90 protein-coding genes and 1 pseudogene are annotated in these 113,848 nt (G+C 71.2%); 45 read left to right on the forward strand and 46 right to left on the reverse strand.

From position 1 onward, the window contains the following. The 4 genes from DY245_RS01190 to DY245_RS01205 form a co-directional block, all read right to left on the reverse strand. Positions 1-525, reverse strand: a 525-nt coding sequence (locus tag DY245_RS01190) for an MFS transporter (RefSeq protein ID WP_147318319.1), incomplete at its 3' end; no start/stop codon positions are given. Between the two features lie 453 nt (positions 526-978). Then, positions 979-2,274 carry a PP2C family protein-serine/threonine phosphatase gene (locus DY245_RS01195; RefSeq protein WP_128502481.1) on the reverse strand — a complete coding sequence of 432 codons (1,296 nt, stop codon included), beginning with the start codon at positions 2,272-2,274 and terminating at the stop codon, positions 979-981. Positions 2,275-2,478: 204 nt separating this feature from the next. Continuing rightward, complete coding sequence (locus tag DY245_RS01200; protein WP_128502483.1) at positions 2,479-3,312, reverse strand: undecaprenyl-diphosphate phosphatase; 834 nt, start codon at positions 3,310-3,312, stop codon at positions 2,479-2,481. A gap of 231 nt (positions 3,313-3,543) precedes the next feature. Further along, entirely contained in the window at positions 3,544-4,680 is a 1,137-nt protein-coding gene (locus tag DY245_RS01205) for a sodium-dependent transporter (RefSeq protein WP_128502485.1), read from the reverse strand. Positions 4,681-5,071: 391 nt separating this feature from the next. On the opposite strand from DY245_RS01205, the gene DY245_RS01210 reads away from it, so the two are divergent. Together DY245_RS01210 and DY245_RS01215 are read left to right on the forward strand one after the other, a co-directional pair. After that, the gene (locus DY245_RS01210) at positions 5,072-6,703 is read left to right on the forward strand and encodes a PucR family transcriptional regulator (RefSeq protein ID WP_181923462.1); all 1,632 of its coding nucleotides are present in this window, start codon (positions 5,072-5,074) and stop codon (positions 6,701-6,703) included. A 150-nt stretch (positions 6,704-6,853) separates the two neighbouring features. Then, positions 6,854-9,331 (forward strand): SpoIIE family protein phosphatase, encoded by a 2,478-nt coding sequence (locus tag DY245_RS01215; protein ID WP_425329332.1) that lies wholly within the window; start codon positions 6,854-6,856, stop codon positions 9,329-9,331. Positions 9,332-9,461: 130 nt separating this feature from the next. Here the strand turns inward: DY245_RS01215 and DY245_RS45645 are convergent, their stop codons facing one another. After that, positions 9,462-11,027 (reverse strand): NAD(P)-binding protein, encoded by a 1,566-nt coding sequence (locus DY245_RS45645; RefSeq protein WP_244942754.1) that lies wholly within the window; start codon positions 11,025-11,027, stop codon positions 9,462-9,464. Positions 11,028-11,776: 749 nt separating this feature from the next. Here DY245_RS45645 and DY245_RS01230 point away from each other — a divergent pair. The 3 genes from DY245_RS01230 to DY245_RS01240 all read left to right on the forward strand — a co-directional run bounded on the left by DY245_RS01230 (position 11,777) and on the right by DY245_RS01240 (position 14,851). Then, complete coding sequence (locus DY245_RS01230) at positions 11,777-13,240, forward strand: amino acid permease (protein WP_128502486.1); 1,464 nt, start codon at positions 11,777-11,779, stop codon at positions 13,238-13,240. A 121-nt stretch (positions 13,241-13,361) separates the two neighbouring features. Next, positions 13,362-14,318 carry a hypothetical protein gene (locus DY245_RS01235; RefSeq protein WP_128502487.1) on the forward strand — a complete coding sequence of 319 codons (957 nt, stop codon included), beginning with the start codon at positions 13,362-13,364 and terminating at the stop codon, positions 14,316-14,318. Positions 14,319-14,422: 104 nt separating this feature from the next. After that, complete coding sequence (locus DY245_RS01240; RefSeq protein WP_128502488.1) at positions 14,423-14,851, forward strand: DUF6924 domain-containing protein; 429 nt, start codon at positions 14,423-14,425, stop codon at positions 14,849-14,851. Positions 14,852-15,090: 239 nt separating this feature from the next. Here the strand turns inward: DY245_RS01240 and DY245_RS01245 are convergent, their stop codons facing one another. The 7 genes from DY245_RS01245 to DY245_RS01275 all read right to left on the reverse strand — a co-directional run bounded on the left by DY245_RS01245 (position 15,091) and on the right by DY245_RS01275 (position 24,306). After that, positions 15,091-15,999, reverse strand: a complete 909-nt coding sequence (locus tag DY245_RS01245) for an aminoglycoside phosphotransferase family protein (protein WP_128502490.1) — start codon at positions 15,997-15,999, stop codon at positions 15,091-15,093. A gap of 289 nt (positions 16,000-16,288) precedes the next feature. After that, on the reverse strand, positions 16,289-17,023 hold the full coding sequence (locus DY245_RS01250) for an HAD family hydrolase (protein ID WP_128502491.1): 735 nt from the start codon (positions 17,021-17,023) through the stop codon (positions 16,289-16,291). 288 nt (positions 17,024-17,311) lie between these two features. Further along, positions 17,312-18,154 carry a carbohydrate ABC transporter permease gene (locus tag DY245_RS01255; RefSeq protein ID WP_128502612.1) on the reverse strand — a complete coding sequence of 281 codons (843 nt, stop codon included), beginning with the start codon at positions 18,152-18,154 and terminating at the stop codon, positions 17,312-17,314. Between the two features lie 35 nt (positions 18,155-18,189). Then, positions 18,190-19,593: an ABC transporter permease gene (locus tag DY245_RS01260; RefSeq protein WP_128502493.1), complete on the reverse strand. Its 1,404-nt coding sequence runs from the start codon at positions 19,591-19,593 to the stop codon at positions 18,190-18,192. A gap of 19 nt (positions 19,594-19,612) precedes the next feature. Next, complete coding sequence (locus DY245_RS01265) at positions 19,613-20,947, reverse strand: ABC transporter substrate-binding protein (protein WP_128502494.1); 1,335 nt, start codon at positions 20,945-20,947, stop codon at positions 19,613-19,615. A gap of 80 nt (positions 20,948-21,027) precedes the next feature. Next, a complete protein-coding gene (locus tag DY245_RS01270; RefSeq protein WP_128502496.1) occupies positions 21,028-22,800 on the reverse strand; it encodes a glycoside hydrolase family 13 protein in 1,773 nt (590 codons plus the stop codon). 234 nt (positions 22,801-23,034) lie between these two features. After that, positions 23,035-24,306 (reverse strand): ABC transporter substrate-binding protein, encoded by a 1,272-nt coding sequence (locus DY245_RS01275; protein ID WP_128502498.1) that lies wholly within the window; start codon positions 24,304-24,306, stop codon positions 23,035-23,037. Between the two features lie 171 nt (positions 24,307-24,477). Between DY245_RS01275 and DY245_RS01280 the strand changes: the two genes are divergently transcribed. Genes DY245_RS01280 through DY245_RS01290 form a run of 3 tightly spaced genes read left to right on the forward strand, consistent with a single transcriptional unit; the run spans position 24,478 to position 28,069 of the window. Next, positions 24,478-24,984 (forward strand): PadR family transcriptional regulator, encoded by a 507-nt coding sequence (locus DY245_RS01280; RefSeq protein WP_128502500.1) that lies wholly within the window; start codon positions 24,478-24,480, stop codon positions 24,982-24,984. Next, complete coding sequence (locus tag DY245_RS01285; RefSeq protein WP_128502501.1) at positions 24,981-25,742, forward strand: ABC transporter ATP-binding protein; 762 nt, start codon at positions 24,981-24,983, stop codon at positions 25,740-25,742. Before DY245_RS01280 ends, DY245_RS01285 begins: the two co-directional genes overlap by 4 nt. A gap of 5 nt (positions 25,743-25,747) precedes the next feature. Continuing rightward, positions 25,748-28,069, forward strand: coding sequence for an ABC transporter permease (locus tag DY245_RS01290; protein ID WP_128502502.1), 2,322 nt, complete (start codon positions 25,748-25,750; stop codon positions 28,067-28,069). Between the two features lie 105 nt (positions 28,070-28,174). Here the strand turns inward: DY245_RS01290 and DY245_RS01295 are convergent, their stop codons facing one another. From DY245_RS01295 to DY245_RS01310, 4 genes are all read right to left on the reverse strand, one after another. Further along, positions 28,175-28,660 carry a hypothetical protein gene (locus DY245_RS01295; protein ID WP_128502503.1) on the reverse strand — a complete coding sequence of 162 codons (486 nt, stop codon included), beginning with the start codon at positions 28,658-28,660 and terminating at the stop codon, positions 28,175-28,177. Positions 28,661-28,719: 59 nt separating this feature from the next. Next, complete coding sequence (locus DY245_RS01300; protein ID WP_128502504.1) at positions 28,720-29,502, reverse strand: oxidoreductase; 783 nt, start codon at positions 29,500-29,502, stop codon at positions 28,720-28,722. Positions 29,503-29,609: 107 nt separating this feature from the next. After that, on the reverse strand, positions 29,610-30,188 hold the full coding sequence (locus DY245_RS01305; RefSeq protein ID WP_128502506.1) for a TetR/AcrR family transcriptional regulator: 579 nt from the start codon (positions 30,186-30,188) through the stop codon (positions 29,610-29,612). A gap of 49 nt (positions 30,189-30,237) precedes the next feature. After that, positions 30,238-30,633, reverse strand: a complete 396-nt coding sequence (locus DY245_RS01310) for a nitroreductase family deazaflavin-dependent oxidoreductase (protein ID WP_128502507.1) — start codon at positions 30,631-30,633, stop codon at positions 30,238-30,240. A 1,031-nt stretch (positions 30,634-31,664) separates the two neighbouring features. Here DY245_RS01310 and DY245_RS01320 point away from each other — a divergent pair. After that, entirely contained in the window at positions 31,665-31,898 is a 234-nt protein-coding gene (locus DY245_RS01320; protein ID WP_128502510.1) for a hypothetical protein, read from the forward strand. Positions 31,899-32,095: 197 nt separating this feature from the next. Then, positions 32,096-33,304: an FUSC family protein gene (locus DY245_RS01325; protein ID WP_128502512.1), complete on the forward strand. Its 1,209-nt coding sequence runs from the start codon at positions 32,096-32,098 to the stop codon at positions 33,302-33,304. A gap of 4 nt (positions 33,305-33,308) precedes the next feature. On the opposite strand, the gene DY245_RS01330 is transcribed toward DY245_RS01325, so the two are convergent. Then, on the reverse strand, positions 33,309-33,590 hold the full coding sequence (locus tag DY245_RS01330; protein WP_128502513.1) for a hypothetical protein: 282 nt from the start codon (positions 33,588-33,590) through the stop codon (positions 33,309-33,311). Positions 33,591-33,791: 201 nt separating this feature from the next. On the opposite strand from DY245_RS01330, the gene DY245_RS01335 reads away from it, so the two are divergent. The 10 genes from DY245_RS01335 (at position 33,792) to DY245_RS01380 (ending at position 48,826) form a co-directional block, all read left to right on the forward strand. Then, entirely contained in the window at positions 33,792-34,820 is a 1,029-nt protein-coding gene (locus DY245_RS01335; RefSeq protein WP_128502514.1) for a zinc-dependent alcohol dehydrogenase family protein, read from the forward strand. Between the two features lie 98 nt (positions 34,821-34,918). Next, complete coding sequence (locus DY245_RS01340; RefSeq protein ID WP_128502515.1) at positions 34,919-35,305, forward strand: CU044_2847 family protein; 387 nt, start codon at positions 34,919-34,921, stop codon at positions 35,303-35,305. Next, complete coding sequence (locus DY245_RS01345) at positions 35,305-37,485, forward strand: VMAP-C domain-containing protein (RefSeq protein WP_128502516.1); 2,181 nt, start codon at positions 35,305-35,307, stop codon at positions 37,483-37,485. The genes DY245_RS01340 and DY245_RS01345 overlap by 1 nt, the downstream gene beginning before the upstream one ends. Beyond that, entirely contained in the window at positions 37,482-38,435 is a 954-nt protein-coding gene (locus DY245_RS01350; RefSeq protein WP_128502518.1) for an AAA family ATPase, read from the forward strand. The genes DY245_RS01345 and DY245_RS01350 overlap by 4 nt, the downstream gene beginning before the upstream one ends. A gap of 3 nt (positions 38,436-38,438) precedes the next feature. After that, positions 38,439-41,861 (forward strand): SAV_2336 N-terminal domain-related protein, encoded by a 3,423-nt coding sequence (locus DY245_RS01355; protein WP_244942755.1) that lies wholly within the window; start codon positions 38,439-38,441, stop codon positions 41,859-41,861. Between the two features lie 125 nt (positions 41,862-41,986). Next, positions 41,987-44,476, forward strand: a complete 2,490-nt coding sequence (locus DY245_RS01360) for a SpoIIE family protein phosphatase (RefSeq protein WP_181923463.1) — start codon at positions 41,987-41,989, stop codon at positions 44,474-44,476. A gap of 1 nt (position 44,477) precedes the next feature. Further along, complete coding sequence (locus DY245_RS01365; RefSeq protein WP_244942756.1) at positions 44,478-45,578, forward strand: sugar ABC transporter substrate-binding protein; 1,101 nt, start codon at positions 44,478-44,480, stop codon at positions 45,576-45,578. A 12-nt stretch (positions 45,579-45,590) separates the two neighbouring features. Further along, a complete protein-coding gene (locus DY245_RS01370; RefSeq protein WP_128502519.1) occupies positions 45,591-46,370 on the forward strand; it encodes an ATP-binding cassette domain-containing protein in 780 nt (259 codons plus the stop codon). Then, complete coding sequence (locus tag DY245_RS01375; RefSeq protein ID WP_425329333.1) at positions 46,367-47,623, forward strand: sugar ABC transporter permease; 1,257 nt, start codon at positions 46,367-46,369, stop codon at positions 47,621-47,623. The genes DY245_RS01370 and DY245_RS01375 overlap by 4 nt, the downstream gene beginning before the upstream one ends. Positions 47,624-47,668: 45 nt before the next feature. Continuing rightward, entirely contained in the window at positions 47,669-48,826 is a 1,158-nt protein-coding gene (locus tag DY245_RS01380) for a permease (protein WP_128502521.1), read from the forward strand. A gap of 44 nt (positions 48,827-48,870) precedes the next feature. Here DY245_RS01380 and DY245_RS01385 read toward each other — a convergent pair whose 3' ends face one another. Beyond that, positions 48,871-49,860: an Acg family FMN-binding oxidoreductase gene (locus DY245_RS01385; protein WP_128502523.1), complete on the reverse strand. Its 990-nt coding sequence runs from the start codon at positions 49,858-49,860 to the stop codon at positions 48,871-48,873. Between the two features lie 307 nt (positions 49,861-50,167). On the opposite strand from DY245_RS01385, the gene DY245_RS01390 reads away from it, so the two are divergent. The 4 genes from DY245_RS01390 (at position 50,168) to ppk2 (ending at position 53,708) form a co-directional block, all read left to right on the forward strand. Next, positions 50,168-51,037, forward strand: a complete 870-nt coding sequence (locus tag DY245_RS01390; protein ID WP_128502525.1) for a universal stress protein — start codon at positions 50,168-50,170, stop codon at positions 51,035-51,037. Between the two features lie 102 nt (positions 51,038-51,139). After that, positions 51,140-51,439: a DUF1876 domain-containing protein gene (locus DY245_RS01395; protein ID WP_128502526.1), complete on the forward strand. Its 300-nt coding sequence runs from the start codon at positions 51,140-51,142 to the stop codon at positions 51,437-51,439. A gap of 67 nt (positions 51,440-51,506) precedes the next feature. After that, positions 51,507-52,853, forward strand: a complete 1,347-nt coding sequence (locus DY245_RS01400; RefSeq protein WP_128502528.1) for a nicotinate phosphoribosyltransferase — start codon at positions 51,507-51,509, stop codon at positions 52,851-52,853. 33 nt (positions 52,854-52,886) lie between these two features. Next, positions 52,887-53,708, forward strand: coding sequence for a polyphosphate kinase 2 (gene ppk2, locus DY245_RS01405; RefSeq protein WP_128502529.1), 822 nt, complete (start codon positions 52,887-52,889; stop codon positions 53,706-53,708). Positions 53,709-53,748: 40 nt separating this feature from the next. On the opposite strand, the gene DY245_RS01410 is transcribed toward ppk2, so the two are convergent. Continuing rightward, positions 53,749-54,690, reverse strand: a complete 942-nt coding sequence (locus DY245_RS01410) for a universal stress protein (RefSeq protein WP_128502530.1) — start codon at positions 54,688-54,690, stop codon at positions 53,749-53,751. Positions 54,691-54,999: 309 nt separating this feature from the next. Between DY245_RS01410 and DY245_RS01415 the strand changes: the two genes are divergently transcribed. Continuing rightward, entirely contained in the window at positions 55,000-56,631 is a 1,632-nt protein-coding gene (locus tag DY245_RS01415; RefSeq protein ID WP_128502624.1) for a sensor histidine kinase, read from the forward strand. Between the two features lie 26 nt (positions 56,632-56,657). On the opposite strand, the gene DY245_RS01420 is transcribed toward DY245_RS01415, so the two are convergent. Further along, positions 56,658-57,356, reverse strand: a complete 699-nt coding sequence (locus DY245_RS01420) for a response regulator (RefSeq protein WP_128502531.1) — start codon at positions 57,354-57,356, stop codon at positions 56,658-56,660. Between the two features lie 143 nt (positions 57,357-57,499). Between DY245_RS01420 and DY245_RS01425 the strand changes: the two genes are divergently transcribed. From DY245_RS01425 to DY245_RS01435, 3 genes are all read left to right on the forward strand, one after another. Continuing rightward, positions 57,500-58,264, forward strand: a complete 765-nt coding sequence (locus tag DY245_RS01425) for an HAD family hydrolase (protein WP_128502532.1) — start codon at positions 57,500-57,502, stop codon at positions 58,262-58,264. After that, positions 58,261-60,663, forward strand: a complete 2,403-nt coding sequence (locus DY245_RS01430; protein WP_128502533.1) for a glycoside hydrolase family 65 protein — start codon at positions 58,261-58,263, stop codon at positions 60,661-60,663. The genes DY245_RS01425 and DY245_RS01430 overlap by 4 nt, the downstream gene beginning before the upstream one ends. Before the next feature lie 149 nt (positions 60,664-60,812). Next, positions 60,813-61,232, forward strand: a complete 420-nt coding sequence (locus tag DY245_RS01435; protein ID WP_128502534.1) for an STAS domain-containing protein — start codon at positions 60,813-60,815, stop codon at positions 61,230-61,232. On the opposite strand, the gene DY245_RS01440 is transcribed toward DY245_RS01435, so the two are convergent. The 3 genes from DY245_RS01440 to DY245_RS01450 all read right to left on the reverse strand — a co-directional run bounded on the left by DY245_RS01440 (position 61,177) and on the right by DY245_RS01450 (position 65,214). Further along, positions 61,177-61,863 (reverse strand): CBS domain-containing protein, encoded by a 687-nt coding sequence (locus tag DY245_RS01440; protein ID WP_128502535.1) that lies wholly within the window; start codon positions 61,861-61,863, stop codon positions 61,177-61,179. The genes DY245_RS01435 and DY245_RS01440 overlap by 56 nt on opposite strands. Before the next feature lie 128 nt (positions 61,864-61,991). Beyond that, the gene (locus tag DY245_RS01445; RefSeq protein ID WP_128502537.1) at positions 61,992-64,322 is read right to left on the reverse strand and encodes a collagenase; all 2,331 of its coding nucleotides are present in this window, start codon (positions 64,320-64,322) and stop codon (positions 61,992-61,994) included. A gap of 175 nt (positions 64,323-64,497) precedes the next feature. After that, a complete protein-coding gene (locus DY245_RS01450) occupies positions 64,498-65,214 on the reverse strand; it encodes a GntR family transcriptional regulator (RefSeq protein WP_128502539.1) in 717 nt (238 codons plus the stop codon). Between the two features lie 138 nt (positions 65,215-65,352). Here DY245_RS01450 and DY245_RS01455 point away from each other — a divergent pair, with 138 nt between their 5' ends. Further along, complete coding sequence (locus DY245_RS01455) at positions 65,353-66,213, forward strand: alpha/beta fold hydrolase (RefSeq protein ID WP_128502540.1); 861 nt, start codon at positions 65,353-65,355, stop codon at positions 66,211-66,213. A gap of 87 nt (positions 66,214-66,300) precedes the next feature. Here the strand turns inward: DY245_RS01455 and DY245_RS01460 are convergent, their stop codons facing one another. The 12 genes from DY245_RS01460 to DY245_RS01515 form a co-directional block, all read right to left on the reverse strand. After that, positions 66,301-67,827: an AMP-binding protein gene (locus DY245_RS01460; protein ID WP_128502542.1), complete on the reverse strand. Its 1,527-nt coding sequence runs from the start codon at positions 67,825-67,827 to the stop codon at positions 66,301-66,303. 2 nt (positions 67,828-67,829) lie between these two features. Further along, on the reverse strand, positions 67,830-68,462 hold the full coding sequence (locus tag DY245_RS01465; RefSeq protein WP_220377835.1) for a 4'-phosphopantetheinyl transferase family protein: 633 nt from the start codon (positions 68,460-68,462) through the stop codon (positions 67,830-67,832). Continuing rightward, the gene (locus DY245_RS01470) at positions 68,459-69,628 is read right to left on the reverse strand and encodes an acyl-CoA dehydrogenase family protein (RefSeq protein ID WP_220377836.1); all 1,170 of its coding nucleotides are present in this window, start codon (positions 69,626-69,628) and stop codon (positions 68,459-68,461) included. The genes DY245_RS01465 and DY245_RS01470 overlap by 4 nt, the downstream gene beginning before the upstream one ends. Further along, the gene (locus DY245_RS01475; RefSeq protein ID WP_128502544.1) at positions 69,621-70,805 is read right to left on the reverse strand and encodes an acyl-CoA dehydrogenase family protein; all 1,185 of its coding nucleotides are present in this window, start codon (positions 70,803-70,805) and stop codon (positions 69,621-69,623) included. Before DY245_RS01475 ends, DY245_RS01470 begins: the two co-directional genes overlap by 8 nt. Further along, entirely contained in the window at positions 70,802-71,128 is a 327-nt protein-coding gene (locus DY245_RS01480; protein WP_128502545.1) for an acyl carrier protein, read from the reverse strand. The genes DY245_RS01475 and DY245_RS01480 overlap by 4 nt, the downstream gene beginning before the upstream one ends. A gap of 26 nt (positions 71,129-71,154) precedes the next feature. Continuing rightward, entirely contained in the window at positions 71,155-72,339 is a 1,185-nt protein-coding gene (locus tag DY245_RS01485) for an acyl carrier protein (protein ID WP_128502547.1), read from the reverse strand. Positions 72,340-72,418: 79 nt separating this feature from the next. Further along, on the reverse strand, positions 72,419-73,123 hold the full coding sequence (locus tag DY245_RS01490) for a maleylpyruvate isomerase family mycothiol-dependent enzyme (RefSeq protein WP_244942761.1): 705 nt from the start codon (positions 73,121-73,123) through the stop codon (positions 72,419-72,421). Positions 73,124-73,128: 5 nt separating this feature from the next. Further along, positions 73,129-74,400, reverse strand: a complete 1,272-nt coding sequence (locus DY245_RS01495; protein ID WP_128502550.1) for a pyridoxal phosphate-dependent aminotransferase — start codon at positions 74,398-74,400, stop codon at positions 73,129-73,131. Beyond that, a complete protein-coding gene (locus tag DY245_RS01500; protein WP_220377837.1) occupies positions 74,397-75,782 on the reverse strand; it encodes a KamA family radical SAM protein in 1,386 nt (461 codons plus the stop codon). The genes DY245_RS01495 and DY245_RS01500 overlap by 4 nt, the downstream gene beginning before the upstream one ends. After that, entirely contained in the window at positions 75,779-77,458 is a 1,680-nt protein-coding gene (locus tag DY245_RS01505; RefSeq protein ID WP_128502552.1) for a carbamoyltransferase C-terminal domain-containing protein, read from the reverse strand. The genes DY245_RS01500 and DY245_RS01505 overlap by 4 nt, the downstream gene beginning before the upstream one ends. Positions 77,459-77,489: 31 nt before the next feature. Then, positions 77,490-79,922 (reverse strand): ATP-grasp domain-containing protein, encoded by a 2,433-nt coding sequence (locus DY245_RS01510; protein WP_128502554.1) that lies wholly within the window; start codon positions 79,920-79,922, stop codon positions 77,490-77,492. A gap of 263 nt (positions 79,923-80,185) precedes the next feature. Then, complete coding sequence (locus DY245_RS01515) at positions 80,186-81,448, reverse strand: condensation domain-containing protein (protein ID WP_181923465.1); 1,263 nt, start codon at positions 81,446-81,448, stop codon at positions 80,186-80,188. Between the two features lie 452 nt (positions 81,449-81,900). On the opposite strand from DY245_RS01515, the gene DY245_RS01520 reads away from it, so the two are divergent. The 3 genes from DY245_RS01520 to DY245_RS01530 all read left to right on the forward strand — a co-directional run bounded on the left by DY245_RS01520 (position 81,901) and on the right by DY245_RS01530 (position 86,257). After that, the gene (locus tag DY245_RS01520; protein WP_128502556.1) at positions 81,901-83,628 is read left to right on the forward strand and encodes an AMP-binding protein; all 1,728 of its coding nucleotides are present in this window, start codon (positions 81,901-81,903) and stop codon (positions 83,626-83,628) included. A 20-nt stretch (positions 83,629-83,648) separates the two neighbouring features. Next, positions 83,649-84,884, forward strand: a complete 1,236-nt coding sequence (locus DY245_RS01525; RefSeq protein WP_128502557.1) for an MDR family MFS transporter — start codon at positions 83,649-83,651, stop codon at positions 84,882-84,884. A gap of 452 nt (positions 84,885-85,336) precedes the next feature. After that, positions 85,337-86,257, forward strand: coding sequence for a hypothetical protein (locus DY245_RS01530; protein WP_128502558.1), 921 nt, complete (start codon positions 85,337-85,339; stop codon positions 86,255-86,257). A 201-nt stretch (positions 86,258-86,458) separates the two neighbouring features. Here DY245_RS01530 and DY245_RS01535 read toward each other — a convergent pair whose 3' ends face one another. From DY245_RS01535 to DY245_RS01545, 4 genes are all read right to left on the reverse strand, one after another. Continuing rightward, on the reverse strand, positions 86,459-87,685 hold the full coding sequence (locus DY245_RS01535; protein WP_128502559.1) for an HTTM domain-containing protein: 1,227 nt from the start codon (positions 87,683-87,685) through the stop codon (positions 86,459-86,461). Beyond that, positions 87,682-88,401, reverse strand: coding sequence for a DUF5819 family protein (locus DY245_RS01540; protein ID WP_244942757.1), 720 nt, complete (start codon positions 88,399-88,401; stop codon positions 87,682-87,684). The genes DY245_RS01535 and DY245_RS01540 overlap by 4 nt, the downstream gene beginning before the upstream one ends. A gap of 216 nt (positions 88,402-88,617) precedes the next feature. Further along, complete coding sequence (locus DY245_RS47435; RefSeq protein ID WP_280524939.1) at positions 88,618-88,749, reverse strand: hypothetical protein; 132 nt, start codon at positions 88,747-88,749, stop codon at positions 88,618-88,620. Between the two features lie 154 nt (positions 88,750-88,903). Beyond that, positions 88,904-89,620, reverse strand: a complete 717-nt coding sequence (locus DY245_RS01545) for an AfsR/SARP family transcriptional regulator (protein ID WP_244942758.1) — start codon at positions 89,618-89,620, stop codon at positions 88,904-88,906. Positions 89,621-90,365: 745 nt separating this feature from the next. On the opposite strand from DY245_RS01545, the gene DY245_RS01550 reads away from it, so the two are divergent. The 5 genes from DY245_RS01550 (at position 90,366) to DY245_RS01570 (ending at position 100,647) form a co-directional block, all read left to right on the forward strand. Continuing rightward, a complete protein-coding gene (locus DY245_RS01550) occupies positions 90,366-95,162 on the forward strand; it encodes a toxin glutamine deamidase domain-containing protein (protein ID WP_128502563.1) in 4,797 nt (1,598 codons plus the stop codon). An 11-nt stretch (positions 95,163-95,173) separates the two neighbouring features. Beyond that, the gene (locus DY245_RS01555) at positions 95,174-97,930 is read left to right on the forward strand and encodes an SUKH-4 family immunity protein (protein WP_128502564.1); all 2,757 of its coding nucleotides are present in this window, start codon (positions 95,174-95,176) and stop codon (positions 97,928-97,930) included. A 64-nt stretch (positions 97,931-97,994) separates the two neighbouring features. Further along, positions 97,995-99,011 (forward strand): SUKH-4 family immunity protein, encoded by a 1,017-nt coding sequence (locus DY245_RS01560; protein ID WP_128502566.1) that lies wholly within the window; start codon positions 97,995-97,997, stop codon positions 99,009-99,011. Positions 99,012-99,098: 87 nt separating this feature from the next. Next, positions 99,099-99,824, forward strand: coding sequence for a pyridoxamine 5'-phosphate oxidase family protein (locus DY245_RS01565; protein ID WP_128502568.1), 726 nt, complete (start codon positions 99,099-99,101; stop codon positions 99,822-99,824). Between the two features lie 31 nt (positions 99,825-99,855). Then, complete coding sequence (locus DY245_RS01570) at positions 99,856-100,647, forward strand: uracil-DNA glycosylase (protein WP_128502570.1); 792 nt, start codon at positions 99,856-99,858, stop codon at positions 100,645-100,647. A gap of 28 nt (positions 100,648-100,675) precedes the next feature. Here DY245_RS01570 and DY245_RS01575 read toward each other — a convergent pair whose 3' ends face one another. Together DY245_RS01575 and DY245_RS01580 are read right to left on the reverse strand one after the other, a co-directional pair. Next, the gene (locus DY245_RS01575) at positions 100,676-101,587 is read right to left on the reverse strand and encodes an SDR family oxidoreductase (RefSeq protein ID WP_128502572.1); all 912 of its coding nucleotides are present in this window, start codon (positions 101,585-101,587) and stop codon (positions 100,676-100,678) included. 1 nt (position 101,588) lies between these two features. Beyond that, complete coding sequence (locus DY245_RS01580) at positions 101,589-102,395, reverse strand: SDR family oxidoreductase (protein ID WP_128502574.1); 807 nt, start codon at positions 102,393-102,395, stop codon at positions 101,589-101,591. 82 nt (positions 102,396-102,477) lie between these two features. Between DY245_RS01580 and DY245_RS01585 the strand changes: the two genes are divergently transcribed. Genes DY245_RS01585 through DY245_RS01600 form a run of 4 tightly spaced genes read left to right on the forward strand, consistent with a single transcriptional unit; the run spans position 102,478 to position 105,921 of the window. After that, entirely contained in the window at positions 102,478-103,245 is a 768-nt protein-coding gene (locus tag DY245_RS01585; RefSeq protein WP_128502576.1) for an enoyl-CoA hydratase family protein, read from the forward strand. 2 nt (positions 103,246-103,247) lie between these two features. Continuing rightward, positions 103,248-104,096 (forward strand): CoA transferase subunit A, encoded by an 849-nt coding sequence (locus DY245_RS01590; RefSeq protein ID WP_128502578.1) that lies wholly within the window; start codon positions 103,248-103,250, stop codon positions 104,094-104,096. Continuing rightward, complete coding sequence (locus DY245_RS01595; RefSeq protein ID WP_128502582.1) at positions 104,093-104,839, forward strand: CoA-transferase subunit beta; 747 nt, start codon at positions 104,093-104,095, stop codon at positions 104,837-104,839. The genes DY245_RS01590 and DY245_RS01595 overlap by 4 nt, the downstream gene beginning before the upstream one ends. Further along, positions 104,836-105,921 carry an NAD(P)H-dependent flavin oxidoreductase gene (locus DY245_RS01600; protein ID WP_128502585.1) on the forward strand — a complete coding sequence of 362 codons (1,086 nt, stop codon included), beginning with the start codon at positions 104,836-104,838 and terminating at the stop codon, positions 105,919-105,921. The genes DY245_RS01595 and DY245_RS01600 overlap by 4 nt, the downstream gene beginning before the upstream one ends. Positions 105,922-105,978: 57 nt before the next feature. On the opposite strand, the gene DY245_RS01605 is transcribed toward DY245_RS01600, so the two are convergent. The 4 genes and pseudogenes from DY245_RS01605 to DY245_RS45650 all read right to left on the reverse strand — a co-directional run. Continuing rightward, positions 105,979-107,136 carry an acetyl-CoA C-acetyltransferase gene (locus DY245_RS01605; protein ID WP_128502589.1) on the reverse strand — a complete coding sequence of 386 codons (1,158 nt, stop codon included), beginning with the start codon at positions 107,134-107,136 and terminating at the stop codon, positions 105,979-105,981. 36 nt (positions 107,137-107,172) lie between these two features. Further along, positions 107,173-107,799: a TetR/AcrR family transcriptional regulator gene (locus tag DY245_RS01610; protein WP_128502591.1), complete on the reverse strand. Its 627-nt coding sequence runs from the start codon at positions 107,797-107,799 to the stop codon at positions 107,173-107,175. A gap of 15 nt (positions 107,800-107,814) precedes the next feature. Continuing rightward, positions 107,815-108,357 (reverse strand): SDR family oxidoreductase (locus DY245_RS01615; RefSeq protein ID WP_244942759.1); only part of this gene is annotated, 543 nt, incomplete at its 5' end. A gap of 1 nt (position 108,358) precedes the next feature. Beyond that, positions 108,359-108,642: pseudogene (locus DY245_RS45650) on the reverse strand (SDR family oxidoreductase); the annotation flags it as partial. 181 nt (positions 108,643-108,823) lie between these two features. On the opposite strand from DY245_RS45650, the gene DY245_RS01620 reads away from it, so the two are divergent. Both DY245_RS01620 and DY245_RS01625 read left to right on the forward strand, forming a co-directional pair. After that, positions 108,824-109,993, forward strand: a complete 1,170-nt coding sequence (locus DY245_RS01620; RefSeq protein WP_128502596.1) for an acyl-CoA dehydrogenase family protein — start codon at positions 108,824-108,826, stop codon at positions 109,991-109,993. Further along, complete coding sequence (locus DY245_RS01625; RefSeq protein WP_128502634.1) at positions 109,993-110,973, forward strand: acyl-CoA dehydrogenase family protein; 981 nt, start codon at positions 109,993-109,995, stop codon at positions 110,971-110,973. Before DY245_RS01620 ends, DY245_RS01625 begins: the two co-directional genes overlap by 1 nt. Positions 110,974-110,984: 11 nt before the next feature. Here DY245_RS01625 and DY245_RS01630 read toward each other — a convergent pair whose 3' ends face one another. Then, complete coding sequence (locus DY245_RS01630) at positions 110,985-111,602, reverse strand: PadR family transcriptional regulator (protein WP_128502598.1); 618 nt, start codon at positions 111,600-111,602, stop codon at positions 110,985-110,987. Positions 111,603-111,811: 209 nt separating this feature from the next. Here DY245_RS01630 and DY245_RS01635 point away from each other — a divergent pair, with 209 nt between their 5' ends. Beyond that, on the forward strand, positions 111,812-112,939 hold the full coding sequence (locus DY245_RS01635) for an LLM class flavin-dependent oxidoreductase (RefSeq protein WP_128502601.1): 1,128 nt from the start codon (positions 111,812-111,814) through the stop codon (positions 112,937-112,939). Then, positions 112,936-113,688: a glucose 1-dehydrogenase gene (locus DY245_RS01640; protein WP_128502604.1), complete on the forward strand. Its 753-nt coding sequence runs from the start codon at positions 112,936-112,938 to the stop codon at positions 113,686-113,688. Before DY245_RS01635 ends, DY245_RS01640 begins: the two co-directional genes overlap by 4 nt. Positions 113,689-113,848: the final 160 nt, after the last annotated feature.

Genomic DNA, 113,848 nt, shown 5'->3' on the forward strand with positions numbered 1-113,848 from the left:
GGCGGGGCGCGGCGGATCGGGCGGCAGGGTGCGGGCCGCCCACAGGGCCGCCAGCGCCGAAGCGCCGGCCGCCGCCCAGACAGCGCCCCGCCAGCCGACACCGGCCGCGAGCAGCGACAGCGGCAACCCCGCGGCGAAGGCCCCGAATTGCACCCCCGACTGCTTGAGGCCGGTGACTCCGGCGCGCCGCTCCGCGGGAACGGCAGCCAGGATGACCTTGTTGGTCGCCGGGTTGGCGAGCGCCTGCGGCAGCCCGCCGAGCGCCACCGCGGCCAGCAGCAGCACCGTCCCCGGGGCGAGACCTATCAACGTCAGCGCCGCGGCGGTGAGCAGCAACAGCGCCACCAGGCAGCGCCGCGGCCCCACCCGGTCCACCAGCCGCCCCGCCATCGGCGACAGCAGCGCCGCCGCCCCGAAGCCCGCGGTGGTGGTCAGCCCCAGCACCGTGCCGGAGATCGTCCCTTCGCCGACGAGCCGCGGCCCGAACGCCCCGATCACGAACAGCTGCAGCATCGAGAACGCCATCGCCGACGTCAGCAACGCCGTCAGCGCCCACCCGCCCGCGCCGGACGCCCGCGCGCCGCCGTCCGCCGGCTCACCGCCGACCCCCACATCCCCGCCACTGCTCGCCCGCACAACACCCTCCCGGCAACTCCGGCCAACTTCCAGAACCCGGTCCAGTCAGTCGGCCGGCACCGGCAATTGGTTCCCACGCGTCGGGCACCTGGGCCCGGCCGGTGCCGGAAGGAGAGGTACGGAGGACGGCCGCTCCGCCGCGCCAGGGGGTGCGTGGGCGGAGCGGCCGTACGGCCCGGGGCCACAGGAAAGCCGGGGCCGGGCCCGGGAATCGGGGAAAATCCCGCGGCTTACCCCTATGTACGGACCGCGCCCCGGGACCGTTCAACCGACTCCTGAATCCGTCCCGCCGACTCCCGGTTCCGTCCCGCCGGGATGTCCCACGCCCGGGACGCCCCTCCCTCACACCACAACAGGCTTGGCCGGCCCCGCCCCCGGCCCCGGATGGTGCCGCATCCGTGCCGCCAGGACGGCGACATCATCCTCGGCGTGATAGCCGTCGAGGCGTTCCAGGACCTCGTCGAGCACCCCCTCCACCCCGGCCCCGGCGGGAAGCCGCATCCCGCCCAGCCGGGACAGGGAGACATCGATGTCTTCCCCACGCCGCTCGACGAGGCCGTCCGTGAACATCAGCAACGTCTCCTCGGGGGTGAGGGAGCGCGTGACGAGTTCATATCCGCCCACCCCCGTGCCCAAGGGCGGGCCGACCGGCACCTGCACCAGTTCGGCGGTGCCGTCCTTGCCGACGACCGCCGGCGGGAGATGTCCCGCGCTGGCGAACGCGGCGATACCGCGCGCCGGATCCACCCGGGCCAGCAGACAGGTCGCCGGCCGGCGGGTCTCGTCCTCGGCCACGGCGGCGTCGAGTTGCCGCAGTACGCGATGGGGCGGCAGATCCGTCGAGGCCACGTACCGGAGGTTGGAACGGTACGCATTCATATCGACCGCCGCGTCGAGCCCATGGCCCATGACATCGCCCATGACCAGCAGCGTGCGGCCGTAGTGGAGCCGGACCGTCTCGAACCAGTCCCCTCCGACCAACGCGCTGCCGCCGGACGGCAGATAGCGGGTGGCGAGCTCCAGGTTGGGGTGCGGCCGGCCCGGCTCGGCCAGCAGCGCCCGCTGTAGGTCCATCGCCGTGCGCTGCACCGCGGCATGCCGGCGGGCATGAACGAGATGGGGCGCGGCCAGACGTGCCGCGTGGTGCACCGTGGCGGTCTCGTCCTCGGTGAATCTGCCGCCGGCGCGGAGGGCGAGCAGCACGCCGTAGCGGCGGCCCTGCGCGAGCAGCGGCACCGACACGGCCTCGGCGGAGAGCCCGCCCGGCAGGACCGTCGCCGAGGTGATCGGATGCCCCTCGTCCAGTGCCCGTACCGCGGGTGACCCTCCGTCCCGCCGGCCCGTCCCCTCCTCCTCCGGGAACCGCGCCTCCAGCACCCTCACCAGGCCCGCCGTCGCCACCCGCCGGAACTCCGGCCGGGATCGGGGCCGCGCCCCCGCAGCGTCTTCGACCAGCAGATCCACCGCGGCGGCGTCACACACGTGCTGACACGCGAACCGGGACAACTCGGCGCAGGTGGTCCGCTCGTCCAGGGTCGTACCGATCCGCTCGGCGGCTTCCTCCACCACACGCAGACGGGCCAGTACGCGCGCATGCTCGGCATCCCGATCCGCATCCGCGCCATCCCGTTCCGACAAGGCCACCTCCTGGGCGCCGCGCCCCGCACCGAGCGGGTCCGCTCCTCAGGCACCCATATCACCAACAAGGCCACACCACGGCCCGGCACGGCGGCAGCTCCGCACCCCGCCGGACAGCGCTGGTCGCCGGAGACCCACACAGCCAGGGCCCCGGCGGGCCGACGGCTGACCGTCGGCGCCCCGCCGGGGCCCCTTCTGTGGTCGTCAGCTGAGGACGCCCATGCCCAACAGGCCGAACAGGAGGGCGCCGACGAGGATGCGGTAGATGACGAAGGAGTTGAAGGAGTGCTTGGCGACGAACTTCAGCAGCCAGGAGATCGAGGCGTAGGCGACCGCGAAGGAGACGACGGTGCCGATGACGAGCGGTACGGCGGAGGCGCCGGAGCCGATCGCGTCCTTCAGCTCGTAGATACCCGCGCCGGTGAGCGCCGGGATGCCGAGGAAGAAGGACAGACGGGTGGCCGCGACGCGCTCCAGGTCGAGGATGAGGGCGGTGGACATGGTCGCGCCGGAGCGGGAGAAGCCGGGGAAGAGGAGGGCGAGGATCTGCGAGCAGCCGACCCACATGGCGTCCTTGAGCGAGGTGTCGTCCTCACCACGCTTGTGGCGGCCCATCTGGTCCGCCGCCCACATCACACCGCTGCCGACGATCAGTGAGCCGGCCACCACCCACAGGGAGGCGAGCGGGCCTTCGATCAAGGGCTTGGCGGCCAGGCCGACGACGACGATCGGGATGGTGGCGTAGATCACCCACCAGGCGAACTTGTAGTCGTGGTGGTAGCGCTCCTCGCGGTTGCCCAGTCCGCGGAACCACGCTCCCATGATCCGCATGATGTCCTTGAAGAAGTAGACGAGCGCCGCGGCGATCGCTCCGACCTGGATGACGGCGGAGAAGCCGACCACGGACTTTTCGTCGACGGGGATCCCCATCAGGCCTTCAGCGATCTTGAGGTGACCGGTGGAGGAGACGGGAAGGAACTCCGTCACCCCCTCGACGGCTCCGAGGATGACGGCTTGGCCGATGCTGATCGCGCTCATGGGATCCATTTCTCGGGATGGTGCGGACGGTGGGCGCGGGTGCGCCGCGGTGCGGTGGGCGTTCGGTCCAGCGGCCGGGCCTGCGACAGCGGCGAGCCGGCCGTCGACGCCGTCGGTGATGATCCCAGATGGACCGGGGGCGGTGGGAATTCCCTCCCGTAAGGGCCGGGATCCGTAAGGGCCGGCATGCACCCCGCGCGCCCGGGCGTCTACAGCGCCAGATGGTCTACATCACTGTAGACGATCGAGGGGAGGAACGGTTCCACGGCCGAGGTACGGGCCGACCGCCGCCCCCTCGCCGTCCGCGGGCCGCCGCCCGGCCAGGGCGTTGTCCGCGAGCCCGGCCAGCAGTTTCTGCAGCACGCTGTACGCCAGGATCGGCAGCAGGACATGCGGGTGACCCGGGAATCTCGTGGTCGCGAGGACCGCGCTCGCGCTGCTGTTGTTCATGCCCGAGGTGAAGGTGAGGGCGATGGTGTCCGCGTGCGCGGCCCCCAACATGCGCGCCAGGCACCAGCCGAGAACGAAGGATGCCGCGCACATGGCGGCTGCCGCCACGGTGGCGAGGGCCAGCAGCGCCGGCCTGGGGCGGGCGATCAGATCGGTGAAGGCGCCGCAGGCGTTGAGGTAGGTGAGGGCGAGGGCGGCGGCCAGCGCCAGCAGCTTCAGCCAGGGAAGGGCCCGGACGATCAGGCCTTCCGGCAGGGCGCCGCGTACGGCCAGGCCCATGAGGCACGGCGCCACCACTCCGGCCGCGGCGAGCGCCCCGCCCGCGAGATGCGCCATGCGGGCGAGCGCCAGTGAGTAGGTGCCGCTGGTCACCGCGGCGGCACCGGCCAGGGTGAGCGGAATGGTGAGCGGGCTGAGCAGGGTGGAGGACATCACCAGCCCCACGACCAGGGTCTGATTGCCGCCGGCCCGGCTGCCCCAGACGGTGGCTCCGCCGGCCACCGGCATCGCCGCGATCAGCGCGAGCCCGGTGAGCAGGCCGCTCCCGCCGTCGGCATCCGGGAGGAGAAGGAAGGTCCCGGCCAGGAGGAGCAGGATCAGCAGCGGAACGGCGGTGTTGGCCGCGGTTCCGGCCATCAGTAACGCGGGGCGGCGCAGCAGCACCGTCAGATCCCGGACGCGCACCTGAAGTGCCGCGACGAACAGTACGTAGGCCAGCAGCAGGGTCTGCACCGTCAGGACCGCCTGGCCGCCGCCCGGCAGCCACAGCGCGGCGCAGGGCATCCGCCGTGCCCACTGGCCGGCTTGCGGCAGCAGCGCCGCGGCGCCGTAGGCGACCGGCATCACCCAGGTCAGATGCCGTTGCGCCAGGACCAGTAAGCACTGTCCCCTGCCCTGGTGGCATGAAGCGGTGGTCACCGACGCGTCGCCCTCCGTGTGGTCCCACGCGCGAACGGGCCGCGCCCTGGCAGCGGCCGGCGGCGCGGATACGGCACGCGGTCACCCACCCAGGTGTCCACAGCGCAACCAACCGACTACAGCACTGTAGACGAAATATGCCGACATGATCGCCCGCTCCGGCAAGGGGGCTTCACCGCTTGGGCACCGACCCCGCACCGCGGCACCCCACAGCCCGGGGCGATCAAGGTTGCCCCGGCCGTTAGCATCAGTACTGTTGGCGTGGCTCATACGCGCGCGGCCGCTCAGCCGTGGGCCGATCGGACGCTCGGCATGACGTGCTCGGAAGTGCCTGCGAGAGGGCCGGCACCCCTATGAGCCAGGCCACCCGACCCCAGCAGAGGCGCCGATCATGGATCCAGCCGCCGCGGCAGCACCCCCCAGCACCGGCATCAGCCTGCGCCAGTTGCTGATGTCGCTGGGCGAGCCCCTGGTGGAGCTCCAGGCGGCGCCCGGCGGGCTGGACGTGGAGATCCGCAGCGTCGCACTGCTGGACCCCGAGGATCCGCCGATGGCCCACCCCGGTGCGCTGGTGCTCGCCATAGGCGCCCGCGGTCGCGCCGCGTTCCCCGCGCTACGGGCCGGCGGGCGCGACGGGGCCGCCGCCGTCGCGGTCAAACTGGACACTCCGGCGCAGGCCGCGGCGCTCAGCGAGACCGCCGTCGAGGCGGGCGTCGCCCTGCTCTCCGTACGGAGCGAAGCGCGCTGGGAGCAGGTGGACGCGCTGGCCCGGGCGGCCCTGGAGAGCGCGCCGCCGGGCCGCCCCGGCGAGGGGGTCGAGGAGGGTGATCTCTTCTCGCTCGCCCAGACCACCGCCATTCTCACCGGCGGCATCGTCAGCATCGAGGACACCGCCAACCGGGTGCTGGCCTACTCCCGCTCCGCCGACCATGACGAGGTCGACGATCTGCGGCGGCTGTCGATCCTGGGCTGGCAGGGCCCGGAGCCGTATCTGGCGAGGCTGCGCGAATGGGGCGTGTTCCAGCGGCTGCGCACCTCCGACGACGTGATCAACATCGACAGCCACCCCGAGCTGGGCATCCGCCGCCGGCTCGCGGTGGCCATCCGGTCCGGGGACCGGCAGCTGGGCACCGTCTGGGTGCAGGAGGGATCGTCGCCGCTGACCGAGCGCTCGGACCAGGCGCTGCTCGGCGCCGCCCGGGTCGCCGCGCTCCACTTGGTACGCCGTCGCCGGGAGCTCTCCGCGGATCTGACGCTGACCCGCACGCTGGCGGCCGGCCTCCTGGAGGGCAGCACCGGACCTCAGCCGCTGGCGAGCCACCTGGCGCTGGACGCGGCCCGCCCGGCCGCCGTCCTGGGCTTCTCGTACGGGGCCGCCGACGCCACTCCCCCGGAGCTGACCCGCGCCGAGGTCAGCAATCTGATCTCGGTGAACACCGCGGCCCGGCACCGCAGCGCCCTGGTCACCCAGGTCGATTCGCGTATCTACGTGCTGCTGCCACAGCTGCCGCGCAGCATCGACATCGGCACGCTGCGCGCCTGGGGGCAGGAGATCACCGACGCCGCGCGGCGCCACCTGGGGCTGTCGCTGCGCGGTTCCATCGGCTGCATCGTGCCGGGGCTCGGCGAGGTCCCGGAGTCGCGCCGGGAGGCGGACCGGATCCTCGACGCCATGATGAGCGTCGGCGTCGCCACCACGGTCGCCGCGCTGCCGGACATCCAGGCGGAGGTGCTCGTGAGCGAGGTGCTGGCGCTGCTGTCCGCGCACCCGGACATGCGCGACCCCCGGCTGACCGCCCTGGTCAGGCACGACAGCCGCAGCCAGGGGCAGTTGGCCGAGTCCGTCCTCGCCTATCTGAATGCCTTCGGCGACGTACGGGCTGCCGCCACCGAGCTGCACGTACACCCCAATACGCTGCGCTACCGGATCCGCCGGGCCGAGGAGTTGACCGGTCTCGATCTGAGCCGTCCCGATCAGCGGCTGCTGGCCATGCTCCAGCTGCGACTGCCGCCCGCCACCTGAGCCGCGGCGGCTGCGCCGGCCACTCGCGCCCGCTCGCGGCCCGTCTGTGAAGCCGAAGCTCCTGCTTTTTTGCCCGCCCCACGCACCCCGCCCTTTGTTCGTAATTCTCCTAAACTGAGTGATACGCACCATTGAGGTGACGGGCTGGCGATGATGACCTCGGAGAACGACCTGCCGGAGGGGTCGGGCCACGCCTGCGACATTGCGAAGGCCGCCACGGCCGAACTGGACGCACGGGGGCGGGTCATCGCATGGACCCGGGCGGCGGAGCGGCTGCTCGGCTATCCGGCCGAGGAGATCCTGAACCGTCCCGCGGCGGACCTGCTGGCGCTGCCCGGTGACAGGGCGCGGGTGGCCGCCGTCGCCCAGTGGTGCCGGGCGGGCGACGGCTGGGGCGGATCGGTGGCGGCGCGCCACCGGGACGGCCGGGAGCTGCAGCTGGCCGTGCAGGTCACGCCGGTTCTCGACGGAGCCGGCCAGGAGCGCTGGTCGGTGCTCGCCCTTGAGGAGTGGCGGCTGCCCGGCGGCGGTGTGAACCAGCTGATGCTCGAACCGTTTCTGGCGCATGCGCCGGTCGGCATGGCCGTGCTGGACAACGATCTGCGGTACGTCTGGGTGAACGACGTACTGGAGCGCCTGATCCCCCTGGAGCGACGGCTGGGCAGGCAGGTCAGGGACGTACTGCCGCAGCTGGAGGCGGAGGCGTTCGAGGAGCGGATGCAGCGGGTCCTGCGGACCGGATCGCCGGTGATGGACTACGAATTCCGCAGCCCCACCTACGCGGACCCCAGCCAGGAGCGCGCCTACTCGGCCTCCTTCTTCGGCCTGACGGACCCCCAGGGCGGGCGCATCGGCCTCTGGTACATGGTCATCGACGTCACCGAGCGCTGGCGGGCCCAGGAGCGCCTGGCCCTGCTGAACGACGCCAGCGCCCGTATCGGCAGCACGCTGGATGTCACCCGGACCGCACAGGAACTGGCCGATGTCGCGGTGCCGGCGCTCGCCGACTTCGTCGCCGTCGATCTGCTGGACTCCGTCCTCAGAGGCGGGGAGCCGGTTCCCGGACCGGTCGACAGCACACCCACCATGCGTCGCAGCGGGCAGCAGTCGGTCCATGAAGGCTGCCCGGAAGCGGGCCTGGCCGTGGGCGAAGCCGTACAGCGCTCCCCCTCGTCGCCCATCGCCCGCTGTCTGCTCACGGGCGAATCCCTGGTGGAACCGGCCCTGGACTTCGCCACCAGCGCCTGGGTCACCCAGGACCCGGTACGGGCCGCGGTCATCCGCGAGTTCGGGTTCCGCTCGGTGATGGTGGCGCCGGTGCAGGCCCGTGGCGTCACCCTCGGCGCGGCGACGTTCTTCCGGACCCGCCGCCTCGGGCCGTTCGTGGCGGACGATGTACGGCTCGCGGAGGAGCTGGTCGCCCGTGCCGCGGTGTGTGTCGACAACGCGCGCCGCTTCACCCGCGAGCGCACCGCGGCCCGGATGATGCAGCAGAACCTGCTGCCGCACGAGCTGACCGGCGGATCCGCCCTGGAAGTGGCCTCGTGGTACTTCCCGGCGGACGCCCCGAGCGGAGTGGGCGGCGACTGGTTCGATGTGATCCCGCTGTCCGGGGCGCGGGTCGCCCTGGTCGTCGGGGATGTGGTCGGACACGGCATCAACGCCGCGGCCACCATGGGGCGGCTGCGCACGGCCGTACGCACCCTGGCCAACCTCGATCTGCCGCCCGATGAACTGCTGGCCCGCTTGGACGACCTGGTCATCGGCCTGGTCAAGACGTACGGCACCGACCCGGCCGCGGACACCGAGAACGCGAGCGTGGCCGCCACGTTCATGGGAGCGACCTGTCTGTACGCGGTGTACGACCCGGTCAGCAGACGGTGCAGCATGGCGCGCGCCAGTCACCTGCCGCCCGCCATCGTCGGCCCCGACGGCTCCGTCGACTTCCCCGACCTGCCTGCCGGGCCCCCGCTCGGCCTCGGGGCCCTGCCCTTCGAATCCGTCGAGCTGGAGCTGGCCGAGGGCAGCCTGATCGCGCTCTACACCAACGGACTCATCGCGACCCGCGACCGGGACATCGGCATCGGCCTGTCCCGGCTGAGCCGCGCCCTCGCGGTGCCCGAACCGGCGCTGAAGGACATCGGCGGAAATGTCGTCAAGGCGCTGCTGTCCGGACCGCCGTCCGACGACGCCGCCCTGCTTCTCGCCCGGACCCGCGCCCTGAGCACCCACCAGGTCGCCTCCTGGGACCTGCGCTCCGACCCGGCCGTCGTGGGCAGCGCCCGTACCCTCGCCGGCCGGCAGCTGTCGGAGTGGGACATGGACGGTCTGCTGTTCACCACCGAGCTGATCGTCAGCGAACTGGTCACCAACGCCATCCGCCACGGCACCGGACCGATCACCCTGCGTCTGATCCGGCAGGACGCCCTGATCTGCGAGGTCTCCGACGCCAGCAGCACCTCACCCCGCCTGCGCCACGCCCGGACCACCGACGAGGGCGGCCGCGGACTGTTCATCGTCGCGCAGCTCACCCGGCGGTGGGGCACCCGCTACACATCGACCGGCAAGATCATCTGGACCGAGCAGAGCATGCCGTCCGAGGGGGGTACCGAGGGCCTGGCGGCGTGAGGCCGTGGGCGGGAGGGGTGGGGCGGGCCGGAGGCTTTGTCCCGTGCGGCGTCGTGGCCTCGCTCCCGTACGCCGTCACGGCCTGTCTCCACTCCGTACGGCTCTGTACGGCTCCGTACGGCGTCGCGGGCTAAGTCCGTACGGCGTCCCCGGCGGCCGCACCGCACCCCCCGCACCCCCGGGGCTCGCCCGGCCCACCGGCAACATGGCCACAGTCGTCCCCGGCCGGGACGGGCCACCCCACCAGGCCGCGACCGGGCAGGTCGACATAGTCGCGGTCGGCATCGGCCACGACGCGACGCGGCAACGCGCCCGCGCCGGCCGGGCCGGCGGTCAGGTGAGCGGTCAGATGGGCGGTCACAAACGCCGCGCTCGTCCTGGTGATGTCGCGCGTCAGCCCGAGCGGCAGCAGCGACCGGGTTTCGGCGATCGCCTCGTCCTCGCCGGCCCGCAGCACCACCCGGATGTCCGGCGCGACCCCATGGGCGGCGACCGCGACGGCAATATTGTCCAGCTCGTGGGAGCCGACCGCGGCGAGCGCGCGGGCGCGCCCCAGCCCCAGCCGCGCGAGCACCGCCCGGTCCTCACCGTGCGCCAGCACCACAGGTATCCCCATCGACCGCGCGAGCCGGAGATTAGGTGCGGCCGGTTCCCGCTCGACCCCGACGACCGGGACCCCCAGCTGCCGCAGCGTCTGGCACAGCCGCAGTCCGACCTGGCCCAGCCCGACCACGATCACGTGACCGGAGCGGGGCAGCACCCGCGGCCCCAGGACACCCACCAGGCGCGGGCCGATCAGCCGGTCGACGATGCCCGCGGTCAGCAGTGCGGTGAAGCCCACCGTCACCAGCATCGCCACCCCGGACACCACCTCGTACCCGGGGTGGCCGTCGTGCGGCACGGCCGGCCCGACCCCGGCGACGACCCGGGCGGCTTCCAGGAACGCGGTGCTGACCGGCTTGTGGAAGACGCTGACCAACCACAGCCAGTCCAGGGCCAGTACGGTCACGATGCCCAGCAGCCCGATGAGCAGCAGACGGGCGTCCGCGTCATGGGGCTGCAACTGTCCGCGCAGCCGCCCGAGCACCGCCCGCCGGCGCGCCGCCGGGCTAGCCCGCCACACCGTCTCCACCAGCCGTTCCCCTTGGGACAGCCCCTCCCCTTGGGACAACCGCTCCTCTTGGGACAACCGCTCCTCTTGGGGCAACCGTTCCTCTGGCGACAGCCGTTCCTCGTGGGGTTCCGCCTCCCGGCGGACCGCCACCGCGCCCCGCCCGTCACTCCACACAGCCAGCGCATCAGGGTCCACACACAGGCCGGCCAGCGTCGGCGCCAGCAGATCGGCGGGTGAGACCGTCACACAACGCCGCAGCAGCGACTGGAGCTGCTGCGCCACGGTGCGGTCGAACACCGTGACGACGATCCGGACCGTTTCGCAGACATGCCGTACCGCGAGCGCATAGCGCAGCGCGGACAGGTCGTCGCCCACCAGGACGGCGACGCCGGCCGGCCGCACGGCGAGCGCCCGCCGAAGCTCCTGATCGTCCGGTGCGGCGAGATGGTCGACCGGATGCCCGCTCTCGCCCAGCGAGGCGCAGACCCGGCGTGCCAGCGTCGTACCGCCGATCACCACGATCCCTTCGGAATCAGTCGCCGGCCCGGCCTCCGCGGATGCGTCCTCCCCTTCACCCGGCATTCCGTCCCCCGTCCCCCTCCCGTCGCACACCGCTGGTGGCATAGGGGGTCGGTGCGGATCTGTGAGCCGGGACGGTACATTCGGCCCGGTCGGTACGTTCGATCCGGTCGGTATGTTGGGCCCGGTCGGTACGTTCGGTACGGAGGGCAGGGTGGCCATGGAGTCCCCTTGCTCGTCGGCCGGCGGAATGGCCGAACTCACGCTAGAGCGCGGGCCGTCCGGGACATCTGTCCGGGACGCCAAGGGTTCCCGGGTCACGTTGTCCGCCCGTACCAGCAACCGCTCCGGAGCGGAGCGGAACGGGTGCGGTCAGCAGGATTCCCACCCCCTCACGGCCCGGTCATTGCCCGATCGTCCACCCGGTTTTCCGCACCCGGTCACCCGCCCTCCCCGGGCGCGAGCCCATTTTCCGGGGATGTGCATTGGCCGCTCGTACAGCTATTGAGGGCGAATTTGTCGGACCTCACAAATACGCCGCCTCGTACCTCCACATACGCTTACGCAAATCCAATCCGGGCGTGATGCGACTCACCTCCCACAAGGAGGGCGAGCAAGAGCGCGGAGGCGCAATAGGCGCTCCCCCACCCGCGCAGGCATCCGAAGGCTGCGTCCCCTGTGTCGCCACTTCGAAATTCGTCAGGGCCATGATCGCCAACCTGTCAGTACCCGGCCCTGTCGTGCGTCCACCACCGAGGCGATCCCAGCAGTCACCCCGTGCATGACCCCTCTAAACCGCAACGGATGTCGAGATGACTACACCTCCCCCCAGCCCCGTGGCCGCTCCTCCCGCTCCCCCCGGGAGCGGTCAGGCTCCGCGGCAGTCAGGGCTGCAGTCCGGCCTCAAGAACCGCCATCTGTCCATGATCGCCGTCGGTGGGGTCATCGGCGCCGGTCTGTTCGTGGGCTCCGCCTCCGGCATCACCGCGGCCGGCCCCGGCATCCTGCTGTCGTACGCCCTGGTCGGCGCGCTGGTCGTCTTCGTGATGCGGATGCTCGGCGAGATGGCGGCCGCCAACCCGACCTCCGGCTCGTTCTCCGCCTACGCGGACCGGGCGCTCGGCCGCTGGGCCGGCTTCTCCATCGGCTGGCTGTACTGGTTCTTCTGGGTCGTCGTGCTCGCGGTGGAGGCGACAGCAGGCGCCGCGATCCTCACCAGCTGGGTCCCGGCCGTCCCGCAGTGGGCCTGGGCACTGATCGTGATGATCGTCCTCACCGCCACCAACCTCGCCTCGGTCGCCTCGTTCGGTGAGTTCGAGTTCTGGTTCGCGGGCATCAAGGTCGTCGCCATCGCGGCCTTCATCGTCCTCGGCGGCCTGGCGATCTTCGGTGTGCTGCCCGGCTCCGACAACGCGGCAACCGGTTTCAGCAACCTCACCGCACATGGCGGCTTCCTGCCGCACGGGCCCAGCGCGATCCTCACCGGCGTCCTGATGGTCGTCTTCTCCTTCATGGGCAGTGAGATCGTCACCCTCGCCGCCGGTGAGTCCGAGGACCCGGAGCGCGCGGTCACCAAGGCCACCAAGAGCGTCATCTGGCGAGTCGGCATCTTCTACCTCGGCTCGATCCTCGTGGTCGTCTCCCTGCTGCCGTGGAACGACCCCTCGATCGCCAAGAAGGGCTCGTACGTCGCGGCCCTCGACTCCATCGGTATCCCGCACGCCGGCCAGATCATGAACGTCATCGTGCTGACCGCGGTGCTCTCCTGCCTCAACTCCGGTCTCTACACCGCCTCCCGTATGGCCTTCTCCCTCGGCCAGCGCGGCGACGCCCCGAAGGCCTTCGCCCGGACGAACACGCGAGGCGTCCCGCAGGCCGCGATCCTGGCCTCCGTCCTCTTCGGCTTCATCGCGGTCGGCTTCAACTACGTGTGGCCGGACACCGTCTTCCAGTTCCTGCTGAACTCCTCGGGCGCGGTCGCGCTCTTCGTCTGGCTGGTCATCTGCTTCTCCCAGCTGCGGATGCGCGGCATCATCCTGCGCGAGAACCCGGACAAGCTGGTCGTCCGGATGTGGCTGTTCCCCTACCTGACCTGGGCGACGATCGCGATGATCTCGTTCGTGCTGGTCTACATGCTCACCGACGACAGCGACGGCGGCGGCCGGATCCAGGTCCTGCTGTCGGTGCTCCTCGCCGTGATCGTGGTCGCGGTCTCCCTCGTCCGCGACCGCCTCGCCGGCAACGCCGACAAGAAGGCAGCCGTCAGCTCCCACTGACGGAGCGCGCGAGCGTACATTCCCTACGTGCGGGCGGCGGTGTCCCAAAGACACCGCCGCCCGCACGACGCTGCACGGCCCCGTCCCACCCCGAACTTCACCCCGGAAGGCCTCCGAAGCCATGCCCGCCTTCAGACGCCGCAAAGGCAGCCTTCCCCGCCTGCTCCCCGAGCTCGACGACATCGCCCTGGGCCAGGCCCGGCAGCGCCTGGAGAACTGCTGGTCCCGCGGCCAGCTCGACACCTCGGTCCTCGCCCTGGTGGCGAACGTGATCGACGACGCCGGCCACGACTGGGACCGCAGGGCCCATCGCGTGGGAGTCCTCGCCGCGGCCGCGGGGCGGGCGATGCCCGGCATCTGGCGCCGGAACAGCCCGCAGGACCCCGGCGCACTCCTCCTCCACGCCTGGTCGGAACTGATCCAGGCCGGGCAAGGCTCTCCCATCGACCTGGCAGGCACCCGCGAGACCTGCCAACTCGCCGCCGGCCTGCTCCCCGCCGACCCCACCCCGTGGACCCTGTACCTCGCCACGCTCCGCATGGAGCGACGCCCCTCCCGGGATCTGTCGCCCATCTGGCGCGAGATCAAGGCGCGCGACCCGTGGAACCGCGAAGCTCACCTCCAGGCTCTGGGCTATCTGTCGCCGGACGAGTGCGGCTCCACCTCCCTGATACTCGACCTGCTCGACGGCATGCGCTCCGATATGCCGCTCGATGCCCCCGCCGCCGGGCTGGAGCTCACCGCCCACCTCCACAACCACCAGCGGGCCGTGGCCACCGGCGGCCTGACCGCCCTCAGCGCGGGCGAAATCTGGCGCCGCCCCGACGCCGCCAAGGCACTCGACCAGGCAGCCCACTACTGGCCGAGCCCAGGTTTCCTCCGCCATGCGGCAGCACTGGCCGATCTCAACGTACTGGCCTACGCACTGCTCAAATCCACGCGGATGGCCGAGGCCGCGACCGTACTCCGCGCCACCAAGGGTTTGGCAACGCCCTGGCCGTGGAGCCTGGACGGCGATCCGCTGGAGAGGTTCTCGCACTTCTTCGGCCGCTATGCGGGTGACGCGCCCGCGAGGTAACCGCGCCCGGGGCGTCGCCGTGTGGCCGGCCCTCCCCAACTCCCCTTCGTAGAAGGGCAGTAGAGTATCCGGCCGACCACACCCCACAAGGACGGCGGCGCGCCATGCCCCAGCTCATGCTCCCCACCACCGACGCCCCACCCGTCATACGCACCGACTTCCGCAACCAGCAGGCATGGGAAGCCGCCGGCGCGGCAATCACCGCCCCCGGAGAAGAGGGCTACACCGCCGATGTCGAGTTCATCGACAACCCCGCCTTCGCCAACCTGACGGCAGCTCAGTTGCTGGAACTTCTCACCGAGGAGGCGGCCGGCAAACAGCGCTGCCTGTTCGTCGTGGACGAGACCACCCTGGCCTCCCCGGAATGGCCGGTCCTGGCGATCGGCCTGCGAGACGACCACGGACGGACGTTCCGCGTCACCGCCGCCGCCCTCTACTCGGTGGAGGCCAACCTGTCCATCGGGAACATGTACTTCTTCGAGTTCGCCGACGCCACCGACGCCGACGGCGTATTCCGGGACTTCAGCGACTGACGTACCGATGCACGGCCCGACTTCCCTAACTCCCTAACTTCCTTACGCAGCAAGGTCGTTAGGCAGGGTCAATCCAGGGATGGCCAGGCGAGCAGCGCTTCGGCCGGAGCCCGGCTGCCCTCGATCCGGAGGCGGTGGAGCGGTATACGCCCGAAGAGGGCCAGGAGGAGCCTTCGGTCGCGTACCGGCCCACACGGGCGGGGCGGGCGCGGCCACGCGGGTCGGGCCGGGCTCCAGGTTCAGGTGGTGGTACCCCGGCAATCGGCAAGGGCTTCGCATATCGTGCGTCGGCCGACGTCGGCGAGGACGGGGTTGGTGACGCGGTAGTAATGCAGTGCGGTGAGCCCGAAGCACAGCGCCCAGCCGCGCCCCCGGGCCCATGTCGCATCGTCGGCGCCGGCCGCCGCGCGGAACAGATCGCGGGTCTCGGCGGACAGCACCGCCCAGGCGGCCATCATGTCGCAGGCAGGGTCGCCGACGCCCAGCCCTCCGAAGTCGATGACAGCGCTGAGCCGGCCGTCCCGGGCCAGCAGGTTTCCCGGCAGGAGGTCGCTGTGGACCCAGACGGGCGCGCCGTGCCACGCCGGAACCCGCAACGCCGCTTCCCACGCCGCCGTCGCGGCTGCTCCGTCCAGCGTGCCGTCCGCGTCCAAGTCCCGGATCGCGACGCGGACATCGTCATCGCGGGTACGCAGCGGCCCGCCACGAAAGGACGGCGGTCCGGCCGTCGCGTCGACCTGCCGCAGGGCCACGACGAAGCGGCCCAGCTCAACGGCCGCCGCGCGCAGATCGGTGAGGGGCTCGTCGAAGACGTTCTCGCCGTCGAGCCAGCGGTAGACCGACCACGGCAAGTCGTACCCCTCGCCGGGAACGCCCTTGCCGAGCGGCATCGGTACGGCGAGCGGGAGCAACGGTGCGAGCCGCGGCAGCCACCGCTGCTCCTTGTCGACCCCGCGGGCGGCGCCAGGGGTGAGCGGCAGGCGCACGGCCATGTCGTCGCCCAGCCGGTACATCGCGTTGTCGGTGCCGGCGGAACGGACCTTGGTGACGGGGAGATCCGCCCACTGCGGGAACTGCGCGGCGACCAGCCGGCCGACCAGCGACGCGTCGATATCGACCTCGTCGGCATGCATCTTCGCGCTGGTCATCGACCCTCTCCCCCCATCCGGAGCGACTTCGGCCCCGGAGCGTGTTCGACACCGACGTCCTCGGCACCGGAACGTGTTCGGCAGTACAACGGGCTCCCCATCACACCCTCCGGGGCGAAGTCCGTCCACTTGTTTACGACGAGGCCGGGCGCCACCCCTCCGTACGCGTCGGCCGCCCGGCGAGCGCCGGAGCCGACCGCCTTGGTCCTGCCCCGCTGTCCCCCTGCATCTGCACGCCGCCATGCGGGCGGACTTGGGCATCGCCTGCGACTGAGCGGGCCCGGACGCCTCACGGTCCGGCGAGCCCCGTCAGGCGCAGGACGGCATCGAGCCCTCGGATGTGTCCAGGCGCGGCGCCGGCCGGCAGGACATAGGAGCGCAGGCCGGCGCCGACGGCTCCGCCGTCCTTGGCCGGATTGTCGCCCACCATCAGCGTCTCGGCGGGGTCGACGCCCAGTTCGCGGCAGGCATGCTGGAACAGCAACGGGTCCGGCTTCTCGGTGTGGTGCTCGAAGGAGTGCACCCAGGAGGAGAAATGGCGGTCCAGTCCGTGGTGGGCGAAGGTGGCGCGCAGATCCCAGCCCACATCGCTGACCACCCCCAGCGCTATACCGCTGCACGTCAGTTGATCCAGCGTGGACCCGGTGTCCGCGTACGGCACCCACTGCTCAGGAGCCTGCAGCTGGCCGTAGAGCACATCGGCCACCGGTGCCAGCTCCGGGACCGACGCATACCAGGTGGTGAAGGCGTGCCGATGAGCCTTGGCGGACACATCCCGAGCGCGCTGGGCCTCGATCACTTCCGGGTCCGACAGTCCGGCTTCGAGCCCGTCCAGCAGCCCGTCCATGGCACCGTCGTCCACCGGCCGTCCCAACGCCGCCCGAATTCTGCCCGCATACGTTGCGATCTGGAACAAGGTGCCGGAGAAGTCGAAGAGCACGGCCCGCACGGCAGGCGGCGATTCCTGCGAGGCGGCCGTGGCGCGGATGGGGCCTTCAGGACCGCAGACGGGGATGCCGTTCATGGGGTTTCCTTCTTTGCGTTTCCGGCGGCGAGGGGCGACTCGCCTTGCCGCGGCTGGAGGCGATACCGGACGGACCTGAGTATCTACCGCAGCCTTTGCCCGGAGGAGGGAAACGGAGGCAAACGGGGCGCGCTGTTGAAGGACAACCGTGATGCCGAACCTTTCGAGGAGCTGCACGAGTGCAGGCCGGGCACATCGGTGACGAACCGGCCCGGTCCGGCTGCCGGGCCGGGCAGAGTGCGAGGTGCATCGGTCCCTTCGCACTCCGCCCCGGCGGCAGACCGCGGCCTACTTGACCGAGCCGGCCATGATGCCCTGCACGAAATGCCGTTGGAACGCGAAGAACACGACCAGCGGAACGATCAGGGACAGGAACGCGCCGGGCGCCAGTACCCCGATGTTGCTGCCGAACTGCCTCATCTGCGACTGGAGGGCCACCGTCAGCGGCTGTGACTCGTTGTCGGCGAAGAGGAGGGCGACCAGCATGTCGTTCCAGACCCACAGGAACTGGAAGATGGCGAGGCTGGCGATGGCGGGGCGGCCCAGTGGCAGGACGAGTTGGGAGAAGATCCGCCACTCCCCGCCGCCGTCCATCCGCGCGGCCTCCAGCATTTCCTTGGGGATCTCCGCGAAGTAGTTGCGGAGGAGGAAGATGGCGAAGGGCAGACCGTAGGCGGTGTGGAAGAGCACCACACCGGGGATGGAGCCGAACAGGCCGAGCGCGCCGAACAGTTTGGCCACCGGCAGCAGTCCGATCTGGACCGGCACCACGAGCATGGCGACCACCAGCAGGAAGATCCAGTCCCGGCCGGGGAACTCCAGCCAGGCGAAGGCGTATCCGGCCAGGGCGGCGATCACCACGACGGCGACGGTGGTGGGCACCGAGATCAGTACGGTGTTCCAGAACGCCTGGGTGATGCCCGAGTCCTTCAGCAGCGCCGTGTAGTTGTCGAGGGACAGCTGACCGGGCGCGGTGAGGGCGGTCCACCAGCCACTGCTCGCATTCGCCTCCTCCGTACGGAGGGAGGAGAGGAAGAGGCCGGCGGCGGGGGTGAGCCACACCAGGCCGATGACGAGCAGGAACACCTGGATCACGCCGCGGCTGAGCCATTTCGCCGGCCGTGCCGTCATCCTCCTGCGGGGCCCGGTGGTTGCACGGACGGTGGTCATGACTGGCTCCTGCGGAAACGTCGGATGTTGAGGGCCATGGCCGGGACCACCAGGAGGAGCAGCAGTACGCCGAGGGCGCTGCCGAGTCCCTGGTTGTTGCCGCCGCCGAAGGAGACCAGCCACATCTGCAGGGCCAGGACATTGGCGTCCTGCTGTACCGGTCCGGGGGCGATGATGTAGACGAGGTCGAAGACCTTCATCACGTTGATCACCATCGTCACGAACACGACGCCCAGGACGGGGCTGAGCAGCGGAACGGTGATCCTGCGGAAGACCTGCCATTCGTTCGCGCCGTCCATCCGGGCGGCCTCCATGACATCCCGCGGCATCGAGGAGAGTCCGGCGCCGATCAGGACGAGCGCGAAGCCGGTCCAGATCCACATATAGGCGCCGATGATGGCGGGGGTGATGAGGGCCGGGCCGAGCCAGGAGATGCCCTGGTAGGGGGCGGCGAAGTCGTTCGCGGGGAGCTGGACGGCGTAGGACCCGGGGGCCAGACCGGTCAGGCGGTAGGAGCCGTCCGGTCCGGTGGTGGCCTTGGCCGCCACCTTGCCGTGGGAGTCGACCGCCTCGACGGAGAGCTTCGGCAGTCCGCGCTCACCGCGGTCGACCGTGCCGGGCTTGCCGCCACCGCCGGGGGTGAAGTCGAGGTAGACCACTCCGCGCAGTTCGCCGTCGGCGGCCGGGGCCTTGGCGGCGGATGCGGCGGGTCGTGCCGCCGGGGGCATTTCCTTGGGCGGGACGCCGACCAGGCCGAGGTTGACGGTGTTTCCGGGGCTGGTGCGGTGGGTGGTGCGGTAGGAGCCGTCGTGGCCCTTGGTCAGCTGCTTGTCGCCGAGGCGCGCCTTGGCGGTCGGGAAGGAGGTGTTTTCCCCCTGGAAGTTGTCGTGGACGCTCACCGCCACCGCGTTGAGCACACCGCGCTGCGGGTCCTGCTCGTAGGCGAGGCGGAAGATGATGCCGGCGGCGAGGAAGGAGATCGCCATCGGCATGAACATCAGCAGTTTGAACGCCGTCTTCCAGCGGATCTTCTCGGTCAGTACGGCCAGGACCAGGCCGAGTCCGGTCAGCAGCGCGGGGGCGAAGACGACCCAGATCGCGCTGTTGCGGATGGCCCGGAGTGTGGCCGGGTCCTGGAACATCTCGGTGTAGTTGTCGGCGCCGACGAAGGTGTCGCCCGAGGCGTCGTACATGCTGCGGATGACCGAGAACACGATGGGGTACGCGACGAGGGCGCCCAGCAGCAACAGTGCCGGCAGCAGGAAGACCGCGGCGATGCGCCGGCGGCGCCGGACGGCGCGCCGCACGGGGGCGGCGGGCCTGCCGGGTTTGCCACGCGGGGGGAGGGGCGGGGCGCCGCGCGTCGTGGCGGGCGCCTCCGCAGGAGTGGTGACAGGCATGGATCGAGCCCCTTGGTCCTTAGTTTCCGTACGCCTTGGCGGCGGCGGCCTCAAGCTTGTGGGCCGTTGCCGCGGCGTCGGAGGGGTCGCGCAGGAAGTCCTGCAGCAGCTTCCATTCGCCGGCTCCCTGGGTGCCGCCGAAGGCCGCCGGGGCCTGGTCGGACATGTCGAAACGCACGGAGTTCCCGGCGTCGGTCAGCGACTGGGCGGCCTTACGGGTCACCTCGTCGTGGTACGAGCCCGCCGGCACCTTCTTGTTGGGCGAGATGTAGCCGCCGGCCTTGGCCCAGATGGCCGACGCCTCGGGGGTGGCCAGGTACTTCACCAGGTCCATGGCCGCCTTCTTGTTCTTCCCGGCCTTGAGGACCACGGCGGCGTCACCACCGCTGACCACCGGCGCCTTGCCGCCGTCGACCGCGGGGAACGGGAAGAACTTCGCGTCCTTGCCGACCTCCTTGTGCAGCTCGTCGGTGACCAGGGCGCTGACGAAGTCACCCTCGTAGACCATGGCCGCCGCCGGCTCCGGGCCGAAGACCTGCTGGACGGACTCGGGGAAGTCGGTGCGCAGCGCGCCCGAACCGCCGCCGGCCACCAGGTTCTTGTCGCCGAACAGCTTGCCGAGCGTGGTCAGCGCCTTGACCACGGTGGGGTGCGTCCACGGGATCTTGTGGGCGGCGAGCTTGTCGTAGTTCTCCTGTCCGGCCTGGGAGAGGTAGATGTTCTCGAACCAGTCGGTCAGCGGCCAGCCGGCCTCGCCCGCGACGGAGAAGGCGGGCACGCCCGAGTCGGAGAGCGCGCGGCCCGACTTCAGCATCTCCTGGTAGGACTTCGCGGGCTTGACGCCGGCCTGCGCGAAGGCCTCGGGGCTGTACCAGACCGTCGACTTGTGGGAGGCCTTGAAGTACAGGCCGTAGTAGGTCTTGTCGACCGTGCCGTAGTCCTTCCACACCTGCGCGAAGTTCTTCTTGGCCTCGGCGCCGATCTCCGCCGACAGGGGCGCCAGCCAGCCCTTCTTGGCGAACTGCTGGAGCACGCCGACCTGCGGGACCATCACCACATCGGGCGCGTTGCCGCCTTCGATCTGGCTGCCCACGACGGTGGAGACATTGTCGCCGGTGGAGGCGAAGGTGACCTTCGCGCCGGTCTTCTCGGAGAAGGCGTCCAGGACCTTCTTGAAGTTCTGCTGTTCCACGCCGGTCCAGACGCCGGCCACGGTGATCGTCTGGCCGTTGAGCTCCTGCTTACCGCCCCCGGCGGAAACTCCGCCGCCGCATGCGGTGGCGGTGAGCGCGAGGCCGAGCACGGCCGCGCCGGATATGGCGGTTCGGGTGTGGCGTACCGCGGTGTGTCTCATGGGGGGATTCCCTTCGGTCGGACCCGCGAGGTCGGGCTGTCGAGGTGGAGCGGTGGAGGTGGAGCGGTCGAGGGGTGGGGCTATCGGGGGTCGGCGGCGTGCATCCACCAGGCGGCGGTGGATCCCGGGAGCGTTCCCTCGGGGCAGTCGCCGCTCGCCAGCAGGGGGGTGCCGGGTACCGGGGCCGGCACCGGGTCGGTGCCGAAGTTGACGGCGCAGACCAGACCGTCGCCGCGGACGAACGCCAGCACCTGCGGCGGCGACTCCAGCCAGCGCAGAGTGCCTTCGCCGAGCTGCGGAAGGCTGCGGCGCAGTTGCAGCCCGTCGCGGTACAGGTGCCAGAACGAGCGGGTGTCGGCCAGCGCCCGGTCCGTGGCGTGTTCGGCGAACCACTCGGGCTGCGGCAGCCAGGGCTGCGCCGCGTCGGTACCGGTGGTGAAGCCGAACGGGGAGGCGTGCCCGGACCAGGGCAGCGGCACCCGGCAGCCGTCGCGGATGTGCTGCCGGCTGCCCGTACGGTGGAAGATCGGGTCGGTGAGGACCTCGTCCGGCAGGTCGACGACCTCGGGCAGGCCCAGTTCCTCGCCCTGGTAGACATACGCCGCGCCGGGGAGCGCCAGCATGAGCAGGGCGGCGGCGCGGGCGCGCGCCGGGCCCAGTCCTCCCCCGGACTCCGGCCGGGAGGTGCCCCCGGCGCTGTCGCCGGGTTCGGTCGCGTACCGGGTGACGGTCCTGACCTGGTCGTGGTTGTTGAGCACCCAGGTGACCGTGGAGCCGGTGCCCGCGATGTCGGTCAGCGCCTCGGAGATGACCTTGCGGAAGATGCCGATGTCCCAGCGCGCGGTCAGCAGGTGGAAGAAGAACGCCTGGTGCAGCTCGTCGGGCCGGACGTAGGCGGCCTGCTCGCTCGGGGTCCGTACGGAGACTTCGCCGACCAGCAGCCGGTCGTGGCCGTCCCGGGCCGTGTACTCCTCGCACAGCGCCCGCCAGTCGCGCCACACCTGGTGCACCTCGGGCTGGTTCCAGGCCAGCGGGTTGACCGAGTCGCGGGTCCGCTCGTCGGCCGACGGGTCGGGGGAATCGGGGAGCTCGGGGTGCTTGAAGAGCCCCGCGGCCACATCGATACGGAAGCCGTCCACACCGCGGTCCAGCCAGAACCGCAGCACCTTTTCGAAGTCGGCGCCCACGGCGGGGTTGCGCCAGTTCAGGTCGGGCTGCTCGGGCGTGAACATGTGGAGGTACCACTGCCCGTCCGTGCCATCCGCCTCCTTGATACGGGACCAGGCCGGGCCGCCGAACATGGCCCGCCAGTTGTTGGGCGGCAGTTCCCCGCCCGGCCCGCGCCCGTCGGCGAAGTGGAAGAGCGACCGAGACGGCCCGCCCGGCTCTTCCTCCAGGGCGGCGCGGAACCACGGGTGCTCGCTGGAGCAGTGGTTGGGGACGATGTCCAGAAGCACCTTCAGGCCGAGCCGGTGGGCGTCGGCGACCAGGAGGTCGAATTCGGCGAGGTCGCCGTATACGGGGTCCACATCGCGGTAGTTCGCGACGTCGTAGCCGTGGTCGTGCTGCGGGGAGGGGTAGAAGGGGCTGAGCCAGATGCCGTCCACCCCGAGCTTCTTGAGGTACGGCAGTCCGGTGCGGACGCCGGCGAGATCGCCGATGCCGTCGCCGGTGCTGTCGAGGAAGCTGCGGACGTAGACCTGGTAGATCACCGCGTCGCGCCACCAGCGCTGTGCCGTGGCGTGGGACGCGCTCTCGGCGGCCGGCGAGAGCGCGGCGGAAGCCGGGCCGGGGAGGGAGGGGGAAGGCGCGGAGCCGGCCGAGTGGCCGTTCCCTGCCGTGGCTATGAGCATCTGCCGTGATCCCGTTCTTACATGGGCATGCCGTGCGGCCTGCGGGGTCGCTGTTATGCATGCATGTTAAGTAGGGATGTCATTTGGGTGTCAACGAAATGGTCGAAAGTAGCGGCAAGATGCCCCAGTTTGTGGGTAATTTTGATAGCCGCCTGTACTTAACAAGTAAGTAGAAGAGGGGGTGGTGAGGGTGCGGCAGGGACCGCTGACGGTTACGTCCGGTCGGCCGGTCGCTCAGCCGCGGCCGACGATGGCCCGCAGCTCCCGCGTCAGCCGCGCGACGGTCGCATCCGTGCTCCGCCGATGGACGAGCGCGTCATGCATGACCGCCTGCACCGCCAGGCTCACCTGGTCGTACTGCGGGCTCTTGAGCCGCGGCCTGGCCGCCAGTACGCTCCGCTTCAGCGTCGGAAGGTAGGGGAAACGCCGCACCAGCTTCGGATCCGTGTACAGATCCGCCCACACCGGCGGCAGCGCCCCCTCGGTGAGCACCCGGCGCTGGACCGACTCCGTCGTCAGATACGAGATCAGCTCGGCGGCCGTCTTCGGGTGCTGCGAATGCGCGTTGACCGCGAGGTTCGAGCCGCCCAGTGCGCTGGAGCCCGGCCCGTCGGGACCCGGCAGGGGTACCGCGCCGAATTTGCCCGCCACCTTCGAGGACTCCGCGTTGGCCAGCGCGTACGCATACGGCCAGTTGCGCAGGAACAGCAGCCGGCCGCCCTGGAAGGCCTTGCGGGACTCCTCCTCCTTGTACGTCAGCGCACGCTGCGGGATCCATCCCTCGCGCACCCCGTCGAGGAGGAAGGACAGGCCCCGGCGGGCCGCGGGCGAGTCCACCGTGACGCGGGTGCCCTCGCCGGCGAGCACCGTGCCGCCCGCCGACTGCACGGCCTCCACGACGTTGGCGGTCAGCCCCTCGTACGGCAGGAACTGGCCCGCGTAACCGTCCAGCCCGTATTTGGGCGCGACCGTCTTGGCCAGCCGCGCCAACTCGGCCCAGGTGCGCGGCGGCCGCACACCCTCCCGGTCGAGCACGTCCTTGCGGTAGTAGAGCAGTCCGGCATTCGTGACATAAGGGACGGCGTACAGCCGGCCCCGGAACGTGGCGGTGTCCACCACGGGCGGCAGGAAGTGATCCAGCGGGAACTGCCGGCCGTCCACGGGGGTGATCCACCCAGCGGCCGCGAACTCCGAGGTCCATGCCACATCGATGTTCAGCACATCGAAACGGTCACTGTGGGAGCGCAGCTCGGTCACCATCTGGGCCCGCACCTCGTCGGCCGCGTCGGGCAGCTCGACCAGTGTCACCTTCTCCCGCGGGTGCCGGTCGTTCCAGCCGTCGAGGACTCCGCGCAGATAGCCGGTGAGGTCCCCGCCCGTCACCAAAGTGATCGGGCCCCGACCGTCCGAACCGGCGGCCGGCTCCCCGGCCTGCGCGCCCGCACTGCCCGCGAACAGCAGCGAGCAGACGAGCAGAGCCCTTCCCGCGGCACGCTTCCACCGCATGGGCTCCTCCTCCTACAGGCGTCGACGGGACACTGGACCGACAGCCCGCCCCATGTATACCTGTTAGATATGCGGGATACTAGATGCCGCAGGAAGATGCGTTGGCGACCCGGCTCACAGTCGGACGGGTTCAGATAACCGGCAAGCAGGGCGGGGAGGGAGAGGGAGAGCGTGCGGTTGCCACTTCTGGCGCTTTTGGTCAGCGGCCCCGCACATGGCTATGAACTCAAGCAGGCCCTTGAGAACCTCCTGGGCTCGGCATACCCTCAGCCGAACGTCGGCCAGATCTACGTCACCCTGGGCAGGCTGGAAAAAACGGGCCTGATCGCGGGAGAGGACGTCGAGCAGTCGGACCGCCCGAACAAGCGCATCTACCGGATCACCGAAGCGGGACGCGAGACGGTGGACGCGTGGTTCGAGGAGTCCACCGGCGAACCACGGGTGCGGGACGAGTTCTTCATGAAGCTCGCCCTCGCCCCCCACACCGGGACCGCAAACCAGATCACCCTGATCAACAAGCAGCGCCGCCACTACCTCAACACCATGCGTGACCTGTCGAAACTCGCGGCGGGTGAGGACCGCGACAACCGGGTCGCGCATCTGCTGATCGAGGGCGCGATGCTGCATCTGCAGGCGGATCTCGACTGGTTGGAGCGCTGTCAAGAGGAGTTGGAATGAACCGGGACGAGCCGTCCGGACCGATATTGCGGGCAGCCGGCCTGGTCAAGACCCACCGGCCGGAAGGCGGCGCCCCCGTCCACGCGGTCCGCGGTGTCGACCTGCGCATCGAGCGCGGTGAATTCGTCGCCGTCACCGGGCCCTCGGGCGCCGGCAAATCCACCCTGCTGCACCTCCTCGGCGGCCTCGACCGTCCCGACAGCGGTTCCCTCTGGATCGACGGACGCCAGGTCGACTCGTTCAGCGAGGCACGCTGGGCGGTGCTGCGCCGCAACCACATCGGCATCGTCTTCCAGTTCTTCAACCTGGTCTCCAACCTCAGCGTCGCCGACAACGTCGAGCTGCCCGCGCTGCTGGCCGGAAGGTCCCCCCGGCAGGCCCGCACCGACCGCGCAGAGCTGCTCGAAGAGCTGGGCCTGGCGGGCAAGGAGAACTGCACACCGGGCGAGCTCTCCGGCGGCGAGCAGCAGCGCGTCGCCCTGGCCCGCGCCCTGGTCAACTCCCCCAGCCTGCTGCTCGCCGACGAACCCGCCGGCAGCCTGGACAGCAAGGGCACCCGAGAGGTGCTGCGGCTGCTCGCCCGCTTCCACCAGCGCGGCCAGACCATCCTGCTGGTCACCCACGACGCCCGGATGGCCAGCGCCGCGGACCGGGTGATCAGCTTCTTCGACGGCCAGGTGGTCGACGACGCGCACCTCGGCGGCGGCCGCAGCCGCCCCGAGGCCGGGGTCGCCGACGTGCTCAAGCTCAAGGGCTGACCGGCGTGCGAGCAGCGGCGCGCTGGGCATCCGCGCACCTCAGAGCACACCGGGCGGCGGCCGTACTGATCGTGCTGGCGACGGCCGGGATCACCATTTCACTGCTGTTGGCGACCGCCCTGTTCGCCTACGCGACCGACCCCTGGCAGCGGGCCTTCACCCAGTCCTCCGGCGCCCACGTATGGATTCACACCCAGGACGGCGCCCCGGCAGGATCGCTGGCCGGGCTGGACGAGGTACGGGCCGCCTCCGGCCCCTTCCGTACGGTCCGCGCCACCGCCGGCCTCCAGCCCGGCGGCTCCAAGGCGACGCTGGAGCTGCGCGGCACACCGCACCGCCCCGCCACCGCCGCCCCCCAGATCACCGCGGGCCGCTGGCTCGACGCGGGCACCGACGCCGGCGCCACCAAGGGCATCGTGCTGGACAGCTCGGTGGCCCGTGCGATGTGGGCCAAGCCGGGAGACTCCCTCGTGCTGAGCGGGTTCGCTACACCGCTGCGGGTGGTGGGCGTCGCGGACACCGCCGAGGTCGCGTTCCGGGCCGGCGAGACCCCCGGTGTGGCCTGGGTGCTGCCCGCGACGCTCGCCGCCTCGGACGCGGGCCGCGACCAGCGCGGCCGGACCATCGGCCTCCAGCTCACCGACCCCGCGGACACCGACTACGTCGTACAGCGGGCGGTCACCCAGCTCGGCGCCGATCAGATCAGCGATGTCTCCACCTGGCGGCAGGCCAAGGCCGAGGCCGAGGGCGACAACCAGCTCCTCGCCCGGCTGCTCGGCCTCTTCGGACTCGGCGCGCTGCTCGCCGCGGCCCTCGCGGTCGGCGGCGCCATCAGCACCCGCATCCGCGGCCACCTACGGGACATCTCCATCCTCAAGGCCATCGGCTTCACGCCCAGCCAGGTGGTCCGGATGTTCCTCGTCCTGCACCTCGGCTTCGCGCTGCTGGGCGTCGCGCTCGGGGCGCTGCTCACCCAGACGCTGGGCACCCTGATCCCCGGCCGCATCGGGGAAGCGATGACGCTGTGGCAGCAGCTCCCCGAGCATGCCTGGCTGCCCCTGGCCATCTCCGGCGGCGTGGTGGTCTTCATCGGCTCGGCGACCTGTCTGGCCGCCTGGCGGGCCGGACGCGTACCGCCGGTGCCCGTCGCGCGCGCCGCCGTGGCCACCGGCCGCCGGCTGTCCGGCACGACCCGGCGGGCGCTCGGCCTCCGCATCCCACCGGCCCTGGTCCTCGGCTGGCGAGCCGCCTTCCACCACCCGCTGCGCTCCTCGGCGGCCGTGGCGCGCCTCGCCGTTCCGCTGCTGCTCATCACCATCGCGCTGGGAGCCTGGGCCACCCTGGACCGCTTCGCCACCCACCCCGAGAACGCCGGCCTGCCCGCCGCCCTCACCGCGCGCTCCGACACCCTGGGCGACCACGCCCTACGTCAACTCCTCACCGCCCAGCGGCAGTTGACCGCCTACCCGGGCGCCGAGGTGCAGGCGCTCGTACCGGGCCAGACCGGAACGATCACCCTGCGCGGCCTCGGCACGGACGCGCACCCCTACCCCTTCTCCATCGTGGAGGGACGCCCCGCGCACGGCCCCGACGAAGCGATCGCCGGACAAGGACTGCTGGACCTCCTGGACGCCCACGTCGGCGACTGGGTCCGGATGACCGTCGCCGGCCACCCGCACGTCCTGCACATCGTCGGCCGCAGCATCGAAACGGCCGACGGCGGCCGGGTGATCTCCACCGCCCTGGACACCCTGCGCGACGACGACACCACGCTCCCCGCGCCCCGCCCGGACTTCTATCAACTGGTCCTGCACCACGGCGCCGACCCCACCGCCGTACGCGACGCCCTCACCAAGGCGTCCGCCGGCCGTCTCGAAGTACGCGAGATCCCCAACCCGGCCGACCAGCTGTCGGCGGTCCGCGCCGTCAGCGTCGGCCTGATCGCCGTACTGATCCTCATCGGCCTCGCGGAACTGTCCACAACGGTCAGCGCCGGCGTACGCGACCGCAGCCGCGACCTGCTCGCCCTGAGGGCCGTCGGCCTTACGCCCCGCCAAATCACCGCCGTCATCGTGTCGGCCACCGCCTTCATCACCCTGACCGCCGCCCTGACCGGCACGGCTCTCGGCGTCCTCGCCTCCCAATGGCTCATCAACCTCCAGGGCCACACCAGCGGCTGGGGAACCGGCATCGCCCAACGCCCCGGCCTGGGCATCCTGCTGCTGGTCGTGACGGTCGCGGTGCTGGTCGCCGGGGCGGTATCGGCCCTGCCGGCAGCTCGGGCGGCGCGGCGGAGGCTGGCGGATTCGGTTAGTGATGTGCTTTAGCGGGAGGGGCGGCGGTGAGGCAACGGTCGTGATGGCTTCAAGACGGCCATCGGCAGGGCCCTTGGCACGGCGCGCCACGGCAGGCTCCCCTGGCGTCTTGATCAGCTACGCCGAGATCCTGACCTCTGACAAATAACTGCCAGGGAGCGCCACCGAGAGCCCGACGCCGGGATACCCATCGAGACCGGGCACAGCGAGGCCGGGTACACCGAGGCTGGGCGCATCGAGACCGAGCACATCCAGCACCTCGGCGGCCGGATACCCGAACAGGTCGATGCCGTCCAGCACCACCGGCACAGCGGATGGGCCGGCAAGCGACTCCCGACACCGCGCCAGAACGACCGAGGCCAGACCGGGCCTGTCCCGGCCGAGGCCCTCGCGGTCCCGCGCATCACCGTAGGCCAGCAGCTCCAGCCCGTCGTACCGGGCCGTGAAGGCCCAGCCGGCCCCGCAGACCCACGTCTCCCGCACATCCGCCAGGGCCGCGACGGCCCACTGGGCATCCCGCTCGGACGCACCGAACCGCAGAACATCCCCGTGGCGAGGGAGACGAGAGAGAACAAGCCCCACCCCGGGCAGCAACTCGAACACATCCCGATGGTGCCCCCTACTCCCTGCCAGGACAACGGAGTTACCGCCCCCGCCGTCCGTCAGATCGTCTTGACCGTGCCACCGTCGATGACGTAGTCCGCGCCGGTGACGTTGCCGGCCACGTCGGAGAGCAGGAACGTGATCAGGGCCGCCACCTCCCGGGGCTCGGTGATCCGCCCGGTGGTGATGCCGAACGCGTCCGGGATCTGCTCAAGGAACGCGGCGTGCTCGGCCCCTGCCCCGGATGCGACCTTGCCTCCAAAGCCGTCGGGGTCTTCCCAGATGGCGGTGCGCACCACGCCGGGCGAGACGGTGTTGACGCGCACGCCCCGCGGCCCGAACTCCTCGGCCAGGGACTTGCCGAGTGCGGTGAGTGCCGCCTTGGCCGCGCTGTAGGCGACCGGACCGGCGGCAGGGAGCCGGGAGTTGATGGACGAGACGTTGACGATCGCGCCGCGGCGCTCGGTCAAGCTGGGCAGCGCGGCCCGGCTGACACGGACCGCGCTCAGCAGGTTGAGGTCGAAGATGCTCTTCCACTGCGCGTCGTCGGTGTCAAGGAAGCCGATCGGCTCCACGGCGTCGCCGGCGCCGACGTTGTTCACCAGCAGGTCGATGCCGCCCAGTTCGGCAAAGGCGCTGCCCATGAGGGTGGCCACTCCGTCAGCGGTGCCGAGGTCGGCCGAAACGGCGAAGGCTCCGGATTCCTTGAGTTCGGGGGTGATCGTACGGGCGGCGCCGACGACGCGGACGCCCTCATCGATCAGCGCCCTGACGGTGGCCAGCCCGATGCCTCGGCTGGCGCCGGTGACAACAGCGGTCTTGGAAGTGAGGTCGAGCTTCATGATTCTCCAGTTCTTGAACTACAGGTACAAAATGTGGGCAGAAGTCAATCCCCGACCACCTGCCACCCGCCACCCGCTCGCCCACCCCTGCTCGCGGGCGAGCAGGGTCAGAGGGCGTCGACCATCGCGTCGATCACCCTGGAAAGTCGGTCCGGCCCCTCGGCGACACGCACCATGAGCCGCAGACCGACGACCGTGTTCAGCAACAGACTCCCGATGGCATGGGCGTCACGGCCGGAGGCGATCTCTCCCGCCCGCTGCCCCTCCTCGACCAGCGCGCGAAAAGCACCCTCGGTACGGTCGAACATGCGCCGGACCAGTTCCGTCGCACCCTCGTCCGTCCCCGCGAGCTCCGCCGCCACGTTCACCGCCATACAGCCACGCTGGTCCGGATCGGCAAGGTCCATCTCGACCAGAAACCGCAGCGTCTTGCGCAACCGGTCCTTGACGGGCCCCGACCCCTCAAGCATCTCGATCAGAGCGAGCGCCTGACTGTCGCGGTAGCGGCGCAGCGCCTTGTCGAACAAGGCGTGCTTGCTGCCGAAGGCGTTGTAGAGACTGCCCCTGCCGATACCGATCGCGTCGACGAGGTCCTGCGGCGTGGTGGCGGCATACCCCTTGCGCCAGAACACCTCCATGGCCTGCTCGACGGCGGCGTCCGGATCGAACTGCTTCGGCCTTCCCATGATCAGAACAGTAACAGCTTTCTTGACCTACAGGTCAAGAAAAGCTTGATCAGTTGGTCAGGTCGACCCGCACCGTCAACAGGTTCGTGCCGACCGCTCGGACCGCGGCGCTGTTGAGCCGCGGCAAGGTCTTGAGCCGCGCACGGGCGTCGTCCTGCGGCATCGGATGGGCGGTGCCGGCGTGCCATCGCCCCTTGATCCGGACCCGTACCTGCGGATGTGCCTGAATGTTTCGCACATACTGCGACTTCTCGCCGTACTCCGAGACGAGCCAGAATGCATTCCCGATACGGCGTCCGCCGACAGGGGTCTTCCGTGGCAGCCCGGACTTTCGCCCTGTGGTCTCCAGGAGAGTCTGATTCGGCAGCCGCTTGAGGATCGGATTGCCGATCCGCCTCTGGAACGAGGTGACGGTCCGGTACTTGATCTCGCGATAGCGCGACATTCCTGGCTCTCCCGGTTGTTGCTGGTGTTCCTCGCGATGGTCAGGCCGTCGCCCCTTGCGGATGCGGCGCGGCGCGCTCCCGAGGGTGAGGAATTGTCCGATGGTGCGCGGATGCCGCCGTCAATCAGCGTACGCGCGCGCCGGGTTGCTTCTCGTCCCGTACGAATGTGGCTCATAGACCCAGGCCTCATTCGAAGGAAGCGAGGGCTCCCGCCAGTCCCCGGTGACGGCAATCGTTTTGCGACCACGGTGACGTGCTGGAAATGCCGGCCGCGTACCGCGCGGCGCCGTGTACGCGATCTCGCCGTCACCCACACAGCTCAGCACGCTTAGGAGCGTGTGTGCGATGGCGTAGTCGGATCGGGTGGAAATATCCCTTCATTTGGTGGCTCTGGAGTGCTTCGTACTCTTCGCGGGGATTCCTTCGTGGAAGAGCGTTGGGAGACTCGCATGCGCTACACCGTCAGCTCGGGCCGCTCCGCGGCAGCTGGCGGTTTGCGTTTGCTGGTGTTCGTCGCGTTGCTGGCGTTACTGCACACCGCGCTCACCACCGACTCCTCCCAGGTACCGATCCCCGATGGGGACGGCTGCCGCCTTACGCGCGCCAGTGCTTCCGCCGTGTCCGGCCCGGCCGGGAAGGCATGTGTGGCAGCGGGGCCGGTGCTGACTTCGACCGGAGGCGGTACGAAGCATCCGGGCAGTGGCGTGCGGCGCAAGTGTGAGGCGTCGGCCTGTCATCTACGCCACCAGGTCCCGACGGGGAGCAGCGGTAAGGCGCTCGGGGACCCTCCCGTGGAGGAGACGATCACCGCATCGGCGGATGTCCCCTCCGGGGCCGTCGTGACGACTGCCGCTGCCAAATCGCCGAAGCGCACGGTCGTCCTGCGCTGCTGAGCTGACCCGGCCGCATTCGCGTACCCATCCCCACCCCCATCCCTGTCCCCAGTTCTGCGACGGGGACGGTGGGGCGATCGCGGCCTGCCGTCGTCAGCTTTCAGCTTTCGGGACTTCCGCACTGCAGGAGATTTGGCATGCCCATCGATATCTTTGCCGCTCTTGGCGCGATCGTGCGCGCCGAGGCCGCGCGCACCACGCCGAAGCCCACAACGTCGCGCGTCGACGAGGCCGCGACGCAGAAGTCGGACGGGCCGGAGGCGGCCGCTCCGGCGGCCGAGTCGCCGACCGGCGTCGAGGAGCCGTCGCCTTCCGCCGGAAAGCGCCCCCTCACGAAGATGTTGCGCAAGCTGGCAGCGATCTTCGGCTGACGCACCGGTTTATTTCGGTTTCGCCCGGCGCCGTTCGGCATTCCGTGCGCGGCGACGCGAGGAGCCCATTTCCGTCTTCACCCTCCGCCCGTCGACCTCCGCTCCGGCCTGTCGCACGGGCGGGCGCAGGGCGCCGGCATGCAGGCGTTCGGGTAACCGATGTTGCCTGTGGTGCGAAATGGGGGAGGAAACCAGGAGTGCCTGAAGTTACCGATCCATTGTTGGATCTTGTCAGGCGGCACCGAGAGCCCGTGGTCGTACAGACCGTCCGGTCGACCGTAGCCGCCGTGATCTCGTACGTCGTCGCACTGATGCTGAGCAGTGAACCGGCACCGCTGACCGCGCCGCTGACCGCACTGCTCGTCGTCCAGGTCACCCTGTTCGCGACCCTCACCACCAGCATGCGCCGAGTGAACTCGGTGGTGGTCGGGGTGGTCATCGCCATCGGCTTCAGCTCGCTGGTGGGCCTGACCTGGTGGAGTCTGGGGCTGATCATCCTTGCGTCGCTGGTGATCGGCCGTTTTGTACGGGCCGGTGAGTTCGTTCCCGAGGTGGCGATCAGCGCCATGCTGGTGCTGGGGGTGACGACGACGCGGGTGGCCGCGACGGCCTGGGACCGGGTGCTGGAGACGCTGATCGGGGCGGCTGTCGGGCTGCTGTTCAACGTTCTGTTCGTACCCCCGGTGTGGGTGCAACCCGCCAGTGAGGCCATCGAGGGGCTCGCCCGCCGGATGCGGGATCTGCTGCTGGCTCTCGGCGACGAGGTGCGCGGTCACACCCCCGTGGCGGAGGCCGCTGCCCGGCTGCACGAGGCGCGCCAGCTGGATCATGACATCGTCCAGGTGGACGCGGCTCTCCGGCAGGCGGAGGAAAGCCTCCGGCTCAACCCTCGGGTCAGGGAGGGCCTGCTGTACCGCGTGGTGCTGCGCACCGGTCTGGACGCCTTGGAGATCTCTGCGGTCGTGTTGCGTACGGTGTGCCGCACGCTGACCGATCTTGCCAAGGCGCGCACGGAGGAGCCGCTCTTCCCCGCGGAGACCGCCACCGCCTTGCGGGAGCTGTTCACACATATGGCCCGTGCGGTCGAGAGCTTCGCCGTGCTGATCACGACGCAGGTCACCACCAACGCCGACGAGGCGGAAGATCAGCTCGTCAAGGAGCTGGCCGCCAGCCGCGCCGGCCGCGAGATCGTCGCGCATCTGCTCCTCGACGGCGTACAGGAGCACCCGCGCCAGTGGCAGCTGCACGGAGCGCTGCTGGCCGAGATCGACCGGATCCTGGACGAGCTGGAGGTGGAGAAGCGGTCCGAACGGCTGGTGGAGGAACTGGACCGGCAGTCCCGTGAGCAGCGGGAGAAGTACCCGCTGGTGGAAAAGCTGCGAGGCCGGCTGCGGATCGGGCGGTAGGCGTCTACAGCGATGACACCTCAGCGTCCCGTGCGAGCTGCAGGCCCGCTGCGGCGAGGAAGTCGGCGAGTTCGATGGTGCCGCCGCCGGTGCCGTCGTCCCACTCGGTCACGAGCGCGGACTCATCCGCGTCCCAGGTGTCGATGTCGTCGCTGGGATATTGCTCGACGCAGCCGACGCCGCGCCGATAACGGAGGTACAGGTACTGGCCGGCGGTCGTCCATGCGTCCCACTGCGACGGGTAGGCCGAGCAGGTCTGCACCACGCGGGCGAGAGTGAGATGCACGTGGTCCCCCGGGTGCTACCAACTGAGCATGCTGCTGCCAACTGCGTATTGCGTCGGCGGAGAGTTTGTCAGAAGCGGTGGGGTGGGTGGGGCGGCCGGCAGTCCCCAGCGGCGTAACGAGGGGCGGCCGCAACCCCGCACGTCCCACCCCACCCCAGGACACCATTTGTCCGCCCACCCGGTGCGCGCCATTCTGGACCCATGCGATCGGTTTCCGGCCCGGATGCAGTGTCCGGCTGGGTCGTTCGGCGGCCTGGTCCGATTGCCTCCGGCCCGTTGGTGTCCGTGCGGCGTCCCGCTCCCGAACCGGGCCCCGATGATCTGCTGCTCACGGTCGAGGCCTGTGGGGTGTGTCGTACGGATCTGCATCTGGCGGAAGGGGATCTGGCCCCGCGCCGGCCGTCGACCGTACCGGGGCATGAGATCGTCGGGCGCGTGGTCGCCGCCGGCGCGGCGGTCACCCGGTTCCGCGTCGGTGACCGGGCCGGCGGGGCCTGGCTGCGCGGTACCTGCGGTGTCTGCCCCTACTGCCGTGCGGGCCACGAGAATCTCTGCCCGGCATCCCGGTACACCGGCTGGGACGCCGACGGCGGCTTCGCCGATGCCGCGCTCGTCCCCGCGGACTACGCCTATCCCCTCCCCGACAGCGAGAGCGCCACGCGGCTAGCGCCGCTGCTGTGTGCCGGGATCATCGGCTACCGGGCGCTGCGCCGCAGTGCGCTGCCGCCCGGCGGCAGGCTCGGCATCTACGGGTTCGGGGCCTCGGCGCATCTGGCCGCGCAGGTCGCGCTGGCCGAAGGGGCGACCGTTCACGTACTGACCCGGTCCGCGCAGGCGCGAGAGCTCGCCCTCGACCTGGGGGCGTCCTCGGCCGGCGGCGCCTACGACCCCCCGCCCGAACCGCTGGACTCGGCGATCCTCTTCGCGCCGGTCGGCGATCTGGTGCCGGTGGCGCTGGCGGCGCTGGACCGTTCGGGAACCCTCGCCATCGCCGGTATCCACCTCACCGACGTTCCCACGCTGAACTATCAGAGCCATCTCTTCTACGAGCGGAACCTGCGCAGCGTGACCTCAAACACCCGGGAGGACGGCCGCGCGTTCCTGGAGACCGCGGCGCGGATCGGGATCCAAGTCACCGTGAGCCCCTATCCGTTGAGCCGCGCTCCGCAGGCGCTGGAGGACCTGGCGGCCGACCGGGTCCAGGGTGCCGCGGTACTGGTGCCCGGGTGACACCGAGTGACACCGGATGGCATCGTCCGACACCGGCTGACCGGGAACGATCCCTCCGTTCTGCTGTCGTGACCGCCGATGATCGGCACAATGAGTGTGTGCCAAATCTCTCTGAATTCAGCCTTGCTGACGGAACGTCAATCCGGCTGGAACTCGCTCCGACCGGCTCCGCACCCCTCCCCCCGGCGCAGCCCGCCCCCGACGATCTTCCGGACGGTATGGGCCCGACCGTGCCGGTGGCCCGCGGGGGCGGCGCGGCGGCCGGCGCGAGCGCCGTCGCGGCGATGCGCAGCACGCTGCGTCCGCTCGGGCCGTTGCTCCAGGAGATCCACGACGCGGTCATCGCCTCCGAACGGCCACCGCACGAGATGTCGGTGCAGTTCGGGGTGCAGGTCGGCCAGGACCTCAAGCTCGGCATCGTCGGGGCCAACGGCCACGCGAGTCTGACGATCACGGCGACCTGGCAGCCGCAGCGGGCGGAGTGATGGGCTGGTTCCGCGCCATACCAGGCGCCACCCCGGGCACCGGATCGGACGCCACCGATCCGGCGGACCCGCGATTCCGGGTGGCGTCGGTGCTCGATACGAGGGACGGCAAAACGGCGGGCGCGGGCCTCGTACTGGCACCGCATCACCTGCTCACCTGCGCCCATGTCGTCAACGACGCGCTCGGGAAGGAGCTCTTCGACGGAAGCCGGCCGGATGGGGCCACGCTGCGGGTGCAGGTGCACGGGCCGGCCGGTGCGCAGGTGCACGAAGCGCGGCCCGTCCACTGGATCCCGCCCCGCCGGCTCGACGGATCGGACGGCGCGCCCGGCCGCGGCGAACTGGAATGGGCCGGCGATCTGGCGGTCCTCCGATTCATCACCGAGTTATCCGCCCCGGCGCCGCCGGAGTTCCGGCCGATGCGCATGGGGCACTCCGTACGCGCCTGGCACGGCAGCGCGCTGACCGGCTCGTACGCGGATGTCCGGGTGAAGTCCTGCGACGGCCGTATCGGCTACATGGACGGCACGCTCTCCGGTATGGCGATCGGGCCCGCCTACAGCGGCGGCCCCCTGTGGTCGGATGCCGACGGCGCGGTCGTGGGACTCGTGGCGGCCTGTGTGCTGCCGCCCGTCGACCCGGCATCGGGCTGCGCGCTGCCCTACGACTCCCGGCACATCACCCGCCGCAGTTGGGGCATCCCCTGGCAGCGCGTCGAGGAAGAGCTGCGCGCGGTGGGCGCCGGCGCCCTCCTCGACCCGCCGGCCGCCGACCACGACCCGGCCCAGGCCGTCCTCGCGGACCTGATGGCCAATATCCTTCCCGCGCCGATGTTCCGGGCCGACTACGCCAGGGCGGTCGCCGAACGCTGCGGCCTCGGACACCCCACGGACGGATCCGCCCCCAGCCCGGAGGAGTTCGCGCGGCTGTTGGTGACCGAGGAGCGGGCGTTGGCCGCGCTCACCGAGGCCCTGCGCTCCAGGGACCCGGGCGCCGTCTCCGCACTCATCGCCGCGGCGAAGCTTTCCGCCGTGCCCCGGCTGCTGTCGCCCCGGGAGCACGACCGACTGCTCGCCCTCCTCGCAGACCTGCCCGGCGATATCGCGGACCAACTGCCCGAAGCCGTACGGGCCGCGCTGCCCCTGGTCGCGGAGCTCCCCTACGACGCCCCGTTCACCGAACTCCTCGACCGGCTGGAACAGCTCTCCGGCGACAGCCGCTCGGGGCCGGGGGAACTTCGCGTACCCGGACTGCTGCGGGCGGTCGAATACGCGGCGGTGCTGTGTCCCGCGCCGGAGCGCGCCCGGCTGCGGCTGTGGGCCGACGGCGTCGCCGCCCGTCTCGGTATCCCCGCGTCCTCGCTGCGCGAACGCCGTGCCGACGCCGACGAATGGATGCTCGGACGGCGCCGGCGCACCCGGCCGCCACGCCTGTTGGTGCACTTGGTGAAGACCGGGGCGGACGCCTTCCGGCTGCGCATCTGGAGCGACGACGGCACCGGTCCGCACCGCGCGCCGACCGAGACCGACCGCCAGTACACCGCCGCGGAGACCGCCGAGGCGGTGCTCCGGGTCCTGGAACGGCTCTGCCGGTCCGCACCCGAAGGGACCCGGCCGGTCGTCGAGGTCCTGCTCGACCGCGACAGCCTCGAACTCCCCGTGGACGAGTGGGAGTTCGCCGACCAGGACGGCCTGATCCCGGGCGTGCTGGGTGCGGAGTACGCCCTGGTGGTGCACTGCCCGGAACTCCTGCGCCGCAACGAGCGTTTTCTCTCCGACTGGCGCCACCGCTGGGAGCATCTGGAATCCTCCTGTCCCCTCCACATCACCGGCTCGTCCACCGGAGTGCGTGAGGTGTACGGCAAGTTGCTCGACCGACGCGACGCCGCCCGGGTGTCGGTGGAGGTGTCCGCACGGGTCCGGGTGGAGATCATCCAGGTGTGTCTGGCCATGGGCGTACCCGTCGTGCTGTGGGACCGCGGCCCGGCCCACGACGCCTCGCACGCCGTCCGTCAGGTGTCGGGCGCCCCGGCCCGCGCCCTGCCCGAGCAGGTCCGTTCCTACCGCGCCAAGACCCTCCACCAGCCGGCCGCCCACCCGGGCAGACCCGTACTCGCCTGGGCCGACCCCGACCGCACCCTGCCCGAACTCCAGCTTTCCGAACCCACGGAGCTCTTATGAACCCCGAACCCACCGCCGATTGGCGGCTGTTCCAGGGAGACGGCACGCAGCGGCGGGTCACCCTGCCGCAGGCTCCGCCCTGGCGGCGGTTCGGTGGGTCCCGGCGTGGTGCTGCCGGGCCGCTGCCGTATCTGATCGCTCCGCAGCATGCCGATGTGGTCAATGCGGCGCTCCATCTGCGCAGGCCGCTGCTGGTCACCGGGCCGGCCGGGACCGGCAAGTCGTCGCTGGCCCGGGCGATCGCGCATGAGCTGGATCTCGGCGAGGTGCTGCGCTGGCCGGTGAACAGCCGGGCCACTGTGCAGGACGCGCTGTATCGGTACGACGCCATCGGCCGGCTGCGGGAGACCACGCTCAGCCGTGACCGTGGCGAGGTGGAGCCGTCCATCGGGAGCTTTGTCCGGCTCGGGGCGCTGGGTACCTCCCTCGTGCCGGGTCCGCGGCCGCGGGTGCTGCTCGTCGATGAGCTCGACAAGGGTGATGTCGATCTGCCCAACGATCTGCTGACCGTGTTCGAGGAGGGTGTCTTCGAGATCCCGGAGCTGGCCCGGCTGCCCGAGTCGCAGTCGGTCGTACAGGTTCTGGCGGCCGACTCCAACGACCTGGTCACGGTGGAGCGGGGCAAGGTGCTGTGCACCGAGTTCCCGGTCGTGGTGATCACGAGCAACGGGGAGCGGGATTTCCCGCCCGCCTTTCTGCGCCGCTGTATCCGGCTGGATCTGCCCACGCCGGACGAGGAGCGGCTGCGGGCGATCGTGGCGGCCCATCTCGGTGACGGCGCGCTGGTCGGCGTGGAGGATCTGCTGCGGTCGTTCCTCCAGCGTCGTGGCCCGGGCGAGCTCGCGACGGACCAGTTGCTGAACGCCGTCTTCCTGCGGGCCGGGGGCGTCGATCTGGATGCGGACGGACTGCTGGACGCCGTACTTCATCAACTGGGCGGGACTGTCTGAGCGATGACGGGGGGATCGGAGCGGCTGGGGGAGGTACTCGCGGTGTTCGCGGGTGCCGGCGTCGAGCTGGACCGGCACTCGCTGCTCGATGCGCTCTGGCTGGCCGGCCGGCTGCCCACGGGGCAGGACACGGCGCCTCTTGCCCGGGCGTTATGTGTCGGTCATGAGGCCGCGGATGCCGGGGACCTGGGGGATCCGCCGCCGCCCGTGCCGGACGACGGCGCCGTGACGGAGGCGGAACCGCCCGACGTACTGCCGCTGGACAACCTCGGCGGTGATCTGCATGCCGCGCCGGCGCCCGCCACGGCTCCGCGCCCGCGGCGGCCCGAATATCCGCTGCCCCCGAAGAACAGTGCGGCGGTACCGCTGCGGGTTCCGGAGAACAAGGCGCTCCTCGGGGAGCTGGGCATCGGCCGGGCGCTGCGCCCGTTGCGGCAGCGCCGGGCCCATACCCGTCTTCAGGAGTTCGACGAGGCGGCGACGGCCGCCGCGCTCGCCGAGAGCGGGCTGCCCGACGTCGTGCTGCGTCCCGGGCACGAGCGGTGGCTCGATCTGGCGCTCGTGGTGGACGACGGTATGTCGATGCTGTTGTGGCGGCGGCTCGCCGTCGAGTGGCGGACGATGATGCAGCGGATCGGCGCGTTCCGGGTGGTGCGGGTGCACGGTCTGGACACCCGCGGTCCCGATGCTCCGTTGTTGCGCGGCCGCCCGTTCGACCCGAATACGACCTCGCTGCCGCCGGCGGTGCTGGCCGATCCCTCGGGCCAGACGCTGGTTCTGCTGTTGAGCGACGGTATGGGCGCCGCCTGGCGGGACGGGCGGATGCACCGGGTGCTGAGGCGCTGGGCGGCGAACGGGCCGGTGGCCGTGTTGCATGCGCTTCCGCGGCGGCTGTGGGGAGGCTCGGGAATCCGGGCCGACCGCTGGCGTGTGACCACGCGTCGGCGCGGGGCCGCGGGGGGCTCGTGGACGGTCAGCGATCCGGTGCTGCCGGCCGAACTCGCGCCGTTCAACGGGCTGCCGGTGCCGGTGCTGGAGGCGTCCGCGGGCCCCGTGTCGGTGTGGTCGCGGTTGCTCGCCTCGACCGGTGGCACGGTCCAGCTCCCGTTGTTGCACGCCCCGGCGGGACGGGCCGCCGTCCCGCTCGGTGACGACCCGGAGGGGGTACGGCGGTTCCGTGACGCGGCCTCGCCCGAGGCGTACCGGCTGGCCGCCCATATCGCGGCGGTCGCGCCCGTTTCCGTGCCGGTGATGCGGCTGGTGCAGTCCGCGGTGCCGTGGTCCGCCGACACCGCCCATCTGGCGGAGGTGTTCCTGGGCGGTCTGATGCAGCCCGTCGAGGCGCCGGTGGCCGGTCCGCTGCGCGACCAGCACCGGATCTTCGACTTCGCGGAGGGGGCCAAGTCGGCGCTGCTGGACGCCGTCTCCACGCCGGAACTGCTGCGTACCGGCCGGCACATCGGTCGCCGTCTGGAGCAGCTGGCGGGACGCTCCCCCGATTTCCCCGCTTGGCTTGCGCATCCGGACGGCATGGATCGTCTGCCGACCGGTTCGCGCGCGTTCACCTCGGTGGAGCGGCGGCTGATGGCCCGGCTCGGTGCCTCGGTGCAGGTGGCGCCGTCGGACGAGGACGATACGGAGTTCGCGGGTCCCGACGGCTGGCGTCCGCTCACGGCCCGCGATCCGCGCCGGCTGGGCCCGTACACGCTGCACGGCCGGCAGCCGGGCGCGCGTTCCCTGGTCTATCTGGGCCGCGACCGTCACGGCAACGAGGCCGCGCTGCGCGTGATCCGGCCGGGTGCGCCGGACGAGGCGCGGGCGCTGCTGGCCACCGAGGCGGAGGCGCTCGGGCGGATGGCCGGGCAGTACGCGCCGCTGCTGCTGGGCACGGGTGTGCACGACGATCCGCCGTGGATCGCCATGCAGCTCTACCGTCCTTCCGGGCAGGACGAGGGCGGGCCGCCGCCGCAGCTGAGCAGCATCCTGCGGCCGGACGCGGCCTCTCATCTGCGGCGGGACACGCTGCTGTCGATCGCTTACGGATGGCATCTCGCGAGCGCGGTCAATCTGTGCCATCTCAAGGGGCTGGTGCTGCCCGAGCTGACGCCGCAGAGCGTCCATGTCGTGGGCCGTTCGCTGATGCTGACCGGCCTGGGGCGGTGCGGCATCGACGGGCGCTTCCGGGCCCGGGGGGCGGAGGCGGTCCCCACCATGGCGGACAACGTCGAGTCGCTGGGGCAGATTCTGCGCAGGCTCGGGGACAAGCACCGGGCGCCGCAGTCGGCGGAGGGCGGGGACATGGCGCTGTGGCAGGGCGACACCTGGCGTCCGTTGCGGGACATCGTCACCGCGTGTCTGTCGGAGGATCCGCGGCAGCGTCCGACGGCGGGTGAGGTCGCCGAGGGCTTCGCCCGTTACGTGCCGCTGGCGACGGAGCTGCGGGCGGGTGACGGCGCGGCCGACGGGGGTGCGGGAGACGGGGACGGTGCATCGGGCGCCGCGCGCTTCTCGTTCCGCCCGGGTCCGCAGATCCCGCTGGACGACGGTTCGGCGGAGCCTGCCGAGGAGGCGGCGCAGCCGCTGCGGGGCGGTGGCCTGGCTCCGCGGCTGGGGCTGCGGCGGGCCGGACCCGAGCAGCAGCGGAAGTGGGAACTGATCCGTGCCCGCCTGGGCTTCAGCTATCGGGCCACGGTCGTCGGGGTGGACGCGGGCGTGGGCCGGAGCACGGTCACGATTGCGCTCGGGTCGCTGCTGGCGGCCGCCCGCGGTGGCCGGGTGATCGCGGTCGACGCGGGGTACGCGGTCGGTGAGCTGGCCGGCAGGCTGAATCTCGGCGGCTCCGCGGGCCTGCGCCGTGATCTGCTGCGCGCGTTGCCCTCGGTCGGTTACGACGATGTGCTGCGCCACACCTTGGACGGCCCGTCAGGGCTGCGCGCGCTCACGCACGGCCTCGGCCGCACCACCCCGGTCGCGGTGTTCGACGAGGAGTACCGCCGGCTGACGGAGCTGCTGAGCCGGCACTTCTCCGTCGTCCTCGCGGACTGGGCCTATCTGCGGACGGAGACCGTCACGGACACCGCCTTGGCGGTGACGGACCGCCTGGTCGTCGTGGTGCGGATGACCGAGCGCGGTCTCGATCAGACGCGGCTGCTGCTGGCTCATCTGGCGCGCCGCGGGTACCGCGCACTGGCGGAGCGCGCCGTCCTTGTCGTCACGGGTCTGAGCGGACCGGACCGGCCGCTGCGGCGTGACGAGTTCGTCGAGGGGTTCCGCGACCATTCCGGCGGGCTGGTCTTCATCCCCTTCGACTACCGCCTCGACAGCCAGCGCGATATCGACATCACCCGGCTGCGGTCCAAGACGTACGAGGCGTTCATCGACCTGGCCGCGCTGCTGGCCGAGGACTTCCCCGGTCACGCACCGTGATCCGGCGCCGACTCGCTCCCCTCTCCCTGCATGCCGCACCATGGAGGAGAGGCGGTAAATTACGAAATATCCGATGAGGCGGTGGCGGGGTCGACGCCCTGGCCCCGAGGGCGGATACGGCGACCGTGGCTTACGACGACGGCTTCCCGCGTACGGAGGCGGTGCAGGCAGTGACCGCGCGGGTCCTTGGGCATTCCGGGGCTGAGCTGACCGCCGTCTATGTGCCGGCCGAAGGGGACGGCGATCTTCAGCTGGCCGAGATGGTCGGAGGCTCCGGCGTTCCCTACGGACTGCCGACGAGCTACGCGGTGTCCGGCAACTCTGCGGTCGCCGCGGCCTTCCGCACGGGCCTGCCCCAGTGGCTGAGCCCGGCGAAACCCTCGGATTTCGGCGCCTATGACGGTGCCCAGACGGTACTGGCCGATGTCTCGCTGGGCGTGCTGCCGCTGGGCGAGGATCCCAAACGGCTGGGGTGCCTGGTCGTCGTGGACAAGGCCGACGCCTTTGACGCGGACCGCCGGCACCTTCTGGAGCTGCACGCCGACCAGGTGGCCGCGGGGCTGGAGGCCGTCGCGGCCCGGGTCATGGCGCGCACCGAGCGGCGGTCGCTGCTGGGCCCCGGGCTGGACACGCTGCGGGGCGGCGCATTCACCCTGGTGCTGGGCACCGGGCGGATCGACGCGGACGCACAGGTGCTGGAGCTGTTCGGTATCGCTCCGCGGGAGTTCGACCGGCGGGTGGAGACGCTGCTGGCGTGCACCGCGCCGGACGACATTCCCGCACTGATGTCGATCGTGGAGCCGGGCGGGGTGACCACCGGCGGCCAGCAGCTGTCGTTCCGTATCCGCCGGCCGAACGGGGAGTTGCACTGGCTGAGCCTGCGCTGCCGGGTGGTGGTCGACGCCGACGGCGCTCCGGAGCGGATGCTGGGGGTGGTCGCCGACGCCTCCTATCTGCGTCCCAGTGCCGACGAGGTCTCCGTCGTGCAGCGGCTGTCCGCCGCGCTGGCCGGGGCGACGACCATCCGGGAGGTGAGCCGGGCGGTGGTCGCGGCGCTGCGTGCGCCGCTGTCGGCCAGTCGGGTGGCGGTCGCCGAGCTGGAGGCCGACCGGCTGGTGGTGACGCTCCTCGACCCTCCGGAACCCGTAGCCTGGCCGGCCTTGTGGCAGTCCGAGTGGCGGTCCGAATGGCCCGATGCCTCGTGTCACGCGATGCCCACGCTGGAGGGCGTGCTGCGGGGCGGGCATGTCGCCCTGTGGCCTCCTGATGCCGCCTTGGAGCCCGGCCTCGCGGGCATCGGCCCCGGTGGGCTCGCCGTACTGCCGCTGCCGGCCGACGGGCGGATCGTGGGGGTGTGCCTGGTCGGGTGGGACGAGCCGCATTCGTTCGGGCCGGAGGAGCGGTCGCTGCTGACCGCGACCGCGGGTCTGGTGGGGCAGGCCCTGGTGCGGGCCCATGCAATGGACGCCGGGCACGAGCTCGCCACGATGCTGCAGCGCAGTCTGCTGCCCCGTAAGCTGCCGGCGCTCCCGGGAGGGGTGGCCGTGGCCCGCTATCTGCCCGCCACGATGGGCCTCGAAGTGGGCGGCGACTGGTACGACGTGATCCCGCTGTCCGACGGCCATGTGGCGTTCGTGATCGGCGATGTGGAGGGGCACAGCGCCGGTGCCGCCACGATCATGGGCCAGATGCGCACGGCCATCAGGGCCTACGCGGTGGAGGGCCATCCGCCCGATGTGGTGGTCGCCCACGCCAACCGTCTGCTCCACGGCATGGAGACCGATCTCTTCGCCACCTGCTGCTATGTGGACCTGGACATGGAGGAGGGCATCGCCTGGTTCGTCCGGGCCGGGCATCTGCCGCCGTTGCTGCGGTACCCGGACGGCAGCACCGAGGAACTGTCGGTCGAGGGCGGGCCCCCGCTGGGCGTGGCCGCGGACGGGGAATTCCCGTTGACCGAGGTCGGGCTGGCTCCCGGCACCGTTCTGGTGCTGCTCACGGACGGCCTGGCCGAGTCGGCCAGCCTTCCCCTGGACGACGGCATCCGCCGCGTACGAGAGCTGCTCGCCGCAGCCGACCCTGCCGATGCCGGGCGGGTCGCCGATGCACTGCTGGGGAGCGACAAGCGGCGCGACGACGATGTGGCGGTGCTGGTCCTGCGCTACGACGGGATGCGGGTCCGCCCGACCCGGGTCCGCTGGACGGTGTGGCGGCTGCCCGACGCCGTCATGCACGCCCGCCGTTTCACCGGACGCACGCTGCGCACCTGGGGTGTGACGGAGGAGGTGGACGTGGCGCTGCTCGTGGTGTCCGAGCTGGTCACCAACGCCATTGCGCACACACAGGGCGAGGTGCGGCTGGATCTGACGCTGACCGCCGACCGTCTGCGGATCGCCGTGAACGACGCCTCGCCGCGGGCACCTGTCAAGCCGGCGACGGTGGACTGGGAGGCGACCGGCGGCCGCGGGCTGCTGCTGGTCGAGGCGATGTCGGCGTCCTGGGGCTCGGTGCCGCTGAGCGGCGGCAAGCAGGTGTGGAGCGAGGTCGCCCTGCAGCCGGGCGAGCGGCTCGGCACGGGGGATGCGGCCGCTGCGGAGGGTGAGGAGGTCCGGTGACGTGAATGCTCGCCTGCGGGGTGCTGCCGTCGTCCTGGCCGGCCTGTGCATGGTGGCCGGCCCGGCCGCCTGCGGGGAGGCAGGCGGGGCGCACGAGCCGACCGGACCTGCTTCCGGCGGAGCGTTGAAGATCGGTGTGCTGATCCCGGACAGCACCTCTCGCTTCCACTATTTCGACAAGCCGCTGATCGAGAAGAAGATCCATCAGCTGTGCGGTGAGTGCACGGTGGAGACCGTGAGCGCGCAGCATGACGTGGCCACCCAGCAGCAGCAGATGGACGCGATGATCACCAAGCGGGTGAACGTACTGATCCTCGACGCCACCGACTCCAAGTCGCTGCGTGCCCCGGTCGAGAACGCGCGCCGGGCCGGCATCCCGGTGGTCGCCTATGACCGCCTCGTGGAGGGGCCGGTCTCGGGCTATGTCTCCTTCGACGGCGCGAAGGTCGGCCGGCTCCAGGGCGAGGCGCTGCTCAGGGCACTCGGGGACAAGGCGCACAGCAGCCAGATCGTCATGATGAACGGCGCTTCGACGGACCCCAACTCCGCCTGGTTCAAGGCGGGCGCGCTGTCCGTCCTCCAGGGCAAGGTGCGGATCGGCAAGGCGTACAACACCGCCGGCTGGCGTCCGGAAGTCGCCAACGCCAATATGTCCGGCGCCATCGCGGCCCTCGGCGCCGAGAACATCGACGGCGTCTACTCCGCCAATGACGGCCTCGCCTCCGGCATCATCTCCGCGCTCAAGGCCGCGAAGGTCGATCCGCTGCCGCCGATCACCGGCCAGGACGCCGAGCTCACCGCCATTCAGCGCATCGTTGCGGGCGAGCAGTACATGACCGTCCTCAAGCCCTTCAAGCCCGAGGCCGACGCCGCCGCCACCATGGCCGTCGCGCTGGCGCGCGGCGAGAAGCTCGACGACATCGCCAAGCAGCGGATCAACAGCCCGACCACGCACGGCATCCCGGCCGTGCTGCTCACCCCGGTCCCGGTGACCGTGCAGCACATCAAGGACACCGTGATCAAGGACGGCATGTACACGATCGATCAGATCTGCACCCCCAAGTACGCGTCCGCCTGCGCGAAGGCGGGGCTCACCAGGTAAGGCAGGTACCCCATGACAGCACCGCCCTTGCTGGCGCTGCGCGGAATCTTCAAGCGGTTCGGCGCCGTCCAGGCCCTCGCGGACGTCGAGCTGGAGATCCGCGCTGGTCAGGTCGTCGCGCTCGTGGGGGACAACGGCGCGGGCAAATCCACACTGATCAAGGTGATCGCCGGGGTCGACCCCGCTGACGAGGGCGTTATCGAGTGGGACGGCCGACCGGTCCACCTCGCCCGGCCGCATGACGCCCAGGACCTGGGGATCGCCACGGTGTACCAGGATCTCGCGCTGTGCGACAACCTCGATGTGGTCGGCAATCTCTTCCTCGGCCGCGAGATCCACCGGGCCGGTCTGCTGGACGAGGTGGAGATGGAGCGCCTCACCCTGGACCTGCTCCAGACCCTCGCCATCCGGATGCCCAGCGTGCGCCTCCCGGTCGCCTCGCTGTCCGGCGGCCAGCGGCAGACCGTCGCGATCTCCCGTTCGCTGATCGGCGAGCCCCGGCTGGTCCTGCTCGACGAGCCCACCGCGTCGCTGGGCATCGAGCAGACCGCGCAGGTCCTCGACCTCGTCGAGCAGCTGCGCGAACGTGGCCTCGGGGTGCTGCTGATCAGCCACAACATGGGGGACGTCAAGGCCGTCGCGGACTGGATCGCGGTACTGCGGCTCGGCCGCAACAACGGGTTCTTCGATGTCACGACCACGTCCCACGAGCAGATCATCTCGTCCATCACCGGGGCCACCGACAACGCCGTGACGCGCCGCGCGGCACCCGGGTGGGAGGTGGGGAGGTGAGCAGGACATGGTCGTCGCCGCTGCGCAAGCGCCTCCCGGCCGGCCGGGACGAACGGCCCCCGCCCGGGCGCGGCCGGCAGAACCCCCTCGACATGCTCAAACGCAGATTCCACAGCGGCGAGCTCGGCTCGGTCCCGGTCGCCCTCGGCCTGCTCGTGGTGTGGATCATCTTCGCGGGCCTCAACGAGAACTTCCTCTCGCCGCGGAATCTGTCCAACCTGAGCGTGGATATCGTCGGTATCGGGATGATCTCGACCGGGGTCGTCTTTGTGCTGCTGCTCGGTGAGATCGATCTGTCGGTCGGCTCGGTGAGCGGACTGGCGGCGGCCGGGTTCGCGGTGCTGAACGTGATCCATGGTGTGCCGGAAGGCCTTGCGCTGCTGCTCGCGGTGGTGGCCGGCACGGTCATCGGAGCCGTACAGGGGTTCTTCTTCGCGAAGGTCGGGGTGCCCGCGTTCGTGGTCACACTGGCGGGCCTGCTGGGCTGGAACGGTCTGATGCTCTACATCCTGGGGTCCAGCGGCACCATCAACCTGGACGACAAGGGCCTGGTCGCCATGCTGACCAACTACTACTTCACCAATGTCGCCGCCGCGTACGGCCTGGCGGCGCTCGGCACCGCCGGGTACTTCCTCGCCTCCTACCAGGACGTACGGCGCCGCAAGGCCGCCGGAGTGCCGGCCAGGCCGCTGCGCGAGATCGTCCTGCGCACCGGTGTGCTGGCGGTGATCTGCCTGGCCGCGGCCGCTGTGCTCAACGAGTTCCACGGCCTGCCGCTGGCCCTGCTGATCTTCCTGGTCTTCCTCGTGGGCCTCGACCAGGTCCTGCGCCGTACGCCCTACGGACGGATGGTCTTCGCGCTCGGCGGCAGCGTCGAGGCCTCCCGCCGTACCGGCCTCAATGTGGACCTGGTGCGGATCTCGGTGTTCATGGTGTCGGGGACGATGGCCGCGATCGGCGGCCTGTTCCTGGCCTCCCGCGTCACCTCGGCCACCCAGACCTCGGGGTCGGGCAATCTGCTGATGGACGCCATCGCCGCCGCGGTCATCGGCGGCACCAGCATGTTCGGCGGCCGGGGCAGGACCTGGTCCGCGCTGCTCGGTGTGCTGGTCATCCAGTCGATCGCCTCCGGTGTGGCGCTCATGGGCATCCAGACCGCCGCCCAGTTCATGATCACCGGTGGTGTACTGCTGGTCGCCGTGGTCATCGACTCGCTGTCGCGGCGGGCGCAGAAGGCACACGGGCGGGTCTGACACCGCCGCGTTTGGGCCGGGGTGCGCCAAGGAACACCTCAGCCGATGTCCGCGATCACCCATGCACTGTCCCTCGCGGGGTCCATGACCTGGGAAATCACCTGGGCGTTGATCCTGGGCTTTGCGCTGTCCGCGATCGTCCAGGCCGTGGTGCGCAAATCCACCGTCGTCGGCCTGCTCGGCGACGACCGCCCCCGCACGCTGGCGCTGGCCTCCGCGCTGGGCGCCGCGTCCTCCTCCTGCTCGTACGCCGCCGTCGCCCTCGCACGTTCCCTGTTCCGTAAAGGCGCGCATTTCACCGCCGCCATGGCGTTCGAGATCGCCTCCACGAACCTGGTGGTCGAACTCGGCGTCATCCTGGCGCTGTTGCTGGGGTGGCAGTTCACGGCCGCGGAGTTCATCGGCGGACCGGTCATGATCCTGCTGCTGGCCCTGCTGTTCCGCCTCTTTCTGCGCGAGAAGCTGCTGGGCCGGGCCCGCGAGCAGGCCGAACGCGGCCTGGCCGGCTCGATGGAAGGCCATGCCGCGATGGACATGTCCGTGCGGCGCGAGGGTTCCTTCGCGCAGCGGCTGTTCTCCGGTGCGGGATTCACCTCGACCGCGCATGTCTTCGTGATGGAGTGGGCCGCGATCATCAAGGACCTGGTGATCGGCCTGCTGATCGCCGGCGCGATCGCCGCCTGGGTCCCCGACAGCTTCTGGCGCGCCTTCTTCTTCGAAGGCCACCCGCTGGCCGCGAAGCTGTGGGGGCCGCTGATCGGTCCGCTGGTGGCGATCGCCTCGTTCGTCTGCTCCATCGGCAATGTGCCGCTGGCGGTGGTCCTGTGGAAGGGCGGCATCAGCTTCGGCGGGGTGGTCGCCTTCATCTTCTCCGACCTGCTGATCCTGCCGATCCTGAACATCTACCGGAAGTACTACGGGGCCAAGATGGCCCTCTTTCTGCTGGGCACGTTCTACGCGGCCGTCGTGGTGGCGGGCTACTTCGTCGAATTCACCTTCGGCGCACTGGGCCTGATCCCCCACCAGGCCGACGCGCAGATCCCCATGTCGGGCGTCTCCTGGAACTACACCACCTGGCTCAACATCGTCTTTCTGCTGCTCGCCGCCGCACTGGTCCATCGCTTCCTGCGCACCGGGGGCCGTGCCATGCTCCGCATGATGGGCGGCTCACCGCACGAGCCGCACGAGGAGCATGCGGCCTGACGCCCCTCGGATCACCCCTCCTTCGGGTCACGCCCCGTCGCCGGTCACGGCCCGATCGTCAGCACCTGCCCCACCGGACGCCGTGGCGTACGGGGCCCGGACGGGCCGTAGCCCAGGCGGACGACCATCTGCACATGGCCGGTTCCGGAGACCGGGTCGCGCAGGATCCACCGCAGCTCCGGCCATTCGAGGGCCTGGGTCGCGAACGAGGCGGTCACACCGTGCAGCGTGGCCAGGAGCAGTACCCGTTCCAGGCCCTGGCCCGCGCGCAGCCAGTCGGTGGGGGTGTCGCCCGCGGTGCTCAGCAGCGCCAGTTGCGGGTGGCGCTCGAAGTCGAAGAACGGCCGTCCGGGGACCGGGCGCAGTCCGGCGAAATCACGGGCCGGCGCCATGCCCGCGCGCTTGCGGGGGCCCAAGGCGTAGTCCGGGATCCCGTCCACGGGCGCCTCGGCCGAGGTGTCCCGGATCCAGCTGCGCTCCTCCGCCGCCCGGTCCGGGTCCATGTGGTCATAGCCTTCCGCGTCGCTGATGAGGGCGAGCACCGTCTGGAGGTGCGGCGGCGTCACCCACGCGAACTGCGCGCCCTCGCGGCGGGCGGCCTCGCCAAGGTCCGTACGGACGCTCTCCGGGATCTGCCGGTCCGCGAAGGGGTAGCGGCTGGTGTGCCGTTCATGGATCGCGGGATACAGGTCGGTGAGCGCCTCGTCCGGCATCGCGTGCCGGGCGTCCAGCCGCACCGTGGCCAGCAGTGCCGGATCGGCCGGGACCGGCAGCAGCGTGGTGGCCGTCCGGTGTCCGGCCTGCCCGGCGGCCACCCTCAGGTTCAGCAACGCCGCGCCACAGCCGAGGTGCAGGCCGCGGGTGGCCGGGTCGCCGTGCAGCAGCGCGCGCTCCAGATCGGCCCGGAGCACGAAGGTGCGGCTGCCGCGGTGGTAGCGGAAGCGCCATGGCTGGGCGTTGTGCATGGAGGGAGCGGTGGTGGCGTCGGTGACGATGCCGGTCACCGTGGCGTCGTCGAGGGTTCGGGTGGACACCGGGCACCTCCGGGTGAGTGGACGGCCGGATGGCAGGCTCCTTCAGCCTGGTCCGGACGGGGCGGGGCGGTCAGGGGCCATCGGGCCCCGACCGCGGACCATCCGGCTCATTCCAGGCCGCCGGTCGCCCGCCGGTACCGGGTCGCTCATGCCGGAGCGGGCTCGGCGGCGCACTCTGGAGATAGGCGATCCGGGACGAGAGGGCGCGGGATGTGCCGAGCCGGACGCTGCGGCTGGGCGCGTCGGACGTGAGTTGCCGAACGGCCACCGGCCCCGCCACGGCCGTCCCAGGAAACGGAGCGAGGTCATGAAGGACGTCATCACCGCCGGTGTGGACGGTACGCCGGAGTCCTTGGCGGCCGTCCTGTGGGCGGCGCAGGAAGCCCAGCTGCGCACGGCGCGATTGCGGCTGCTGCACGCATGGGTGCTGCTCGCGCCGGAGCCGGCGCACCGTCCTCCGACCGAAGGGGATCAGAACTACTGGGCCCACCGGATGATGGACGAGGCCCGCGAGGCTGTCCGGACCGCCCATCCGGAGCTTCCGGTGGACGAGGACCTGGTGGCCAAGGACCCGCTGGAGGCCCTCCGCGAGGCCGCCGGGCAGTCGGACCTGCTGGTCCTTGGCTCCCGCGATCTGGGACCGGTGGCGCGCTATGCCCTCGGTGAGCTGGGGCTCCAGCTCGTGGTGCACACCGACTCCCCCACCGTTCTCGTACGCGCCCGGCAGAACACCGCCGAGACGCAGCGGGACGGTGATGTGGTGGTCGGGCTGAGTCTGCACGAGCCGTGCGAGGCGCTTTTGGCCTTCGCCTTCGACAGCGCCGCGCGGCGGGGTGTCACGCTGCGTGCCGTACACGGCAGGCACCTTCCGTCGTACGCGTACAACCGTGGCGGCGGAGTGGAGCCGGTCGCCGCGGAGGATGCGGAGCGGGACGCCCGGCTGGAGCTGACCGCGGCGCTGCGTCCGTGGCGGGAGAAGTACCCGGACCTGCGCGTGGACGACCGGGTGGAAATGGAGAGCCCGGCGCCGGCGCTGCTGCGCGGCACGGCGGACGCGGCGCTGCTCGTGGTCGGCCGCCGGCACCGGCGCCGGTTGCCGGCGCCGCGTATCGGCCATGTCGTACAGGCCGCGGTCCACCACGCTCCGTGTCCGGTGGCGGTGGTGCCGCACGAGTGACCCGCACGTTGCCCGCTGCCGTGCCCATGACGCCCCGCGGGAGAAGGCGGATGATGGCGGTGGGGGCATGAGAGTCCGGATCAGGGGATGCGGAGGAATGCCATGGCGAAGACTGTCGAGTGGGACGTCCGTCTGTACCTGTTCGAGGAGGACGGGACGACCACGGCACGCGTGGTGCTGAACACCGGAACCAACTCGCTCACCGGGCACGGCAAGGCCCGGTGCAACCCCGAGGACCGGGATGTGCCGGAGATCGGGGACGAGATCGCGGCCGGGCGTGCGATGCGGGACCTCGCCGGACAACTGCTGCGGGTGGCGGACGACGATCTGGAGGGCATCGGCGCCGGACCGCCCGTACGGGAGCGGCGGGTCGCCTACGGCTGGACGAGCGCGATGGCGTGAACCTCGCCGCCGCGCGTCGGGCCCGCGGTGCCCGGGGCGGGCGGCGCGGGCGTGGAAGGAGTCGGCGATGTCGGATGCGACGATCACCGACCTGTACGAAGTGACCATGGCGCTTTCGTATCTGCGCGAGGGCATGACGCAGCCGGCGACATTCAGCTGCTTCGTACGGGAGCTGCCACCGCACCGGGGGTTCCTGATCGCCGCGGGTGCGGAATCGGTGCTCGATTTCCTCTCCGATTTCCGTCTGCGGCGCGAGGACGTGGAGGTCTTCGCCGAGACCTTGCAGCGGCCCGCGCAGGATGTGGCACCGCTGCTGGACATGCGTTTCACCGGTGAGGTGCGCGCCGTGCCGGAGGGGCGCGTGGTGCTGGCCGGTGAACCCCTGATGGAAATCACCGCTCCGCTGCCGCAGGCCCAGCTCGTGGAGTCGTACGTACTGAATCAGCTCAACCATCAGACGGCCGTCGCCTCCAAATGCGTCCGCTGTGTGATCGCCGCGCGGGGGCGCCCCGTTGTGGATTTCTCGCTGCGGCGCACCCATGGAACCCAGGCCGCTTTCCAGGCGGCCCGTCTGGGTGCCATGGCGGGTTTCGCGGGCACCAGCAATGTGGCGGCGGCGCATGCCGAACAGCTGCCGGCCGTCGGCACCATGGCGCATTCCTATATCGAGGCGTTCGAGGACGAGGAAGCGGCATTCACCGCGTTCGCGCAGTGCCATCCCGGGCCGGTGACCCTGCTGGTGGACACCTACGACACCGAATCCGGCGTGGCGGCAGCGGCTCGCGTGCTGAATGCGCTGGGCCGCGGAGACGGATCGGCGATTCGTCTGGACAGCGGTGACCTGGGAAGGCTGGCTTTCCATGCCCGCGCGATGCTGGACAACGCGGGTCTGCCCCAGGTGCGGATCGTCGCCAGCGGCGGGCTGGACGAATTCGCCGTGCACGATCTGGTGCGCTCGGAAACGCCGATCGATATTTACGCGGTGGGCACCAAGGTCGGGGTGAGCGCCGACGCTCCCTATCTGGATTCCGCGTACAAGCTCGTCGCCTACGAAGGCCGCTCCGTGATGAAGCTTTCGGCGGCGAAGGTGACCGCCCCCGGCCGTAAGCAGGTATTTCGCCGGCCCGGTTGCCACGATGTGATCGGCCTGGCCGACGAGACGCCCCCTGAGGGCAGTACGCCGCTGCTGGAAACGCTGATGCGCGCGGGCGGGCGCAGCGCCCCGCGCGACCGGCTGGAGGACGCCCGGCAGCGGCTCGCGGCGGACGTCGCCGAACTGCCCGCGACGGCCCGCCGCATCCGGTCGCCGCAACCTGTGCAGGCGAAGGTGTCGCGGCGGCTGTCCGTCCTGACCGACAAGGTCCGGCGGCGGATCGAGCGCGAGGTGCTGGCCCCGTTCGGCTCGCATGCCTGAGCTCACGGCGGCTTTTCTTCGTAACGTCATGGCATGACGGACAAGCAGGCCGGCGCCGGCCACGGAAAACTGTCGCGGTCGCGGTACGAATCGGAGCTGTACCGGCTGCAGACGGAGCTGGTGAAACTCCAGGAATGGGTGCGCGTCGAGGGCGCCCGGCTCGTGGTGGTCTTCGAAGGGCGGGACGCCGCCGGCAAGGGCGGCACGATCCAACGCATCACACAACATCTCAATCCCCGGGTGGCGCGCATCGTCGCGCTGCCCCGGCCGACCGAGCGTGAGCGCACCCAGTGGTATTTCCAGCGCTATACGGAACATCTCCCGGCCGCCGGCGAAATCGTGCTGTTCGACCGCAGTTGGTACAACCGGGCCGGCGTCGAGCAGGTCATGGGATTCTGCACGCCCGCCGAACACCAGCGGTTTCTGCGCCAGTGCCCGGTATTCGAGCGGATGCTGGTGGAGGACGGGATTCTGCTGCGCAAATACTGGTTCTCGGTGAGCGACGAGGTGCAGGAGCAGCGCTTCCGGCGCCGGATCGAGGACCCGACGCGGCGCTGGAAACTCTCCCCCATGGATCTTGAGTCGCTGACCCGCTGGGAGGAGTATTCGCGGGCGAAGGACGAGATGTTCGTGCACACGGATATCGCGGAGTCACCGTGGTACGTCGTCGAGAGCGACGACAAACGCCGCGCGCGGCTGAACATGATCGCCCATCTGCTGTCGACGGTGCCCTATCCCGATGTCACCCCGCCGACCCTCGAACTGCCGCCGCGGCCCCCGGCCACGGGCTATCAGCGACCGCCACGGGATCTGCAGACGTACGTTCCCGATCACGCGGCCGGGCTTGAGAAGTGATCCTCGTGGCTTGAGAAGTGACCCGCTTGAGACGTCACGGTCAGGCGTGTCCGTGCTCGGTGGTGTGCTCGTGATCGGCGTGCTCGTCCTCGGTGTGCTCGTGGTCGGCATGCTGCGGAACGACCGCCACCGGGCAGGCCGCGTGGCAGAGCGCGGTGTGCGCCACCCGCCCCAGTTGCAGGCCGAGGAAGCGGCCATGGCGGCTCCGCGCGCCGACGACGAGCAGGTCCGCGGCGGCGGCGCGGTGCACCAGCACCTTGTGAGCCGGCCCCTCGACCGTGGTGCGGCGCACATGCACCTCCGGATGCTCGCCGGCCGCCTCGTTCAGGGCTTTGTCGAGCAGCTCCGACGCCTGCTTCTCGTGGTGGCGCCGGGCCTCTGCGGCCAGCAGCGGAGGGTCGGACGTCTCGTGTGGCGGGCAGCGCCAGGCATGGGCGGCCACCAGGGTGCAGTGACGGGCCTCGGCCTCGCGGAAGGCGAAGCGGACGGCCTCCGCCGCCTTGGCCGGGTCACCGACCCCGAGGAGGATCCGCCCGTGCGTCCCCGCCACTCCCGCCGCATCGCCGCGTACCACGATCACCGGACAGCGGGCCCGGGCCGCCACCGCCAGGCTGACCGATCCCAGCAGCCAGCCGGCGATCTCGCCGCGTCCCCGCGTGCCCAGGACCAGGGCCGAGGCATGCAGGCCCTCGGCCAGCAGGGCGGCGACCGCGTCGTCGGCCAGCACCTCCGTCGACACCTTGACGTCGGCGTTACGGCGGTGGACGCGTTCGGCGGCCGATTCCACGATGCGTTCCGCGAGCACCTGCTCGCTGGGCCGCTCCAGCCCCTCTGCCAGGGCCGCGCCTTCGTAACGCTCCCATCTGGAGGCGTAGACCACCCGTAGCGGGAGCCCGTGGAGCGCTGCCTCCTCCACCGCCCAGTCCAGCGACCGGAAGGCGGAATCCGATCCGTCGGTACCCACGACCAGCGGGTGCTCCATCGTCCCCACTTCCTTCCTCGCGGCGGCCGCCCACGCAGCGGCGGAGAGCGGTGCGTACTCTCACCGTCGCACCGTTTCCCGGTGCCGCGCAGGGTCGTACGGACATCGGCGTACGGGCCACCCGGCTCTCCTGGGCGGGGCGGCGTCCGCGCAGGCCCCTGCTGCGCCCGGCGGCTACCGTGGAGGAGTGGCCCTGCCACCGTGGGCCACGGCGGAGTCATCGTGGGCGACGACGGAAACCCTCTGCGTGATACCGCCCGGCGGCAGCTCGGTGCGCTGCCGGACGATCTGCAAAGGCGCCTCGATGCGATGCGCCAGGGCCCCGGCGAACCGGCGCATCTGCTGCTGGAGGCCGTGCTCTCGGTGGGCAGGGAGCTGGATCTGCCGCAGGTGCTGCGCCGCATCGTGGAGGCGGCGGTGGTGGTCGTGGACGCCGAGTACGGGGCCCTGGGCGTGGTCTCCGAAGGCACCCGGCTCTCCCAGTTCCTGCCGGTCGGGGTCAGTGCGGAACAGCAGGACGCGATCGGCCGGCTGCCCGCCGGGCACGGCATCCTCGGTGAGCTGATCCGTCATCCCCGGCCGCTGCGGCTCCCGGAGCTGTCCGAACACCCCTCGTCATACGGGTTTCCGCCGCACCACCCGCCCATGCACTCCTTCCTCGGGGTGCCCATCCGGGTCCGTGACGAGGTGTTCGGGAATCTGTATCTCACCGAGAAACGGGGCGGTGGCGGGTTCGACGCCGAGGACGAGACCGTGCTCTCGACGCTTGCGGTCGCGGCGGGGGTGGCCATCGAGAACGCCCGGCTGTACGAGGAGGCCCGCTACCGCCAGCGTTGGCTGGCGGCCCACAGCGAGATCATCGCCGTCCTGCTGGCGGGGTCGGACGAGATGCGGGCGCTCCGGCTGATCGTGGACCGTGCGCTGGAGATCCTCACCGCGGACCTCGGTGTCGTCGCGGTCCCCGAGCAGGGCGAAAAGACGCTGCAGGTCGCCCTGGCCTCGGGCGTCGACGCCGAGGCGCACCGCGGACTGTTCCTCCCCCGTCAGGGGTCGTTCATGGGGGCCGCGCTCGACGCCAAGGAGCCGCTGATCAGCCTGGATGTCGAGCACGATCCACGGATCACCGCGGGTCCGCCGCGCTGGATGGGGCTGGGCCCCGCGGTCGCCGTCCCGATGATCACCGGTGAGCGGGCCCGTGGTGTGCTGCTGCTGGCGCGGCTGCGGCAGAGCGCCCCGTTCACCGAGCTGGAGACCGACTCGCTGCTGACGTTCGCGGGTCAGGCGGCCCTGGCCATGGAGCTGGCCGACCAACGCCAGGACACCGAGCAACTCGCACTGCTCAAGGACCGCGACCGGATCGCCCGTGATCTGCACGATCTGGCCATCCAGCGGCTCTTCGCCACCGGTATGACGCTGCAGAGCGCGATGCGTTTCGTGGACCACCCGGAGGCGAGTGAGCGGCTGCTGCGTGCGGTGGACGATCTGGACGAGACGATCAAGATCATCAGGTCCACCATCTTCGGGCTCCGCGCGCACACCTCGGGCCGGGCCGGCCACGGTCTGCGGGTCCGGACCGTCACGGCGGTGGAGCAGGCCGCCCGCCCCCTGGGGTTCACCCCCTCCCTCCACATGGAGGGACTCATCGACACGGATGTGCCGGCCGAGATCGCGGACCATGTGGTGGCGGTGCTGGGTGAGGCGCTGAGCAACGCGGCGCGGCATGCGCACGCCACCGCGGTCGAAATCTCGCTGATCGTGCGCGGCGGCACCTTGAGCCTGAGCGTCACGGACAACGGTGTCGGCATAGCGCGGGGCGGCCGCCGCAGCGGGCTGAGCAATCTCGCCAAGCGGGCGGAGAGCCTGGACGGTGAGATGACGGTCGAGGCACTGGACCGCGGCGGCACCCGCCTGGTGTGGCGCGCACCGCTCCCGTCGTCCTGACCGGCAACCCCGAGCGGGCGCAGAGGTCAGCACCGATGTGGTCCGGCGGGTGGCGGGGGGCCCTGAGCGGCGAGGACGGCCGCCTGAACCCGGCGTTCGACGCCGAGTTTGGCCAGCAGACGCGAGATGTGGTTCTTGACCGTCTTCTCGGAGAGGAAGAGCTCTTCGCCGATCTGACGGTTCGTCAATCCTTCGCCGATCAGGCCGAGGATCTCCCGTTCCCGCGGCGACAGCGCGGACAGCGCATCCTCCTCGGCCGCCGCGTCGGGCTCCTCGCCGCGCAGACTGTTCATCAGCCGGGCGGTGGTCGCCGGATCCAGCATCGAACGGCCGGCGGCGACCGTGCGTACGGCGGCGACCAGGTCCGATCCCTTGATCTCCTTCAGGACGTAGCCGGCAGCGCCCGCCATGATCGCGTCGAGCAGCGCATCGTCGTCGTCGAACGAGGTGAGCATCAGGCAGGCCAGACCGGGCAGCCGCGAGCGCAACTCCCGGCAGACGCTGATCCCGTCGCCGTCCGGCAGCCGCACATCGAGTACGGCGACATCCGGGCGGAGCGCGGGGCCGCGGGCCAGCGCGCGCTCGGCGGTCCCGGCGTCGCCGACCACCTCGATATCGGGTTCCGCGTCGAGCAGGTCCTGGACTCCGCGGCGCACCACTTCATGATCGTCAAGCAGGAACACCCGGATCGGCCGCTGCGGTGCGGACCCACCTACGTCACCCATGGCGTCCTCCACACTCTCGGTCGTCCGGCTTCCGGAGGTGTCTCCCATCGTCACCCCGCCTCCGTGCGCGCACCAGGGCCGAACGGGCCCCTGCGCCGCAGCCGTGGTGCCATGGAAGGACACCGACGAACGGAACCGTCACTATGACCGGCGCGCCGGCCCTGGCAGCGTGTCTGCACTCGCTGCGGGCCGTGGTCTTCGACACCGACGGGGTCATCACCGACTCCGCCCGGGTCCATGCCGCGGCCTGGAAAGGCGCCTTCGACCCGGTGCTGGCGGCCGCGGGCGGGCAGCGCCCCTTCGACCCGGTGGACGACTATCTGCGCCATGTCGACGGCCGCTCACGGCAGGACGGCGCGGCCGCCTTCCTCCGCTCCCGGGGCCTTGACCTGCCGCTCGGCGACCCGGACGACGCGCCGGGCACGGAGACCGTCCGGGCCGTCGCGGCCCGCAAGGACGAGCTGTTCACCGCGAGCCTGCGGGCACACGGCATCGCCACCTGGCCCGGCACCGTGCGCCTGCTGCGTGCGCTGCGGAGCAGGCGGGTGCCGTGTGCCGCGGTGTCGGCGTCCCGCCATGCCACCGAGCTGCTGACCGCGGCCGAGGTGCTGCCGCTCTTCAGGGCCGTGGTGGACGGCAACGAGGCGCGCCGACTGGGGCTGCCCGGCAAACCGGACCCGGCGCTCTTCGTGGAAGCGGCGCGACGGCTCGGGGTCCCGGCCCGGGACACCGCCGTGGTGGAGGACGCGCTGGCCGGTGTCGAGGCCGGCCGGCGCGGCGGATTCGGCCTGGTGGTGGGCGTGGACCGGACGGCCGGCCCGGACAGCGCCGCGGCTCTGCGCCGCCATGGCGCCGACGTGGTGGTGACCGACCCCGGTGAGCTGCTGACGTCCGGGGAGGGCCGATGACCCGGGCCTGGACCTGGTCGTACGAGGGGTACGACGCGGGCGCGGAACGGCTGCGCGAAACGCTGTGCGCGCTGGGCAACGGCTACTTCGTCACCCGCGGCGCGGCCTCCGAGGTGCTCTCCGGACCCGCGCACTACCCGGGTACCTACGCGGCCGGCTGCTACAACCGGCTCACCTCCATCGTGGCGGGCCGGCCCATCGAGAACGAGGACATCGTCAACCTGCCCAACTGGCTCCCGCTGCGCTACCGGATCTGCCCCACCGACGCCGCTCCGGGACCCTGGCTCTCCCCCGACCACCCCCAACTGACCAACCACCGGCAGACCCTGGACCTGCGGCACGGCACCCTGACGTGCTGGTCGGTCTACAAGGACGAGGCCGGCCGGCGGCTGAGCGTGGAGCAGTGCCGTCTGGTGCACATGGGCGAACCCCATCTGGCGGCGCTGCGCACGGCGTTCACGGCCGAGGGGTGGGCGGGCTCGGTGGAGGTGGAGTCGGGGATCGACGGCGCGGTCCGCAATGCCGGCGTGGCGCGCTACCACGGTCTGGCGGACCAGCATCTGACGGGCTGGGACACCGGGAGCGAGCAGGGTGACACGCTGTGGCTGAGCTGCCGCACCCTCGACTCGGACATCCGTATCGCGCTGGCCGCGCGGACCCGCACCCCCGCCGGCCGCGGCGGAACGCCCCGGACCCAGCTCAGCGCACTGCGGGCCTTCCACACGCTGTCGCTGCCCGTCACCTCCGGATCCACCACGGCCGTCGAGAAGACCGTGGCGCTCTACACCTCCCGTGACCCGGCGATCGAGAGCCCGCGGCACGCGGCCGTCGACTGCGCGCTACGGGCCCCGCACTTCCGGCGGCTGCGGGCCTCGCACCGGCGCGCCTGGGAAGAGCTGTGGCGGCAGGCCAAGCTCGACGTCCCCGGAGACGCGGGCCGGATTCTGCGTCTGCACCTCTTCCATGTGCTCCAGACCCTCTCGCCGCACACCGCCGATCTCGATGTCGGGGTACCGGCGCGGGGCCTGCACGGCGAGGCGTACCGCGGGCACGTCTTCTGGGACGAGCTGTTCGTGCTGCCGTTCTTGAACCTGCACCTCCCGCAGGTCTCCCAGGCCCTGCTCGAATACCGCTACCGACGGCTGCCGGCCGCCTGCCTCGCGGCGCGCGAAGCCGGCCGGGCGGGCGCGATGTATCCCTGGCAGAGCGCCGGCGACGGCCGTGAGGAGACCCAGCAGCTCCATCTCAACCCACGCTCCGGCCGCTGGCTGCCCGACCACTCCCACCTCCAGCACCACGTCGGGTCGGCGATCGCGTACAACGTGTGGCAGTACGGGCAGGCCAGCGGCGACACGGAGTATCTGCACACCAAGGGTGCGGAGATGCTGCTGCAGATCGCCCGCTTCTGGGCCGCCGCCGCGGACTGGGACCCCGCCCTCGGCCGGTACCGCATCCGTGGCGTCGTCGGTCCCGACGAGTACCACGACGGCTACCCGGGAGCCGCGGAGCCGGGGGTGGACGACAACGCCTACACCAACGTCACCGCCGCCTGGGTGCTGATGCGCGCCCTCGATCTGTGCCATACCCTCCCCGAGGCCCATCAGCGGCAGCTGTTCGAGCGGATCGAGCTCGCCCCGGACGAGCCGGAGCACTGGGACGACCTCACGCACCGGCTCCATGTGCCGTACCACCACGGCGTGATCAGCCAGTTCGCCGGCTACGAGGACCTCGCCGAACTCGACTGGGACGGCTACCGGCAGCGCTACGGCGACATCCGGCGACTGGACCGGATCCTGGAGGCCGAGGGCGACACGGTCAACCGCTACCAGGCGTCCAAACAGGCCGATGTGCTGATGCTGGGCTACCTCTTCTCGCCCGCGGAGCTCGCCTCGGTGTTCCGCCGGCTCGGCCACCCCCTCGACGACGACATCTGGCACGCCACCGTCGAGTACTACCTGCGCCGCACCACCCACGGCTCCACCCTCAGCGCCCTGGTCCACGCCTGGGTGCTGGCCCGCGTACGCCGTCCCGACGCCTGGACGTACTGCGAGGAGGCGCTGACCGGGGACGTGGCGGACGTCCAGGGCGGCACCACGGCCGAGGGCATCCACCTGGGCGCGATGGCCGGCACCCTGGACTTCGTCCAGCGCGGTATGACCGGTCTGGAGACCCGTGACCAGGCCCTCTGGCTCGATCCGGCGCCGCTGCCCGAGCTCTCGAAGTTCGGGGTACGCATCCGCTACCGGCGCCACTGGGACATCGACCTGCGCATCCGTGCGGAGCAGGTACGGATCGAGGTACCGGCCTCCGAGAACGCCCCGGTGCGGGTGGAGCTGCGCGACCGGTCGTTCGCCATCGCCCCCGGCACGACCCGCCGGCTCGACCTCCCCGACGACTGACGGGGACCGACCGGCCCCCTCCGGCTTGGCCCGCACGGCCCTGGCGGCCCACCACGTCGGGCGTTTTTCATGGTGGCATGGGCCTGAGACCGAGTCATGGAGACCGGATCGTACGGACAGGTGCCGGATCGTACGGACAGGTGAGAGCCATGATGCTGCGGCAGCCGACGAATGGCGGGACAGGGCGTTCCCTGGGCGCGCCGACCGTCGTCGAACTCTCCGGAGAGCTGGACTACGTGAGCGCAGCGCCCACCAATAGGCGCCTCGACCCCGTGACGGCCGGGATGCGGCCGCACATGGTGCTCGACCTGGACCGGGTCGACTTCCTCGACTGCGGCGGCATCGCGGTGCTGTGCCGGGCCCGCCGCCGGATCCGCGAACGCGGCGGCCGGCTGGCCCTGGTCGTCACCAACCCCCACTTCCGGTGGATCCTGCGGACCGTCGGCCTCGGCGACAGCTTCGACATCCTGGACGGCGCGCCAAAGACCGCGGAGCGGCAACGGGAACCCGCGGTCAGCGGTGCGGGCCGCCCGCCGGCGGTTCCATCCCTCCTGCAACGGGACCGGTGACGTCGAATTCGACGTCCACGACACCCTCGACGGCCCGCACCAGACGCGCCGCGACCGGAATGAGCGAGGTGTCCCGGACCCGCCCGCTCAGCGTGACCACTCCGTCCACCACCGTGACCTGCAGCCCCTTGGCAAGCGCCGGGAAAAGGCGGCCCACGATCTCCTCGCGGACCTCCTGCGCCAGATCGTCGTCGGAGCGCAGAAAGACCTTCAGCAGATCGGCCCGGCTGACGATTCCCTGGAGCATCCCCCCGCCGTCCACGACCGGCAGCCGCTTCACCGACTTGTGCGCCATCGTCCGCGCGGCCTGGGCAAGAGTGGCATCGGCACGCACCGTGAGGGCCGGCGCGCTCATCAGCTCCCCCGCCGTCACCGCTCCGGCCTTGCGCACCTCATCGCTCCACCGCTGCTGCTCCAGCCGACTGGGGTCCGCGCCCCGGAACTCCTCCTTGGGCAGCAGATCGGCCTCGGAGACCACCCCGACCACCCGCCCCTCCCCGGCCAGCACCGGCAGCGCGCTGACCTTCCACTGCTCCATGGTCTCGACGATTTCCTTGAACCGCGCCTCCTCGCCGACCGCGACCACGGTCTGCGTCATCACATCACTGACGAGGTGCGGGGTGTGCCGCATGATGCCTCCTCCGTGTACGGACTGCCGCCGTCTGCCCGACGTGACATCTCCAGCGTGAAAGGTCCGCGGCCCCGCGCAACAGGGGCCGACCGGCCTGTTCGCCCGCCGGTCGGCCGCCCGCTACGCGGTCACCGCCGCAGCGGCCCCTCGCAGCTGAAGTCCGCGGTGCCCGCCTGGCCCGAGGACCAGACGGTGGTCGGGCCGAAGGAGCAGTTCATGTCGGTGAGGTTGTTGGCGGCGGGCTTTGCGCGGTCGAGGAGGAAGTAGTCGACGGTTTCGGACATGTCCTTGAAGATCTGGCTGGGATCGCCGGAGTTGCCGAGGCGGGCGGTGATCCGGCCGGTGCACACGAAGCGGCCGTACGCCGGGTCGTTATTGTCCTTGCACGCGGGCGTGCTTGCGGTGGCCGCGGCGAAGGCGCTCCGCACCTCGTTCGCCTTGGCGAACTTCAGGGAGCGGTTGGGGGTGAACTTGGTGTTGGGGACGTACAGGTCGTCGACCTTGGCGATCTGGTCGTCGAGGAAGGCGTCGTACTGCTGCTGGAGCGCTGCGTCCGACCCCTGCTGGTTGCGCCAGGCATCGAAGGCGGCCGGATCGTTCTCCCGCAGATGCCTGTACATCTCCTGGAGTTTCCCCGGGTGGTCGCGCCACAGGAACTCGAAGAACGTGCCGGCGTAGTTGTAGAAGCGGAAGCCGTCGCCGTCGTAGGTCGCGTGCAGCAGCTGGTTGACGCTCATCCGCGGGCCGCCGTTCGATGTGTCCGCGATGATGCCCTTGACGAGCGACCGGCGGACGGCGATGCCGTCGTCGCGGGTCGAGCCGTCGAAGAACTCGGCGCTGCCCTCGTCCATGGCGGTGGTGCGGTCGCCCTCGTACCAGGGGCCTTCGCCGAAGAAACCGGGCACGGCGAAGCGGCCGTTGAGGTAGTGGACGTACTCGTGCCGGAAGAGCTCTTCGAGGGTGAGGGTGGAGTCCTGGGGGACGCGGCGCTGGTAGGTGTAGAAGGTCGCGCCGTTCTCGATGTAGATGCCGCCGTTGTTGGTGCCCATGCCGGTGAGCAGCGGGTGGTAGATCTGGTAGTCGGCGCGCGAGGCGTACAGGACGATGTTGAGCGTGGTGTTGGGGTCGCCGTCCAGCGGCTTGTCGGTGCCGAGCACCCGGTGGAACTGCGCCCTGACCTGCTTGGAGGCGTAGTAGAGCTGGTCGACGGTGGCGCGGTCGAGGGCGGTGCGGACCTTGATGGCGCCGTTGTCGTAGGAGTACGTGTTCGGGAAGATCTTCTTCTCGATGTCCTCCTTGCACACGCCGTACGGCTTGCAGGCGTCGAAGGTGTTGAGCCACGAGGCGACCTTGGCCCAGGGCTCGCTGCCCTCGCCGAAGTTCCGGACGGCGGTGCCGAGAAGCGCACCGAGGTCCTTGACGATGTTCGGCCTCAGGGACTCGATCTCGCCGAACCGGCCGTACTCGCCGAGCGCGTCACGCACGACCCATGCGTTTTCGGTCCCCTTGAGGTGGGTGTAGTCCACGAAGGCCTTGAAGGTGGCGCGGTAGGCCGGGTCGGCGACGACCGCTGCCTGGAACTTGGCGTCCTGGTTGCCGGAGTAGACGCCGAGGTAGTTCAGCGAGAGAGCTGCGAGGGCGGCGCCGCCCCAGGCGCGGTTCTTGTTGGTGCCGGTGTGCTGCGGGTCCATGGTGGCCAGGACCTTCTTGACCAGGCCGAGTTGGTACTGACGTCCGCCCGGGCCCACGCCGTACAGGGCTTCCCGCAGGGTGTTGCCGTTCTCCGCGGTGGTGTCGAAGGTGTGGGCCGCGGCGCCGAAGGCGTCGACCGCGGCGCGTACCGCGTTGACGGTCTGTTCGTCGGTGGTGTCGATCTCGTCGTGGGAGAAGTCCTGGTACGCCACCGCGTGCAGATACGTGAACATCTCGTACAGGTGGCTGGTGTTCTTGCCGTCGTGGGCGGCGGCGAGACTGACGATGCGCCGGGCCACGGCCTGGACGTGGGCATCGGACATCACGGGTATGAGCCGGGGGTCCCAGTTCCAGACGAGCTTGCGCAGACAGTCGTCGGCGGTGACGGCGGGGTCGGCGAGGAAGTCCGCGAACCGCTCGGGGCCGAGGCCGGTGATCCCGTCGAGGGTGCAGGGTGCGACGGCCGGTCTCGCGTGGTGCGCGATGCCGGTCTTCTTGGTCTGGGGCCCCGGTATGCGGCCGTTCTTGGTGACGGAGCGGGGCGCCGGCGCGGGTGAGGCGTCGAACGTGGGCTGTGTGGCGCGGTGTTGGACGTGGTCGAAGGGGTTGTCGGTGGTGGGGGCCGCCGCGGCCCGGGGCTGCCTGGACTGTGCCTGCTGTGTGGGAGCGGCGGGCGCGCTGGGCCGGGCTGCGGCCTGGGCGGTCTGGATGGCCGGCAGGGCGAGGGTGGTGGCGAGGGTCGTGGCCAGCAGGAGTCTGCGCGGCATACGCGGGTGTGACACCTGAACCTCCGAGGGGGGTGGGGGGTTGAGCGGGGGGAGAGGCAGAAGCCTTCACTCCACGAAGTGTGACCCGTAACATAGTAATGTGAAATTGCACTGACAAGCCCTCAGGAGCTTCTTGTTCAGAAGGTGTCGAGATGATGAACGACCCGACGGGCCGTCAGTCCTGGTGGAGGCCCTGACGGTCCTGGGGGTTCGGCACCGTGCGGTCATCGCGTCCCTGGGCCCACAGCGAGCGGATATGCCCGAGATGGCGGGCCATGCAGTCCTCGGCCGCCTCGGCGTCCCCCGTCAGCATCAGATCGAGGAGTTCGAGATGCTCCTCGGCGGACGGCAGCAGCTGGTTGCGCTCATCGAGGCGGGTGAGGCCGTAGAGGCGGGAGCGCTTGCGCAGGTCGCCGACCGTCTCGACAAGGCGGTCGTTGCCGCTCAGGCCCAGCAGTTCGAGGTGGAAACGGCGGTCGGCCTCCAGGTAGCCGATCAAGTCGTGCGCGCGGGCGGCGGCGACGATCTCCTGGGCGATCGGACGCAGCGCTTCGAGCTGTTCGCGGGTGGCGGTGCGGGTGATCCGGCCGATGACCGGGGCCTCGATCAGCGCGCGGATCTCGGTGTACTGATCGAGATCGCGCTCGCTGACCTCGGTGATCCGGAAGCCCTTGTTGCGTACGGGTTCGACCAGCCCCTCACGGGCGAGGTCGAGCATCGCCTCGCGCACGGGGGTGGCGGAGACACCGAAGTCGGCGGCGAGACCCGGCGCCGAGTAGACCGATCCCGGGCGGAGTTCGCCCGCTATCAGAGCAGCGCGCAGCTGATGGGCGACCTGGTCGCGGAGCCGCTCCTGAGCAGTGATCAGGCTGCGGTGCTTGAGTTCACCCATCGTGGTCCTCCGAGTTGGCGCGGAGGACCAGCGTACAATGTCACGTTATGCAGAATGCCTGGTGGCAGGCGGCGGGGCCGCGCAGCCGCCGCTGCAAACCGCTTGCCGAGGTCGCCTCGCAATCATGAGGATGGCGCCATGCCTACCTTCACCGCTCCCGACGGAACCGCCCTCGCCTTTCATGTCGTGGGTGAGGGCGAGCCACTGCTCTGCCTGCCGGGTGGACCCATGCGCGCCTCCGCCTACCTGGGCGACCTCGGTGGACTGTCGAAGCAACGGCAGTTGGTCATGCTCGATCTGCGTGGCACCGGCGACTCCGGTATCCCCGTCGACCCGGCCACGTACCGCTGCGACCGGCAGGTCCTCGATGTCGAGGCGCTGCGCCGTCACCTCGGACTGGACCGCGTTGACGTCCTCGCCCACTCGGCGGCCGGCGATCTCGCCCTTCTCTACGCGGCCCGGTATCCCGAGCGCATACGTACCCTCTCTCTGATCACCGCCCGTGCCCGCGCGCTCGGTGTCGACTTCACCGTGGAGCACCGCCTGGAGGCGGCCGCCCTGCGCACGGCCGAGCCATGGTTCGGGTCCGCCCGCGACGCCTTCGAAGCCATCTGGGCCGGCACCGCGACGGACGCCGAATTCGACGCCGCCACCCCCTTCTTCTACGGACGTTGGGACGCGGCCGCCCAGGCACACGCCGCGTTGGAGGTGGAACAGTGCAATGAGGAGGCCGCCGAGATCTACGCGTCGTCCGGCGCCTTCGAGCCCGCCGCCACGCGCACCGCCATCGCCGCGTTGCGCGCGCCGGTTCTGGTCCTGGCCGGTGAGCTGGACGGCGGTCCGCGGCCCCGCATCGCCGCCGCCGCGGCGCAGCTTTTCCCCCAGGCCGAACTGACCGTACAGCCGGGCAGCGGCCACTACCCGTGGCTCGACGACCCCGAGCACTTCACCCGGACCGTCGGCACGTTCCTCCGGCGGTCCGTCGCGGACGAGTCCTAGGCAGCCCCGTCCCGTCCAGCGCCCCACGGAGGTTGAGCACATACTCCGGCGGGCGCCCTGGCCGGACTCGGCGTAGCCGCGCGGGCGCTACGCCGGATGGCCCGGTATCCCGAGGAGTTCGCCGAGGGCGGCCCGGTCGACCTTGCCGTTGCGGTTGAGCGGGAGGGCGTCGAGGCCGGTGAGCGTGGCGGGCACCATGTAGCCGGGGAGGCGGTCGCGCAGGGCTGTCCGGAGGCCGTCCTCGGTGCCGGGCGTGCCGGTGTATGCCGCGGTGAGTTCGGTGCCGCCGGGGGTGGTCCGCGGCAGGACGGCCGCGTCCATGACGCCGGGGAGCGCGCGCAACGCCGCCTCGACCTCGGTGAGCTCGACGCGGTATCCGTGCACCTGGACCTGCTGGTCGCCGCGGCCCAGGTGCACCAGAGGCGCGTCCTCCCCCGCGCGGGCGACGCCGTCGCCGGTGCGGTACCAGTGGGCGTCGGTCAGCGCGGTGGTGGGGTCGTACGGGGACCCGTCGGGCGCAAGGAAACGGTCGGTGTTGTTCGCCGGATCGAGGTAGCCGGGGAAGCGCTGCGGGCCGCGGACGCACAACTCCCCTTCATGCAACAGAAGTTGTACCCCCTCGTGCGGAGTGCCGATCGGGACGGTGCCGTTGGCGGGCGCCGGCCAGTCGGAGCGGTCCGGCGGAAGGCGGTAGGCGGTGCAGGTGACGGTCAGTTCGGTCGGGCCGTAGGCGTTCTCCACCTGGCTGAGCGGGGCGGCCTGTTGCCATGCCTCGGCCTGCTGGAGTGTCAGCGGCTCCCCGCAGAACATGCTGCTGCGCAGCGTCGGCATGCTGCCCGGCCGGAGCGCCCGGAACCGCTTGGCGATCGAGATCACCGACGGTACGGAGTTCCAGTGGGTGAGGGCGTGCCGGTTGACGAAACGGACCGGGGAGAGCAGGTCGTCGCGGGTCGGTACGACCAAGGTGGCGCCGCTCCCCCAGGCGGTGAACATGTCGTGGACCGAGGGGTCGAAGGTGAGGTCGAAGGTCTGTGAGAAGCGTGCGCCGGGGCCCGCCACACAGCGCGGGACGACATGCGTGAGGTAGGCGCAGATGTTCCGGTGCTGGATCGGGACGCCCTTGGGGACGCCGGTAGAGCCCGAGGTGAAGAGGATGTAGGCGAGGTCTTCGGGGCGGGCGGGGCGGATCGCGGGGAGCGGTGGGGCGGTGAGACGGAGCAGTTCGGGGTCGGTCAGGGTGAGCGTGGGAGCGTCGAACCGGCCGGTGTTCTCGGCGGTTCCGTCGGCCAGTACGGCGTCGAGCTGTGCCGCTCGTGCGATCCCGGCGTTGCGCTCGGCGGGGAAGGAGGGGCCGAGGGGGACGACCGCGGCGCCGAGGCGCTGGATGGCGAGGTATCCCGCGTAGGCGACGGCGGTCCGGGCGGCCAGCAGTCCCACCCGGCGGGGCGGTTCGCCGTCGAGGTGGCGCAGGAGGTGTGCGGCGAGGGTGTCGACGAGCCGGGCGAGCTCGGTGTAGGTCAGCTCGGTGTCGCCGATCTCCAGGGCCGGCTGGTCCGGGTGGCCGGTGGCCGAGGCCGCGAACCAGTCGTAGAGGGTGTGCCGTTCGGCGGGCATGCTCACCGTGTGCCTTTCCGGAGTGTCTCGGCCGTCGGGAATGCGCAGCTGAGAGGGGTCGGGGAGTGGTCGCGCAGACTGATCCAGCGGTAGCCGCCCCAGCGGCCGGTGCGGGCGCCGGGCGGCACGTCGATGGTCCAGGGGCGACCGGCGAACCCCGTCCCGTCGGCCTTGACGCATGCCTCCTGGGCGGTCCACACCCAGGCCACCTCCTCGGCGGCCCGCGCCGGGGGCAGCGCGGCGAGCTGCTGGGCGTGTTCGTGCAGCAGCCGTCGGGTGAACGAGGCGGTGACGGAGGGGGCGGGGCGTTGCAGATCCACGCCGAGGGCGCGTCCGGCCGCGACGCCGGCGGCGAGTGCACCCTGGCTGTGCGAGACGCTGATGCCGAGGCCGGGACGGCCGCGCAGCCAGGGTTTGCCGCGCCGGTCCGGGACGATGTCCGCCTGGGCCAGGGCGGGCCGTACCGCGGCGATCAGCTCTCTCAACAGCGCGCGGCCGGTGAGGAATTCCTGCGCGCGCCACGCGGGCATGGCGGCCGCGCGGCGCAGATCGTCGCGGTGGGTGCTGGGTGTGATCCGGTCCGCGGTCGCCGTGGTCACCCAGACCTGGTCCGCCACCAGGAGGGGCGCCGTCACGGCAGGGTGCCGGGCCGTGCCAGGTCGGCCAGTACGCTCTCGGCGGCGTCCGCCAGGGTGCCGAGGACCACCTCGTTCGCGCCGCCGCCGATCCCGAACAGCGCGGCCTGGGCGCGTACTTCCTGGATCCCGCCGGTGGCGAAGCCGGCCGCGCCCCACAGCTGTCCGCACTCCGTGAGGACATGGTTGACGGTGGCGCCCGCGGCGGCCTTGAGCGTGGCGGCCGCCGTCGCATCGTGGTGCCGGGCCACCGCGTCCTTGAACTCCGTTACCAGCGCCCGGAGTTCGCGCACCCGGACCAGGCAGGCCGCGAAGCGCTGTCGTACGGCGTCCAGGTCCCACAAGGTGCCCTCGCCGTGCGGGCGGCCGGACAGATGACGGTGGGTGTCGTCCAGGATGCGGCGGCACAGGGCCACGCCCCACTGCGCCCCGGCGAGCCGTTCGGTGCCGATATGGCGGGCGAAGAGCGGCAGTCCGAAGCCGACCCGGCCCAGCACATGGTCCCGGTCGAGCCGTACGCCGTCGAAGGCGACATGGCCGGCGCCCGAGTCGGCGAACAGCGTGGAGTCCGCCGCGCGTACGGTGACGCCCGGTGCGTCGGCGGGCACCAGGACCCAGGTGAAGTGGGTGAAGTGCCGCCCGGGGCGGTGCCGGGCGAGGACGAGGAAGTGCTCGGCGGTGGTGGTGTTGGCGATCCAGTTCTTCTCGCCGGACACCTCCACGGCGTCGCCCTCGATCCGCACCTGGGTGCGCAGTGCGGTGAGGTCGGTGCCCGCGGTGACATCGGTGGCCGCCAGGGCGACCGTCGCCCGGCCCGCGAGCGCGCGCTCCCGCGCCCGCTGCGCCACGGGGGCCCGGCCCGTCGCGAGGACGGGCAGGGCGGTGGCCAGTTGGACGCTCACCGACAGGGTGGACGCGATCGAGAAGCGGGCGTCGACGGCGGTGAGCAGGTCCGCGAGCCCTTCCGGGTCGACTCCCGCGGGGACCGCGCCGTCGCGATAGGCCCGGGTGATCAGGTCCGCCCGGCCGAGCGCGGCCCATACCTGCGCCCCGCTCGCGGTGCGTGGCAGGGCGTCGAGCGTGGCGTAGGAAGGGGTCTCGCGCCCGTCGCCGGTTCCAGGGGGAGGTGTGGGTGCAGGCGGCTCCTTCGGCGGCGTCTCAGGCAAAGCTCACTCCTTGGTCCCGCAGCGCCAGCCGGCCGTCGGCGAGATGCAGCCGGTCGTTGCTGTAGTTCAGCGGCGCGGAGCGCAGGTCCCGCAGGGCCAGTTCGAGGCGGGTGGGCGAGTCCTTGAGATAGCCGTGCCGCAGTCCGACCGCGGAGACCAGATCCTCCACCGCGGCGAGGCACTGCTCGGATGCGGTGATCTTCAGTGCGTTGAGCTGTAGCTGACGCGCCGGGACCGAGAGGTCGGCGCCTGATTCCACCGTGCGGAGGGTCTGTTGCAGCAGCGCGTGGACGGCGTCCAGGCGCTGGCGCGAGCGGGAGATACGGGTGAGCAGCAGCTCCGAGGACGGATCGAAACGCTCGCGGCCGGCGGGGCTGCGCAGCAGTCGCAGTACGCGGGAGAGCGCCCCGGCGGCCGTGCCGAGCCACACCGCCGACCAGCCCAGATGCGCCAGCGGGCCGAAGACCTGGGCGGCGATCTCGTGGAACGCGCCCTGTTCGCCGACCACCTGGTGGTCGGGAACGCGTCCGGTCAGCTTCAGTGCGACGCTGTGACTGGCGCGCATGCCCATCGGCTGCCAGTCCCCCGATGCGCCGATGTCGAGCTGGTCGCGGTGCGCGTACACCAGCGAGACGTCGTTGGCCGTGGCGGCTCCGGGGCTGCGCATGGTGATGAGGAAGCCGTCGGCATGGGCGCCGCCGGTGACGATGGGCGCGAACCGGTCGATCTCCAACTGGCCGTCTTCGTCGCCCAGTTGAGCCTGTGCGCTGAGCAGATGACCGCCCTTGCCGGCTTCCGTGGTGACGGAGGCGAGGTAGCTCTCCCCCGCGGCGATCCTCGGCAGCAGCTCCTTGCGCAGCCGCTCGTTCCCGTACCGGATGAGGGCGGCGGACTGCTGGCAGTGCATCGCGAAGATCATCCCGAGGGACATATCGCTGCGCCCCAGGGTCAAGGCGGCCGCCACCAGGTCGCGTACGGTGCCGCCGAGCCCGCCGTATTCGGTGGGAACCAGCAGACCGAGCAGGCCGGTGCGGCGCAGCGCGTCGACCGCGTCCACCGGGAATTCCGCGGTCCGGTCGGTGTGCGTCAGATGCTGTTCGGTGACCTCGGCGACCTCGGCGAGAGGGGCCGCCAGGTCGAGCGGCGCCGGGCCCGGGGCGCTGGACCCGGTGCTCATGCGGTCACCTGGCCGGTGGCCTGATCGGTGATCGCGCCGGCGGCCTCGCCGATGCTCTCCCCGTTGGTCTCCTCGGTGGCTTCGTCCGGGAGCTGTGCGGAGATCACCCGCCACAGGCTGCCGGCGGTCGCGAAGGTGGCGTCGTTGAGCGCGTCGTCCGGGAGCGAGATCCCGAAGGTGTCCTCGATCGCGAAGAGCAGCTCGATGGCCTGCATGGAGTCGACGCCGAGCTTGCGCAGGTCGGTGTCGGGGGCGAGGGCGCTCTCGTCGGGGCCGGTGTGCTTGAGGAAGGGTTGCAGAAGTGCGGTGAAGCGGGAGTCCATGGGGGCCTCTCTCGGGTACGGGGTGATCAGCGGGCGATACGGCACAGGTCGTCGACCCGGCGGAGGTTTTCCGGGATGAGGTCGTCGGCGTCGAACTCCCGGCCCAGCTCGCTCTCCAGCCGCTCGACGATCTCGATCAGCCGGAAGGAGCTGAACGAGGCGAACGAGTCAAAGGGGGCGCCGCCGAGCAGCGCGGCCCCGTCCATGCCGAGCACCGCACCGGCCACGGCGGCCACGCGGTGCCGCAGCGCCTCGTCGTCGGGAGACGAGGACGACGAAGACGACGACGAGGTCGAGGACAGGGACGCGGAGAGGGCGGATGCGTCGCCGAAGACCGTGCGGTCGGCGGCGAGGACATCCCGCAGGCGGTCCACGATGCCCGGCGGCTCGGCGCGGCCCCGGGACACCCGGCGGTGGGCGAGATAGGTCTGCTCGACGACCTTGTCCCAGGTGCGCAGATGCTCACGCTCGGCCTCGGTGCCGGGCCCGTCGGCCCGGCCGGCGAACCGCGCACGGTAGGCGGCGTGCAGCTTGCGGGCACGGGCCAGCAGCCAGGTTTCGACGGTGAGCTGCTCCACGGCCCGCGCCCGGTCCGCGTAGTCGTCGTAGGCGCCGAGGTACGCCGCCACATCGGCGTCGTCCACGGACAGCGTGGGAGGCAGTTCGAGGACCGGCCGCAGGCCCCTCGGCTCCAGCTCGATGACCTCGGCCGACTCGATGCCCGCCAGGTCCTCCTCGGGCAGCACCCAGTGGCCGGGCGCGGCCGGTCCCCAGTGGGTCTCGCTGCGGTACGCGTCCGTGACATGCCAGCCGTCGGGACCTGCGGCGAGCAGGAAGCTGTGCTCCATGTGCGTCTGCCGGTGGTAGGGCAGCCAGGGCAGAGGGAAGGAGTCCGCGACGACATAGTGCGCCCGGCCGGCCGTGCGGACCGCCGCCAGCATGTCGGTACGGCGCATGCGCTGCTGCCGTACGACCCGGAGCCCCAGGAGGTCCGGCAGCGCGGGCAGTTGCTCCACCAGCGGCGGGTCGACCGTCGGCAGTCCGTCCGCCCGCTCCCAGGAGCGGAAGCCGAGGGGCGCGCCGAGCCGGAGGTGCGTGCCGGGCCCGTAGTGGTGGTCGGCGAGCACCGCCAGATTGACCTGGATGCAGTCCAGCAGACCGCTGTGGACCGAACCGAGCGCAAAGTGCTCCCGTTCCGCTGTGTCCGCCATATCCGTTCACATTCCTTTCTTGGTCGATGCTGTTCGGGGCCGTGCGGAAGGCAGCCGTGCGGAAGGAGCCGGCTGCCGGTCAGAGCCACCGGGGCAGTACGGGCAGCTCCGCCGTGGCGTCGAGCCGCGCTCCGTCGGAGCGCCCGGCAAGCCATGCCAGGGCATCGGCGGGGGTGCCGGAGACGACCGGGCCGCCGGTGCCGAAGCGGCCGAGCAGCGCACCTGCGCCGTCGCGCAGCGTGAAGTCGGGTACGTCCTCGGCCTCGGCGTAATAGCCGAGTACGTCGGCGAGGATGATCTGCCGTGCCGATGCGGGAATGTCGGCGAAGCCGTATCCGATGTCCAGGTCCACATGGTGCAGTTCGAGTTCGCGCACCCGGATGACCAAGATCCGCCGGGAGGTGCAGAGTTCACCGGTGAAGGGCCGGATGGTCGCCTGCCAGGCGGGGGCGGGCAGCTCCTCGACCGTGCGCCGGAAGTGCGCCGCGGTCTTCCGCACGTCCGCCACCAGCATCGCGGCCGGCCGGTGGGCGCCCGCCTCGATCTCGGCGTCACGGGCCTGCCGGCTCGCGTACTGCGGTGTCTCGACCCCCGTACGGGCCCACTCCAGCAGCCGCTCCAGTGCGGGGACCTGGCGTGCCAGGTGGCACAGGACATGGCCGCGGGTCCAGCCGGGGAGCAGGGACGGGGCCGCGATGTCGTGGTCGTCGAGCGCCGCCAGCCCGGCCAGCAGCCGGTCGGCCGCGGCGGCGATCTCCGCGAAGGATTCCGGGGTGGGGTCCATCTCCTTCACGCTGCTCCCTTCAGCCGGGCGAAGCCCTCGGCGATCCTGGCCAGTTCGCCGGCGATATGCGGCAGGCGGGTGGGATCGTCGGCCCGCAACGCCTCCTCCTGCTGCTGCTCGTTGCCGTACAGCAGGCTGGTGGCGGCCTTGAAGCGCAGCGCGTGCGGGTCGTCGCCCAGCAGATGGCCGGCCAGCACGACGATCCCGGAGTCATCGAGGAGCCGGCCGGCGAGCGACGCCGAGTCGGTGACTTTGCGGCCGGCCAGCAGGTCGCGCAGTGGCTCGAAGTCCGGGTAGACGTAGAACCCGCCGGTGGGCGGGCGGCAGGCGGCGCCCGCTTCGACCGCGATGCGGTGTACCGCCCGGGCCACCGCGCCGTGCAGCCGGGCGCTCGCCCGCATCCGTGCGACGATCTCCGGCGGTTCGGCGAAGGCGTACTCCGCGACCTGCTGCATCGGCCCGGCGAGCGTCGACCAGATTTCGCCGGCCGCCGCGAGCACGGCGTCCCGCAGCAGCTCCCCGGTGTCGCCCTGCGGGAAGCGCGCCACGCCGATCCGCCATCCGCCGAGCCCGAGGGTCTTGGACAGTCCGCTGGTGACGACGGTGCGTTCGGGGGCCACCTCGGCGGGGCTGAGGAAGCCGGTGGTCCCGGGGTCGTGGACGATGTCCCGGTAGATCTCGTCCGAGATGATCAGCAGGTCCTCGGCCCGTGCGAGCGCGCACAGTTCGCGGATCACCGAAGGTGGCGCGAGGGTGCCGGTGGGGTTGTCGGGGAGGGTGAGGACGAGCAGCCGGGGGTCGGCGCCGGTCGCCCGGGCCCGGCGGATCGTTTCGCGCAGTGCGCCCGGTGCGGGGACGCCGCCGCATTCGGTGGGGATCGGCACACCGAAGACCTTCTTGCCGGCGTAGACCGCCTGCGGTGCGTAGGTGTTCCAGGCGGGTTGCGGCAGCAGCACATCGCCGGGGATGACGAGTTGCAGCGCCATCAGCAGTGGTTTGCTGCCCGGGGCGACCATGACCCGGTCGGCCTCGGTGGGCAGCCGGCGCCGGGTGAAGTAGCCGGCCACCGCGCGGCGTACGCTCTCGGCGCCGGCCACCGGGCCGTAGGCGGCGCGCGCCGCGCCGAGCGCCAGCTGCTCGGCCAGCTGCGGCAGCACCGGCAGTCTGGCCTCACCGAACGCGAGATGGACCAGGGACGCCCCCTCGGCGCGGCGCTGGTCCACCAGCTGGTTCAGCGCCAGGTTCGGGGAGGGCGGGGCCACAGTGACGGCGGTCATATCGGGTTCCTTTCCGCGGAGTTGGCGGCCCGGGGTGCACCGGTGTCCGGCGGTGGCGTCCCGGCCGGAGCGGTGCCGCGTACGGCCGCGGCGAGGTCGGCAGGGGTGGCGGGGTCCAGCTCCAGTTCGTCGAGCCAGGCGGCGTCGGCCGAGTAGCGGGCCCGGAACGGCCTGCCCACCAGCGAGGGCGTGCGCGCCTGGAGCATCCGCAGCCGGAAGTAGGCCCCTTCGGGCGTCTCCTCGACCCCGTCCACCACGACCTTGCCGGGTGTCGCCGACATGACCGGGCCGCGCACGGTGCGGGCCAGGCCCGGCAGGGTGCGGTAGGCCTCGGTGAAGATCTGCACGGCGCGGGCCAGCGGCACCTTGAAGTAGTCGTACGGCCCGGTGTCCCGCTCCACGAACAGGTAGTACGGCACCGCTCCGGCGGCCAGCTCCGCCCGCCACAGCTCGCTCCACACCGTGGCGTCGTCGTTGACCCGCGCGATCAGCGGCGCCTGGCAGTAGACCACCGCTCCGGTGGCGCGGATCCGGGCCAGGGCCTGTTGTGCGAGGTCGGTCCGCAGCTCGCGCGGATGGCTGAAGTGGGCCATCACCGCGAGCTGCCGGCCGGAGGCCACGACCCGCTCGAAGAGCCGGAGGACGTCGTCGGCGTCCGCGTCGCTGACGTATCGCTGCGGCCAGTAGGCGACGGATTTTGTTCCGATCCGGATGGTGCGGACCGACGCGACGCCCAGCAGCGGTTCCAGGTGGCTGCGCAGCCGTTCGGTGGACATCACCATCGGGTCGCCGCCGGTGACGAGCACGTCGTGCACCTCGGGGTGGCCGGCCAGGTAGTCGAGGAGTCCGCCGGGGTCGGGGGCGGCGAAGCGCAGATCGGCGTCCCCGATGAACTGCGCCCAGCGGAAGCAGTAGGTGCAGTAGGCGTGGCAGGTCTGGCCCTGGCCGGGGAAGTAGAGCACGGTCTCGCGGTATTTGTGCTGGAGACCGGGGAGTTGTACGCCGTCCTGGCTGGGCACATTGAGCTGCTGCTGGCCGGAGGGGTGGGGGTTGAGGCGGCCGCGGATCTCCTGGACGGCCTCCCGCAGCAGCAGCTTGTCGGCGGGGTCGGCGGAGAGTTTCGCCAGCTGTTCCTCGTCGGCGGCGGCCAGCATGCCGCGCTGCGGGAAGGTCAGCTGGAACATCGGGTCCTCGGGGGCCCGGTCCCAGTCGATGAGCTGGGACAGGACATAGTCGTTGACCCGGAAGGGCAGGACGAGCGACACCCTGCGCACGGTCTCGCGGATGTCGTCGGGCAGCCCGTAGCGCCGGGCGATGTCGTCGATATGGCGCGGGCCGAACGCCCGGAACCGCGCCGGCTCCGGCGGACCGGCCGGCTTCACCGCGCACCTCCCGTACCGCCCGGTTTGCGGTACAGGTCGTCGCCGAGCACCAGGAAGTCCAGGTCCATGGCGCGAAATGCGTTCAGCGCGTCGGCGGCGGTGTTGACGATGGGCTCGCCCCTGTCGTTGAAGGAGGTGTTGAGCAGCACCGGTGGCGCTCCGCGTTGCTGCAGGGCGTCCAGGGCCGCTCCCACGGCCGGGGCCTCGTCGCCGTGCAGCACCTGCGGGCGGGTGGTGCCGTCGATGTGCACCACGCCGGGGGCGACGCTGCGGCCGAGTGCGGTGGCCTTGGCGGCGCCGAGCATGTAGAGGCTCAGGTACTCCTGTTGGTCCCACAGCCGGGCGCCGTATTCGGGCCGGGTGACACCGGCGAACGGGCGCCATTGCTCCCGGTTCTTGAGGGTGTTGACCCGGGTGTTGACGTCCGCGGTGTCCGGTACGGCGATGATCGACCGGCGGCACAGCGCGCGCGGGCCCACCTCGGACCGGCCCTGGGCGACCGCGCCGACCCGGCCGTCCAGCAGCAGGTCGGTCAGCACATCGATATCCAGGTCCGCACGGACCAGACCCGAAATATCCTCCGCCCCCTCCCCGTTGAGGTGATCAGGGGCCCCGACATCCGCGCCCAGATAGGGACTCAACGCACCCGCCCGCCTCCTGGGCGGCCGCACCGTCCATGCGGCCCCCAGGGCGACGCCCGCATCGTGCGGCACTGGCGGCACGTACAGCGGGCCGGGCAGGGTGCCGTTGGTGCTGCAGTTGAGCGCGACCCCGCCGCTGAGGCACAGCTGCTCGACGCCGGACGCCTTGCGGGTGAGCGCGGCGAGATGGGTCACGGTCTGCTCGATCAGGCGCTGCGCGGTGTAGGCGACGAGGATCGCGTTCGGGTCCTCGGTGAGCCGTTCCTCGGGTGCGGTCGGGCCGTCCGCACCGGCGATCTTCGTATAGCGCTCCCGCCACCGGCCGACGACGGTGTCGTACTGCTCCTTGATCTCGTCGGCGGTAGCGCTCCCCCGGCTCTCCGCCAGTGGCTCGACCGCGAGGCGGAAGTCGTCGGCCTCGATGTCCACGAGGGACTCCACCTGGAGCTGTTCGGCGCGTCCGTAGGCGGCCAGGCCCATGGTCTTGCCGGCGTTGAGGAAGGAGAAGCCGAGCCAGGTGGAGGCGGCGTCGTAGGCGTAGCCGAGCGAGGCGGTGCGCTGCCAGGTGCGCTCCAGGCGGGGCTCGGCGCCGTCCTCGTACGTCCAGATGGTGGAGGACTCGTTCTCGCCGTGCCCGTCGATGACCAGCACGCCGGCCTTGGCGAAGGGCGAGGCGTAGAAGGAGGAGGCGGCGTGCGCCTGGTGGTGGGGGACGCGGACGACCTCCGGGGTGCGGTCGCCGAAGTCCAGGCCGACGGCGTAGGCGAGGAAGTCGGCGTCGGTCGCGAAGCGCCGGGGATAGAGCTGCTCGCTGTCCCAGCCGAGGGCGACCACATCGACGTCGGCGGCGGAGATGCCTGCCTGTTCCAGGCAGAAGCGGGCGGCGCCGAGGGGCTTGCGGTAGAGCGAGTGCCGGTGCCGGTTGCAGCGCTCCTCCTCGGTGAAGGCGACGATCTCGCCGTCCCCGTTGATGAGGCAGGCGGCGCTGTCGTGCCAGCCGGTGGGCGGTGCGTTGACACCAAGGATCCAGGTCATGGGTATCTCTCTTCGTCGGCAGGGCGGTCGGTCACGGGAGCGGGGTGAGGCAGTGCCGTACGGCGCACTGGGCGCGGTCGAGCGCGGCGGCGCAGTCCTCGGGGGTGTCGCCCACGGCCACCAGGGCGGCGAGCCGCGGCACGATGCCGCGGGGCGGCAGCAGCAGTTCGCTGCCGGGGGCGGCGAGCGCGATGGCTTCGACGATGCCGGGCTCGGCCGCTGCGGCGGTCAGGTCGAGGGAGCGCACGGTGCCGTCGGTCTCGGGGTAGACGAAGCGGACCTCCGCACAGCGGTCGCGGACGGGCGTGAGCCGGGGCGTGCGGCCGAGCGCGATATCGGCGGCGGCCGCGACCGGGTCGACTCCGGTGGCGAGCGTGCCCAGCAGCGGGATGAAGTCGCCGCCGAGCCGGCCGTTCACCTCGACGATGCGCGGTCCGGTGGGAGTGAGGCGGAGCTCTGTGTGGGTGAGGCCGGTGCGGATGCCGAGGGCGGTGTGCGCGTCGGTGACGACGGACGGCACCTCGTCGGCCCAGGGCTCCTCGTGCCAGGGGGCGACGAGATGCCCGGTCTCCTCGAAGTACGGCGCGAACCCCAGGCGCTTGTGCGCCACATTCACGATCCGTACCGTGCCGTCGAACACCGCGCAGTCCACGCTGATTTCGGGCCCGGGCAGATACTCCTCCACGATCGCGCCGGCCTGGGCCCGGATGCCGGGGAAGGAGGCGGCGAGCGCCTGCTCGTAGGCGCGGGCGACCTGTTCGTCGTCGCCTGCGAGGGTGACGCCGATGCTGCCGGCCAGTCCGCGGGGTTTGACCACGACCGGCCGGCCGAGCTCTTCCGCCGCCGCCAGCGCCTCGTGCCGGGTGTGTACGTGCCGGAACCGCGCCGAGGGCACTTGGGCGGCGTCGAGCAGCCGGCGGGTGGCGAGCTTGTCGCGGCAGCGGCGGGCTGCCTCCGGGCTCATATGCGGCAGGCCCAGCCGGCGGGCGACCGCGGCGGTGCTCTCCAGCAGCGTCTCGTCCCAGGTCAGCACGGCTCCCGGGCCGGGGTGGCCGGTCAGCAGCGAGGCCACGGCGCGGGTGGTGGCAAGGGGGTCGGAGGTGTCCGCGGCGCGGAATCTGTCGGCCACGTACCGCCGTTGCCAGTCGATGTCCGTGCGCTGGACGAGGGCGGTGCTCACCCGTGCGGCGACGGCGCTCAGCGCGTATTCGCGGTAGGGCGGGTTGCCGCAGCCCACCACGACGAGCTGTGCGGGTGCCTGTGGGTCGACGGGGACGCAGTCCAGCGTCGCGTCCCGCATCGTGCGGCGTACGGCGGCCTCGACCTGCGCGCTGCTGTGCCCGCGGAAGCGGAATCTGGCCCCCGCGTGCTCGTACCCGCCGCCGTTCATCAACGCGCCGACCTCCGGGAGGACTTCGGTGTACGGTCCGGCCCCCTGGTGCGAGGTGACCGCACGCACCCGGCAGGGCGTCGGCACCGACGGCGGCACCAGCAGCCAGCCCGCCACCCCGGCCGGGTCGGCAACGGTGCGGGCGGTACGGTCCTCGGTGCCCGTCTGGTGCGCGAACGCGGCGGCCATCAGATCGATGCCGTGCACCTCGCGCCAGATGAAGGGCACTTCGGCCCCGCCCGGCCGGGCGCCGATCTCCAGGACGGTCAGTGCGCCGTCGGCGCTTTCGAAGAGTTCCAGGTGGAAGACCGACGGCCCGGTGAACACCGCGCGGGCCGTGGCGGCGGCGATCTCTTCGATACGGGCGAGGAGTTCACCGTCGTCGATCTCCACCGAGCCGAGGACGGTGCCGGTGGTGAACTCCAGGCAGGTGTGGAGGTAGCGCGACGCCCGCCAGACGCCGAGCCGCTCGCCGGTGAAGATGCCGTCGATGTGCAGAATCCGGTCGGGCAGCCAGGTCTGTACGAGCATCTCGACATCCCGTGGGAAGGCGTATGCGCGCAGACGCTCGGCGGAATCCAGCCGGGTGATGCCCGCGCTGGCGGTGCCCCGCCGGGGTTTGAGCAGGACCGGCCAGCCGTGCCGGGCGGCGAAGGCGGCCACCGCCTCGTGGTCCGGCGCCGCGGCCGTCGCCGGCACCGCCACCTCCGCCGCGGTGAGCCGCTCGGCCATCACCAGTTTGTCGCGCAGCGGCAGCAGGTCGTCGGCGCGTTGCCCGGGCAGGTCGAACTCGCCGCGCAGGTCGGCGGCCAGGTCGAGGTCCGTCTCCTGGAGGGCGGCGATCCGGGTCGGCGGCCCGGCCTGCTCGACCAGCGAATCGATCGCGGCACGGACCGCCTTGACGTTCTCCGTACTGTCCACGAGCCGGACACCGGCGGCCTGTTCGGTGGGCAGATGGCGGGCGGCCCGTTCGGTCGTGAGGTAGCTGACGCGGTGGGCGGTGTGGTCGAGGTAGGCGGCGTAGTCGGCGTAGCGGTCGGTCCAGCGATGGATGATCATCACGTGTTCGGGCACGGGCGGCCTCCTGGGGCAGGAACGAGCACGGGGAAGCGGATGGGCGACAGAAGGCGGCCGGGTGGTTCGGGTCAGCTCAGTGCGTGGCGGGCGGGGTGCGGTCGGCCGGTGCGGTCCGGCGCCACGGGCCCGAAGCGGGCGGACGGCGCCGGAAGCAGCAACTCCCTTATCCAGTAAGGGTTCAGACGCAAGCGGGGCGGGCCGGGCGCGCCGTGGTCCGCCCGCCGCGCCGGCATCGCGCTCCGGCCCTGCCCGCCGCTCCTTCAGTGGCGCCCGGCGGCGCTCAGCAGGCTCTCGTGCAGACCCCACAGCACGTCGGCGCACTGCTCACGGCTGAGGTCCTTGGCGGTGAGCCGGACGGAGAGGGCGGACCCGCTCTCCAGCGCGCGGGCGTAACATCGCGGTCCGATGGTGGTGAAGGGGTCCTCCCAGGTGAGGGCGGGCGGGCTGCCGGGCACCGGTCCGCGGGGCGGTAAGGCGTCGAGGGGGGCCTTCTCCGGTACGGCCACGTAGTTGAAGGCACAGGCCGGTTCGGCGGCACCGGGCATACGGGCGCGCAGCGCGGCGACGGCGGTGACATCGTGCATCCCGTGCCGGAAGGCGCCGAGGCCGCTCCAGTGCACGGCATCGGCGAGCTTGATCAGATCGTCGTTGCGGGCGTCCTCGATCAGCGCGGGTACCCACTGGTTCATCGAGGTCACCACGTTCTTCCAGCGGCTGGAGAACCGGTTGGCGCTCATCAGTTGCACCAGCAGGGCGTCGGCGCCGCACATCCGGGCCACACTGCGGGCGTAGGCCGCGAGGACGACGCTGGAGACGGAGACCCGTGCGCGCTCGGCGACGGTGTGCGCGGCCGGCCGGGCCGGTACGGAGTGCAGGGTGGCCTGGACGACGTCGCCCGCCGTGTCCGCGGTGCGCGGCAGCGCGACCGCGGGGGCGCGGTCCAGCAGCTGCGTCCAGTGGTCGAGTGCCGCGGTCTGCCGACGGAGTCCGGCGGCGCTGTGCTGTTCGGCGGCGAGGTCGGCGGGGCCGGGCGGGGTGGCGCCCAGCCCTTCGGGATCGGCGAGCGCCTGCCGGAATTCCTGGTGCAACAGCTCCTGCGCCCAGGCGTCCGCGGCGATGTGGTGCTTGATGAACAGCAGATGCGAAGGGGCTCCCCCACTGGTCAACAGCCGTGCCCGCCAGCCGTGTTCGCGACCGAGGTCGAAGGGCTGGGCGGCCAGCTCGGCGGCGAGGTCCGCGGGCGCGGCGTCCCCGCCCTCGATGACCGGTAGCGCGTCGTGAAAGCCGGTGTCGGGCGGCAACTGGCCCGGCGCATCGGCGTCATGGACGTCGTAACGCGTTCGCAGAGACGGATGGCGGGTGGCGACCACCCGCAGTGCCGTACGCACCTGCTCCGCGTCGATGCCCCGCGGCAGCGGCCAGACCGCCGCGTTGTTCGGCTCGTGCCATCGCCGGGCCGGCAGGCCCCGGATGTCGTGCCATACCGAGAGCTGGCCCAGCGAAAGCGGTCCTGCCTCGGTCATACGCTCCCCCATTGGCGCACTTCCATCATGCGAAAGATAAATTCCGTGCAGGGCTGACGCTGCCACAATCCGTTGAAGTCTGTCCAGGTTCAATCGGCGCCGGATACCCCCTCACCCGCAAGCCCGAACACCCGCCGACAGCAAGCCTTTTGCGCCACGCCCATACAGAGACCCGGCCGGAAACCACTCCCGCGAGAGGCGCCCCGAAATACCCAAAAGTGATCCACCTCACACACCACCCGCACCGCGGACATGAGAACCTGACCCCACTCTCCGGAATTCAACTTCCGCAGAATGGAAGTGTGGGGGGCGGGGGCGGCCATGCCGACCGCCGGCCGGGGCGCCCATCCAGGGCAGCCTCCGCGCACGGCACCCAGGAGCCGTAGGACCGCGAACTCCCCCCGGCCCGCCCCGGATCGCCGATCTCGAACACCACGAGGGGTCTTTGCCACGTGAGCCAGCAGCCGCCCGCCCCGGCCGATTCCGGCGGGGAATTCCTCCATGATTTCCTGCTCGACAGCGCACGGCACACCCCTGACGCGCCCGCCGTCATCGAGTCCGCACAGGCCGGCCGGACCACCGTGACCACCTACGCGGAACTCAGCGCCCTGGTGGACACCTACGCGTCCGACCTCGACGCGCTCGGCATCGAGACCGGCGCCCGGGTGATCCTGGAGTCCGACACCACTGCCCCCTCCCTCGCGATGCTGCTCGCCTGCTCCCGAGCGGGCCTCGCCTTCGTCCCGGTGAGCCCTGAAGTGCCGCAGCAGCGGCTGGTGTCCATCCTCACCACGGCCCGCCCGGCCCTCCACCTTCAGGCCGCGGACGGCACACGCGAGGACATACCCCGCCCGGTCGGCACCGCCCGCTTCGGACCGGCCGGGCTGACCGTCACACGCGCCCCCGCACACCGCCGGCCCCGGCGCCGGGTGCCGTGTGTCACCGACCCCGCGTACATCATCTTCACCTCCGGCACCACCGGCCGGCCCAAGGGCGTGGTGATGAGCCATCGGGCGGTGGTGGCGTTCTACCGGGGCATGCTGGCGCACCGCATCGCCACGCCCGAGGACCGCATCGCCAGCACCTCGCCCCTGCAGTTCGACTTCTCGCTGCTCAACATCGGTCTGGCGCTGGGCAGCGGGGCCGCCGTGGTGCCGGTCCCGCAGGGCCTGGTGCGCTGGCCCCGGCATCTGCTGCGGGTGCTGCGGGAGACCGGAGCCACCCAGGTCAACGGCGTACCGTCGATCTGGCGGCAGACGCTGCGCTACGAGCCCGAGCGGCTGGCGGCCCTCGACCGGCTGCGCGGCGTCCTCTTCTGCGGCGAGGAGTTCCCGCTGCCCGAACTGCGCCGGCTCCGGCAACTGCTGCCGCACGCCCGCATCATCAACTGCTACGGCGCCACCGAGTCGATGGCCTGCTCCTTCGAGGACGTACCCCACCCGCTCCCCGAGACCGTGGAGCGGCTCTCCATCGGGGTCGCCCACCCGGGCGCGGAAATGCTCCTCATCGACGAGGCCGGCGAGGTCGTCGACCGGCCCGGTGTGCCCGGCGAGATCCATCTGCGCAGCCCCGCGCTCTTCTCCGGGTACTGGGACGACCCGGAGGCCACCCGGGCGGCACTGGTCCCCGACCCGCTGTGCCCGCAGTCCGGTCAGTACGTCCTGCGCACCGGAGACCTCGCCGTACAGGGGGAGAAGGGTGAGTTCTACTTCTGCGGCCGGACCGATTCCCAGGTGCAGATCAACGGCAACCGCGTCGAACTGGGCGAGGTGGAGCGGCGGTTGACGGAGTTCCCCGGCGCCACCGCCGCGACCGCGATGGCCCTGCCCCGGCCCGGCGGAGCCGGCCTGCAACTGACCGCCTTCGTCGTCCTCGCGGCGCAACACGCCACCGCGGACGCCGCCGACCTCCGCGACTTCTGCGCGCGGACGCTGCCCCCGTACATGGTTCCGCAGGACATCCGGTGGCGGGACAGCCTGCCCACGACCTCGAACGGCAAGGTCGACCGGGCGGCGCTGGCGGAGGGGGCGCAGACGGACCTGGCAGAGGCGGACGGGGCGCGGACGGACCCGGCAGGGGCTGCGCAGCCGGACCCCGCACCGGACCCGCACCGGCCCCCGACGCCGCAGCCGCAGCCGCAGCCGCAGCCGCCGTCCATGCTCCGCGGCTGCGGGCACTGACCGACCCGTAGGAGAGAGCCTTGAGCAGAATCGACGCGCCCGGTCCGAAGGCCGGCCCGCAACGCCACGGCCGGCTGCGCGCTTATGTACGGGTGCGGGCGGGCGGACTACCCGGCGCGTTCTGGGTGCTGTGGGGCGGTTCCCTGGTCAATCGCCTGGGCTCGATGGTCAATCCGTTCCTGAGCCTGTATCTGACCGGAGTCAGAGGTGTCTCGATCGGCGACACCGGGCTCGTTCTCGCCGTCGTCGGTATCGGCTCGGTGATCTCCCAGCCGCTCGGCGGATTCCTCGCCGACCGTTTCGGCCGCCGAACGGCGCTGACCTGCGGGATGCTGGCGAACGGCGCGACCCTGCTCACGCTCGGCCACGCCCGGAGCCTCACCGTGCTCGTCCTGGCCTGCTTCGTGCTCGGCATCACCATCGACCTCTTCCGCCCCGCCGCCCAGGCGCTGGTCGCCGACGCGGTCCCGGCCGCCGACCGGACCCGCGCCTACGGCCTGCTGCTCTGGGCCGTCAACCTCGGGTTCTCGGTCGCCATGGTGCTGGGCGGCTACCTCGCGTCACACGGTTATCAACTGCTGTTCTGGCTGGACGCGGGGGCCTGCACATTCTTCGGGGTCCTGGTATGGCTGGCCATCCCCGAAACCCGCCCGGCCGCCCGCGAACGTACGGCCGGCAGCTACCGCACCGTCGTGCGCGACCGCACCATGCTGGCGTTCGCCGGCATCATCGTCCTCTACGCGATCGTCTTCCAGCAGGCGTTCGCCACCCTCCCCCTGGCCATGAAGGACACCACCCTGTCCAGCAGCGCCTACGGAATCGTCATGGGCGTCAACGGCATCGTCGTCATCGCGATGCAGCCGCTGATCGGCCACCGGCTGGCCGATTTCGACAAGAGCCGGGTGCTCGCCACCGGGTTCGCCATCGCGGCCTGCGGCAACGCCGTGGCGGCCGCCGCGTCGGCGGCCGCCGTGTACGGCCTCGCCGTCGCGGTGTCGACGCTCGGCGAGATCCTCGTCTTCGCCGTCACCGCTGCCGTCGTCGCCGACCTCGCTCCCGCCCATCTCCGTGGCCGCTACAACGGCCTGATCGGCATGGCCTGGGGCACCGGCTTCCTCATCGCACCGATCGCCGGCACCCGCCTCCTTGTCATCGGCTCCACGACCCTCTGGCTGTCCTGCGCCGCCTTGTCCCTCGTCGCGGCCCTGTGCCAGCTGTCCCTGGCTCCGGCCCTCCGGCGTCGCGCGGCGGGGTGAGCGGGGGCGGGGACAGCTTCTTGCTCCGGCTTCCTCCTGCTGATTGCCGCACCGAATCGACCTGGTCGAGCGCGATCGGTTCGAGGGATGGATCAGCTCGCCGGAGACGGACCGGCTGCACGAGATGTCGGCTCCCCGGGCCGCCCGGTACCGGGCGGCGTCACGCGAGGGTCACGCCGGATCAACGCCGCCGTCATGGCCGACCTCCCACGCTGATGGAGGTAGCCACGGCTATCCACTCAAGAGGAGGCATCATGACGAGGAATATCCGGAAGCGCATACCCCACGTGGTCGGTGCGTCTTTCCTGGCCGTGACGCTCACCGGAACGGTGGGCGCGATAGGCGCGATGAGCGCTGAGACACCATCTCAGACAACAAAGGCTGCAAAGGCGACAAAGGCTTCGACAGAAACGTCGAACAGGGCACCGCAGGTGATCTGCAAGTTCCGCGTCGTGAACGGCAAGCTCGTCGCGTTCCCGGTGGGATGCAGGCTTCGGGGTCGCGGTGGAACCACGGGCGCCACCACCACCGGCGCCACCATCGGCGGAGGCGGAGGCGGCACCACAGGTGCCACCACCACCGGCGCCACCACTACGACAACCGGCGCCAGCAGCACCACCGGCGCCACCACCACCGGCGCCACCACTACAACGACCGGCGCCAGCAGCACCACCGGCGCCACCACCACGGGCGCCACGATCGGTGGAGGCGGAGGCGGCACGACAGGTGCGACCACGACCGGCGCCACGATCGGCGGAGGCGGAGGCGGCACCACCGGTGCCACCACCACCGGCGCGACCATCGGCGGAGGCGGAGGCGGCACCACCGGTGCCACCACGACTGGCGCCACGATCGGTGGAGGCGGAGGCGGCACCACGGGCGCCACCACGACCGGCGCCACGAGCGGCGGAGGCGGAGGCGGCGCCACCGGTGCCACCACGACTGGCGCCACGATCGGCGGAGGCGGAGGCGGCACCACCGGTGCCACCACGACTGGCGCCACGATCGGTGGAGGCGGAGGCGGCACAACAGGTGCCACCAGCACCGGCGCGACCATCGGCGGAGGCGGAGGCGGCACCACCGGTGCCACCACGACTGGCGCCACGATCGGTGGAGGCGGAGGCGGCACAACAGGTGCCACCAGCACCGGCGCGACCATCGGCGGAGGCGGAGGCGGCACCACCGGTGCCACCACGACTGGCGCCACGATCGGTGGAGGCGGAGGCGGCACAACAGGTGCAACCAGCACCGGCGCCACCATCGGCGGAGGCGGAGGCGGCACCACGGGCGCCACCACCACCGGCGCCACCATCGGCGGAGGCGGAGGCGGCGGCACCACCGGTGCCACCAGCACCGGCGCCACCATCGGCTGAGGCGAGGCAAGCCACGCGCTTTGCAGCGCTCTCGGCCCATGCCCCGAACGCATGGTCCCTCCGGCGGTTCGTTCCCAGCACGGGCCCGATTCCGCCGGAGGGACATTCGACGTTTCCTACAGATCGTTTCCTACAGATGACGATCCGGGCCTGCTGTCGCGGCACCCCTTCGGCGACGACACGGCCCTGAGCGTCAGGTGGTCACACTCCGGCCTTCGCTTCGGCAGCCTGTGGGTCCTTGCTGCGGCGTAGTCGCCCGGTGACGCGGCTCCGCGCGGCCGACGCCCTCGACCCGATCCAGCGCAGGAAGTTCGTCGGCAGGAAGACCATATCCGCGACGATCATCGCCAGCGAGAAGAACGGCAGGCCGCAGATCACTGCGATCGTTGCGTGTTCGGTCATCAGGACCGCGAGCAGCACGTTCTTCACTCGGCGGTTGAGGAGGGTGAAGGGGAAGGCGACCTGCGCGATCACGGTGCCGTAGGTGATCATCGTGACCACCAGTGAGCGGCTGTCGAGCACCTGGGACAGCGAGGTCCACGGGCTGAAGTAGTCCAGATGAAGCGGGTAGTGCAGGGCGGTTCCGTCCTGCCAGCGCGGGCCCTGAACCTTGTACCAGCCGGCCGTGGCGTAGAGCAGGCACACCTGGGCGGCGATCACCAGCATCGCCGCGTTGTGGACGAGGTTGGCGATGACGTTCAACAGCGACCGCAACTCGGAGTAACGACTCCGCCACGCCAAGAACCACAGCGCCTGGATCAACCACAGCCCCCAGAGGATCAGTACCCAACCCCACGGGATCTTCGCGAATCCGGTCACTTGTGCAATCGCGAGACCCGCGCCGGAGCACGCCCACAGGGCCACGCTCACCCGATCGCCGCCATCGCCACTCAGCGCCGCCGCGCGCTCCCGCCGCCGCGCGTCCAGCGACCACACCTGCCCGCACCGCGTCAGCACCAGGTAGCTAGAGATCAGGTGTACGAGAGTGTCGCCGCCGTCCCCCAGGAGGACGTTGCGATTCAGGAGCGACAACACCCCGATCATGAACAGCAACGACATCGTGCGGGTGTGCCACCCCAGGAGCAGCAGCAGGCTCGCGGCGATCACCCCGTGGTAGACCAGCTCGAACCACAGCCTGTCGTTCGACCACAGCAGCACCGTGAACGCGTGGTTCGAGGCGGTAAGGCGATGGGCGAGGTCGAATCCCCACGGGCTGGTGGTGCCGTACAGCTCCAGCCGGTGCGGCCACTCGCGGATGAGGTAGAGCGCGAAGGTCAGCGCAAAGCCGATCCGGACGACTGCGGCCTGGTAAGGCGCGAGCGCCGCACCTGTGATCTTGTTCAGACCCCTGGCGATCCCCGCATCGAGCTTCGTGGTCAAGCCCTTGAAGGGTGAGGGCGCCCGGGCGATGTCCTTCTCGACGCTCACTGGAACTCCTCCTTGGAGACCGGCCACCACGGAAGCACCTGGTAGCCCGTCTGGGTGTTCTCGCGCTGGTCACTCCACTTCGGCGGGGGAATCGGGGTGTTCCTCGCGTAGATCTGCACCTTGACCACCTGGCCGCCGTCGCGCCGCGGTCCGAGCCGATGTGCCGCGATCCGCCGCACGTAGGCCTCGGAGAGCTCGCCGCGCAGGCCGACCGCTCTCCCCTTGGCATCGTGCGTCCTGTTGTAGAAGTCCCAGGCCTGGCGCAGCATGTTCTGGTGCGCATGGCTGGGCGCGGGATTGTCCCTGATCGCGCGGATGTCCTGGGCGGTCAGGCCCACCCAGCCCGTCAGGCGCCTGGAGCCGTCGGGGAGCTCGACCTCGGCGCGCGCATTCACAGCGATGTTCAGCTGGAGCGGGTTCGGGGCGAACAGCTGCCAGTTCTGATCGAACTCCGGATAGACGTAGCCGTCGACCAGCCCGCCAAACTGCTTGCTGATGGCGTTCGGCGGGGCGACGTACAGGAAAACCAGGACCAGGTGGAGCGTGACACCGATCGCCATCACCGCGATGGTCCCCGCGATCACGATCCGCGACAGCAGCGACCAGGACCCGTTCGGCGCGGGCGGCAGCGCGCGGACGGCTCCGGACTCTCTGGGCGCCTCGCCTTCGTCGGCCCTGTCCAGGCCGATCTCGTCCGAGGCCTCGCGTGGCTCCACAATGCTCCCTCGATCACGGGTCTCGGACATTCAGCGGATTCGCTGGCGGATCACCTGGTCATTGAGCGGATCACCGCTGCCAAATCAGAATAAATACACTCATTGCCGTACAGACACTCTATTGAGCCGAATGGTTGACCGAGCGGTCCGTGGCGATGAGGCTGCGGACGACGAAAGCGCCGAAGCCGCCGGAGCGCCCGGCCCCGGGGTCGCGCTTCACGTCACGGCAACGAGTTCGCCGTCCAGCGCGAGGAGTTGCAGCCAGACCCGTGGGCGAACGGCGAGCGCGGTCGCGGTCGACCAGGCGGCGTTGTGGTGGCGTGCCCCGGCGCGCCAAGCGGTGGGCACGCCAACAGCAGCCTTCATCAACCACTTTGACTTCGGTGTGCCGAGCCTCACCGATTCAATACTGGATGACTCGATGAACTGGATGAACTGGACGACTGGATGCTCACAACACCGAAAGGGATCTGGCCGTACCCTCCCCGCCAGCGGGAATTTGTCACCGGCTGGAGTGCGGCCACTGCAGTCCGTCCACCAGTTGGCGCAGCCGCGGGGTGGGGCGAAGTCCGAGCTCGTCGCGGAGACGGTGCGCGTAGCGTTCGAAGCCGTCCAGCGCCTCGGACGGGTTTCCTTCCGCCAGGTAGGCGCGGATCAGCAAGGCCTGGCTGCTCTCCCGCAGCGGATTCGCCTGTACGGCCGCGTGGGCGGCCGCCACCGCCCCGGCGAACTGCTTCGCGTCGATGAAAGCTCCCGCCAGTGATTCCAGGGCGTGGAGTCGAAGCTGCTGCCACTGCTCCGCCTCCGGCAATGCCCACTCGTCGTACCAGCCGGGCAGCAGGTCGTCGGAGAGCTGGTCGACGGTCGCCGCGTTGAGCCTGAGGTCCTCGGCCGGGACATGGGGGTCGAGTATGCGCTGGGCCAGCGACCGGGCGCGGTACAGGTCGACGGTGACCTCCCGCGCGAGGCGCACCTCGGTAGGGCAGACCTCCAGGGCCTTCCTGCCGATGCCGCGCAGGCGCGACAGTGCCGACCGCAGGTTCGCGTACGCACACTGCTCGGATGCTTCGGGCCAAAGGCTCCCGGCGACCAGGGACCGAGGGGCAGCGGCACGGCCGTTGAGCGCGATAAACGCAAGAAGTCGCTTCGAGCCGACCGGGACCGTCACCGGGACATCGCCGACCACGAGGTCGAAACCGCCGAGAAGGGCGATGTGCACTGACGGCCAGCTACTCGCCGGTAGCCAAGAGAAAATGAAGTCATTTGAGCTCATGGCTGTCGACCGCGGAGGGGTCGCCCCCGGCGCCCGCCGACCGGCCGCGCCGCCCAATACCTGAGGCTCGCGATCATCTGTGCACCTCCCACAAGCACATGTTGCTCTGCCCGCGGAGAGTTGTCGAATTGTGCTAAATTTGTCGAAAATATTACCTCTAATTGCGCGTAGCCGACGCATGCCCGGACTCTCCGCCTGCGTCGCCGGCCCACGGCATTCCGGGCCCGAAAACCGGGGTACGCCAAGTCGGGCACTGCCGCTTGCCAGCGGCTTCCGGCGAGCCCTCCGATCAAGCTGCCGTGGATCTTGGCGCTGCGCTCCCGCCGTCACCGCCGTCACCGCACCGGGGCTGCGTAGCGGTGGAGAGTGACGCAGTGGCGAGAGTGGCGCGGTGGCGAGGGCCGCGCAGCAGGTGAGAGCGGCGCGGCCGTGACAGCAGGGCGGCCGGCAGGGCCGGACCGGACCAACCCCGACGCAACATGACGGCAGTTGGGTAGGGATTGGGGGGATTGGCCCGTTCCCCTTCCCTATCGGTGACGACACTGTGACAGAGAACGCCCTGAGGCAACTCCGTTGCGCTGACTAGACTTTGACCTACTCAGTACAGAACGTGACGACCTGTTGAACCAGCCCCTGATGCCACATCAGGCTCTCGACCGATCGCTTCGCTGTCCTACGGGGGATTGCCGCCATGTCGCTCATGCTGCCGGACTGGCTCGAGTGGGTCCTTGAGATGCTCGGCTATGACTGGCCGACGGGCGACGAGGACAAAATGAACGAGTCCGCCGACGCCTGGCGGGAGTTCGCCAACGCCGTAGAGCAGTTGCAGTCCGAAGGCGTCTCCGCCGCCGGGAACGTCCTGTCGGCCAACTCCGGCGAGAGCATCGAGAGCTTCAGCAAGACCTGGGAGAAGTACTCCGGCAACGGCTCCGGCTACCTCGACGACGCCCGTAGCGCCGCCGAGCTCATCGCCTTCGCCCTGGACGCCGGCTCCGTGGTCATCGTCGGGATGAAAGTCGCGGTGATCGCCCAATTGGCCATCCTCGCCGCGGAGATCATCGCGGCCCAGGCAGCCGCGCCCTTCACCTTTGGCCTGTCCGAGATCGGCGCCGCCGCCGCCACCCAAGCCACCCGCCTGATCGTCCGGCGCATCCTCAAGGAAGCGCGTGAGGCGCTGGTCGAGGCGATCGTCGAGACGGTCAAGGAGCCCGCCGTCTCCGCGCTGGAGGCCATGATCTCCGACGCCATCGCCCAGGGCGTGAACATGAACTTCGGGGCCCAGCAGGGCTTCGACGTCGGCCGCAGCGTCAAAACCGGCGCCGAGGCGGGCCTTGACGCGGCCAAGAACTCCGGCCAGACCTTCGCCGAATCGCTCCGCGACGGCGCGGGTGGCAGGGCGGGCCACCACGCCCGCAGCGGCCTGGATCACGCCGCGGGACGGGGCGGGGGCGAACACGGCGGCGGGGACGGGGGCGGCGGAGAGAGCAGCGGCTCGAATGAATCGAGCGGGTCCGGGAGTGGATCCGACAGCGGGTCCGGGAGTGGATCCGACAGCGGGTCGGGGAGCGGCAGTGGCTCCGGGAGCGGTTCTGGGAGTGGCTCCGGTAGCGGCTCCGACGGTGGTGGCTCGGGCAGTGGGTCGGGATCCGGGTCCGGGTCAGGGGCCGGCTCCGGCTCCGGGTCCGGGTCCGGGTCCGGGTCCGGTGAGTCCAGCGGCGGTGCGGGCGGTACGGGCACGGGCGCCGGCAGCGGTGCCGGTGGCGGTAGCGGCTCGTCCGGCGGAAGTGGATCCGGCGGCGGTAGCGGGTCTGGATCCGGATCCGGTGGCGGCTCCAACTCCGGCCACTCGCCCGGCGATTCAGGTTCTACGCACACAGGCTCAGGCGGCAGCAACCCGTCCACCACCCCCGACAGCTCCGGCCCGGGCCAGGACGGCAACCGCAACACCCCCCAGTCGCAGCCGCTCCCGCCCCCGGACCAGCGCTCTCCCTTCGACGCCGGCTACCAGGGCGGCAACGACAACCCGTACGGGGCCTCCCACACCCCCGACTCCGGACACACACCGGACTCGGGAACCTCCCCCGACTCAGGAACCTCCCCGGGCTCGGGAACCTCCCCGGACTCAGGAACTTCCCCAGGCTCGGGTTCCACTCCCGACTCCGGGGGCACCACCCCGGACACCTCCCGCCCGGACGCGGACTCGGCGAGCACCCAGCCCACCCCTGACAACACCCCGGACTCCGCCCGCCCCGACGCGGCACGCCCCGACTCCGACCCGGTCAGCACTCAGCCGACCCCCGACAACACCCCGGACTCCGCCCGCCCCGACGCGGCACGCCCCGACTCCGACCCCGTCAGCACCCACCCCACCCCCGACAACACCCCGGACTCCGCCCGCCCGGACCCCGACCCGGTCAGCACCCGGCCGACGCCCGACACGACCCCGGACTCGGCCCGGCCGCACTCCGACCCGGACTCGATCGGTACGCAGCCCACGCCTGGCCCCTCCCCGCATCCGGACGCGGCTCCGACACCTGACGCGGGCCCGGCCCCGGACCATTCCGCCGCCCCGAGCCCCGACCAGTCGTCCGCGAACCAGCCCAACTCGCCTTTCTCCGACGGCCCTTCGCGTTCGGACGCGCCCCAGGCTTCGCAGCCGTCGTCCTCTCCCGACCCGGTGGCCGGCAACCCTCCGGGCGACGGCAGCCATACCTCCAACAGCGGCAGCGACGGCAACAGCAGCAGCAATGGCAGTAACGGCAGCAACAACGGGGACAACTCCCAGTCCGGGGCGGGCGGCCGCCCCGCCACCCCGCACGTGAGCATGCCCTCCCAGGGCGCTCCGTCGCAGCACTCCCCCGCCTCCGGCCCGTCGATGCCGCACCGCGATCCGACGCACGGCGACGACGACACCACCGTCAGCACCCAGTCCGCCGACACCCTCACCGCGCCGCCGCCCACCCAGCACACCGCGGACCCCGGCACCAACACGCCCACCACCCCGCAGCAGTCGCCCCAGAACACCCCGCAGGGCGCGGGCCCGATCATGGGCGCACCCACCGTGCCCGCCCAGGGCGGCGGCGCCCACACACCCACCACCGCCCCACCACGCGGCGGCACACCCCAGGGCACCGGCCCCGGCTCGCCCAACCGGCGTCCCGACGGCTCCCGGCCCATCCAGGACGCCTCCCCGCAGCGCACCCAGGACCGCCCTGCCTACAACCCGCGCCCCACCACCCCTCAGAACGGGCGCCCCGACCCCCGTCTGCCGCAACCCGACACCAACCGCCCGGACCCGCGCCAGCAGCCGTCGCAGAACAACCAGCCGCCTCAGCAACGCCCCCCGTCCGAGCCGCGCACCGACACCCCGCAGCGCCAGGACACCCCCTCGAACTCCGAGCCCAACAACCGCCCGGACAACAACCGCCGGGACAACGAGGGCACAGACGGCGAGCGCCCGAACAACAACCGCCCGGACAGCGAGCGCCCCGACAGCGACCGTCCCACCCAGGCGGACACCCGCCCCGACGACCGCCCGACCGACCACGCGGACAACCCCACCCCCGACACCAACCCCGACTCGGACGCCAAGCCCGAGCCCGGCTCCAACACCGACAACACCGACGCCAAACCCGACTCCGACTCGGACGCCAAACCCGACTCCGACACCGACACCGACACCGACACCAAGCCCGATTCCGACTCGGACACCGACGCCAATTCCGACGCCGACCCGACCCCCGCCTCCGAGACCCGCAACCGCGACCATCCGGGCGGCCTCGACGGGCCCACCGACGAGCACCAACAGCACGTCGAGGACTCGGTCCCCAAGGACGAGAACGGCGATCCCCAGCGGCATCCCGATCCGGACGACGGCAACTGGGTCGGCACCATCAACGAGCCGGGCTCCGACGCACCGGGCCGCAACAACAACTGCGTCGACGCCGCCCTCGCCACCGCCGACACCTACTCCGGCAACCCCACCGCCGCCGCCCACCGCACCCCCGACACCAACCCCGACGGCACCCCCTCCGACCGCGGCGAGAACAACGGCCGCGACCGCATCGAAAACACCCTCGGCGCACGCTTCAACGACTACGGCAACGGCCGCGACGCCTTCAACCGCCTCGAAAACGACCTCCGCAACTCCGGCCACGGCTCACAAGCCGTCATCGTCACCCAGGACCGCAACGGCCGCGCCCACGCCTGGAACGTCGTCAACCACAACGGCAAAATCACCTACGTCGACGCCCAAACCGGCAAACGCAGCGACAAGCCCCTGCACGACGGCTCCAACGGCGTCCACGCCATCCCCCTCGACCCCAACCGCCGCCCGGTCAACGGCGACAGCTCCACACAGAAGCCGGGCAACGAGAGCGACCGGCGGCCGGCCGCCGAGCCGGCGGGGTCCGGCGACGGGAAGAAGCGTGAGCGATCCCCCGAGGACATGGAAATCGACGAGGGGGACGACAAGAAACGGCCGCGGCGGGACAACAAGTCGGATCCCGCCGACCACTCGGACGTCGAGATGCCCGACGCCCCGCACAACCAGGACGATCCGGATGGAGAGCGCCGGCCGCCCGCCGACCCCGCAGGCACTGAGAACGACAAACAGCCGGGCGAGAAGGACAACACACAGGACAAGACAAAGGACAACGCACAGGACACCAAGGACAACGACAAGGACCAGAAGGAGAGCGACGAGGGTAAGGACGAGAAGCAGGACGACGACAACGACGAAAAGGGCGAGGGCAAGGACGACGAAAAGGGCGAAGACAGCGACGAGGGCAGCGACAAGGACGATGAATACGACGGCCTGATCCGCGATGAACCGGACGATGCGAAGTTCACCGCGGCCGAGGCGCAGAAGCTGGTCGACTCCCAGCCGCAGGACTGGGACGACAGCGACCTGGGCCGCATGGTCGAGCGGGCGAGGCTGGACCATGGCTACTTCCAGCAGTACGCGGTGCCTGGTTCCGCCGCGGACCAGCACACCGGAAAGAACAATTTCGGTATGTCGCCGTCCGCGAACTACGCGGCATTCCGGTACGTCGTAGAGCCGGACTCGAAGGAATATGTGATGCTGGCGCGCAGCTTCGGCACCAGCGGAAATGTCACCAAGTCCGACGACCAGCCATGGACGGGCAAGTCGAAGCACTCCGAGCGGGCCGCGGTCGAGTATCTGCAGCACATGCAGTCCACGCTCCCCGACGGCCAGCGGATTCGTCTCGTCGAGGTCTACACGGAACGTGCCCCTTGTGCGCAGAAGGGCTGCGCGGCCCTGATGTACCGCGTCTTCGGCAAAGTGCCGACGACGCACACGCTGCCGCATCCGGACGACGGCAGCGGTTCCGCGGAAATGCGGAAACATATCAACGATCTCAAGAAGCGGCGCGGTGAGATCTTGGGTGATGACTCCCGCCACCACGCCGCGGGCAGGGGTCCCGCGACGGCCCCTGACAGTCCCGAGTCGTCGGATGGCGAGTAAGGTTGCGCACCATGGAATTTCGCCTGGTAGGCCGCTCAAGCGCCGCACATTCGCTGGTCTCATGGCTCGCTTCCGAGGCGCCCGACGACCATGTGCGTATCGTCACGGGGGACCCTGGCTGCGGCAAGAGCTGGCTCTTGGCGTGGCTGGCGATGGCGGCCGACACGGACGCGCGGGCGTTCATCGACCAGTCCGTCGCGCCGTCCCCGCCGCCCAACGCCTTCGATCTCGTACTGGAGTCACGGGGACGTACGCAGCGGGAGATCCAGGCGGAGATCGAACAGTCGCTGCTGCCCGGGAGCGCACCTGACGGCCCCATTCCGGCCGGGACTTGGCTCCCCACCCCTTCCCTGTACAGGGAGGCCAAGCGCCGCGGCACTCCCTTCACCCTCGCGCTGCTGGACACGGCGCTGGCCGGGCGGACGTCGCTGAGCCATGTGCCCGACCAGGTGGCCGAGGAGGTGCTGCTCCCGCTCGTGCAGCCGGGAGGCGTGACGCGGAAGCGGCTGGACAACGGGGCCGAGCCGATCCGTGTCCTGCTCGATCTGCCGCGGGCCCAGGCCGAGCGCCTGATGCGACGCGCAAAGTTGCCCGCGCATGCGCTGATCGATCTGGACAGTGCGGCATTCGCCCCTGAGCGCGGCGCATTCCAGGAGTGGGTCACGGGGCTGCTGCGTGTGACGGGCTCCGTCTACGGCGAGGACGTCTCCGCTGCGGAGGTCGCCGCCGAGGCCGTCACCCGTAGTTCCTGGCCCAACTTCCTGCTCGCCGAGACGCTTTCCATGGATCTGCGCGCCAGGGAGGAGCCCTGGACCCCGGAGGAGTCGGCGCCGCTGCCGACGTCATTGGACGATGCCTGGCGGTTCTTTCTGTCCTCCTTCGGGGAGGCCGCCGACGAGGTGGGGATGGCGCTCACCCCGGTGGTGCTGGCCGAGGGCGAGGCGGGCATGCCGGTATCGCTCGCTGCGCGTGCGGTGTCGGCGCTCCGCGGGCAGCCGACTTCCGAAGAGGCGCTGTCGCGGGTGGTCGGGGCGGCGGCCGCGTACGTCGCGGAGGAGTTCGTGACGACGGAACCCGACGCGGAACAGTCCGACGCGGAACAGCCGGGCGCGGAACAGCCGGGCGCAGGGCAGACGGATGTCCCCCCCGGCTCCGCGGACGGCACGGACAGCACGGACGCCGGCCGGGTCCGGCATCTGCGGCTGCGTGACACCGCCCTCGCCGCCGCGGTCCGGCGCTCGTACGGCTTTGCTCTCCCGGAGTTGCAGCGCAAGATCGCGACGGCGCTGGCGCCCCAAGCGGTGCTCACCGACGTGGAGCGCTCCTCGGCCGGTGTGCAGCTGCTCTCGCCGGAAGCCGAGTACGTCCTGGGGCCGGGGCTGGCCCATGCGGCCGCGAGTGGCGTCCTCGACGAGTGGATCGCCGATCCTGCCGTTGCCTTCCTGGCGGATCTGCCGTCCTTCGAGGAGGCCGACCGGCACGCCGGCCGAGCGTCCCGGCCGGCCCTGCGCACCCGTCGGCGGGCGCTCACCCAGGCGCGTCGCCTCTACATCGGGCCGAGAACCGGCCATGTGTCGGAGCATGCCTCGCGGCTCGGGCTCACGGCTTCGGTCTGTGACGACACCGAACTCGCGGACTGGCTGCTGCGGCGCGGCGTCCCCCGGATCTGGCGCACCCACTGGGCTCATTGGCGGCCGCTGGGGGTCTTCGAGCCGACGGAGTTCGATGCCGAATGGCCCGGCCCGGTGGAGTTGCACGGCTGGCGCAGCGTCGAGGGATCTGAGCAGTTCTGCACCCGCAGTGAGCTGAGCGGGCTCTACCAGTGGTGGGCGCTCGCGGACGGCGTTCCCGTCGGCGACGCGTCCACGGAGCCTCCGGAAGCCTTGGAGGAGCCTTCGAAGGAGGCGGCTCCGCAAACCGGGCCCCTGGAGGTCGTACGGGAGGAGTTCGACGGGTGGGTCGGGGTGCGGCCGACGGGCGAGGAATCCTTCGACACCGCGGCTCTTGTGTGCCCCGAAGGGCATGTGGGAGAGGTTCATCCGCTGTCCGGGGAGCGCGCTCTGCTGCTCGGCCGCAGCGGGATGATGCTCATCGACGTGGCTCAGGGACGGCCGGGCCGGCGGGCGTTGCCCGCTCGTCCGCGCCGGCGCATTTCGTGGCGGATCGTGGACGACGCCCTCTACGGCGGCGGTGCGCTGACCCGGGAGCAGCTGGATCCGTTGTTCTCCCTGATCGGGCGGCCCGTTCTCGCCGATCCGGAGAGCCTTGGTCCGCTGGCGGCGCTGCCCGGCACCGCGCGTCTGCTCACCGAGGTCGGTCTGCCCGCCTCCGAGATCTGGTTCGGGGGGACGGAACAGTTCGTGCCCACGCTTCCCCGGCTCGGCGCCGGTGAGGGTGCGGGTGCGGGTGCCGAGCGGGGCGGCCGGCCGGACGCCTCGGCGATCGGTTTCGTGGGGGACGAGAGCATGCGGCTGTGCATCGAGCACGGCAGCGGTCGCGTCGTGCTGGCCGACGTAGGAAAGGGCGGAGGGACCTTCGTATGCCTCGTCAACAGTTCGCTGGATGCCTTTCTGCGCTGCTGGACGGTTGCGCTGAAGGCGGTCGTCACCTCGAACGAGCGTGATCCGCACGAAGCGGACGAGTTCCGGGAGCACATCCTGCGCCGGCTCGGGCGTATCGATCCCGCGTGCACCCGCCGGCCGGTGAAGGGCTCGCTGGCCACGATGTGGCCCCAGCTTGTCAGTGACAGCACGTACATTCTCGAATAGCTCGACAGAGCGGTCGCTGTCCGGCGAGGGCTGCTGACGACAACGGGTAAAAGGGACTGGGCAGATGAGCAGCAATCAGACGTACGACGACGGGGCGCCGCTGGGCACCGGCCTCGGTTACACAGCGGTCTGCCGATTCCGCGATCGCGACGGCGCGGAACGCACTCAGCTGGCCCGCAGCGGTCCGGGACGCCCGCACCCCGAATGGCAGTTGGCCGACCATCTCGCGCAGCTGGGAATTCGTCCCGAAGATGTGCTGGAGCTGTACACCGAATTGCAGGTGTGTGCCCTTCCCGGCGGGAATTGCGCCGCTTTGATCTCTCGTTCCTGGCCGCAGGTGAAGGTCAGCCACACCGTGGACTACGGAACGGACGCCCGGTCCCGGGCAGCGGGCCAGCAAAAGCTTTACGAGCACGCCGCCGAACTCGCCCGGCGCGAGGGAAAGCCGCTCGCGGCCCGCCCCGCCCGGCTGCCGCTCCCGTCGAAGGGGGCGGATTCCGGCCCGCCCACGCATCCGGAGTCCGCGGCCCGCAGCGAACTGCTCGCCGCGTTCGGCGCGAATTCCCTCATTCAGCGAGAGGCCGAAGAGTTGCAGAATGCCGCGCTTCCCCCCTCCGCGCTCCACACCCTCACCCGGACCGGATTGCCGGCCGAGTTCCCGCCCTTCTTCCGGTTGACGCCCGGGGAACCGGCGGCGGTGGATCTGCCGGGCTGGGCCGAGCTGCGCGGCGAAACCCTCAAGCCGCACATCAAGGAGTCGTACGACTCGTACGGCTACGTCCGGATCGGGGACGACTTCGGGCGGGAAATCTGTGTCGAGCCGGCGACGGCCAAGGTGTGGGCCGTTGAACTCGGTTCGGGATGGGCCTCGTTCGTCAATTCCGACCTGGAATCCTTCGCCCGTTCGCTGGCGCTCCTGGAGCAGCGCTGGGCGGCGCGCCGGCAGCTGGGCCCGGCCGCCGCGGCGCAGGACACCGCCCGCTTCCAGAACGATCTGGCGGCCATCGACCCGCAGAGCCTGGCCGGCCCCAATCGCTGGTGGGCCATGATCGTGGAACAGATGTGGGACGGGCTGTTGTGAGCGACCCAGAGAGACCCGGGAATGTACTGAATTCGTTGACATGAGGCATCGCCGCAACGAATTCAGGCGTGATCTAGTCATACATGCATGGAATCAGTAGAATTTTCGCCATGCCTGTCCCTGCATCGCCCCCCTTCGTCCGTCCCGTCGCACGGCCGGAAGCTGCCGGAAACCGAGCGCACCCGCCATCACCGGCTGCGTGAGCAGGGCAGTCTCGACCGCGATGAGCTCGATGCCGTGCTGGCCGCCGGTTTCCTCTGTCATCTGGGGGTGACGGTGGACGGCACACTGCTCGTCGTGCCCACGGTCTACGGTGCGGACGGCAGCACGCTGTACTTCCACGGGTCGGTCGCGAGCCGCAGCCTGGTCGCCTCTCCCGGGGCGAGCGTCTGTGTCACCGTGACCCATGTCGACGGGCTGGTGCTGGCCCGCTCCGTGTTCGAGCACGGTGTCAACTACCGCAGTGCGATGGTGTTCGGCACGCCCCGCCTGGTCACCGACCCGGAGGAGAAGCTCGCCGGTCTGCGCTGCCTCACCGAACAGGCCACACCGGGCCAGTGGGACTACGCCCGGCGCCCGAGCCGCAAGGAACTCGCCGCAACGGCGCTGCTCGCCCTCTCCCTCGACGAGGCGTCCGTGAAGATCCGCACCGGCCCGCCGGACGACGCGGACAGCGCCGACGCCGCACTCGGCCTCTGGGCCGGTGTGCTCCCGCTGCGTACGTCCTGGGGCCCCCTCGAACCGGACCCCGCGCTCGCCCCGGGCATCGCACCCCCTGCACACCTCGCCGACCGTGCCTCGTCGCAGCCCTGAGGAAGCGGCCGTGGTCCTCTAGCGTGAGGGGATGGACGAGACCGGAGCCGCGGGGGTGCCGCCGGGCAGCGGCGAGGGCGCCTTTCCGGCCTATTACGCACCGCGCTGTGGTGGGCTGGCGGAGCTTGACGCGCGGGTGAGCGAGTGCCGGGCCTGTCCCCGGCTTGTGGAGTGGCGGGAGCAGGTGGCCGCGAAGCGGCGGGCGGCGTTCCGGGACTGGGAGTACTGGGCGCGGCCGGTCCCGGGGTTCGGGCCGCCGGACGCGGCGTTGGCCATCGTCGGGCTGGCGCCCGCCGCGCACGGCGGCAACCGCACCGGCCGGATGTTCACCGGGGACGCGTCGGGTGACTTTCTGTTCGCCGCGCTCCATGCGGTGGGTCTCGCCTCGCAGGCCACCGCGACGCACCGGGGCGACGGACTGGAGCTGTACGGGGTGCGGATCACGGCCCCGGTGCACTGCGCTCCGCCGGAGAACAAGCCGACACCGGCCGAGCGCCGCACGTGCCGGCCGTGGCTGGCGGCCGAGTTCGAACTGCTCGGCCCCGGACTGCGTGCGGTGGTGGCGCTGGGGGCCTTCGGCTGGCAGGCGCTGCTGCCCGTGCTCGGTGAGGCGGGGTGGCCGCTCCCCCGGCCGCGCCCCGCGTTCGGTCACGGCGTACGGCTGACCCTGCCCGCCACCGGCCGACGGCAGGAACTTCAGGTCCTGGGGAGTTACCACCCCAGCCAGCGCAATACGTTCACCGGCCGGCTCACCTTCGACATGCTCGTCGAGCTGCTCGCGCGCGCCGCCGGACTCGCGGGGCTGGGGCCCACGGGGCGCTGACGCCCTGGAGCGCGCACCGTGGCACGGGCTATCGCGCGCCGTACACCGGTTGCGGCACCTCGGCGGCGGCGAGGAGTGTGCGGGCGGCTTCGCCTGCCTCGGTCGGGGTCCAGCGGCTGCCCTTGTCGGCGGTCGGGCCGGGGCGCCAGCCCTCCATGACGGTGATCCGGCCCGCCTCGGCCTCGAAGACCCGGCCGGTGACGCCGTCGCTGGCGGTGGAGGACAGCCAGACGACCAGCGGGGAGACGTTCTCGGGGGCCATCGCGTCGAACTCGCCCTCGGCGGGCGCCGCCATCGTGTCGGCGAAGGTCCGCTCGGTCATACGGGTACGGGCCGCCGGGGCGATGGCGTTGATCTGCACGCCGTAGCGGGCCATCTCGGCGGCGGCGACGAGGGTGAGGCCAAGGATGCCGGCCTTCGCGGCGGAGTAGTTGCCCTGGCCGACGCTGCCGAGCAGCCCGGCGCCCGAACTGGTGTTGACGACCCGGGCGTCGGGCCTGCGGCCGGCCTTGGCCTCGGCCCGCCAGTGCGCGGCGGCGTGCCGGAGCGGCAGGAAGTGGCCCTTGAGATGGACGCGGATGACGGCGTCCCAGTCGTCCTCGTCGAGGTTGACCAGCATCCGGTCGCGCAGGAACCCGGCGTTGTTGACGAGGGCGTCGAGCCGGCCGAAGGCGTCCAGGGCGGTGGTGACGAGGGAGGCGGCGCCGTCGGTGGTGGTGATGTCGCCGGTGTGGGCGACGGCCCGGCCGCCGGCTGCCCGGATCTCGTCGGCGACCTGCTGGGCCGGGCCCGCGGAGGTACCGGCGCCGTCGGGTGCCACACCGAGGTCGTTGACGACGACGTGTGCGCCTTCGGCGGCGAGGGCCAGCGCATGGGCGCGGCCGAGGCCGCGGCCGGCTCCGGTGACGGCGGCGACGCGTCCGGTGCAGATACCGGTCATCTCAGTTCTCCTTGGCGGCTTCGGGCGCGGTGGGGTGGTTGACGGTGGCGGCGTCGAGGAAGGCGGGGCGTTCCCCGCCGCCGTGGACGAGCAGGCTCGCGCCGGTCAGGTAGGCGGCGCGGTCGGAGGCGAGGAAGACGCAGGCGTCGCCGATCTCGGCGGGTTCGGCGAGCCGGCCGAGCGGCACGGTGGCGCCGACGGCCGCGATGCCCGCCTCGTCGCCGTAGTGCAGGGCGGCGAGCTCGGTGCGCACCATGCCGAGGACGAGGGTGTTGACCCGGACCGCCGGGGCCCATTCGACGGCCATGGAGCGGGCGAGGTGGTCCAGGCCCGCTTTGGCCGCGCCGTAGGCGGCGGTGCCGGGCGAGGGGCGGGTGCCGCTGACGCTTCCGATCATGAGGATCGAGCCGCCCGTCCGCTGACCGCGCATCACCTCGTACGCGGCGAGGGAGGCGGTCATCGGCGCGATGAGGTTGAGGTCGACGACCCGGGCGTGCCGCTCGGGGTCCGCCTCTGCGAGCAGCCGGTACGGCGTGCCGCCGGCGTTGTTGACCAGGCAGTCCAGCCGGCCGTGTTCGGCGGCGGTCTGCGCGACGAAGTCCCGTACGGCCGGGGGGTCGCGGAGGTCGAGGGGGCGGAAGTGGGCGGTGCGGCCGGCTGTCGTGAGGGGGGTGTCCGGTGGCCGTCGCGCGCAGACCACGACCTCCGCGCCGGCTTGCAGGAAGGCCCGGGCGATGCCCGCGCCGACGCCGCGGGTACCGCCGGTGATGACGGCCACCCGCCCGGACAGATCGAGAGTCAGGCTCAACCGGCACCCCTCCCGCAGCGCGCGATCCGCTGCTAACTTCGCTACCTAACAAACGCTTGGTGGAAAGGTAGCTGATCTGCTCATGGGTGTCTCCACCTCCGAGCCGGACAACGGCATCGCGGTCGTCACCGTGGCCTTCCCTCCGGTCAACGCCCTTCCGGTGCAGGGCTGGTACGACCTCGCCGACGCCGTACGCGCGGCCGGCCGCGACCCCAACATCCGCTGTGTCGTGCTCACCGCCGAGGGCCGCGGCTTCAACGCGGGCGTCGATATCAAGGAGATGCAGCGGGACACCGCATCCGGCGGCCACGACGCGCTGATCGGCGCCAACCGCGGCTGCGCCGAGGCTTTTTCGGCGGTGTACGAGTGCGCGGTGCCCGTCGTCGCCGCGGTGCACGGCCACTGTCTGGGCGGCGGTATCGGCCTCGTCGGCAACGCGGATGCGATCGTGGCGAGCGAGGACGCCACGTTCGGCCTTCCGGAGCTGGACCGCGGCGCGCTCGGCGCGGCCACCCATCTGGCTCGCCTGGTCCCCCAGCACCTGATGCGCGCGCTCTACTACACCTCACGCACCGCCACCGCCGCCGAACTGTACACACACGGCTCGGTCTGGAAGGTCGTCCCGCGCGCCGAACTGCACGACGCGGCCCTGGAGTTGGCGCGCGAGATCGCACGGAAGGACGGCTACCTCCTGCGGCTCGCCAAGGCCGCCCTCAACGGCATCGACCCCGTCGACGTCCACCGCAGTTACCGCTTCGAGCAGGGCTTCACCTTCGAGGCGAACCTCAGCGGAGTCGCCGACCGCGTCCGCGACACCTTCGGCACCGAGCATCACCAGGGGGCCAAGTAACCGTGACCGACAAGACCATGACCCCCGAAGAGGTCGTCTCCCGGCTGCGCAGCGGTATGACCCTCGGCATCGGCGGCTGGGGCTCGCGCCGTAAGCCGATGGCGCTGGTGCGGGCGCTGCTCCGCTCCGAGATCACCGATCTCACCGTCGTCTCGTACGGCGGTCCCGATGTCGGCCTGCTCGCCGCCGCGGGCCGGATCCGCAAGCTGGTCGCCGCGTTCGCGACCCTTGACTCGATCCCCCTCGAACCGCACTTCCGCGCGGCCCGCCAGCGCGGCGCGTTCGAGCTGATGGAGGTGGACGAGGCGATGTTCATGTGGGGGCTGCACGCCGCGGCCAACCGGCTGCCGTTCCTGCCCGTACGGGCCGGCCTCGGCTCGGATGTCATGCGGGTCAACCCCACGCTGCGGACCGTCACTTCGCCGTACGCGGACGGGGAGGAGTTCGTCGCGATGCCGGCGCTGCGCCTGGACGCGGCGCTGGTCCATGTGAACCGCGCCGACCGGCTGGGCAACGGACAGTATCTGGGCCCCGACCCGTACTTCGACGACCTGTTCTGCGAGGCCGCGGACAGTGCGTATGTCTCGTGCGAGCGGCTCGTGGACACCTTCGCCACGGCCGCCCCGCAGACCCTGCTCGTCAAGCGGCACTCGGTCACCGGAGTCGTCGAGACCCCGAACGGCGCGCATTTCACCTCCTGCGTCCCCGACTACGGCCGTGACGAGCCCTTCCAGAAGCTGTATGCGACCACGCCCTGGCCGCAGTTCGCGGAGCGCTTCCTGCACGGGGACGAGAAGGCGTACCGGTCCGCGGTCCAGACGTGGCACGAAGAGCAGGGGGAGCGGAAGTGAGCACGACCACCACGGCCACCCGCGCCGAATACTGTGTGATCGCCTGCGCCGAGGCCTGGCGCGACAACGGTGAGGTGCTCGCGAGCCCGATGGGCGTGATCCCGTCCATCGGCGCCCGGCTCGCCAAGCGCACCTTCTCGCCCGATCTCCTCCTCACCGACGGCGAGGCGATGATCGTGGGCCTGGACGGTGCGGCCGAGGGCTGGCTGCCGTACCGCCGGCATCTGGCCATGGTCACCGGCGGAAAGCGGCACGTCATGATGGGCGCAAGTCAGCTCGACCGCTTCGGCAACCAGAACATCTCCTGCATCGGCGACTGGCAACAGCCCGCCCGCCAGCTGCTCGGCGTACGGGGCGCACCGGTCAACACCCTCAACAATCCGGTGAGTTACTGGGTTCCGAAGCATTCGACGCGGGTCTTTGTGGCGAAGGTCGACATGATCAGCGGGGTGGGTTACGACAGCGCGGCCGCGGCCGGGCCGTCCGCGACCCGCTACCACCGCATCCCGCGCGTCGTCTCCCACCTCGGTGTCTTCGACTTCGCGACGTCGGACCGTGCCATGCGGCTGGCCTCCGTGCATCCCGGCGTGACGGTCGAGCAGGTCCAGGAGGCCACCGGGTTCCCCCTCGTACTGCCCGCCGAGGTGCCGTACACCCGGGAGCCCACCGCCGAGGAGCTGCGGCTGATCCGCACGGTCATCGACCCGGACGCGCTGCGCGACCGCGAGGTGCCGGCGGCATGACGGACACCAGGATCGAGACCCCGCTGACCAAGCTGGTCGGGGTACGGCATCCCCTCGTGCAGACCGGCATGGGCTGGGTGGCGGGGCCCCGGCTGGTCTCGGCCGCCGCCGAAGCAGGCGCCCTCGGGATCCTCGCCTCGGCCACCATGACCGTCGAGCAGCTCCGCGCGGCCGTCCGGGAGGTCAAGTCCCGTACGGACGCGCCCTTCGGGGTCAATCTGCGGGCGGACGCCGGGGATGCGGGCGAGCGGGTGGGCGTCATCGTGGCGGAGGGCGTCCGGGTCGCCTCGTTCGCGCTGGCCCCCTCCCGCGAGCTGATCGCCCGGCTCAAGGACGCGGGCGTCCTCGTCATCCCGTCCATCGGCGCCCGCCGTCACGCCGAGAAGGTCGCGGCCTGGGGTGCGGACGCGGTCGTCGTACAGGGCGGTGAGGGCGGCGGACACACCGGGAGCGTCGCCACGACCGTGCTGCTCCCCCAGGTCGTGGACGCGGTCGACATCCCGGTGATCGCCGCTGGCGGCTTCTTCGACGGCCGGGGCCTGGTCGCCGCGCTCGCCTACGGCGCGGCCGGCATCGCCATGGGCACCCGCTTTCTGCTGACGTCGGACAGCACCGTGCCGCAGGCCGTACAGGCCCGCTATCTGGCGGCGGCCGTCAAGGACATCACCGTCACCACGAAGGTGGACGGGCTGCCGCACCGGATGCTGCGCAGCGAGCTGGTCGAGACGCTGGAGCGGTCCGGGCGCATCACCGCGCTGCTCAAAGCGGTGCGCCATGCCGCGTCGTTCAGGAAGCTGTCCGGTCTGAGCTGGCCGCAGATGGTCCGGGACGGCCTGGCGATGAAGCACGGCAAGGACCTCTCCTGGAGCCAGGTCCTGCTCGCCGCCAACACCCCGATGCTGCTGAAGGCATCGATGGTCGACGGCCGCACCGACCTCGGTGTGATGGCCTCCGGCCAGGTCGCCGGTCTGATCGAGGATCTGCCGTCCTGCGCGGAACTCGTCGACCGGATCATGACCGAGGCGTACGGGACGCTGACCGCGCTGCCGCTGCCGGCGCAGCGAGCCCACCCGGCTGCCTGACGACCAGTCAGAGACGTTCGGAGGCACCCAGGGAGGCTCAGCGGCGGTCGGAGAGGTTCAGAGGCGTTCGATGATGGTGACGTTGGCCTGTCCGCCGCCCTCGCACATGGTCTGGAGTCCGAACCTGCCGCCGGTGCGCTCCAGTTCGTGCAGCAGCGTCGTCATCAGCCGGACACCGGTCGCGCCGAGCGGATGGCCCAGGGCGATGGCGCCGCCGTTGACATTGACCCGCTCCGGGTCGGCGCCGGTCTCCTTCAGCCAGGCCAGCACCACCGGCGCGAACGCCTCATTGATCTCGACCAGGTCGATGTCGTCGATCGACATACCGGCCTTCTTCAGCGCGTAGGCCGTCGCCGGGATCGGTGCGGAGAGCATCCGGATGGGGTCCTCGCCGCGTACCGACAGATGGTGGATACGGGCCCGCGGGGTCAGGCCGTGCTCGGCCACCGCCCGCTCGGAGGCGATGAGCAGCGCGGCCGCGCCGTCGGAGACCTGGGAGGAGACCGCCGCGGTCAGCCGGCCGCCCTCGACGACCGGCGCCAGTGCGGCCATCCTCTCCAGCGAGGTGGTGCGGCGCGGCCCCTCGTCGACGGTGACGTCCCCGTAGGCGACGGTCTCGCGGTCGAAGCGGCCCTCGTCGAGGGCGCGGACGGCCCGCTGGTGGGAGCGGAGCGCGAACCGCTCCATGTCCGCGCGGGAGATGTGCCACTTGGTGGCGATCAGTTCGGCGCCGTGGAACTGGTTGACCGGCGCTTCGCCGTAGCGGGCCCGCCAGCCCCCGGAGCCGGTGAACGGGCCCTCGGTCAGCCCCAGCGGCTCGGCAGCCCGGCGGCTGGCGAAGGCGATCGGGATCTGCGACATGTTCTGTACGCCGCCGGCGACGACCAGGTCCTGGGTGCCGGAGAGCACTCCCTGCGCCGCGAAGTGCACGGCCTGCTGCGAGGAGCCGCACTGGCGGTCCACGGTGACACCGGGCACCTCCTCGGGCAGTCCGGCGGCCAGCCAGCAGGTGCGTGCGATGTCCCCGGCCTGCGGTCCCACCGTGTCCAGGCAGCCGAAGACGACGTCCTCGACGGCGGCCGGGTCGACGCCGCTGCGCGCCATCAGCGCCGTCAGCACATGCGCGCCCAGGTCGGCGGGGTGGACGGCCGACAGACCCCCGCCCTTCTTCCCGACCGGGGTACGGACCGCGTCGACGATGTAGGCCTCGGACATGGTGGTCTCCTTGGTCAGATTCTGCGGAGGTGTCGGTCAGTTCCGCAAGGCGATCCCGTCCAGCACCATCGACAGGTACTGGCGGGCGATCTCCTCGGGGCCGTGCTGTGCGCCCGGCCGGTACCAGGAGGCGGCGACCCAGACGGTGTCGCGTACGAAGCGGTACGTCAGCCGGATGTCGAGATCGGCGCGGAAGACCTTGGCTGCCACTCCGCGCTCCAGGGTGCCCAGCCAGGCCTGCTCGAAGTTGCGCTGGGCGTCGGCGAGGTAGCCGAAGCGCGGCTGCTGGGCGGCCAGGTGCCGGGCCTCCTTCTGGTAGATCGCGACGGCCGCGCGGTGCCGGTCGATCTCCCGGAAGGATTCGGTGACCAGGGCCTCAAGGGTCTCCCGGGGGCCGAGCCGCGCGGCGAGCACCGCGGCGTATCCGGCCCACAGCTCGTCGAGGAAGCCGGCGAGGATCTCGTCGAGCATCGACTCCTTGGAGTCGAAGTGGTAGTAGAGGCTGCCCGCGAGCATGCCGACCGCGTCCGCGATCTGCCGGACGGTGGTCGCGTTGTAGCCCTGGGCGGCGAACACCTCGGCGGCGGCGGCGAGGAGTTCCCGGCGGCGCCCGGGGGACGGGGTCATGGCCGTCCGCTCGCCGTTCCCGCCGGCCCTCGGCATCCCCGCACTCCCGTCTCACGCATGCTGGGAGCTGACGGAGACGGTTTCCCCGGTCATGTACGAGGCGTAGTCGCCGGCCAGGAAGACGATGACATTGGCGACCTCCCAGGGTTCGGCGTAGCGGCCGAACGCCTCCCGCTCGGTGAGCTCCGCCAGCAGCTCGGGCGTGGTGACCTTCACCAGGTGCGGGTGCATGGCGAGGCTCGGCGAGACCGCGTTGACGCGTACGCCGTATGCGGCGGCCTCCATCGCGGCGCAGCGGGTCAGCGCCATCACCCCGGCCTTGGCGGCGGCGTAGTGGGCCTGGCCGCGCTGGGCGCGCCAGCCGACGACGGAGGCGTTGTTGACGATCACGCCGCCGCGGCCGGCGGCCTTCATCCGGCGCAGGGCCGCCCGGGTGCAGCGGAAGGTGCCGTTCAGCGTCACATCGAGGACCTTGCTCCACTGCGCGTCGGTCATCTCGACGAGGTCGGCGGTGCCGCCGAGCCCGGCGTTGTTGACCACGATGTCGAGCCGCCCATGGCGCTCTTCCGCCAGCTCCAGCAGGGCGTTGACCTGNCGCCCATGGCGCTCTTCCGCCAGCTCCAGCAGGGCGTTGACCTGGTCTTCGTCGGTGACATCGCAGGACAGGGCGGCCACCTTGCCGGCGCCGAACTCCTCGGCGAGCGCCTCGGCACTCTCCGTCAGACGTCGTGCATGGGCGTCGCCGATGACGATACGGGCGCCTTCCTCCAGGAAGCGGCGGGCGGTGGCGCCGCCGATACCGGCGCCGGCGGCCGCGGTGATGACCGCGGTCCGGCCGGCGAGCAGGTGGTGGCCGGGCACATAGGGGGGCGGTGTCATGCGCGAGCCTCCTGGCGCTCGACGTGGATGGGGCCTCGACGCTGCTCCTGACGGTACGTTAACCTACCAAACACTTGTTAGGAAAGGAGGGGCGGATGCCCGCTGCCCATGACGACGAGCCCGTGCGCCACGCACGGCAGGGCCCGATCGCGACCGCCACCATGAAGCGGCCGGGGGCCTGATGAACCTCGACTTCACCGCCGCGGAGGAGACGTTCCGGACCGCGGCCCGCGACTGGCTCGCCCGCCATGTACCCGCCACCCCGCTGCCGTCGCTGGAGACCGCGGAGGGGTTCGCCGCCCACCGGGAATGGGAGCGCCGGCTCTTCGCGGACCGCTGGTCGGTCGTCTCCTGGCCCGAGGAGTACGGCGGCCGGGGCGCATCGATCCTGCAATGGCTGATCTTCGAGGAGGAGTACTACGCCGCCGGCGCCCCCGGCCGGGTCAGCCAGAACGGCATCAACCTCCTCGCCCCGACCCTCTTCGAGCACGGCACCGACGAGCAACGGGCCCGGATCCTGGGCCCCATGGCGAGCGGCGAGGTCATCTGGGCCCAGGCGTGGTCCGAGCCGGAGGCCGGCTCGGACCTGGCCTCGCTGCGGTCGACGGCCGTACGGACCGACGGCGGCTGGCTGCTCGGCGGGCAGAAGACCTGGTCGTCCCGGGCCGCCTTCGCCGACCGCGCGTTCGGCCTGTTCCGCAGCGAGCCGGACACCCCCAAGCCGCATCAGGGGCTCACCTATCTGATGTTCCCGCTGGACGCGCCGGGCGTCACGGTGCGCCCCCTCGGCCGCCTCGACGGCAAGCCCGCCTTCGCCGAACTCTTCCTCGACGAGGTGTTCGTGCCCGATGCGGACGTCATCGGCGAGCCGGGGCAGGGCTGGCGGGTCGCGATGAGCACCGCGGGCAATGAGCGCGGCCTGACGCTGCGCAGTCCGGGCCGTTTCACGGCGGCCGCCGAGCGGCTGGCCGCACTGTGGCGCGCGGCCCCCGAGCCGGCCGATCCGGCCCTCGGCGACCGGGTGGCCGACGCGCTGATCGGCGCCCGCGCCTATCAGCTGTTCACCTACGCAGGCGCCTCCCGGCTCGCGGCCGGCGGGTCGACAGGTGCCGAGTCGAGCCTGAACAAGGTCTTCTGGTCCGAGCTGGACATCGCCCTGCACGAGACCGCACTGGACCTGCTCGGCCCGTACGGCACGCTCGCCGACGACGCCGAGGAGGCTCCCGCGCACGGGAGTTGGGCCGAGGGCTACACCTTCTCGCTCGCCGGGCCGATCTACGCCGGCACCAATGAGATCCAGCGCGACATCATCGCCGAGCGGCTGCTCGGCCTGCCGAAGGGACGCCGGTGATGCGGTTCCTCCTGTCCGATGAGCAGCGGGAGTTCGCCCGTACGCTGGACGGCATGCTGGGGGCGTGCGGCACCCCGGCCGTGGTGCGGGCCTGGGCGTCCGGGGAGCACAAGCCGGGCCGTGATCTGTGGGCGCGGATCGCGGAGGCGGGGGTGTTCGGGCTCGCCGTACCGGAGCGCTACGACGGGATGGGGCCGCTGCCGGTCGAACTTGCCGTCGCCTTCACCGAGTTGGGCCGCCATGCGGTGCCCGGACCGCTGGTGGAGACGGTGGCGGCGGCCGCGTTCCTGGACCGCCTCGGGGACGGCGCCGCGGCCGGCGAGTGGCTGCCCAAGATCGCCTCCGGTGACGCCGTGGTCGGCCTGTGCGCCGGGGCGCCGTTCGCGCTGGACGCGGATGCCGCCGACGCCGTCCTCGTCGTCCGGGGCGACACGGTGTGCCGTACGGACGCCCATGGCCCCGTGCAGCCCTCCCTCGACCCGGCCCGGCGGCTGTCCCGACCGCTCGGTGGCACCGTGCTGGCCCGGGGCCCGGCGGTGGCCGCGGCCGCCGCACATGCCGTCGATATCGCCCGGCTGACCACCGCCGCGCAGGCGCTCGGCCTCGGCCGTGCCCTGCTGACGGCCACGGTCGAACACGTCAAGCGGCGCACTCAGTTCGGAGTGGCCATCGGCTCGTTCCAGGCCGTCAAGCACCGGCTGGCGGACACCCTGATCGGGCTGGAGTTCGCGCAGCCGCTGGTGCACGCGGCGGCCCTGGCGGTGGCGGCCAACGCCCCGTCGGCCGGCCGGGAGGTGGCGGCGGCGAAGGTCGCGGCGGGCGAGGCCGGTCATGCCGCGGCACGTACGGCGCTACAGCTGCACGGCGCCCTCGGCTATACGGAGGAGCTGGACCTCTCGCTGTGGATCCGCAAGGCCCGCCCGTTGCGGGACGCCTGGGGCACCCCGGCCGACTGCCGGGCCCGCGTGCTGGCCGTCTGACACCGTCGGGCCTACGGGCGGCTCTTGGCGTCCAGATCGTCCATCTCGTCCAGGTCGGCCAGCATCGCATCGGCCAGATCCCGCTCGGAGGCGTAGAACCGCTCGGACCACTTCAGGACGAGCGCGGGATAGGCCCAGGCCTCTTCGGCGCGGGCGCTCTCGACGTCCACCTCGGCACGCTCGCGCATCGTCTCCGCGTACTCCCGGTGCCGGCCGAGCACTTCGCGCATCCGGTCGGCCTCCAGCAGATGGCCGAGCCACAGCCGCAGCATCACCCCGTGCTTGAGCACGGGCGGCTCCACCGGCGCCTCGCGCGCCCAGTGGCGGACCGCCGCCATCCCCTCGTCGGTGATCACATAGACCCGCTTGTCGCGGTTGCCGGTCTCCTGGGCGACCATCCGCGAGCTGACGTAACCCACCTTCTCCAGGCGCTTCAGCTCGCCGTAGATCTGGCTGAAGGACGGGCTCCAGTAGAAGAAGCGCAGTGACCAGTCGGACCACTTCTTCAGGTCGTAGCCGGACAGTTCCTCGCCGAAGGAGAGCAGTCCCAGCACCGCCCAACTCGTGGCCGGCAGTGCTGGTCGCTCCGCATCGCCGGCGCTCGCCGCGCCCGCCTTCTTGTCCGTCACGTTGCGCAGTCTACGGTCCGCACCGACCGGCGCCCGAAGGATGACCGGCGGACGACCGAGGGACGGCCGGCGGACGACCGACGGCACATCTGACGGGATATCCGACGGCTACCTGACGAACGTCTGACGGGGCGTCACCCACTCCCTTCCCCCTCCCTCGTATACCTGCTAGACATATTTCTCTTAGGAACATCCAGAGAGGTGGTTCCGTGAAATTCTCGATGATCTTCGAGGCGCAACTCGCCGACCCGACCCCCGCACGCGAACGTCAGGTCATCCACGACTGCGTCGAACAGGCCGTCCACGCCGAGGAGATGGGCTTCGACCGCATCTGGGCGGTCGAGCACCATTCGCTGAGCCAGTACGCGCACATGAGCGCCTCCGAGATCTTCCTGACCTGGGTCGCCGCCCGGACCTCGCGCATCCGGATCGGCCATGGCGTGGTGACCATGCCCTTCGGCTATCAGCACCCCGTCCGGGTCGCCGAGCGCGCCGCGATGCTCGATGTGCTCTCCGGCGGGCGCGTCGACATCGGCGCAGGCCGGGGCGCCACCCAGCAGGAGATGTCCATGTACGGGGTCAGCCCGGAGGACACCTACCCGCAGGTGGAGGAGGCGCTGCGGATCTTCGGCAGCGCCTGGCGCGAGGAGCAGTTCGAGTGGCACGGGTCGATCGACATCGGCCCCGGCGCCGTCCTCCCCCGCCCCGTGCAGCATCCGCACCCGCCGCTGTTCATGGCCTGCAGCAAGCACGACACCCTCAAGCTCGCCGCCGAACTGGGCCTGGGCGCCCTGGTGATGGGCTTCGCCGGCGCCGATGACGTACGCGAGATGCGCAAGGTCTACGACGAGGCGATCGCCGCCCGCAGCGGCGAGCGGTTCGTCACCGACCGGCCCAACGACCATCTCTCCGCGCTGTGCCCCACGGTCGTGCTCGACGACGGCGCTGCCGCGTACCGGATCGGGACCCGCGGCCAGCGGTTCTTCGCCGAGGCGATCGCCCACTGGTACGGCAACGGGCCCGCGCCGACCGGCCGTTTCGCGGACGAGGACCATGTCGCGGCGCTGGCGCGGCGCCGCGAGCAGCTGGTCGCCCGGCTGCACGAGGCGAACATCCCGGCGCGGCCCGTCGACACCGGCACCTACAACGCCCAGCACGCGTACGGCACCGCCCAGGACGCCATCGGCTACGTCGAGCAGCTGCGGGAGATCGGGGTGGACGAGGTGATGTGCCTGATCCAGATGGGCACCGTGCCGCAGGAGGTCTGTATGGAGACCATCCGGCAGTGGGGCGAGACGGTGATCCCGCACTTCCGCGCGCTCGGGGAGCGGGCATGAGCGCCGGCGGGGAGCGCCTGGACGGCAAGGTGGCGCTGATCACCGGCGCCGGGCGGGGGCAGGGCGCCGCCGAGGCGCGGTTGTTCGTGGCGTCCGGCGCATGCGTCGTGCTCGGTGACGTACGCGAGGAGGAGGGCCGCACGGTCGCCGCCGAGCTCGGGGACGCGGCGCTCTTCGTCCGGCACGAGGTGACGGACGCCGCCGGCTGGCGGACCGTGACCGAGGCCGCGGTGTCGGCCTTCGGACGGATCGACATCCTCGTCAACAACGCGGCGCTGTGGCGCACCGCCCCCGTCGACAAGGAGACCGAGGAGAACTTCGCGCTGCTGTTGCGGGTGAATCTGCTCGGCCCCTTCCTCGGCATCAAGGCGGTGGTCCCCGAGCTGCGCAGGGCGGGCGGCGGGGCGATCGTCAACATCTCGTCGACGGCGGGGCTCAGGGGAATTGCGCAGCACGCGGCGTACGGGGCAAGCAAGTTCGGGCTGCGCGGACTCACCGCATCCGCCGCGCTCGACCTGGCCGGCGACCGGATCCGGGTGAACTCCGTACACCCCGGAGTGATCGACACTCCCATGGTGGCGAGCGCACCGGGCCCGGACCGCCGGGGACAGGAGTGGCCACGGGTGCCGCTGCGGCGCATCGGGCAACCGGACGAGGTGGCCGCACTGGTCCGGTTCCTCGCCTCCGACGCCGCCTCGTACATCACCGGCGCCGCATTCGCGGTGGACGGGGGGCTGACCACCGGATGAGCAGGCCGGCCCCGTACCCCGACCCTCTCTCCCCCACCGCCCGCCGCCTCGTCGACGCGATGTCGGCGGACTTCCCCGACCCCGCCCGCGGGGCGCTGGACGCCGGGTCGCTGCGCCGCGCCTCGGGCACCGGGAGCGGCGGGCGCCGCCCCGCCCCGGC

Source organism: Streptomyces inhibens, from assembly GCF_003389455.1.
Classification (GTDB): Bacteria; Actinomycetota; Actinomycetes; order Streptomycetales; family Streptomycetaceae; genus Streptomyces; species Streptomyces inhibens.

Excerpts from the sequence above, each read along its gene's own strand:
- DY245_RS01420 (WP_128502531.1), bottom strand. The coding sequence starts at position 57,356 with ATGGGTGACGTAGGTGGGTCCGCACCGCAGCGGCCGATCCGGGTGTTC.
- DY245_RS01505 (WP_128502552.1), bottom strand. The coding sequence starts at position 77,458 with ATGACCTGGATCCTTGGTGTCAACGCACCGCCCACCGGCTGGCACGAC.
- DY245_RS01460 (WP_128502542.1), bottom strand. The coding sequence starts at position 67,827 with ATGCCCGCCGAACGGCACACCCTCTACGACTGGTTCGCGGCCTCGGCC.
- DY245_RS01345 (WP_128502516.1), top strand. The coding sequence starts at position 35,305 with ATGGGCTGGTTCCGCGCCATACCAGGCGCCACCCCGGGCACCGGATCG.
- DY245_RS01355 (WP_244942755.1), top strand. The coding sequence starts at position 38,439 with ATGACGGGGGGATCGGAGCGGCTGGGGGAGGTACTCGCGGTGTTCGCG.
- DY245_RS01625 (WP_128502634.1), top strand. The coding sequence starts at position 109,993 with ATGCGGTTCCTCCTGTCCGATGAGCAGCGGGAGTTCGCCCGTACGCTG.
- DY245_RS01235 (WP_128502487.1), top strand. The coding sequence starts at position 13,362 with ATGCCCGCCTTCAGACGCCGCAAAGGCAGCCTTCCCCGCCTGCTCCCC.
- DY245_RS01210 (WP_181923462.1), top strand. The coding sequence starts at position 5,072 with ATGGATCCAGCCGCCGCGGCAGCACCCCCCAGCACCGGCATCAGCCTG.
- DY245_RS01400 (WP_128502528.1), top strand. The coding sequence starts at position 51,507 with ATGTCGGATGCGACGATCACCGACCTGTACGAAGTGACCATGGCGCTT.
- DY245_RS01270 (WP_128502496.1), bottom strand. The coding sequence starts at position 22,800 with ATGCTCATAGCCACGGCAGGGAACGGCCACTCGGCCGGCTCCGCGCCT.
- ppk2 (WP_128502529.1), top strand. The coding sequence starts at position 52,887 with ATGACGGACAAGCAGGCCGGCGCCGGCCACGGAAAACTGTCGCGGTCG.
- DY245_RS01335 (WP_128502514.1), top strand. The coding sequence starts at position 33,792 with ATGCGATCGGTTTCCGGCCCGGATGCAGTGTCCGGCTGGGTCGTTCGG.
- DY245_RS01380 (WP_128502521.1), top strand. The coding sequence starts at position 47,669 with ATGTCCGCGATCACCCATGCACTGTCCCTCGCGGGGTCCATGACCTGG.
- DY245_RS01515 (WP_181923465.1), bottom strand. The coding sequence starts at position 81,448 with ATGACCGAGGCAGGACCGCTTTCGCTGGGCCAGCTCTCGGTATGGCAC.
- DY245_RS01245 (WP_128502490.1), bottom strand. The coding sequence starts at position 15,999 with ATGACCAGCGCGAAGATGCATGCCGACGAGGTCGATATCGACGCGTCG.
- DY245_RS01395 (WP_128502526.1), top strand. The coding sequence starts at position 51,140 with ATGGCGAAGACTGTCGAGTGGGACGTCCGTCTGTACCTGTTCGAGGAG.
- DY245_RS01565 (WP_128502568.1), top strand. The coding sequence starts at position 99,099 with ATGGAATCAGTAGAATTTTCGCCATGCCTGTCCCTGCATCGCCCCCCT.
- DY245_RS01555 (WP_128502564.1), top strand. The coding sequence starts at position 95,174 with ATGGAATTTCGCCTGGTAGGCCGCTCAAGCGCCGCACATTCGCTGGTC.
- DY245_RS01445 (WP_128502537.1), bottom strand. The coding sequence starts at position 64,322 with ATGCCGCGCAGACTCCTGCTGGCCACGACCCTCGCCACCACCCTCGCC.
- DY245_RS01285 (WP_128502501.1), top strand. The coding sequence starts at position 24,981 with ATGAACCGGGACGAGCCGTCCGGACCGATATTGCGGGCAGCCGGCCTG.
- DY245_RS01610 (WP_128502591.1), bottom strand. The coding sequence starts at position 107,799 with ATGCCGAGGGCCGGCGGGAACGGCGAGCGGACGGCCATGACCCCGTCC.
- DY245_RS01550 (WP_128502563.1), top strand. The coding sequence starts at position 90,366 with ATGTCGCTCATGCTGCCGGACTGGCTCGAGTGGGTCCTTGAGATGCTC.
- DY245_RS01435 (WP_128502534.1), top strand. The coding sequence starts at position 60,813 with ATGATGCTGCGGCAGCCGACGAATGGCGGGACAGGGCGTTCCCTGGGC.
- DY245_RS01265 (WP_128502494.1), bottom strand. The coding sequence starts at position 20,947 with ATGAGACACACCGCGGTACGCCACACCCGAACCGCCATATCCGGCGCG.
- DY245_RS01200 (WP_128502483.1), bottom strand. The coding sequence starts at position 3,312 with ATGAGCGCGATCAGCATCGGCCAAGCCGTCATCCTCGGAGCCGTCGAG.
- DY245_RS01320 (WP_128502510.1), top strand. The coding sequence starts at position 31,665 with ATGCCCATCGATATCTTTGCCGCTCTTGGCGCGATCGTGCGCGCCGAG.
- DY245_RS01440 (WP_128502535.1), bottom strand. The coding sequence starts at position 61,863 with ATGCGGCACACCCCGCACCTCGTCAGTGATGTGATGACGCAGACCGTG.
- DY245_RS01425 (WP_128502532.1), top strand. The coding sequence starts at position 57,500 with ATGACCGGCGCGCCGGCCCTGGCAGCGTGTCTGCACTCGCTGCGGGCC.
- DY245_RS01570 (WP_128502570.1), top strand. The coding sequence starts at position 99,856 with ATGGACGAGACCGGAGCCGCGGGGGTGCCGCCGGGCAGCGGCGAGGGC.
- DY245_RS01275 (WP_128502498.1), bottom strand. The coding sequence starts at position 24,306 with ATGCGGTGGAAGCGTGCCGCGGGAAGGGCTCTGCTCGTCTGCTCGCTG.
- DY245_RS01450 (WP_128502539.1), bottom strand. The coding sequence starts at position 65,214 with ATGGGTGAACTCAAGCACCGCAGCCTGATCACTGCTCAGGAGCGGCTC.
- DY245_RS01370 (WP_128502519.1), top strand. The coding sequence starts at position 45,591 with ATGACAGCACCGCCCTTGCTGGCGCTGCGCGGAATCTTCAAGCGGTTC.
- DY245_RS01305 (WP_128502506.1), bottom strand. The coding sequence starts at position 30,188 with ATGGGAAGGCCGAAGCAGTTCGATCCGGACGCCGCCGTCGAGCAGGCC.
- DY245_RS01575 (WP_128502572.1), bottom strand. The coding sequence starts at position 101,587 with ATGACCGGTATCTGCACCGGACGCGTCGCCGCCGTCACCGGAGCCGGC.
- DY245_RS01255 (WP_128502612.1), bottom strand. The coding sequence starts at position 18,154 with ATGACGGCACGGCCGGCGAAATGGCTCAGCCGCGGCGTGATCCAGGTG.
- DY245_RS01230 (WP_128502486.1), top strand. The coding sequence starts at position 11,777 with ATGACTACACCTCCCCCCAGCCCCGTGGCCGCTCCTCCCGCTCCCCCC.
- DY245_RS01300 (WP_128502504.1), bottom strand. The coding sequence starts at position 29,502 with ATGAAGCTCGACCTCACTTCCAAGACCGCTGTTGTCACCGGCGCCAGC.
- DY245_RS45645 (WP_244942754.1), bottom strand. The coding sequence starts at position 11,027 with ATGCCGGGTGAAGGGGAGGACGCATCCGCGGAGGCCGGGCCGGCGACT.
- DY245_RS01620 (WP_128502596.1), top strand. The coding sequence starts at position 108,824 with ATGAACCTCGACTTCACCGCCGCGGAGGAGACGTTCCGGACCGCGGCC.
- DY245_RS01600 (WP_128502585.1), top strand. The coding sequence starts at position 104,836 with ATGACGGACACCAGGATCGAGACCCCGCTGACCAAGCTGGTCGGGGTA.
- DY245_RS01215 (WP_425329332.1), top strand. The coding sequence starts at position 6,854 with ATGATGACCTCGGAGAACGACCTGCCGGAGGGGTCGGGCCACGCCTGC.
- DY245_RS01490 (WP_244942761.1), bottom strand. The coding sequence starts at position 73,123 with ATGGACCCCACCCCGGAATCCTTCGCGGAGATCGCCGCCGCGGCCGAC.
- DY245_RS01410 (WP_128502530.1), bottom strand. The coding sequence starts at position 54,690 with ATGGAGCACCCGCTGGTCGTGGGTACCGACGGATCGGATTCCGCCTTC.
- DY245_RS01310 (WP_128502507.1), bottom strand. The coding sequence starts at position 30,633 with ATGTCGCGCTATCGCGAGATCAAGTACCGGACCGTCACCTCGTTCCAG.
- DY245_RS01240 (WP_128502488.1), top strand. The coding sequence starts at position 14,423 with ATGCCCCAGCTCATGCTCCCCACCACCGACGCCCCACCCGTCATACGC.
- DY245_RS01455 (WP_128502540.1), top strand. The coding sequence starts at position 65,353 with ATGCCTACCTTCACCGCTCCCGACGGAACCGCCCTCGCCTTTCATGTC.
- DY245_RS01415 (WP_128502624.1), top strand. The coding sequence starts at position 55,000 with ATGCGCCAGGGCCCCGGCGAACCGGCGCATCTGCTGCTGGAGGCCGTG.
- DY245_RS01495 (WP_128502550.1), bottom strand. The coding sequence starts at position 74,400 with ATGACCGCCGTCACTGTGGCCCCGCCCTCCCCGAACCTGGCGCTGAAC.
- DY245_RS01390 (WP_128502525.1), top strand. The coding sequence starts at position 50,168 with ATGAAGGACGTCATCACCGCCGGTGTGGACGGTACGCCGGAGTCCTTG.
- DY245_RS01480 (WP_128502545.1), bottom strand. The coding sequence starts at position 71,128 with ATGGACTCCCGCTTCACCGCACTTCTGCAACCCTTCCTCAAGCACACC.
- DY245_RS01585 (WP_128502576.1), top strand. The coding sequence starts at position 102,478 with ATGGGTGTCTCCACCTCCGAGCCGGACAACGGCATCGCGGTCGTCACC.
- DY245_RS01560 (WP_128502566.1), top strand. The coding sequence starts at position 97,995 with ATGAGCAGCAATCAGACGTACGACGACGGGGCGCCGCTGGGCACCGGC.
- DY245_RS01260 (WP_128502493.1), bottom strand. The coding sequence starts at position 19,593 with ATGCCTGTCACCACTCCTGCGGAGGCGCCCGCCACGACGCGCGGCGCC.
- DY245_RS01605 (WP_128502589.1), bottom strand. The coding sequence starts at position 107,136 with ATGTCCGAGGCCTACATCGTCGACGCGGTCCGTACCCCGGTCGGGAAG.
- DY245_RS01350 (WP_128502518.1), top strand. The coding sequence starts at position 37,482 with ATGAACCCCGAACCCACCGCCGATTGGCGGCTGTTCCAGGGAGACGGC.
- DY245_RS01250 (WP_128502491.1), bottom strand. The coding sequence starts at position 17,023 with ATGAACGGCATCCCCGTCTGCGGTCCTGAAGGCCCCATCCGCGCCACG.
- DY245_RS01485 (WP_128502547.1), bottom strand. The coding sequence starts at position 72,339 with ATGGCGGACACAGCGGAACGGGAGCACTTTGCGCTCGGTTCGGTCCAC.
- DY245_RS01475 (WP_128502544.1), bottom strand. The coding sequence starts at position 70,805 with ATGAGCACCGGGTCCAGCGCCCCGGGCCCGGCGCCGCTCGACCTGGCG.
- DY245_RS01640 (WP_128502604.1), top strand. The coding sequence starts at position 112,936 with ATGAGCGCCGGCGGGGAGCGCCTGGACGGCAAGGTGGCGCTGATCACC.
- DY245_RS01430 (WP_128502533.1), top strand. The coding sequence starts at position 58,261 with ATGACCCGGGCCTGGACCTGGTCGTACGAGGGGTACGACGCGGGCGCG.